Origin of the sequence: Azonexus fungiphilus (genome assembly GCF_003634965.1) — a bacterium.
GTDB lineage: Bacteria > Pseudomonadota > Gammaproteobacteria > Burkholderiales > Rhodocyclaceae > Azonexus > Azonexus fungiphilus.
The window spans coordinates 1-114,019 of record NZ_RBXP01000011.1 but is presented as its reverse complement, the minus strand read 5'-3'; the positions used below and the strand labels follow the sequence as shown (position 1 = coordinate 114,019).

Genomic DNA, 114,019 nt, shown 5'->3' with positions numbered 1-114,019 from the left:
CCGGAATTCGCCCGCGCGCTCAAGCCGGGCGGCCAATTGATCATGATCGACGCCGGCCCGGACCACCTGCGCGAACTGCGCGAGATCATCTACCCGACGCTGAAGCCGCCGCGCAGCGGCGAAGCGCCGCTACCCGAGGGGTTTGCCGCCGCTCCCGGCGATAGCCTGTGCCAGACACTGACGCTCAACGATGCGGCCAGCATCGCCGACCTCCTGGCGATGACCCCGCATCTCTACCGGGCGACGCCCGAGGGGCGCGCCCGCGCCGCCGCGCTGCAAACGCTGACGCTGACGGTCGACGTCCGCCTGAGCCGTTTTCTGCGGATCTAGGCGGTCGACCGTCAACGTCGCCGGTCGGCTGCGTCTCAGAACCGGTAGTTGCCGCTCAGGTAGAAGAAGCGGGTCGGCGGATCTTCCAGCGAATACATCGCGCCCCAGTTGTCGGGGGCGCGCTGATCGAACAGGTTGGTGACGCCGGCAGCCAGCGAAAAGCGCTTGTCGATGCGATAGCCGACCTTGAGGTCGGTGGTGCCGTAGTCGCTGGAGACGTTGAGGCCGCGGACGGTGTTGTGGCTGTTGTAGTAGTTGAAGTAATAGCGCCCCTGCAGGTCGGCGCTCCAGTCGCCGCGGGCGTAATGCACGCTGGCCCGGGCGATGCTGCCGGGGCGGCCGGTCAGGCGGGCACCGCTGAGGTCGTTGCGCGCCTCGAGATGCTCGTAGGCGCCGCGCAGCGTCCACGCCTCGCCGATCTGCCAGGCGCCGCTGAGTTCGACGCCCTCGATCGTCACCTGGCCGAGATTGGTATACACCGAGCGCGAGGTGACGCCGGCCGGATCGCCAGCCTGGCGCGGCGCCGAGATGGTGGTGATCAGGTTCTTGCTGCGCGTCCGGTACACCGCCAGATCGACCTTGAAGCGCTCGCCGCCATAACCGGCAGCAAGTTCGTAGCTGCGGCTCTCCTCGGGCACCAGGCTGGCATCGCCGACGATCAGGAAGCGCCCGCGGACGAAGGTCGCGTACTGCTCGAGCACGGTCGGCGCCCGGAAGGATTCGCCGTAGCTGGCGCGCAGGCGCCAGTTGCCCGGGGCGTACTGCAGCGACAGCCGCGGCGTCGTGGCGTCGCCGAATTCGTTGAAGCGGTCGTGGCGGATGCCGGCCAGCACGCTCCAGGCAGGATTGAGGCGGATGTCGGCCTGGGCGAGCAGGTAACGATTGCTGCGGTCGCCCGTCTGGCTGGTGTTGTTGGCGATGCTCAGCCGGTCATGCTGCTCGCCGGCGCCGACGGTCAGCGTATGTTCGCCAAACGGCAGGACATAGCGGGCGGCGTACTGAGTCTGGGTGTAGTCGGTGGCCTCGATCAGGGGATAGGCGCGGGTCGTCTTCGCCTCGCTGCGGCCGAGCGACGCGTCCAGGCTGAGAATGCCGGGGCCGACTTCGCCGCTGTAGCCGAGGCTGCCGTAGTCGCGATCCTCGCGCTCGTAGGCGTTGAAGCGGGTGAACGGCGCGCTGCTCAGCTGTCCCGGGCTTTCGTCGTCCTGGCGGGTGTGCTCGAGGGTCAGCCGCAGCTTCTGCCCGGGCGCCAGCTGCGCCGATCCCTGGTAGTTGACGTAGGTTTCATCGACGCCCTTGAGATCGGCCGCGTAGCTGTCGCGGTTCACCCGGTACTCGTCGCGATTGCGCTGCTCGACGCTGAGCCGGTGGGTCAGCACTTCGCCACCGTACTCGAGATGGCCCTTCCACAGATCGGTCTCGCGCTGGCGCCCCTGCGACTGGCCGTAGGTGACCGAGACGCCGCCGTGCAAGCCGCTGCCCAGCCGGGGCTGGCGGGTGATGACGTTGATCACGCCGCCGGAGGCGTCGGCGCCGTAGAGTGCGGACATCGGGCCGCGGACGATCTCGATCTGCTCGACATCCTCGGTGCCGTAGAGGTTGATGTCGCGCGAGCCGTATTTCTGGGTACGCCGCATGCCGTCGAAGAGGATCAGCGTGCCGCTGCCGGTCATGCCGCGCATGCTCACCGAGCTGTTCAGCGAGCTGCCGCGGGTGTCCACGCCGACCGCCTGGTCGAGCGAATCGAGCAGCGAAACCCCGGGCGTCGCCTCGATTTCGCGGCGGCCGACGACCTGGACGCTGGCCTGGACATCGCGGATGTCCTGGGCGTAGCTGGCGGCGGTGACGACGACGGTGGACAGGATGCCCGCCTCCTCGGCGGCCAAAGGCGCGGCAAGCGCGAGCAGGATGGCGGCGCTGAGCGGATGCAGGCGCGGCAGAACGGATGGATCTTGGTTTTTCATGGAATCAGCAGGTTGCAGTGAAAACAGTCAGTCCGCACCGGCGCGGAAGACAAGGGGAAAGACCGGCGCCCGGGGCGTCCGCCACCGCCGCCAATGCATGAGCAGCGCCGCGAGCAGGACGCAGAGCAGCACCAGCAGCGCGGCCAGCGGCGACAGAGTGGCGATCCGCCGGCAGCCGATGAGCAGCAGCACGACGGCGGCCCCCTGGCGGAGCAGCCCGGCCAGCCACGGCTGGTCGCCGCGCAGATGGCCGCCGAGGCTGGCGCAGGCGGGAATCAGGACGAGCATCGGGGTGAGCAGCGCCCCGAGACCGAAGACCAGGCCGAGCAGCGCGCCCTGCCCGGCCGACGGTCCGGCCGCCGCGGTCGCCAGCAGCGTGGCCAGCGGCGCGCAGGGAATCAGCGTCAGGGCGACGCCGAGCAGGAAAGGCGGAAAACTGGCCAGTTTTTGCGGTCGACCGCAAACGGCGTGGTGTTTCTGCGGCGGCGCCGCCAGCAGCAAGGCAGTCAGGCAGGCGACGCCGCCGATGACCAGGTTGCCGAGGCCGCCGGCCAGCCATTTGACGAAACCGGCGCCGACCAGCCCGGCCAGCCCGCCGAGCATCGCATAGGCGAGCAGGCGACCGCCGAGGAAAAGCCCGGTATCGACCAGCCCGGCGCGCCGGCCGCCGGCCTTGCCGAAGGCCAGCGTGCCGATGAACGGCAGGCAGGTCGCGGCGCAGGCGGTCAGCCCGAGCGAGACGCCGAGCAGGAAGACGGTCAGCAGCGAGGTCGGGGTTTCAGCCGGCATGGGTTTCCCGCGCTGGTTTGCGCACGATGCGTATCGGCTTGACCTCGCCTTCCGGCGTTTCGCCGCGGACCCGTTTCTTGTAGTAGTCGCGGGCCGAGGAGAAGAGCGCCAGCGGCCCGAACTTGATGCCGATGACGCCATCGTCGGGACAGAACTCGGCGCAGCGTCCGCACAGCGTGCAATCTTCGTTGAAGGCCCGTCGGCCGTGCGCGTGGTGGATTTCCGGGATGTCCATCGGACAGGCCCTGGTGCAGATGCCGCACTTGTCGCATTTGCCGTGTTCGACCTTGCTCAGGCGCAGCAGCGCGGCGTGCCGGGCGACGGCGTTGAGCGCCAGCATCGGGCAGATGCGGCAGAACGGCTGACGCACCGCCAGCGCGGCGGCGACGACGAAGCCGGCGAGCAGGTTGCCGACAATGCCGAGACCGAGACTGAAGCCGTCGGCACCGGTACGGATCGCCAGTTCCTCGGTATTGGCGGTGAGCAAGGTGGTGACGATGCGCGACGGGCAGATGTCGCAATACGGGTTGCCGGCCGAATGCGGCGCGTAGCCGAGGCCGGCAAGCAAGGGAACGACGAAGACCAGGGCGAGCAAGACCAGCCATTTCACCGGGCGCAGCCAGCGCAGCTTGCCGGCCGGCACCGGCGTCATGGCGAAACCGAGGCGGCGGCCAAGACGGAACAGCCATTCCTGCACCGTCCCCAGCGGGCAGACCCAGGCGCAGAAGGCCTTGCCGAGAACGAAGAAGAACAGCAGGAAGGTGCTGAAGGTGACGAACACCGGGATCAGCACCTGCACTGTGACCTGCTGCGCCCGCGCCATCACCGCGCCGACGCGGTGGTCCATCTGGTGCTGCAGCGGCACCAGCACGCAGTAGCCGCCATTGACGCTGTCGTAGGCGCAGGACAGCGCCGGCAGTGCGGTGGAAATCTTCTGCGCCGCGTAGCTGCCGACGAGCAGGCCGCCATAGACGCTGAGGGCAAAAGTCAGCAACTGCACCAGGAAGCGCAGCCGCGACAGCGTCGGCGCCGCCTGCTTGAGCAAGTCACGCATCTTTCTTCTCCTTGCGGCGCAGCAGCGGCACGGCCAGGAGCATGCCCAGCGCGAAGACGCCAGCGCCCAGGGCCAGGCTGCGTTCGCGCATCCGGTCGGGGTTGTAGACGTGGTTGTAGGTGGTCAGATGGCGCTTGCCGCCGGCTTCGTGCTCGACGGCGAGGACGAAGGCCTGGCGGGCGTTGATGCCCTCCTTCGCGGTCAATCGTTCGGGCCGGAAATCGTGCGGGAAGACCACCTCGGCGATGCCGTCCGCGTCGGCTTCGAACTGCCGCCGGCTGCCGCCTTCGGTTTCCAGCGTCAGCGGCTTGCCGGGCAAGGCCTGGTTGTCGTGACGCAGCAGGAAGCGCCAGCGGCTGCCTTCGCGCGTGCCGCCATGCTCCTGCAGGCGCAGGGGAACGATCTCGAGGCCGCCGCGCGGAGCGCGCAGCATCTCGGTCGGCACCCGGTGCCGGGCCGGGAAAAAGTAATGGGTGGCGGCGCGCACGACTTCGCTTGCGTTCTCGCGGGTCGCCATCAACCACAGGTGGCCGCCGCTCCCCATCTGCGCCTTGCTCACCGTCCAGCCACCGGCCGCCGCGTCGAGGACGACGGCAGCCGGCGCTTCCGGCGTCTGCAGGACGACGTGCTCGAAGGCGCCACCGACCGCGCTAACCCGCAGGCCCGGGGCCGCACCGCGCGTCATCGTGACCAGCAGCTGCGGATGACGGGTCCACGCCGCCGGTTCGAGGTGATCGCCATGCTCGCCATGAGCCTGCGCGGCAGCGCCGCCGGCACTCAACAGAAGCGCCAGCAGCGGGATGAAGGAGAAACGGAATCTGGGCATTGCATACGCCGAAAGTCAGAAGGCGCGCAATGGTTACACAGCGTTACATCGCTGGGAATGCGACAAGTTGTCGCACTAAGTGCATGATTATTTGATTTAATTGATCCAGGTCAACTTGCCCGGATCTGACGGTCGACGGTCAGATCCGGGCAAAAACCGGTTCAGCAGCGGGCCAGCAGCAGCGAGCCCTTCTCGCGCGGATCGAGGTCGATGCGTTCGATAGCGGCAAAACCCGCTTCGCCCAGCCAGTCGCGGTAGTCGGCTTCGCGGTGGATCTGCGTGCCGGTCTCGTAGAGCAGCGTCAGCTTGAAGGCGGCATGGTAGGCGCCGGGCGGCTGGTCGTCGAGGTATTCGTGGATCACCAGCAGGCCGCCGGGCTTGAGGCTGTCGCGGATGCGCCGGATGACGTGGCGGTTGTCGTCGGCGCCCTGGTTGTGCGCGACCGAGAGGTAGAAGACGAGGTCGAAGCCCTGGCCCCAGTCGAACTCGAGAACGTCGCCCGGGGTCAGCGCGATGCGTTCGGCTAGGCCGTGGGCGGCGATGGTCGCCGGCGTCTCGCTCAGCGCGCTGGGCAGGTCGACGATCTGCGCGCTGAGTTGCGGATAGCGCTCGCAGAAGCGGATCGAATGCAGGCCGTGCGAGCCGCCGAGATCGAGCAGGCGGCGCTGCTCGTCGCCTACCGGCACACGCGCCAGCAAGTCGGGGCCGAGGTCGCGGGCGAACGCGCCCATGTAGGCGGAAAACCGCTCGCCGAGCTGCGGCCGCGCCTGCATCGCCTGCCACAGCGTGGTCTGCGGCCCGCCGCGGCGCACCGCACCGGCCAGCTCACCCAGCATCGGCCAGGCTTCGGCGGTCCACAGCAGGCCCGGCGTGTAATCGACGGCGCCGCGTGAGGTGAACCAGCGCTGGGTCAACGCCGTGTTGGCGTAGGCCTCGCCCTGGCGTTCGAGATAGCCGATGGCGACCAGGAAATCGGCCAGCGTCGCGATGCCGCGCGCCGACGCCTGCAGCTGCCCGGCCAGTTCGCCGGCGGCCAGCGGCCCGGCGGCGAGCGCTTCGAACAGGCCGAGCTGGCCGGCCGAGACGATGGCCGCCGATTTCATCATCGGCATATAGACGTCGAGCATCGCCAGCTCGGCGTCACCGCTTGGCAGGCAGACGTCGGGCTTGGCCGACATCAGAGCAGCGTCTCGATCGCCGCCCGCAGCGCCGCGTCGTCGGGCGCGGTATCGGGCGAGAAGCGGCCGACGACGCGCCCCTCACGGTCGACCAGGAATTTTTCGAAATTCCACAGCACGTCGCTGGCGTTGGCCGGCAGCATGTTGTAGCCGGCGAGCTTGGCGCGGAAATCGCTGCCGGCCGGGAAGACGGTTGCCGGCGCCGCGGCGATCAGCGCCGCGTAGAGCGGATGGCGCGGCGCACTGTTGATCTGCAGCTTGGCGAACAGCGGAAAGCTGACGCCGTAATTGCTGCTGCAGAAGGCGCCGATCTCCTCGGGTGTGCCCGGTTCCTGGCCGGCGAAATCGTTGCATGGGAAGCCGAGCACCTGGAAACCGCGCACCGCCAGTTCCCGGTGCAGCTTTTCCAGGCCCTCGTACTGCGGCGTCAGGCCACAGCGCGAGGCGACGTTGACCACCAGCAGCACTTCGCCGGCGTGGTCGCGCAGGCTGGCCGGGCGGCCGTCGAGGCTGTTTAGCGGAATGTCGTAGAGGCTGTCGTTCATTGTTTTCTCCTGGGTTGGCGGACGCCGCTTGGAGTCCGCGAATGGCCGCTGCGTTCCCGGCACGTCGCCGCGCTACACTGGCGGGCATGAAGATTCCCGCGATTCCGCCCGACGAAATTGAATTCACTGCCATTCGCGCTCAGGGCGCCGGCGGGCAGAACGTCAACAAGGTGTCGAGCGCCGCCCACCTGCGCTTCGACATCACCGCCTCGTCGCTGCCGGAAGCCGTGCGTGCCCGCCTGCTGGCGCTCGACGACCGGCGCATCAGCAAGGACGGCGTGCTGGTGATCAAGGCGCAGGAATTCCGCAGCCTCGAAAAAAACCGCGCCGAGGCGCTGCGCCGGCTGGAAATGCTGGTCGCCGCCGCCTGCGTCGAGGCCAAGGCGCGCCGGCCGACCCAACCGAGCCGTGGCGCCGTCCGCCGCCGTCAGGAAGCCAAGCGCCGGCATTCGGCGCTGAAGGCAGCGCGTCGCGGCGGCGACGACTGACTCAGGCAAGCCGCGCCAGCGCCTGCAGCGCTTCGCGATAGAGATGCGGGTCGGCATAGCACCGGGTATCCGCCGGCAGCAGCCGGGCGACGCGCTCGCCGCGGCGCGCATCGATTTCCGGTTGCCAGCCGGCGAGTACCTGGGCGACGGCGTCCGGTGCGTTGCAGACGAGCAGCATGTCGCAGCCAGCGGCCCAGGCGGTCTGCACGCGCGCCAGCATGTCGCCGACGACGCCGGCACCGGCCATCGACAGATCGTCGGTGAAAACAACCCCGTCAAACTTCAAGTCGTTTCTCAAATAACCTATCCATTTATTTGAAAATACAGCAGTATTGCAGTCGAAACATTCGTAGATGACATGCGCCGCCATCACCGCGTCGAGTACCAGTTCGCGGTAGGGGCGCAGGTCGTCGGCCATCGCCGCGAGCGGCCGGTCGTCGATCGGCAGCTCGACATGCGAGTCGGGAATGACGTAGCCGTGGCCGGGGAAATGCTTGCCGCAGGTGCCCGTACCGCCGGCTTTCAGCCCCTCGCCGAGGGCACCGGCGAGTGCAACGACGACCGCCGGGTCGCGGTGGAAGGCGCGGTCGCCGATGACGCGCGACGGGCCGTAGTCGAGGTCGAGCACCGGCGTGAACGAGTAATCGACGCCGCAGGCGCGCAGTTCGGCGGCGAGCACGAAACCGGCGGCGCGGGCGGCTGTCAGCGCGGCAGCCGGATCGCTGTCGTGCAGCTGGCCGAGGGCGCGCATCGGCGGCAGCCGGGTGAAGCCCTCGCGGAAGCGCTGCACCCTGCCCCCTTCGTGATCGACGGCGATCAGCAGGCGCGGCTCGCGCAGCGCGTGGATTTCATCGCACAGCGCTGTGAGCTGAGCGCGGTCGCGGTAATTGCGGGTGAACAGGATGATGCCGCCGACCAGTGGGTGGCACAGGCGTTCACGGTCGAGGTCGGTGAGTTCGGTGCCGGCGATGTCGATCATCAGCGGACCGGGCAGCTTGGCGCTCATGCTTGCTCCAGCAAAACGTAGGCGACGGCGTATTCGGCTTCGTCGCTGATCGAAAGGTGAACGGTCAACCGCCGGTTTTCGACAATTTCCGCCAGTTGACCGTGAAAGTGAAACACCGGCTTGCCCAGTGCGTCGTGGCCGACGGCAATCGCCGGCAGCAGCACCGGCGGCCGCACGCCAGTGCCGAAAGCCTTGGCAAAGGCCTCCTTGGCGGCGAAGCGCTTGGCCAGGAAGCGGCCCTTGTCGGCGGCACGCGCGAAATCGTCCAGCTCATCCGGCGCCAGCAGCTTGTCCAGCGCCTTGTCGCCGTGCCGTTCCCACATGCCGCGCAGCCGGGCGACAGCGACGATGTCGGTGCCGATGCCGACGATCATTCCGCTTCCGGATTCGCCGCGGCAGCGACCATCAAAGCCTTCATCTCGCGCACCGCCTCGCGCAAGCCGACAAAGACGGCGCGGCTGACGATGGCGTGGCCGATGTGCAGTTCGCGGATGCCGGCCAGTCGGGCGACCGGCTGGACGTTGTAGTAGTTGAGCGCATGGCCGGCGTTGAAGCGCATGCCGAGCTGGCGGATAGCACGGCCGGCGACGCGGATTTTCTGCAGTTCGGCGAGCACCGCCGGCGCCTCGGCATCGCGGCCTTTCTCGTAGAAGGCATGGGCGTAGGGGCCGGTGTGGATCTCGCAGACGCTGGCACCGATCCGCGCCGCCGCCTCGATCTGCGGGATTTCGGCGTCGATGAAGACGCTGGTGGTGATGCCGGCGTCGCGCAGGCGGGCGATCACGTCCTTGAGGCGAGCCTCCTGGCCGACGATGTCGAGGCCGCCCTCGGTGGTCACCTCGTGCCGCCCTTCCGGCACCAGCATGGCCATTTCCGGCCGGGTCGCGCAGGCGATGCCGACCATCTCGTCAGTCGCCGCCATTTCCAGGTTGAGCTTGATCTGCGTCGTTTCCTTGAGCCGGCGGACGTCGGCATCCTGGATGTGCCGGCGATCCTCGCGCAGATGGACGGTGATGCCATCGGCACCACCCAGATGCGCCTCGACAGCGCCCCAGACGGGATCGGGTTCGTAGGTGCGCCGGGCCTGGCGGACGGTGGCGATGTGGTCGATGTTGACGCCGAGTTCGATCATAGTTCCTGCAACTCCTTGAAAATCTTGCGGGTTTCCAGTTCCTGGCCGCCCAGGTAATAGCTCAGCAGCGTGCGCATCAGCGTCTTGGCCTCGCCACGCGAACGCGGGTTGGAGAAATCGCCGGCGCCAAGATCGAGCAAGCTGCTGCCGCGCACCACCTGGGCATCGGCTTCGGCATGCGCCAGACGCACCGGCCCCTGCTCCATCCGGTAAGTGTAGAACGCCTCGGCGACAATCGGCTCGCCGGCTGCATCGTGGTCGAGCATCAGGCCATAACCGAGTTCCTGCAACAGCGCCTTCTCGAAGCTGCGCAGATCGCCCTCGCGGGTCGCCGCGTCGCTGTGCGCGGCCAGGCGCTGCAGGGTTTCGGCGTAGCGGGCGAACAGCGTCTGGTGCGCGTCCTCGCGCGGCAGCAAATGCATCAGCAACTCGTTCAGGTAGTAGCCGCAGAACAGCGCCTCGCCGCCGAGCAGCGGCTGGCCGCCGACCCATTCGGCCTTCATCAGCGTCAGCACCTCGCCCTTGCCGGCCCAGCCGATTTCCAGCGGCTGGAAACCCATCAGCAGGCCGCGGATCGCCGCCCGCGGCCGGCGGGCGCCGCGCGCCAGAAGCGCCATGCGGCCGAAATCGCGGCTGAAGACTTCGACGATCAGGCTGGTCTCGCGAAACGGCATGCTGTGCAGCACGTAGGCGGGCTGGCCGTCGACCTTGCTGCGCAGACTCATGGCGAGATGGCCCAGGTAAGGGGATTACTCGTAGCCGAGGCTCTTGAGCAGGCGTTCGTCGTCGTTCCAGCCCGACTTCACCTTGACCCAGACTTCGAGATAGACCTTGCCGTCGAACAGCCGCTCCATGTCCTGGCGCGCCTCGCTGGCGATGCGCTTGAGCGATTCGCCGCCCTTGCCGATGACGATCGCCTTGTGATTCTCACGGTCGACGACGATGGCAGCGTAAATTCGGCGCAGGTTGCCCTCGACCTCGAACTTCTCGATCTCGACGGCGGTGGCGTACGGCAGTTCGTCGCCGAGCAGGCGGAAGACCTTCTCGCGGATGTATTCGGCGGCGAGGAAGCGTTCCGACTTGTCGGTCAGGTCGTCCTCGGGGAACATCAGGCCCTCGTTCGGCAGGTGCTTGCGCGCCTCCTTGAGCAGGTCCTGCGTCTGCCGGCCCTTGGCAGCGCTGACCGGAACCACGGCGGTGTAGTCGAAATCGGCCGAGACTTCGGCGAGGAAAGGCAGCAAGGCTTCCCGGCTCTTCAGCAGGTCGGTCTTGTTGATGACCAGGATCACCGGCCGGTCCTTCGGCAACAAGCGGACGACCGCCTTGTCCTTGGCGTCGTAGCGGCCGGCCTCGATGACGAATAGGACGAGATCGACGTCGTTCAAGGTCTGCGTCACGCCACGGTTCATCGCCCGGTTCAGCGCGTTCGAGAACTTGGTCTGGAAGCCCGGCGTATCGACGAAGACGAACTGGGCGTCGGCTTCGGTCAGGATGCCGGTGATGCGGTGCCGGGTGGTCTGCGCCTTGCGCGAGACGATGCTGATCTTCTCGCCGATCAGGTGGTTGAGCAGCGTCGACTTGCCGACGTTGGGGCGGCCGACGATGGCGATGTAGCCGGAGCGGATTTCGGTCATGGATTGAGGGCTTTCAAGGCCGCTTCGGCGGCATTCTGTTCGGCGATGCGGCGACTGCTGCCAACACCTTGGGAGCGCAGCGCCGGCTGATCGATCTCGCAGGCAACGACGAAGGATTGTTCATGGGCGGCGCCGCTGGTTTCCAGCAGGACATAGCGCGGCAGCGGCTTCTTCCGGCCCTGCAGCCATTCCTGCAGGCGGGTCTTGGCGTCCTTCTGGAACTGGCCGGGCTTGAGGCCGGCGAGCAGCGGCGCGTAGAGCCGGGCGATGACTTCGCTGGCAGCACCAAAGCCGGCATCGAGATAGACGGCGCCGAAGACGGCTTCGAGGGCATCGGCGAGGATCGACGGACGGGCCGCCCCGCCGCTTTTCAGTTCGCCCTCGCCGAGGCGCAACAGCGTGCCGATGCGCAGCTGCTGGGCCAGGCCGTGCAGCGTTTCCTGGCGGACCAGGTTGGCGCGCAGCCGTGACAGGTCGCCCTCGGGCAACTCGGGAAAACGGCGGTACAGGAGGTCGGCGATCACGCAATCGAGGATGCCGTCGCCGAGGAACTCCAGGCGCTCGTTGTTGGGCGTGCCGAAGCTGCGATGGGTGAGCGCGGTGCGCAGCAGCACCGGATCGGAAAATACGTGGCCGATCTCCAGCGGAGGAATCTTCGCGGTCATGCCTATTCCGCGGTCGTCCCCTTGTAGTCGATCACCAGGCTGACGTTGGCGAACAACGGGATGCGCTTTTCGTAGGCGAATTCGATGACCACCTGGCCGCGATCCTTGAAGATCTCGAGGTTCTTCGAGGAGAAATCCAGGTGATCGACCTCGGCGAATTTCTCGAAGGAGCGGCGCAGCTCGGCCACGGTTGCGTCCGGCGTCGCCTTGGCGACTACCGCCTTGGTGTCCTTGAGAATCTTGTAGTACTCGATGACGCTCGGCGTCACCTTCAGGCCGAGCACTGCCACGAGGACCAAGACGAGGCTCCAGAAGAGCAGACCGGAAAGCGCTACGCCACGTTGCTGTTTCATGGTTTCCACCTTATCTGAATGCACCGATGCGGCTGAAGTCGCTGAAGTTCAGCCAGATGAAGAAGGCCTTGCCGACGATGTTGGCCTCCGGCACGAAGCCCCAGGCCCGGCTGTCGCGACTGTTGTCGCGATTGTCGCCCATCATGAAGTAATGACCGTCCGGCACCTTGCAAATCACGCCGCTGGCATTGTAAGTGCAATTTTCCCGGTAGGGAAAGGCGGATACGCCAGGCACGAAATCCGGTGCATCGGTGTCGTTGAGGATGCGATGCTCGACCTCGCCGAGCATCTCGGTGTACTGCTCGGAATAGTAGAGACGCTCCGAATGCAGGTAATCGCCGATACGCTTCATCTCGACCGGCTTGCCGTTGATCGACAGTTGCTTGTTCTGGTAGGCAACGGTATCGCCGGGCAGGCCGACGACGCGCTTGATGTAGTCGAGCGAAGGATCTTCGGGGTAGCGGAAGACCATCACGTCGCCGCGCTGCGGCTGGTTGATGTCGATGATCTTGGTGTTGATCACCGGCAGGCGGATGCCGTAGGTGTACTTGTTGACAAGAATGAAGTCGCCGACCAGCAAGGTCGGGATCATCGACCCCGAGGGGATCTTGAACGGCTCGAAAAGGAAGGAGCGGAGCACGAAGACGATCAGGATCACCGGGAAGAAATCGGCGCCCCACTCCACCCACGGGGGCTGCTTGTCGCTGGCGGCGCGCAATTTCCGGAACTTGAGAATGTCCACCGCATACAGGATGCCGGTGATGACGGTCAGGACGAGGAGGATCAGGGCGAAGTTCATGCGGTATCTCAGTTATCGACGCGCAGCACGGCGAGGAAGGCTTCCTGCGGGATTTCCACCGAACCGACCTGTTTCATGCGCTTCTTGCCGGCCTTCTGCTTTTCCAGCAGCTTCTTCTTGCGGGTGATGTCGCCGCCGTAGCACTTGGCCAGCACGTCCTTGCGCATCGCCTTGACGTTCTCGCGGGCGATGATGTGCGAGCCGATGGCCGCCTGGATGGCGACGTCGTACATCTGGCGCGGAATCAGCTCACGCATCTTCGACGCCAGTTCGCGGCCGCGGTACTGCGAATTGGAGCGGTGCACGATCAGCGACAGCGCATCGACCTTCTCTCCATTGATCAGGATGTCGAGCTTGACCACGTCGGCGGCGCGGTATTCCTTGAAATCGTAGTCGAGCGAGGCATAGCCCTTGGAGCAGGACTTCAGCTTGTCGAAGAAATCCATGACCACTTCGGCCATCGGCATTTCATAGACCAGCTTCACCTGGCGGCCGTGGTAGTGCATGTCGACCTGGTTGCCGCGCTTCTGGTTGCACAGCGTGATGACGTTGCCCAGGTAGTCCTGCGGCACGAAGATGGTGGCGGTGATGATCGGCTCGCGCACTTCCTCGACCTTGCTGACTTCCGGCAGCTTGGCCGGGTTCTCGACCTGGATCACCGAGCCGTCGCGCTGGACGACCTCATAAACCACGGTCGGCGCGGTGGTGATCAGGTCCTGGTCGAACTCGCGCTCCAGGCGTTCCTGGACGATTTCCATGTGGAGCAGGCCGAGGAAACCGCAGCGGAAGCCGAAGCCCAGCGCCTGCGAGACTTCCGGCTCGTACTGCAGCGAGGCGTCGTTGAGCTTGAGCTTTTCCAGCGCTTCGCGCAGCGAGTCGTACTGGTTCGACTCGACCGGGTAGAGCCCGGCGAACACCTGCGGCTTGATTTCCTTGAAGCCGGGCAGCGGCTCCGGCGCTTTACGGTCGGCCAGGGTGATCGTGTCGCCGACCTTGGCGGCTTTCAGCTCCTTGATCCCGGAGATCACGAAACCGACCTCGCCGGCCTTCAGCGAAGGGCGCTGCAGGGATTTCGGGGTGAACACGCCGACCTGTTCGCACAACTGGGTGGCGCCGGTGGACATGAAGTAGAGCTTGTCCTTCGGCTTCATCTCGCCTTCGACGACACGCACCAGCATGACGACGCCGACGTAGTTGTCGAACCACGAGTCGATGATCAGCGCCTTCAGCGGCGCGCTGACGTCGCCCTTGGGCGGTGGCACGCAGGCGATCACGGCTTCGAGGATGTCCTCGACGCCGAGGCCGGTCTTGGCCGAAGCGAGCACCGCGTCGGTGGCGTCGATGCCGATCACGTCCTCGATTTCCTGGCGGGCGTTGTCCGGGTCGGCCGACGGCAGGTCGATCTTGTTGAGCACCGGCACCACCTCGACATCGAGGTCGAGCGCCGTGTAGCAATTGGCCACCGTCTGTGCCTCGACACCTTGCGAGGCATCGACGACCAGCAGTGCGCCTTCGCAGGCCGACAGCGAGCGCGAAACCTCGTAGGAGAAGTCGACGTGTCCCGGCGTGTCGATCAGGTTCAGGTTGTACACCTTGCCGTCACGCGCCTTGTACTGCAGCGCCGCCGTCTGCGCCTTGATGGTGATGCCGCGCTCGCGCTCGATATCCATCGAATCGAGCACCTGCGCCTCCATTTCGCGATCGGACAGGCCGCCGCAGAGATGGATGATGCGATCGGCCAGGGTCGATTTGCCGTGGTCGATGTGGGCGATGATGCTGAAGTTTCTGATGTGGTCCATTGCAGGCAGTAAAAAAGGGCGCTAACGGCGCCCTTAGCGATTCGGAAGACCCTGAATTCTAGCGGATTCCAGCCAAATATTCACGGGTTTTGGCCTCGTCCAGGAAGTAGTGACAGAGCTCGGTTTCGCCATGCAGCAGCACCGGCACCAGTTCGTCGTATCTGGCTTCGAGCGCCGGATCGGCATCGACATCGACCACCGTCACCGTCGCCCCGAATTCCGCCGCCAGCGGCGCCAGCGCCGCCTCCATGTCGTGGCAGAGGTGACAGTAGCCGCGGCTCATCAAGGTCAGTTCAATGGTTGGCATTCGATCCCCGGATGGTGACAAAGGTTTGCAGGTCGCCGCGACGGATCAGCAGGGTGATGTTGGCGTTCCGGTCGAACTGGCCGAGCAGCCTGCTGAACTGTTCGACCGACTTGAGTTCGGTGGCACTGCCGCGACTGATCAGGGCAAGCAGCACATCACCCGGGCGCAGCTCGGCGCGGGCACCGGCCGAGCGCACTTCCTCGACCAGCAGGCCGCCATCGACACCAAGCTCGCGCCGTTTTTCCGGCGCCAACTCGGCCACCACCAGCCCCAGCCGGTTGGCCGCCTGCGGCTGCGCCCGCCCCTTGCGTTCCGGACGGGCAGGCTCGGCCCGTTCGTCGACCATCTGGCCGACCGTCACCGCGATCTCGCGCAACTTGCCCTGGCGCCAGACCTGGACCAGCGCCCGCGTCCCCGGCCGGGTCGCGGCGACCAGGCGGGGCAGCTCGGCCGAGCTGTTCACCGTCTTGCCGTCGAACCGGAGAATCACGTCGCCGGCGGCAATGCCGGCTTTCTGCGCCGGCCCGTCTGGCTCGATGGCATTGACCACGGCGCCCATCGGGCGAGCCAGACCGAGCGACTCGGCCAGCTCCTTGCTCACCTCCTGGATGACCACGCCGAGCCGGCCGCGACTGACTTTCCCGGTCGACCGCAGTTGTTGCTGGATTTCCATCGCGACATCGATCGGAATCGCGAACGAAACCCCCATGTAACCGCCGCTGCGGCTGTATATCTGGGAATTGATGCCGACCACCTCGCCATTCAGGTTGAACAGCGGCCCGCCGGAGTTGCCCGGATTGATCGCCACATCGGTCTGGATGAAAGGCACGTAATTTTCCTGCGGCAACGCCCTGCCCTTCGCCGAAACGATACCGGCCGTGACCGAGTTGTCGAAACCGAAAGGCGAGCCGATCGCCACCACCCATTCGCCAACCTTGAGCCGCGTCGGGTCGCCGAGCTTGACGACGGGCAGCCCGGCGGCATCGATCTTGAGCAGGGCGACGTCGGTACGCTTGTCGGCACCGACGAGCCTGGCCTTGAACTCGCGCTTGTCGGTCAGGCGAACGCTGACCTCGTCGGCGCCATCGACAACGTGGGCGTTGGTCAGGATGTAGCCGTCGGCACTGATGATGAAACCCGAGCCAAGCGACTTGCTCTCGAATTCTCGTGGCGTGCCGCCGGCCCCCGGCTGGCGCGGAAAAAAGCGCTTGAACAGCTCGAAAGCCGGGTCGTTCTCGTCAAAGGGCAGCGGCAGTGCCTGGCTCCGCGCCAACTGGCTGGTGCCGATATTGACGACGGCAGGCCCCTGGCGTTCGGCAAGCTCGCTGAAATCGGGCAGGCCGCGCACCTGCGCTGCGGCCAGGCCGCAGCACAGACAAAGGGCGACGACGGCGAGGAGCCGCTTCATCGTGGCACGGCCTCGCTGGCCGGGGCATGGCGAGCAACGATGCGCGGCTGGGTTTGACGGTCGACGGGCGAATTTCGCGTTTTTCTGGCGAGCAACCAGTACGCCAGCACCAGGCCGAGGCCGCCGCCGATGATCGCCCCAGCGTCACCGGCCAGCGCCTTGCCGGCCAGCGCACCGCCGATCAGGCCGAGCAGCGGCATGCCGTAGGCCAGGTTGGCGCCACGCCGCAGACTGCCGGCCGCGACCTCGACAGTGACCTGGTCGCCAACCTGGACACCGATGTCGTTGGCCACGTAGTAGCGGCGCGGACCGCTGCAGAAGGCCTGGGTCAGGTGCTGGCCACCGCAGCCACCTTTTTCGTGACAACGCCCGCAGCCGCCCTGGGCAACCTCGACATGGGCGCCGTCGGCGTCCACCGCACGGACCACGGCGCGGATCGTGCTCGCTTCGCCCTGCATCACCAGCGCCGGTCGGGAGCCGTGTCGAGCAAGGGCCGCAGCTTGCCGGCGACTGCCTCGCGGGCCCGGAAGATGCGCGAACGGACGGTACCGATCGGACAGTTCATGATGCCGGCGATTTCTTCGTAGGACAGCCCCTCGATCTCGCGCAGCACGATCGCCGTGCGCAACTCTTCGGGCAGGGCGTCCATCGCGCTGTTCACGGTCTGGCCGATCTGCTTCGACATGAGCAGGCTTTCCGGCGTGTTGATGTCGCGCAGCAACGCGGCATCCTCGAATCCTTCGGCTTCGTCGGCGTCGAACTCGGTCGAGGTCGGCGCCCGGCGGCCCTGGGAAACCAGATAATTCTTGGCGGTATTGATCCCGATCCGGTACAGCCAGGTGTAGAAGGCGCTGTCGCCGCGGAACGACGGCAAGGCGCGGTAGGCCTTGATGAAAGCCTCCTGCGAGACATCCTCGACTTCTGCCGCATCGCGGATGTAGCGCGACAACAAGCGCCCCAGCTTGCGCTGGTACTTGTTAACCAACTGGTCGAAGGCGGTCTGATCGCCGCCTTGCGCCCGTTCGACCAGCAACTGATCGACCTCGCGCTCGCTCATGACTCTGTTTTTCCCCGGGGAATGTTCTTGTGAGGCGCAGTATAACGCAGCCGATTTGGGGTCCGCCCCTGCGACTTATCCTTAATTGTGATTTTCTGTAACGGTCTGAATCGTTTCCTGCGTGCTATATTGCGGCCCGGATTCATCTTCTCCGGGAACCATCGTGCTCAACTTTGATGTGCTCATCATCGGCAGCGGACTTGCCGGCCAGTCGGCCGCGCTGCGCCTGGCGGACCATTGCCGGGTCGCCTTGATCAGCAAGCGCAAGCTCGAGGATTCGGCTTCCGGATGGGCCCAGGGCGGCATCGCCGCAGTACTCGACAACCGCGACTCGATCGAGGCCCACATCCAGGACACCTTCGTCGCCGGCGCCTGGCTGAACGACGAAAAGGCCACCCGCTTCGTCGTCGAGAACGGCCGCCGCGCCATCGAATGGCTGATCGAGCAAGGGGTCCCCTTCACCAAGGACGAGTCCGGCTACCACCTGACCCGCGAAGGCGGCCACAGTGCGCGCCGCGTCATTCACGTCGCCGATGCGACCGGCGCCGCGGTCCAGCAGACGCTGACCGAGAAAGTGCGCAAGCACGCCAACATCCGGGTTTTCGAAGACCATATCGCGGTCGACCTGATCACCGGCACGAAAATCGGCACCGGCGAGAATCGCTGCCACGGGGCCTACGTCCTCGACAGCCAGTCCGGCGAGGTACTGACCATCGGCGCCGCCAGCACGCTGATCGCCACCGGCGGCGCCGGCAAGGTCTATCTGTTCACGACCAACCCCGACACCTCGACCGGCGACGGCATCGCGATGGCCTGGCGGGCCGGCTGCCGCGTCGCCAACATGGAATTCATCCAGTTCCACCCGACCTGCCTGTACCACCCGAAGGCCAAGTCCTTCCTGATTTCCGAAGCGGTACGCGGTGAAGGCGGCCTGCTCAAGCTGCCCGACGGCACCCGCTTCATGCCCGAGCACGACGAACGCGAGGAACTGGCGCCGCGTGACATCGTCGCCCGCGCCATCGACTTCGAAATGAAGAAACGCGGCCTCGACTGCGTCTATCTGGATATCTCGCACAAGGGCGAAGCCTTCATCCGCGAGCATTTCCCGAACATCCACGCACGCTGCCTGGAACTCGGCATCGACATCGCCCGCGAGCCGATCCCGGTGGTCCCGGCAGCCCACTACACCTGCGGCGGCGTCGTCTGCGACCTCAGCGGCCGCACTGACGTCGCCGGCCTCTATGTCGCCGGTGAAGCGTCTTGCACCGGCCTGCACGGGGCCAACCGGCTGGCCTCGAATTCGCTGCTCGAATGCCTGGTCTTCTCGGAAGCCGCGGTCAGCGATATGCTGGCGCAGAAAACCACCCTGCCGCCGGCCCTGCCGCACTGGGACGACAGCCGCGTCACCGACGCCGACGAGGAAGTGGTCATCTCGCACAACTGGGACGAACTGCGCCGCTTCATGTGGGACTACGTCGGCATCGTGCGCACGACCAAGCGCCTGAAGCGCGCCGAACACCGCGTCCGCCTGCTCAAGCGCGAGATCAACGAGTTCTACGCCAACTTCCGCGTCAGCCATGACCTGATCGAACTGCGCAACCTGGTGCTGACCGCCGAGTTGATCATCCGTTGCGCCATGCTCCGCCGCGAAAGCCGCGGCCTGCACTATTCGCGCGATTACCCGGAAACGGCGAAAAAGCCGCGCAACACGGTCCTCAGGCAGCGCCGCCGCGCCAGCGCAGGAAAACTCGCAGGCGCCTGAAATCTTCTCGCGAAAGACTGTCGACCGTCAGCGTCAGCAGGGCCCGACGGCCGTCCGCGGCGCGCAGTCGCACCACCAGCAAGGCAGGATGCAGCAGCGCTCCGGGCTCGGTCTCGACAGCCACGAAAGCCGTTTCGGCGACCCGGCGGATTTCCAGCCCACCATCGGCAAGCAGGCGCAAGGCCTCGACCTGCGGCCGCAACCCGCGCCAGGCCAGAGCACCGCTTAAACCACCAAGCAGCAAGATCCCTGCGGACCACGGCGAATGCCCGGGAAGCAACAGCCCCGCCGCCAATACCAGCAGCAACACCAAGAGTAGAACATCGTCGATAAAACGCGAACGGTGCAGCCCGATCGTGATCGGAAGCTGCATCGTTCGTACGCCGGAACGAAATCCGGGGACCTAGACCCGCTTGAACACCAGCGAGCCGTTGGTACCGCCGAAGCCGAAGTTGTTCTTCAGCGCCACGTCGATCTTCATCGGCCGCGCCTGGTTCGCGCAGTAATCCAGATCGCACTCCGGATCCTGATTGAAGATGTTGATCGTCGGCGGCGAGATCTGGTGATGGATCGCCAGCACCGTGAACAAGGATTCGACGCCGCCGGCGCCACCAAGCAGGTGACCGGTCATCGACTTGGTCGAATTGACGACGATCTTGTAGGCGGCATCGCCGAAAGCGGCCTTGATCGCGTCCGATTCGTTCTTGTCGCCGAGCGGGGTCGATGTGCCGTGCGCATTGACGTACTGGACGTCGGCCGGCGTCACGCCGGCGTTCTTCAGCGCATTGACCATCGAGCGGCGCGGGCCGTCCATGTTCGGGGCGGTGATGTGGTAGGCATCGGCACTCATGCCGTAGCCAGCCACTTCGGCGTAGATCTTGGCGCCGCGGGCCTTGGCGTGCTCGTACTCCTCGAGAACCAGGACGCCGGCGCCCTCGCCCAGCACGAAACCATCGCGGTCCTTGTCCCACGGACGGCTGGCGGTGGCCGGGTCGTCGTTGCGGGTGGACAGCGCGCGGGCGGCACAGAAGCCGCCGAGACCGAGCGGCGAAACCGTCGATTCGGCACCGCCGGCGACCATCACGTCGGCATCGCCGTATTCGATGATGCGCGCAGCTTCGCCGATCGAGTGAGTGCCGGTCGTGCAGGCGGTGACGATCGACAGGTTCGGCCCCTTGAAGCCGAACTCGATCGACAGGTTGCCGGAGATCATGTTGATGATCGACCCCGGAACGAAGAACGGCGAGACCTTGCGCACGCCGGCCGCGTTGTACTCGTCCTTGGTGGCTTCGATCAGCGGCAGGCCGCCGATACCTGAACCGATGGCGACACCGACGCGCTCGGGATCGGCGACGCCCTCCTGGTCGAGACCGGCATCACGCACGGCCTGCATGCCCGCCGCCAGGCCGTAATGGATGAAGGTATCCATGCGGCGTGCGTCCTTGGCCGAGATGTACTGGGTGATGTCGAAATTCTTGACTTCGCCGGCAAACTGGACCGGGAAGGTGGAGGTGTCGAAACGGGTGATCGGCGCGATACCGGTACGGCCGGCAATGATGTTCTGCCAGCCTTCTTCGACGCTGTTGCCGACCGGGGAAATCAGACCCAGGCCGGTAATGACGACTCTGCGACGTGCCAAGATGTGCACTCCGAAAGCAAAAGTGACAAGGCCGGCCTAGCGGGCCGGCCTTGTCGGGTTCAAACCGGAATTGGCTTACTGCTTGTTGGCGAGGATGTAATCGACAGCCTGCTGGACGGTCGTGATCTTCTCGGCCTGGTCGTCCGGAATTTCGCACTCGAATTCCTCTTCCAGCGCCATGACCAGCTCGACGGTGTCCAGCGAATCCGCGCCCAGATCGTCGACGAAGGAGGACTCGTTCTTGATGTCCGCTTCGTTCACACCCAGTTGTTCGGCGACGATCTTCTTGACGCGCTCTACGATGTTATCCATTCGAAAAACTCCTTCCCCTCGGGGTACGAAAAAAAACGTGTTGATTCTACCAAAAGCCGGGACTTGGTGAAATCAATCCATGAACATGCCGCCATTCACATGCACGGTGGTACCCGTGACATACGAGGCAGCGGGAGAAACCAGGAAGCCGACCGCACCGGCGACGTCTTCAGGCGTGCCGGCACGGGCCAGCGGAATCGAGGCCAGCATCGCGGCCTTTTGTTCTTCGGTCAGCGCATGCGTCATGTCGGTGGCGATGAAGCCCGGCGCGACGCAATTGACCGTGATGTTGCGGCTGCCCAGCTCGCGCGCCAGCGAACGGGAGAGACCGGCGACGCCGGCCTTGGCGGCGCAGTAGTTGGCCTGGCCGGCGTTGCCGGAATAGCCGACCACTGACGAAATATTGACGATGCGGCCGAAGCGCGCCTTCATCATGCCGCGCATGACGCCGCGCGACAGGCGGAAAACCGCCTTCAGGTTGGTATCGACAACCGCATCCCACTCGTCGTCGCCCATGCGCATCGCCAGATTGTCGCGGGTGATGCCGGCGTTATTGACGAGCACGGTGATGGCACCGAATTCCTTGGCAACATCGGCGAGCACGGCATCGGTCTGGGCGTTGTCGGTGACGTTGAGGACGACGCCGCGGCCCTTGATGCCGGCTTCGGCGAGGTAGACCGAAATCTGCCCGGCACCGGCTTCGCTGGTCGCCGTACCGATCACGGTGGCACCCTGGCGACCGAGTTCGAGGGCGATGGCGCGACCGATGCCGCGAGTAGCGCCGGTCACCAGCGCAATCTTGTCGTTGAGCATCGCTTACTCCAGGCCGAGGTTGGCTTCGATGGCCGCCGCGTCGGCCAGGGCGACCCCGGCGACACCGTCGGCACAGCGCTTGGTCAGACCGGCCAGGACCTTGCCCGGACCGCACTCTGCCACGGTCGACACGCCGATGGCGGCCATTTTCTGGATCGTCTCGACCCAGCGCACCGGGTTGTAGGCCTGGCGCACCAGCGCGTCCTTGATCCGGGCCGGATCGTTTTCGATCGCCACGTCGACGTTGTTGATCACCGGGATCTTCGGCGCCTGCAGCGTCAGCTCGGCCAGACGCGCCGCCAGCTTGTCGGCGGCCGGGCGGATCAGCGAGGAGTGGAACGGGGCCGACACCGGCAGCGCCTTGGCCATCTTGGCACCGCGCGCCTTGCAGGCGTCCATGGCGCGTTCGACGGCGCCCTTGTGGCCGGCAATCACGGTCTGGCCGTTGGCGTTGAAATTGACCGGCTCGACGATCTCGCCCTGCGCGGCTTCAGCACAGGCGGCAACGATGCCGGCGTTGTCCAGGCCGAGCACGGCAGCCATCGCGCCGGTGCCGAGCGGCACCGCTTCCTGCATGGCGGCAGCGCGCAGGCGGACCAGCGGCACCGCGTCCTTGAACTCGATGACACCAGCGGCGACCAGCGCCGAATATTCGCCCAGGCTGTGACCGGCGACGACGGCCGGCATCTTGCCGCCCTTCTCGCACCACAGGCGCCAGGCGGCGATACCGGCAGTGAGCATGACCGGCTGGGTATTGACGGTCTGGGTCAGAACTTCGGCCGGACCGTCGGCAACCATCGCCCACAGATCATCGCCAAGCGCGGCGGAAGCTTCGTCAAAGGTGGCGCGAACCACGGCGGCATCGCCGTAGGCCGCCATCATGCCAACACTCTGCGAGCCCTGGCCGGGAAATACGAAGGCAAAAGACATCGATCAGTCTCCTGTTATCAGAATTCGAGCAGGGCCGCGCCCCAGGTGAAACCGCCGCCAACGCCCTCGACCAGAACCTTCTGGCCGCGCTGGATGCGTCCGTCGCGAACGGCTTCGTCCAGCGCCAGCGGCACCGATGCAGCCGAGGTGTTGCCGTGGCGATCGACGGAAACGATCACCTTTTCCCGGTTGACCCCGAGCTTCTTGCCGGTGGCTTCGATGATCCGGATATTCGCCTGGTGCGGGATCAGCCAGTCGAGATCGGCGGTGGCGATACCGGCCTTGGCACAGACTTCTTCGGCGATGTCGGCGAGGACACGGACGGCGAACTTGAAGACGGCCTGTCCATCCATGCGCAGGAAAGGATCACCAGTCACCTGCCCGCCGCAAACCTGCCCGGGCACGTTGAGGATGCCGAACTGGCTGCCGTCGGCGTGCATCGCCGTCGCCATGATGCCCGGCGTCTCGGAAGCTTCGAGGACGACCGCACCGGCGCCGTCGCCGAACAGCACGCAGGTACCACGATCGTTCCAGTCGAGGATGCGCGAGAAAACCTCGGCACCGATGACCAGCGCCTTCTTGTGCGAACCGGAGGCGATGAATTTTTCGGCAATACCCAGGGCGTAGGTGAAACCGGCACAAACGGCCTGCACATCGAAAGCGGCGGCCCCCTTGTTGCCCAGCTTGCCCTGGATGATGCAGGCGGTACTCGGGAAGATGAAGTCCGGGGTCGACGTCGCAACGACGATCAAATCCAGATCGGCGGCAGCAACCCCGGCCATTTCCAGCGCCCGCTGGGCAGCAACCAGGCCGAGCTCGCTCGAGGTCGTGCCGGCTTCGGCCAGGTGGCGGCAACGGATACCGGTACGGGTGACGATCCACTCGTCGTTGGTATCGATACCCCGCGCCGCGAGGTCGTCGTTGCTGACGGGATTTCCCGGCAGGTAGCTGCCGGTACCGATCACGCGTGCATACATGTCAGGGAGTCTCCACGACCGCGGACGAAGCCGCGCTGCTTTGCGCCAGGCGCTCGCTGATCCGCTCGAGGACGCGATTCTCCGCCGCATCGAAGGCACGGGAAATGGCGTGACCAAAGGACAGCTCGTCGGCCGAGCCGTGGCTCTTCACCGAGATGCCCTTGAGGCCGAGCAGGATCGCGCCGTTGTAACGGCGATGATCGAAGCGCTTCTTGAAATTGTTGAGGACCGAAATGGCGATCAACGCAGCGATCTTGGTCAGCCAGTTACGCTTGAACTCGCTGCGCAACGACGACGCCAGCATCTGCGCCAGGCCTTCGGAGGTCTTCAGCGCGACATTGCCGACAAAGCCATCGCAGACGATGACATCGGCGTCGCCCTTGTAGATGCCGTCGCCTTCGACATTGCCGACGAAATTGAGACCGGAGCCGCGAAGCAGATCGGCGGCAGCCTTGACCACCTCATTGCCCTTGATCTCTTCCTCGCCGATGTTGAGGATACCGACCGTCGGCCGCTCCTTGTGCTCCATCGCCGCAACCAGCATGGCCCCCATGATCCCGAACTGGAGCAGATGCTCCGGCCCGCAATCGACGTTGGCACCAAGGTCGAGCATGTGCGTATGCCCATTCACCGTCGGCAACGGCGCACAGATCGCCGGCCGGTCGATGCCGGGAAGCATTTTCAGCACGAATCGCGAAATCGCCATCAGCGCGCCGGTATTGCCGGCCGAAACGCAGGCGTCGGCCTCGCCGGACTTGACGAGGTTGATCGCCACGCGCATCGAAGAATCCTTCTTGTTGCGCAAGGCGAGCGCCGGCGACTCGTCCATGCCGACCACTTCGCTGGCGTGAACGATGCGCAGACGTGAATCATCGGCCGAAGTGCCGAGCAGCGGACGCAGCACCTCCTCCTGACCAACCAGGACGAGATGGGCCGCCGGATGTTCTGCAAGAAAACGGATAGCCGCGGGCACCGTCACCGACGGCCCGTGGTCACCCCCCATGCAATCTATGGCGATGCGGGTTGTCATGGCAAAAGAAAAGGCAGGCACTCCCGAAGGAGCCACCTGCCCTTTATTGAACGATTACTCGCCCTTGGCCTTCAGAACCTTCTTGCCACGGTAGAAACCGCTCGGGGAAACGTGGTGGCGCAGGTGCGTCTCACCGGTGGTCGACTCGACAGCCAGCGGGGGTGCGGTCAGGAAATCGTGGGCGCGGTGCATGCCACGCTTGGACGGGGACTTCTTGTTCTGTTGAACGGCCATTTTGTTACTCCAAAAAAAATCAGTTCGGCTTGCCTTTGAGCCCGGCCAGCGCGGCGAACGGATTAACCCGATCACCAGCGCCGGACGCGCCAGGCAAACCACATCCATCATGTCGCGGCGCAACCGGCAGGGACAAGAGAATCTCGTCCTCGACCAACTCCGCCACATCCAGTTCCTTTTCCACCGGAAGGTAATCCCGGCTGTCGTCTTCCAGTTCGTCCTGCGACAGGTCGGCACCGGCCGGAACAATCTCCAGCACGCTGTCGACCGCCAGCTTGAAGTCGATGGCCTCCAGGCAACGCTGACACGCCAGCGGAATGCTTCCACCGACGGTCAGCCGCAGCATGGGTTCACCACGAGCACCCTTGAAACCTTCAAGATGCCAGGAGACTTCCCCGGCCACCTCGGCCAGCAGGTCATGCAGGCGCTCCAAGGCTGAAACCGCCAGTGTTCCTTTCAGAACACGCGCATCCCGGGCAAAGGCGAAGGCGTCATTGATCCTTTTCAAACCGAACCTGTTGCGACTTAAACGGGGAATGATATTATTTTTGGCTCACCAAGTCAAAACAAAGTGCTGCTTCAAGTAGTCGACGCAAGACTTTGTTGCACAAAAACTTTCAAGATGCCGAACCTCGTACTCGCCTCGACCTCGCCGTACCGCCGCGAACTGCTCGCCCGGCTCGGCCTGCCTTTTACCGTCGCCAACCCGCAGACCGACGAAACCCCGCTCGCCGACGAAACCCCCGAAGCCCTCGCGCTGCGCCTCTCGGAAGCCAAGGCCAGAGCCGTCGCCAACGACCATCCGTCAGCACTGATCATCGGCAGCGACCAGGTTGCGACGGTCGACGGCCGGATTTACGGAAAACCCGGCGACCACCAGCGCGCCGTTGCGCAATTGCGCGAGCTGTCAGGCAAGACCGTCAATTTCTTCACCGGCCTCTGCCTGTACAACGCCGCCACCGGCGAAAGCCAGGTCCGCGGAGTATCGACACTGGTCACCTTCCGCCAGCTCGACGACCAGGAGATCGAAAACTACCTGCGCCGCGAACCTGCCTACAACTGCGCCGGCTCGGCCAAATCCGAAGGCCTCGGCATCGCACTGCTGGCCGGCATGCAGGGCGACGACCCGAACGCACTGGTCGGCCTGCCACTGATCGCCCTGTGCGACATGCTGCGCAACCAGGGCGTGGCGATCCTCTGATGACCGGCACCCTCTACCTGATCCCCGTCCCCCTCGGCCCGAGCGCCCCGCAGGACAGCCTGCACCCCGGCGTCCTGGCAACACTGCGACCGCTGCGCCACTTCGTCGTCGAGCAGGCAAAAACCGCCCGCGCCTTCCTGAAGGCAGCCGGCACCGACTTACCGCTGCAGGAACTCGAGCTCGAGGAACTCAACGAGCACACCCGGGCCGAGGCCCTCGCCCGCCTGCTTGAACCGCTGCGCGCCGGCCACGACGTCGGCCTGCTTTCGGAAGCCGGCTGCCCTGCGGTCGCCGATCCGGGTGCCGATCTGGTCGCCCTGGCCCAACGCGAAGGCATCCGCGTCGTACCGCTGATCGGACCCTCGTCGCTGCTGCTGGCTCTGATGGCTTCCGGCCTGAACGGCCAGCGCTTCGCCTTCCAGGGCTATCTGCCGGCGAAAGACACGGAGCGCAGCAAGGCGTTGCGCGACCTTGAAGCGGAATCGCGAAAACGGCAGCAGACCCAGCTGTTCATCGAAACCCCCTATCGCAACCGGGCCATGTTCGACGCCATCCTCCAGCACTGCCAGCCCGGCACCCGCCTGTGCGTCGCCACCGACCTGACCCTGCCAGGCGAAATGGTAAGGACGCAGACGATCAGCCAGTGGAAAAAACAAACGCCGCCCGAAATCGAGCGGCGTCCGACGGTCTTCCTGTTGCTCGCCTGATCAGTTCAGGTGCGGCCCCGACAGGCTGCTGGAAAAACCGCGCCAGAAACTGTCGACCGCACCGGCGCCGAGGCGCTTGGCGAAACGCTCGGCAAGATTCTCCTTGACCGAGTAGTCGAGCACTTCCTCGACCTTGACGACATCTCGAGCCACCGAATCGACCGTACCGTAGCCGTCGGCAAGGCCGAGCTGGATGCTCTGCGCACCGGTCCACATCAGCCCGGAGAAGATTTCCGGATTGTCCTTGAGGCGCTCGCCGCGCCCGGCCTTGACGACGTCGATGAACTGCTGGTGGATATCGGCAAGCAGGGTCCTGGCGTGCGCCTTCTGCGCCTCGGCTTGCGGCGAGAACGGATCGAGGAAGCCCTTGTTCTCGCCGGCGGTGAGCAGGCGCCGCTCGACGCCGAGCTTTTCCATCGTCCCGGTGAAACCGAAGCCGTCCATCAGCACGCCGATCGAACCGACGACGCTGGCCTTGTCGACATAGATCCGGTCGGCGGCTGCGGCAATGTAATAGCCGCCCGACGCGCAGACGTCCTCGACCACCGCGTAAAGCGCCTTTTCCGGGTACTTGGTGCGCAGACGGCGGATTTCGTCGTTGACCATGCCAGCCTGGACCGGGCTACCCCCGGGACTGTTGATGCGCAGCACGACCGCCTGCGAGTTCGGCGCATCGAAAGCTGCGTTCAGCGCCGAGATCAGACCTTCCGCACTGGCTTCCGACTGGGCGGCAATGACCCCTTGCAGATCGACCATGGCCACGTGCTTGTCGGCAACCTTGGCGCTATCCCATTCGACCAGCGTGACCAGGATGAAACCGACGTAGGCGAAGCCGAGCAGCTTGAAGAAGATGCCCCAGCGCCGCCGCGCCCGCTGCTCGTTGAGCGTTGCGTAGGCAAGTTTCTCAAGGGTCTTGCGCTCCCAGGCGGGATCGCTGTCGGGGCGTTGGGAACTATCCATCGTTGTTTTCCAGCATCAAGAAAAGATTGCCGTCGGTTTCCTGCACCGGCAGGGGTTTCAGCCCCCTGCCCTGGCAGCGGCCGCCGAGGCAGCGCCCGCTATCCGGTGCGTACAGCGCGCCATGAATGGCGCAGATCAAGTATAGCCCGGAAAGATCGAAGAACTCGCCCGGCTGCCAATCCAGTTCCGCCGGCACATGGCCGCATTCATTGATGTAGGCGTAGACCCGACCGCGGTAGCGGATGGCGAACGCAGGAATTGCCCGCCCTTCACGGTCGACCGTGAAACGCACGCCTTTTCCGCCGTCCGCCAGCTCGCCGGCAGCGCAGATCAGCCGTTGGCCAGCAGCCATCTCTCGAGCCCGGCAACATCATCGAAGCTGGCCAGCGGTGCATGCTCGAGCAGGTGATCGTGAGGATGCGCGCCATAGGTCACCGCCAGCCCGTCGACCCCGGCGTTGCGTGCCATCAGCAGGTCGTGCGAGGTGTCGCCGATCATCACGGTCGACGCCGGCGCAACGCCGAATTCCGCCATCAACTCCTCGAGCATCTGCGGGTGCGGTTTCGAATGGCATTCGTCGGCGCAGCGCGACGCCGGAAAGAACGGGCGCAGACCGGAATGATCGAAGGCACGCTCGAGCCCGACCCGGCTCTTGCCGGTAGCCACCGCCAGGATGTGGCCGGCCGCCTGCAGTCGTGCCAGCATCGCCGGCACGCCATCGAACAGCGTCAGCGCATGATCGCCGGAGAGGTAATGGAAACGATAGCGCTCGACCATCGCCGGCACCTGCTCCGGCGTCAGGTCAGGGACCGCGTGGCGCATCGCGTCGGCCAGACCGAGACCGATCACATGCCTGGCCCGCGCATCGTCCGGGACCGGCAGACCAAGGTCGCGACAGGAAGCCTGGATCGCCCGGACGATGGCACCGGCCGAATCGAGTAGCGTACCGTCCCAGTCGAAGACCACGAGTTCGTATTTCATTGTCGCTCCAGAATCTGTTGCAGGTTGTCGGCGGTGAATTCGCGCGAATTTTCCGCGTCGACCGTGGCAATGTAGCTGGCAATCCCCGCCGGCAACGGTGCCACGCACTCGAGCGGGGCCCCGCTCAGCGGATGCCGGAAAGCCATCCGCCAGGCATGCAGGGCCATCCGTTTCAGACCGCCCGGACGCAGGCGCTTGTTGAGGTCGAAATCACCGTACTTCTCGTCGCCCAGGATGGGAAAACCGAGATGCGCCAGATGCACGCGGATCTGGTGCGTGCGCCCGGTCTTCAACTGGGCCTCGAGCAGACTCATCTCCGGCCAGCGGGCGAGCAGCCGGAACACCGTGTGCGATGCCTTGCCCTCGGCATTCACCGATACCCGGCGTTCGCCGCTTTCGGTCAGGTACTTGAGCAGCGGCGCCTTGACGTGCTGCGTCGCATTCATCCAGCGCCCCTTGACCAGCACCAGGTAACGTTTGTCGGCGCCGGCACCGTGCTCGCGAAACATGTCGTGCAGCGCGGTCAGCGCCAGCCGCTTCTTGCCGACCAGCAGGATGCCCGATGTCTCGCGGTCGAGCCGGTGCGCCAGTTCGAGGAACTTGGCCTGCGGCCGTTGCCGGCGCAGCACCTCGATCACGCCAAAGCTGACCCCGCTACCGCCATGCACGGCGATGCCCTCCGGCTTGTCGATGACGAGCATCGCCTCGTCCTCGAAGATCACCGGCAGATCGACACGCGCCTTGGCAGCTTCATCGACTTCGTCGCGCGGCCTTTCGGCGATGCGGACCGGCGGAATGCGCAGTTTGTCGCCCGCCTGCAGGCGATAGGTGGCATCGACCCGGCGGCTGTTAACACGGACTTCGCCGCTGCGCAGAATGCGGTAGACGTGGCTCTTCGGCACGCCCTTGCAATGGCGGATCAGATAGTTGTCGAGGCGCTGCCCGACGGCATCTTCGCCGATCAGGACATGACAGACCGAATTGTTCCCAGCGCCATTCATTTTCTAATATACTGCATGCGTTTCACGTCTCTCGTTTGCAAGGGATGCCGAACCGTCAGACCGTCCGCCCTCGCGCTACAAGCGCGACTGCCATGCGGCAGGCCACGAAGTCCCTCCCGTGCCAATTGCCCGGGACAAACCTACGTGAAACGACTGGTTAAGTTCACTCACCAAAAGTAGTGATGTTAACGGATTAGCTCGCCACAAGCACGCACGGATCGCCCGTCGCAGGAATTCCAAGATCGCGCATTTCATAAAAAGACTCGCGGTCATTTAACGATCAGCACATTCATCATCGCCTTTGCCGCCAATCACATGACGCAACCCGATAACTGAACCTGTCGCTGCCTGCATGGGCGTTTCGTTGCCGTGAGCACCAGCGAGCTGGAGCCCCAAAACAATGAAACGCATGCTCTTCAATGCGACACAGGCGGAAGAACTCCGTGTCGCCATTGTCGATGGTCAGAAACTGATTGATCTCGACATTGAATCCGCCGCCAAGGAACAACGGAAAAGCAACATCTACAAGGGTGTCATCACCCGCATCGAACCGTCGCTCGAAGCCTGCTTCGTCGATTACGGTTCGGAGCGCCACGGCTTCCTGCCGTTCAAGGAAGTCTCCCGCGCCTATTTCCAGTCCGGCGTCGAGCCGGGCAAGGCCCGCATCCAGGACGCCCTCAAGGAAGGTCAGGAACTGATCGTCCAGGTCGACAAGGATGAGCGCGGCAACAAGGGCGCCGCCCTGACCACCTACGTTTCGCTGGCCGGCCGCTACCTCGTGCTGATGCCGAACAATCCGCGTGGCGGCGGCGTCTCCCGCCGCGTCGACGGTGACGAACGCACCGAGCTGCGCGAAATCATGGACCAGCTGGAAGTCCCCGGCGGCATGAGCCTGATCGCCCGTACCGCCGCCATCGGCCGCCAGGCCGAAGAGCTGCAGTGGGACCTCAACTACCTGCTGCAACTGTGGTCCGCCATCGAAGGCGCCGCCCAGCAGCAATCCGGCGCCTTCCTCATCTATCTCGAAGGCTCGCTGGTCATCCGCGCCATCCGCGACTACTTCCAGCCGGACATCGGCGAAATCCTGATCGATACCGATGAAGTCTATGAACAGGCCAAGGCCTTCATGGGCACGGTGATGCCGGGCAACATCAACCGCGTCAAGCGCTACAGCGACGACGTGCCGCTGTTCTCGCGCTTCCAGATCGAACACCAGATCGAGACCGCCTTCGCCCGCCAGGTCAACCTGCCGTCGGGCGGCGCCATCGTCATCGACCATACCGAAGCCCTGGTCGCCGTCGACGTCAACTCCGGCCGCGCCACCAAGGGTGCGGACATCGAGGAAACGGCGCTCAAGACCAACCTCGAAGCCGCCGACGAACTGGCCCGCCAGCTGCGCCTGCGCGACCTCGGTGGCCTGATCGTCATCGACTTCATCGACATGGAAAACAGCAAGGCCCAGCGCGAAGTCGAGAACCGCCTGCGCGACGCCCTGCGTTTCGACCGCGCCCGCGTCCAGATGGGCAAGATCAGCCGCTTCGGCCTGATGGAACTGTCGCGCCAGCGCCTGCGCCCGGCCCTCGCCGAAACCAGCTACATCCCCTGCCCGCGCTGCTCCGGCACCGGCCACATCCGCTCGACCGAATCGGCCGCGCTGCACATCCTGCGCATCCTCGAAGAGGAAGCCATGAAGGAAAACACCGGCGCCGTGCATGTCCAGGTTCCGGTCGATGTCGCCACCTTCCTGCTCAACGAGAAGCGCCCGGACATCCAGGCGATCGAGCTGCGCCACAAGGTCACCATCCTGCTGATCCCGAACGTTCACCTCGAGACGCCGGCGCACACGATCACCCGCCTGCGCCACGACGACCTGAACAACGACGACCTGCGCGAACCGTCCTACAAGATGGTCGACCAGCCGGTCGAGGAATCCGCCAAGCAGGCGGCCAGCCACGACAACGGCAAGCCGCGCCAGGAAGCCGCGATCAAGGGCATCTCGCCGGAACAGCCGGCACCGGTCATCGCCGAGAAATCCGAGGCCGCTGCCCCGGCAGCCCCGGCGGCATCCGGCGGCCTGTTTGGCTGGATCAAGTCGATCTTCGGCGGCAGCGCAGCCCCTGCGCCGGCACCGGAAGTCAAGGCAGAACCGGCGCGCAAGCCGCGCGAAGGCCGCAATGGCGACGGTCGCCGCGACCGTGGTGGCGAGAACCGCCGCGGCAACCGCAACAACAACCGTCGCGACGAAGGCGAACGCAACGGCGAACGCGGCAACCGCAATGGCGAACGCACCGAGAAGCCGGCCCGCGAGGAAGCCACCACCGGCGAGCGCCAGGAACGGCGCCCGCGCAAGGAACGCCGCGAGCGTCCGCAGAACGAAGCCAAGCCGGCGATCGAGCAACAGGTGATGGCGGCCGAGGCACTGCCGGAAGCCGTCGCCGCCAACGTTGAAGTGCCGGGCGGTGAAGAGCAAGGCAACAACCGTCGCCGCGGTCGCCGCGGTGGTCGTGGTCGCGGCGAACGTCGCAACGAGCAGGAAAACCAGACGGCCGAAACCGCCGTCGCGGAAAATGCCGAAGCCCGCGAAGCGCAAGCGGCCAACCCGGAACCGCTGATCGTCACGATCCCGGCGGTTACGGACAGCGTCGCTGCCATCGAAAGCGTTGCAACGACCGAAGCCGCCCCGCAAACCGCAGCCCCTGAAGCCGTCGTCGTTGAAGAAGCCCCGGCACCGCTGGTGGTCGAAGCCCCGGCTGTGGAAACCATCGCGGTCGCAGTCGAGGAAGCACCTGCCGCCGTCGAAGCGCCGGTTGCGGTAGTCGAGCCGATCGCCGAAACGTCCACGGTCGACACCCCGATCCGCGAAGAAATCAGCGCCCCGGTTGCCGCCAGCGCAGTCATCGACGTCGAATCGGCGCTCAAGGACAGCGGCCTGGTGATGGTGCAGACCACCGCGGCAATCGCCGTCGCCCCGGTCGAGCCGCCGGTCAAGCTAGGTCGTCCGCGCAAGCCGAAGGCGGTCGAGCCAGGTGCCGACGAAGCCATGGTGATGGTTGAAACGCAGAAGTAAGCGTTTCTGCCACCAACAAGAAAGGGCGTCTGCGGACGCCCTTTTTCATGCCTGCTGCGACGAAGCTGGTGCTCAGGCCGTGCCGACCTTCCCGGCGACCTCGTCAAGCAAGCCCTGGGCAGCATCCTCGACCATGTCGAGGACGAGATCGAAACCATGGCCGAGACCGTAATACGGATCGGGCACCTCGCGGTCGTCGAAATTCCTGGCGTATTCCATGAACAGGCGGATCTTCGGCAATTGTTCCGGCGACGCCATCCGCTTCAGGTTGTCGAGATTGCTCAGATCCATCGCCAGGACCAGATCGAAGTAATCGAGATCCTGCATCGCCACCTTGCGCGCCCGCAACTGGGACAGGTCATAGCCGCGCGCGGCAGCGGCCCGCTGGGTACGGGAATCCGGAGCCTCACCGACGTGATAGCCATGCGTTCCCGCAGAATCCACTTCAACTTTATCGCCCAGATTTCTGATTCTAATGAATTTTCTTAGAACAGCCTCTGCCGTTGGCGAACGGCAGATGTTGCCCATGCAGACGAGCAGCACGCGGTAGATCATTTCCGGTCATCTCCATCAGGGTCGTGCTGCGCCGCCCCGAATACCCGCTCCCTGAGCCGGAAAAGTTCGTCACGTGCAGCCGCCGCTTTTTCGAATTCCAGGTTTTTCGCGCAATCGAGCATCTGCTTCTCGAGTCGCTTGATTTCCCTGGCGACGGTTTTTTCATCCATGGAATCGTAGACCGCACGCTGTTGCGCTGCCTTTTGCTGGGTTTGCGCTGCCTCCGCGTCGTACACGCCGTCGATGATGTCCTTGATCTTCTTGGACACGCCGCGGGGCACGATGCCGTGCTGTTCGTTGAATGCGATCTGCTTTTCCCGCCGCCGCTCCGTCTCGGCGATGGCTTTTTGCATGGATTGCGTAATCCTATCAGCGTAAAGGATCGCTGTGCCATGAATATGACGGGCGGCGCGGCCAATGGTCTGGATCAGCGAGCGCTCGGAGCGCAGGAAGCCTTCCTTGTCGGCATCGAGGATCGCAACCAGCGAAACCTCCGGGATGTCCAGCCCCTCGCGCAACAGGTTGATGCCGACCAGCACGTCGAACTCGCCCAGACGCAAGTCGCGGATGATTTCGACGCGCTCGACGGTATCGATGTCCGAATGCAGGTAGCGCACCTTGATCCCGTTATCGGCGAGGAAGTCGGTCAGATCCTCGGCCATGCGCTTGGTCAGCGTCGTCACCAACACCCGCTCACCGACGGCAACCCGCTTGTTGATCTCGCCGAGCAGATCGTCGACCTGGGTCGTTGCCGGGCGCACGATGACCTCCGGATCGATCAGCCCGGTCGGCCGGGCGACCTGCTCGACGACCTGGCCGGCGTGCTGGTTCTCGTAATCGGCCGGCGTCGCCGAGACAAAAATCGTCTGTCGCATCTGCCGCTCGAACTCGTCGAATTTCAGCGGCCGGTTATCGAGTGCCGAGGGCAGGCGGAAGCCGTAATCAACCAGGTTTTCCTTGCGCGAGCGGTCGCCCTTGTACATGCCGCCGACCTGGCCGATGCTGACGTGGGATTCGTCGATGAACATCAGCGCATCGCGCGGCAGGTAGTCGATCAGCGTCGGCGGCGATTCGCCCGGCCGGCGCCCGGAAAAATGCCGGGAATAATTTTCGATGCCCTTGCAGAAGCCGATCTGGTCGAGCATTTCGAGATCGAAACGGGTGCGCTGTTCGATCCGCTGCGCCTCGACCAGCTTCTGGTTGCTGGTGAAGAACTCGATCCGCTGGCGCAGTTCATCCTTGATCGCTTCGATCGCGCGCAACACCGTCGCCCGCGGCGTCACATAGTGGGATGCCGGAAAGACCGTGAAACGCAGGGCCTTGTGCAGCAACTGGCCGGTCAGCGGATCGAAGAACTGCAAGGCTTCGATTTCGTCGTCGAACAGGGAAACCCGGATCGCATGCTCGGCATGCTCGGCCGGAAAGATATCGATGACATCGCCGCGCACACGGAAGATGCCGCGATGGAAGTCCATCTCGTTGCGCTCGTACTGCATGTCGGTCAGGCGCTTGACGATATCCCGCTGATCCATGCGATCGCCGACGCGCATGGTCAGGATCATGTTGTGGTATTCGTCGCGATCGCCGATGCCGTAGATGCACGAGACTGTCGCCACGATCACCACGTCGCGCCGCTCGATCAGGCTCTTCGTCGCGGACAGGCGCATCTGCTCGATGTGGTCGTTGATCGAACTGTCCTTTTCGATGAACAGGTCGCGCGACGGCACATAGGCTTCCGGCTGGTAGTAGTCGTAATACGAGACGAAGTACTCGACGGCGTTTTCCGGAAAGAATTCCTTGAACTCCGAGTACAGCTGCGCCGCCAGCGTCTTGTTCGGCGCCAGCACCAGGGCCGGACGCCCGGTGCGGGCGATGACGTTGGCCATCGTGTAGGTTTTGCCCGAGCCGGTGACGCCGAGCAGGGTCTGGAACGACAGTCCGTCCTCGACCCCTTCGGTGAGCAGGCGAATCGCCTCCGGCTGATCACCGGCCGGTGGAAACGGCTGGTGCAGGCGATAGGGACTGCCTTCGAAACAGACAACCGGCGTACTGCTGTTGGATTGGCTCATGATAAAATTCTGCGCTTGTCGTCGCGATGGCTGCATCGCGCGTTATTGTTGTTCCCTTTCTCTATTATTCCACGGAGTCGCTAATGTCCTCTTCGATCTTCGCTGCGGTGGAAATGGCCCCGCGCGACCCGATCCTCGGTCTGAACGAAGCTTTCAACGCCGATCCGCGTGACACCAAGGTCAACCTTGGCGTCGGCGTCTACTTCGACGACAACGGCAAGATCCCCTTGCTGGCCGCCGTCAAGGCCGCCGAAGAGACCCGCCTGAAAGCGGCTCCGCCGCGCGGCTACCAGCCGATCGAAGGCCCGGCCGCTTACACCACCGCCGTCCAGAACCTGCTCTTCGGCAAGGACTCCGACCTGCTCGCCGCCGGTCGCGTGATCACCGCCCAGGCCATCGGCGGCACCGGCGCCCTGAAGATCGGTGCCGACTACCTGAAGCGCCTGAACCCGGACGCCAAGGTTTACATCTCCAACCCGTCCTGGGAAAACCACCGCGCCCTGTTCGAAGCCGCCGGCTTCGTCGTCGAGGACTACGCCTACTACGACGCCGCCACCCGTGGCGTGAACTTCGCCGGCATGAAGGCCGACCTCAACAAGATGGCCCCGGGTTCCGTCGTGCTGCTGCACGCCTGCTGCCACAACCCGACCGGCGCCGACATGAGCGACGCCCAGTGGGCTGAAGTCGTCGGCATCTGCAAGGAACGCGGCCTGGTCCCCTTCCTCGACATGGCCTACCAGGGCTTCGCCGACGGCATCGATGCCGACGCCGTCGCGATCCGCGCCTTCTCGGCTTCCGGCCTGCAGTTCTTCGCCTCCAGCTCGTTCTCCAAGAACTTCTCGCTGTACGGCGAACGCGTCGGCGCCCTGTCGGTCGTCACCGCCTCCAAGGAAGAGTCGGGCCGCGTCATGTCGCAGGTCAAGCGCGTCATCCGCACCAACTACTCCAACCCGCCGATCCATGGCGCTGCCCTGGTCTCCGGCGTGCTCGCCTCGAGCGAACTGCGCGCCCAGTGGGAAGCCGAGCTGGCCGGCATGCGCGACCGCATCCGCGCGATGCGCACCGGCCTGGTTGATGCGATCAAGGCTACCGGCTGCGCCCAGGACTTCTCCTTCGTCGTCCAGCAACGCGGCATGTTCTCCTACACCGGCCTCACGGCCGCCCAGGTCGAGCGGATGAAGGAAGAATTCGGCATCTACGCCGTGTCCACCGGACGCATCTGCCTGGCTGCGCTGAACAGCAAGAACATCGATTACGTCGCCAAGGCAATCGCCACGGTGACCAAGTAATCCGCGTTCAAGAACAAGAAAAAGGGCGGGATTTTCCCGCCCTTTTTCTTGTTGACCGTCAGATTCGCATCAGCGCTCGACAGTCAGCCCGATATCCCCCGGACGCCCGCCGAGCAGCAACGGCACCCGCACCGTCGCGACCGACGAGCGCGCCAGCAGCAGCAGACGACCGTCGATATCGCCACCGGCGTTCGCAGCAACCTGGCCGCTCGCCGTCATCAAACCGGCATCGAGCCGGATATTGCGCATCGTCAGACCGCCGGCATCGAGCGTCAGCGCAGCATCAAGCTTGTCGAAGCGGGTCGCTCCGCCGCGCACCTGAGCGCCCGGACCACGCCTGGCCGCCTCGCCGAGATCGACGCCATGGATGACCCCGCGCGACACCTCGCCAGCCAGCTGCGCCGCCAGCGCAGGCCACAGACCATCCCAGTCGCCCGCCTGGCCCTGCCAGCGCAGATTGCCGGCAAGCTCACCTTCGATCTTCAGCGCCGGCGCCAGGGCCGCCGCCACCTGACGCAGGTCGAGCCGCGCCAGCAAGGCGGCACCGGACATCGCCAGGCCACTGCCGGACCAGGTCAGCAACCAGTCTCCCTTGAGCACGCCGCCAAGCACGGTGGTATCGATTTCCGAGACCTGCAGTCGATCCGCATACAGGACACCACGCGCCTGCAGCGCAGCAAAGCTGATCGGGAGCGCACCTGGCTTCCACGCCCGCCCTTCGATTTCCAGGGCGATTGCCGCCGACTGCGGACGTGCCTTGATGAGCAGGCCGCGATCCGGCGTTTCCAGCACGGCCTGCTCGAAACGCCCGCCAGACCATTGCAGACGCCCGTTCAGCGAGGCCAGTTCGGTACCGCCGGGCAGCAGCAATCCAAAATCCTCGACCGTCACCTGGCGCAAAGCTGCCAGCGGCAAGCTGCGGCTGTCGAAACCGGGCAACGCGAGCAGTTGCGCAGGCGTGAAACGGACGCCGCTCAATGTCGCTGCGGCAAGCGAATCGACGCCACCGAAAACCAGTTTCCAGGGAGCGCCAAGGCGGACCTGATCGATCTTTCCGCCGCCCTCGACCCGCATGCCGTCGATGACCAGCGCCGGTGCCGGCAAAAACCGCATCGAAACGCCGTCGACCGTGACCGGCACCTGGAGCATCCCGGTCGCCGCGCGCTCGACATCGGCCTTGTGCCCGCCATAGGGATAAAAGAAGAAAACCAGTGCGGCGCCGAGCAGGAGGATCAGCAGCCCCGCCAGCAACATGCCCAGCGGCGAACGGCGCGCGCCCGGCAATGGCTCGGGCACTTCCTCATGCGGCATCGGCGATGCCTCGAGACGTGGCTCGGCATCGACGCGCGTCGCTGGCAGGATCGGCTTGCCGAACGACGAGAACTTGCTGCTGCGGCCCTCAAGGCCCGCCAGCGAGGGCGTCCGCGAGGCGCCGAAGGTGGAAAACTGCGAAATCGCCGAAACCTGCTGATCGCCGCGGGGGGCGACTGGAATACCGACTTCCCAGGCAGCCGCGGCACCGGCCAGCGGAACGATGTAGCCGCCGCTTTCGAGTTCGCGGATGGCATTTTCGACGAGGCGGGCATTGCCGATCTTCTGGGCCAGTTCGCCGACAGTCAGCTTGCCGTCAACCTGAACCAGAACCAGCCGGAGGTTGCGCTGAACCACCCTCGTGCTCTGCCGTACCGCTTCGTCCCCTGTCGGGGTTTTTGCATAAATCTGACCGGAGTTCATCGACCTGCCTTCATTCAGAAACCGCCGAGACGACTTGACTCGACGCCATTCTACTCCTACAATGCGCGCTTTCGTTTCCCCGATAGCTCAGTCGGTAGAGCGCCGGACTGTTAATCCGTAGGTCCCTGGTTCGAGCCCAGGTCGGGGAGCCAAGTTTCGGAAAGCCCAGCCTTTTGGCTGGGCTTTTTCATTTCCGCCCCGGCCATTTTGCGCAAGCCCAGGACGCAAGGGCAGCGCGCCGCCAAAGCAGAAAATTATAACAGCATAAAACAGCGCGAAACGAAAATTCCATAAGCATTTCAACAAAAGCTGCACTCTACCAACTTCGATCTACCCCCTTGTTGGCGGCAATTTGTGCACTGATAATCCGCCCATGCACAACGAAACACTCCATGCCGAAACAACGCCGGAGAGCCTTGGCGACTTCCGGCCGCAGGCAAGCAGCAGCCACAGCCCGGGAACGCTGGTGGACAAGTACGGGCGTCACGTCACCTACGTCCGGCTGTCGATCACCGACCGCTGCGATTTCCGCTGCACCTACTGCATGGCCGAGGAAATGACCTTCCTGCCACGCAGCGAGGTGATGAGCCTGGAGGAATCCCTGCGCGTGGCCCGGGCTTTCGTCAGCCTCGGTGTCAGCAAGCTGCGACTGACCGGCGGCGAACCGCTGGTGCGCAAGAACGTGATGTGGCTGATCGAACGCCTCGGCGCCCTGCCCGGCCTCGACAACCTGGTCCTCACCACCAACGGCTCGCAGCTCGACCGTTTCGCCGCGCCGCTCAAGGCGGCCGGCGTCCGCCGCCTGAACATCAGCCTGGACACCCTCGACCGCGAGCGCTTCCGCCGCATCACCCGGATCGGCGATCTCGACAAGGTGCTGCGCGGCATCGACGCCGCCAGCGCAGCCGGCTTTACCCGTACCAAGCTCAACACCGTGATGATGCGCGGCACCAACGACGACGAATTCCTGGCACTGACGCGCTTTGCCGTCGAACGGCAGCTGGACATCTCGTTCATCGAGGAAATGCCGCTGGGCGACATCCACGACCGCAGCCGGACCTACATCTCGTCGGAAGAAACCCGGGAAATGCTCGGCCGCCACTTCGAGCTGATCCCGTCCACCGAGAACTCCGGCGGCCCGGCACGCTACTGGCGGATCCCCGGCAGCGAATCGCGGATCGGCTTCATTTCGCCGCACAGCCACAATTTCTGCGACAGCTGCAACCGTGTCCGCGTCACCGCCAAGGGCGAACTCTACCCCTGCCTGGGCCAGAACGATGCGCTCAACCTGCTGCCGATCCTGCGTGACGGTGGCAATGACGACGCCTTGCGCCAGGCCATCACCGACAGCATGGGAATCAAGCCTTTCGGCCACGACTTCACGCAGCAGATGGACGCCCCGCAAGTCGTGCGCTTCATGTCGATGACTGGCGGCTGAGTAGCGGGGAGCGCGAATGACCGTTGCCAGAGCTCCCTGGTCATCCTCGTTGCAGCACCCCGTCCTGGCCGTCGGACTGCTGGTCGCGACCAGCGCCGCCCTGCTCTTCAATGCCCTGGCACCCGGCCCCTGGTCAACGCTGCTGCTCACCACCGCCGGCCTGGCGACGCTGTGGCTGGGCTATGCCGAATACCAGCATTTCCGCTCGATCTCGCAAGCGTATCAGCTGGCGATGCAGGCCGCCCACGACGGCTTCTGGAACTGGAACCCGCTGACCAAGAAGCTCCAGGTCGGCTCGCGCCTGCTGCAGATCCTCGGTTACCGCGAAGACTTCCTACCCGACACCAACGCCTGGCTGCGCCTGGTGCATCCCGACGACCGGGCTTTCTACAATGCCGCGGTGGCACGTCACCTGAAAGGCGAGAATGGTCATTTCTACTGCGAATACCGCGTCCTCGCCAGCGACGGGCAATACCGCTGGATCGCCTCGCGCGGACTGGCGGTGCGCGACGCGCAGGGACGCGCCTACCTGATGGTCGGCTCGGTCACCGACATCACCGAACGCCATCGCCACCAGGAGGAACTCGAGTTCCTCGCCCAGCACGACATGCTGACCGGCCTGCCCAACCGCCTGCTGTTCGCCGAACACCTGCAGGACGCCATCGACCGGGCACGCCGCGATCGCCAGCGACTGGCGGTCCTGTTCATCGACCTCGACCGCTTCAAGAACATCAACGACAGCCTCGGCCACCGCGCCGGCGACCAGATGCTCCAGGCTGTCTCGGCAACCCTGCGCGCCAGCCTGCCGGCCGGTTGCCGCCTCTACCGCCAGGGCGGCGACGAATTCATCGTGCTCGCCAGCCCCCTGCACGGCGAGGATGATGTGCTGGCGATCGCGCTGGCGCTGAAGGAATGCATCACCGAGCCGATCAAGGGTGGCAGCACCGATTTCTTCACCAGCGCCAGCATCGGCGTCAGCCTCTTTCCGGATGACGCCGACGACGGCGAGACCCTGCTCCGCCACGCCGACACCGCGATGTACGCGGCCAAATCGGCCGGCGGCAACGCGATCCGCCTGCACACGCCACAGATGGATCAGCGCGTCAGCCAGCGCGTCTCGCTCGAGAACCGCCTCCGCCAGGCCCTGCAGGAGGACCGGCTGAGCCTGCACTTCCAGGCCAAGGTGGCAGCCGGCGATGGCCGCCTGGTCGGCGCCGAAGCCCTGCTGCGCTGGCAGGATGGCGAGACGATGATCCCGCCCGACCAGTTCATCCCGGTCGCCGAGGAATGCGGGCTGATCGTGCCCATCGGCGAATGGGTGATCGCCCGCGCCGTCTCGCAGATCGCCGAATGGCGCCACCGCTATCCGCAAGTCCCGCCGATCGCCATCAATCTCTCGCCCCGCCAGTTCTGGCGGCCATCGCTGGCCCAGGGGATGCTTGACGCGCTGGCCGCGGCCGACCTGCCGACTTCGGCGCTGGAAGTCGAAATCACCGAATCGGTGGTCCTCGACCCGGAGGGCGACGGCATCGAGCAGCTCAACCGCCTGCGCGCCGCCGGCATCGGCATCGCGCTCGACGACTTCGGCACCGGCTATTCATCGCTGTCCTACCTGCAGCGCCTGCCGATCAGCGTGCTCAAGATCGACCGCTCCTTCATCCGGCCGCTCGCTGCCGACCGCAGCGACGGCGACAGCGAACCGCTGGTCCGGGCCATCATCGCGATGGCCCATAGCCTGTCGCTGCAAGTCGTTGCCGAGGGCGTCGAAACGCCGCAGCAGTTACAGACACTGCAAGCGCTGAACTGCGACATCCTGCAGGGCTACCTGCTCAGCCGACCATTGCCGCCCGGCCAATTTGCCGAAAAATTCCTGGTCGACCGCTAAATTCCCCGAACCACCATCGGTTCAAGGATAAATCTTGCAAAACCCGACCCCGTTGACCGGGTCGCTGACCAGGCCGAGCAGGGTGAAGAAAATCGACAGACCAATGAAAAAGGCGACCCAACGGGCCGCCTTTCGGTGACGCTGTACCAGTTCCCGGCAGGGCTGGCAGAAGCGCATGGCAATTACAGGCCGCGTTGCGCCCGCTTGCGTTCGATTTCCGTCAGATGGCGCTTGCGCAGGCGGATCGACTTCGGCGTCAGTTCGACCAGTTCGTCCTCGTCGATGAATTCGACGGCGGCTTCCAGGCTGAGCTGGACCGGCGGCACCAGGCGGACGGCTTCGTCGGTACCGGAGGCGCGAACGTTGGTCAGCTGCTTGCCCTTGATCGGGTTGACGACGAGGTCGTTCTCGCGGCTGTGGATGCCGATGATCATGCCTTCGTACAGCTTCTCGCCCGGATTGACGAACATGCGGCCGCGATCCTGCAGCTTCCAGAGCGCGTAGGCAACGGCTTCGCCGTTGTCCTGCGAGATCAGCACGCCGTTGCGACGCTCGGCGACGGTGCCTTCCTTGACCGGGGCGTATTCGTCGAAAACGTGGCTCATCAGGCCGTTGCCGCGGGTCAGGTTCATGAACTCGCCCTGGAAACCGATCAGGCCACGGGCCGGAATGCGGTATTCGATACGGACGCGACCGCGACCGTCCGGCACCATGTCGAGCATCTCGCCCTTGCGCAGGCCGAGGGCCTCCATGACGCCGCCCTGGTGTTCTTCCTCGACGTCCACGGTCAACTGCTCGTAAGGCTCGCATTCGACGCCGTCGATGACCTTCTTGACCACGCGCGGACGGCCGACGGCCAGCTCGTAGCCTTCGCGGCGCATGTTCTCGAGCAGGATGCCGAGGTGCAGTTCGCCACGGCCAGCGACGTCGAAGACGTCGCCGTTCGGGGTGTCATGCACGCGCAGCGCCATGTTGGTCAGCAGTTCCTTGTGCAGGCGGTCGCGGATCTGGCGGCTGGTGACGAACTTGCCTTCGGTACCGGCCAGCGGGCTGGTGTTGACCATGAACTGCATGGACAGCGTCGGTTCGTCGATCTTCAGCAGCGGCAGCGCTTCCGGCTGATCCGGATCGGTCACCGTGCAACCCAGCACGAGATCCTCGATGCCGGTGATCTGGACGATGTCGCCGGCCAGACCTTCGTCCATCTCGACCTTGTTCAGGCCCTTGTAGCCGAACACCTGGCCGATCTTGGCCTTGATCGGCGAACGATCGTGCTCGGCGGCCTCTTCTTCGGTACCGAACATGACCATCACGTTCTGGCCGGTCTTGACGCGGCCGCGGATGATCTTGCCGACGCCGATGCGGCCGACGTAGGAAGAATAATCGAGCGCGGAAATCTGCAGCTGCAGCGGCGCTTCGACATCGGCATCGGGCGCCGGCACGTGGCGCAGGATGGTGTCGAACAGCGGCTTCATGTTTTCGCGCGGCTGGTCGAGTTCCATCGCGGCCCAGCCGTTCAGGCCGGAAGCGTAGACGATCGGGAAGTCGAGCTGCTCGTCGGTGGCGCCCAGCTTGTCGAACAGGTCGAAAGTCAGGTTCACGGCGTTGTCGGGATCGGCGCCGTCGCGGTCGACCTTGTTGACCAGCACGATCGGGCGCAGGCCCTGGGCCAGTGCCTTCTTGGTCACGAAACGGGTCTGCGGCATCGGGCCTTCAGCGGCATCGACCAGCAGCACCACGCCATCGACCATGCCGAGCACGCGCTCGACTTCACCGCCGAAGTCCGCGTGGCCCGGGGTGTCGACGATGTTGATGTGGATGCCTTCGTATTCGACGGCGGTGTTCTTCGAGAGGATGGTGATGCCGCGCTCTTTTTCGATGTCACCGGAGTCCATCACGCAATCGACCACCTGCTGGTGGGCTGCGAAAGTACCGGATTGACGGAGCAGCTGGTCGACCAGCGTGGTCTTGCCGTGGTCGACGTGGGCAATGATGGCGATGTTGCGGATGGGGCGTGCGGACATGGATATAGGAATAGTCAGAAAAATCAAGGGCGTGATTGTATCACTCGATGCTGCGTCGCAGCATGCCCCGCCGGGCGGCCCGACAAATAATTTTAAATTTCGTAACAAACCCGATTGGACAGGCCAGGCCGCCTTGCCTATGCTCCCGGCAACCCATGACGGAGCTCCCAGCATGCGCTACCACGCCCTGATCATCTGCCTCGCCGCCCTGCTCTGCGCGCCCGCCGGTGCCGCCTGGCGCGATGGCAACGACGAGGTGAAACTCGTCGAACTGCGCCACGGCGGCGAGAAGCGCCGCTACGCACTGTACATCCCGCACGGCCTCGATCCCGGCAAGCCGGCGGCGCTGGTGCTGGCCTTTCACGGCGGCGGCGGCCACGCCGAGTTCATGGCCGACGACGCGCGCTACGGATTGATCGGCAAGGCGCGCGCAGCCGGTTTCGTGGTCGCTTTCCCCAACGGTCACAGCCGCTTTCCGCGCGGCCGGCTGGCTACCTGGAACGCCGGCGGCTGCTGCGGCAACGCCCGCGACAGCAACAGCGACGACGTCGGTTTTACGCGCGCCGTGGTCGCCGACATCGGTCGCCAGGTGGCGATCGACCGCCAGCGTGTCTTCGCCACCGGCATGTCGAACGGGGGCATGATGGCCTACCGGCTGGCCTGCGAAGCCGCCGACCTGGTCCGCGCGGTGGCCGCCGTCGCCGGCACCGAGGCCGTCGCCGACTGCCGGCCGTCACGGCCGGTTCCTGTCCTGCACATCCACGCCCGCAACGACACGCACGTGCTCTTCGACGGCGGTGCCGGCCCGGATGCATTCCGCGACGCGAGCAAGGTCATGGACTTCGTTTCGGTGCCGGAAACCGTCCGCCGCTGGGTAGGCCGCAACGCCTGCCAGACGCAAGCCGAACGCATCCTGGAACGCCCTGGCGCCTGGTGCGAGCGCTACAACGCCTGTCGCGACGGGGCCACGGTCCAGCTCTGCGTCACCAGCAGCGGCGGCCATTCCTGGCCCGGGGCCGAGACTGTCCGGCGCGGCAAGGAAGGCGCGTCGCAGGCGCTGGACGCCAGCGACACGATCTGGGCCTTCTTCAGCGAGGTCGCCGACGGGCGGCGCTGAGGCTCAGCCTTCCTTGTTGCGCATGAAGTCGGCGGTGTTGAAGAAGTTGTTCAGCAAGACCTTGCGCACGTCTTCCTCGATGCCGACATCCTCCATCGCCAGGACCATGCAGGCGACCCACTGGTCACGCTCGAGCGTGCCGATGGCGAACGGCATGTGGCGGGCGCGCAGGCGCGGGTGGCCGTATTCCTGGACGAACAGGTCGGGACCGCCGAACCAGCCGGAGAGGAACTTGTACAGCTTGTCGCGCGAGCCCTGCAGGCTCTCGGGGTGCATCGCGCGCAGTTCGGCAAACTGCGGAACGCTGTCCATCAGTTCGTAGAAGCGGTCGGCCAGCTTGCCGACCGTCGCCTCGCCGCCGATTTTCTCGTAGGTGGTGCTTTGTTGTGCTTCCATGGATTCTCCCTGAGCCATCATCTTGTTGGTTTGTGCTTGCGCGGACCGCCGGCGGCGGGCCGGCCGGCCGCCGGTTTTCTGCGGTTATCGACGGTCGACCGTGAAAATCCGGCATTTTTCGCGCCCGTTGCGGCTTTCTGTACCGGCGTTGCCTTCAGCCCGGTGCCCGCGGGCTGCCAGGCCGGCACCAGCTGCTTCTTGCCGTTGCCGATCAGGTCGGCGCGACCCATTTCCTTCAGGGCCTCGCGCAGCAACGGCCAGTTCTCGGGATCGTGGTAGCGCAGGAAAGCCTTGTGCAGCTTGCGCTGGCGCGCACCGCGCACCGCCCCGACGTTTTCCCCGCCCTGCCGGTGCAGCTTCTTCAGCGGGTTCTTCTCGGTGTGGTACATCGTCGTCGCCAGCGCCATTGGCGTCGGCAGGAAGGTCTGCACCTGGTCGAGGCGGAAGTTGTTCTTCTTCAGCCACAGCGCCAGGCTGACCATGTCGGTGTCCTGGGTGCCCGGATGGGCGGCGATGAAGTACGGGATCAGGTACTGCTCCTTGCCGGCCTCGCGGGAGAAGCGGTCGAACAGTTGCTTGAAGCGGTCGTAGGTGCCGATGCCGGGCTTCATCATCTTCGACAGCGGGCCGTCCTCGGTGTGCTCGGGGGCGATCTTCAGGTAGCCGCCGACGTGGTGCTGGACCAGTTCCTTGATGTACTCGGGCGAACGCACCGCCAGGTCGTAGCGCAGGCCGGAGCCGATCAGCACCTTCTTGACGCCCTTCAGGCTGCGCGCCCGGCGGTACAGGGAAATCAGCGGCGCATGGTCGGTGCCGAGGTTGTCGCAGATGTCGGGATAGACGCAGGACAGCCGGCGGCAGGCCGATTCGATCTTCTCGTCCTTGCACTTGAGGTGGTACATGTTGGCGGTCGGCCCGCCGAGGTCGGAGACGATGCCGGTGAAGCCCGGCGTCTTGTCGCGCATTTCCTCGATTTCACGGATCACCGAATCCTCGGAACGGCTCTGGATGATGCGTCCTTCGTGCTCGGTGATCGAGCAGAAGGTGCAGCCGCCGAAGCAGCCGCGCATGATGTTGACCGAGAAGCGGATCATTTCCCAGGCCGGGATCTTGGCCTCGCCGTAGCTGGGATGCGGGCGGCGCGCGTACGGCGCCTCGTAAACCTGGTCGAGTTCCTCGGTGGTCAGCGGGATCGGCGGCGGATTCAGCCAGACATCGCGCTCGCCATGCGCCTGGCGCAGCGCGCGGGCGTTGCCCGGGTTCGATTCGAGGTGGAAGGTGCGCGAGGCGTGGGCGTAGAGCACCGGGTCGTCCTTGACCTGCTCGTAGGCCGGCAGGCGGACGACGGTGTGGGCGCGGCGCTCGCGGCGGGCGGCCAGGCGCTCGGCGCGCGAGACGATACGTACCGGTAGGGCCCCGTCTGCGGTCGACGGCGTCGCACAGGCATTTTTGTCGGCGCCCTCGTCCATCGCGTAGGGATCGGCGTGCTTGACCAGCGGTCCGGGCGTATCGACCTCGGTCGAGTCCATTTCCTCCCAGTCGGCCGACGGCAGCCAGTCGCGCCCGACCATGAAGGCGGTGCCGCGCAGGTCGCGGATTTCCGAGATTTTCTCGCCCTTGGCCAGGCGATGCGCCAGTTCGACGATGGCCCGTTCGGCGTTGCCGAAGACCAGCAGGTCGGCCTTCGAATCGGGCAGCACCGAGCGACGCACCTTGTCCGACCAGTAGTCGTAATGGGCGATGCGCCGCAGGCTGGCCTCGATCGAACCGATCACCACAGCCGAACCGGGAAAGGCCTCGCGGCAGCGCTGGGCGTACACGGTGACGGCACGGTCCGGGCGCTTGTTGGCCTCGCCGTTCGGCGTGTAGGCGTCATCCGAGCGCGGCTTGCGGTCCGAGGTGTAGCGGTTGACCATCGAATCCATGTTGCCGGCGGTGACGCCGAAGAACAGGTTGGGCTTGCCCAGCTTGCGGAAATCGGCCGCCGAATTCCAGTCCGGCTGGCTGATGATGCCGACACGGAAGCCCTGGGCCTCGAGCAGGCGCCCGATCAGCGCCATGCCGAAACTCGGGTGGTCGATGTAGGCATCGCCGGTGATCAGGATGATGTCGCAGGAATCCCAGCCCAGCTGGTCCATCTCGGTACGCGACATCGGCAGGAAGGGGGCCGGGCCGAAACGCTGGGCCCAGAACTTGCGCCAGGAGAACAGCGGGCGGACGGCTGGCTGTGTGTTGTTTGTAAGCATGCAATATTTTACCTAATCGTGCGGAACGCCATGGCATACTTGCCCATCAACCCCACAGCCTGAACCCTTTCAAGCGATGATGAATCTTCCCACCAGCGAACAGGCCGGCGTTCTGGTCGTTTCCGTCAACGGGCGCATAGACCACGCCGTCAGCGAAGAGTTCACCCGCGCGCTCGAGCCGCTGCTGGCTCGCTGCACGCAAGGCCAGCCGGCGCTGCTGCTGGACTTCTCCGGCGTCGTCTATATCAGCTCGGCCGGCCTGCGCGTGCTGATGATGGCTTCGCGCCAGGCCAAGGCGCAGCAGGGCAGCTTCGCCATCGCCGCGCTGACGCCGCTGGTCCAGGAAGTGTTCACGATCAGCCGCTTCAACCTGATCGTCCCCTGCTACACCAGCGTCGACGCTGCCTGCAAGGTCCTCGGCCGATGAAGCAGGTGGTCTTCTGGGGCACCCGCGGTGCCCTGCCGACCTCGCTGACCAGTCGCGACATCCACGAAAAGATCGTCGCCGCTCTGGTTGTCGCCAACGGCCGCAGCTTCCGCAACCGCAACGCCCTCGAGGAATTCGTCCGGGGCCTGCCGTTCGCGGTCAACGGCACTTTCGGCGGCAATTCCTCCTGCGTCGAGATCGTCACCAGCGGGCCCGAGCACATCATCCTCGACATGGGCAGCGGCGCCCGCCCGCTCGGCCAGGCCAAGATCGCCCGCTTCGGCGTGCCCAACCCGCAGACCTACCACATCTTCATCTCGCATCTGCACTGGGACCACCTGATGGGGTTCCCGTTCTTCGCGCCGATGTATATCCCGGGCAACCGCATCGTCATCCACGGCTGCCACCCGCGGCTCGAGGAAGCCGTGCGCCGGCAGATGCAGGCCCCCTGCTTCCCGGTCGATTACTCGCAGGCCGGCGCCCAGATCGAGTTCGACCTGATGACGCCCGACCATCCGCACTACATCTGCGGCCTCAACGTGATCCCGACGCTGCAGCTGCACGCCGGCGATTCCTACGGCTACCGCTTCGAAAGCGTGGACCGGACGCTGGTGTACAGCACCGACTGCGAGCACAAGCTCGAGGACATCGAGGCCTTCGAACGCTTCGCCCGCTTCTTCGCCGGCGCCGACCTGGTCATCTTCGACGCCATGTACTCGCTGGCCGAGGCGGCATCGGTCAAGTCGGACTGGGGCCACTCGAGCAACGTGATCGGCGTCGAGCTGTGCCAGGCCGCGGCCGCCAGGCGCCTGGCGCTGTTCCACCACGAGCCGGTCAACGACGACAAGCAGCTCGCCCGCCTGCTCGAGGAAACCCGCCGCCTCGAGCAGATCACGCGCGGCGAGCGGCCGCCGCTCGAGGTCGTCTCCGCCTACGACGGCCTGATCCTCGACCTGTGAACCGCGGCACCGCCCTGCTCGCGACGGTGCTGCGCGCCGGCCGCGGCCGGCTGCTGCCGACCCTGCTGCTGGCTGCGGCCGCGCTGCTCCTCCAGCACATCGAACAGACTCCGCTGCAGACGCTGCAGGCCAGCCAGTTCGACCGCTACCAGCGGCTGGCGCCGCGCCCGCGCGACGCCGAGCCGGTGATCGTCGTCGCCATCGACAGCCAGAGCCTGGCAACGCACGGCCAGTGGCCGTGGCCGCGCGACCTGATTGCACGGCTGCTCGAACGCATCCAGGGCGGACAACCGCTGGCGGTCGGCCTCGATTTCGTCTTTGCCGAACGCGACCAGCAGGCGCCGGCACTGATCGCCGAGCGCCTGCCACCGGCCGCCGGCGCACTGCTGCGCCAGCTGCCCGACCCCGACGCGACGCTGGCAGCGAGACTGGCAGTCGCCCCGACAACGCTGGCCGTGGTCGGCCTGGCGCGCCAGTTGCCGGGCGCCCGCCTGCCGGTGCATCCCTTGCCGGCGCTGCAGCTGCCGCTGACGGTCGACCGCGCCCTGCCGCAATTTTCCAGCGCCCTGGCCAGCCGCCCCGAGCTGCAGGCAGCGGCGGCCGGCGAGGGTTTCATCAACGCCACCCCGGGCGCCCCGGGCGAACATGGCGAGCGCAGCATCCTGCGCCGGGTGCCGACGCTGGCGATGATCCGCGACCAACCCTACCTGTCGCTGCCGCTCGAAATGGTCCGCCAGGCACTCGGCGCCGGCGCCGTCGTCGCCGAACCCGGCAGTGCCGGCATGCAGGCCATCCGGATCGGCGACTACCGGCTGCCGACGCAGGCCAACGGCGAGTTGCTGCTGCATTTCGGCAAGGCCTCGGCGAGCTACTACCTGTCGGCCGCCGACGTGCTGGCCGGCAAATACCCGCCGGCCACCTTCGCCGACCGCTTCGTCATCGTCGGCTTCAACAGCATCGGGCTCCAGGACCGGGTCGTCAGTCCGCTCGGCGACAGCCTGCCCGGCGTCGACGTGCATGCCCAGGTGATCGAAAGCCTGCTCGCCGGCACTGCCCTGCGCCGTCCGGCCTGGCTGCCGCTGCTCGAGACCGGGGCGCTGCTCGCCGGCGGCCTGCTGCTGATCGCCGCGGTGCCGGCGCTGCGCCCGCGCTACGCGGTGTTCTCGTTCAGCCTGCTCGGCCTGCTCATGGTCGGTGGCGGCTACGCCGCCTTCCTCGCCGGCCGCTGGCTGTTCGACGGCGCCTCGGTGACGCTGCTGCTCGGCCCGGTCTTCATGGCCCTGCTCGGCAACACGCTGATCGCCGCCGACGCCCGCCGGCGTGCCGCCGAGCGCCACCTCCAGCGGAGCCGCGAAGAGGCCGCCCGCGTTGCCGGCGAACTCGACGCCGCCCGGCGCATCCAGATGGGACTGCTGCCCGACCCCGGACAACGCTTCGCCGGCGAAAGCCGCTTCGCCGTCGGCGCCCTGCTCGAACCGGCGCTGGCCGTCGGCGGCGACTACTACGACTGCTTCATGCTCGACCGGCAGCGCTTGTGCATCGCCATCGGCGACGTTTCAGGCAAGGGCGTGCCGGCCAGCCTGTTCATGGCCATCTCGAAAACCCTGGGCAGCACGCTGCTGCGCCGCCATGGCGATCTCGCCGCGGCGGTCCGCGACATCGAGGGCGAACTCAGCCGGGAAAACCCGGCCTTTCTGTTCGTCACCGCTTTCATCGGCATTCTCGACGTCGACCGTGGCACGCTCGACTACGCCTGCGCCGGCCACGATGCGCCGCTGTTGCGCCGCGCCGGCCGGGTTGCGCGGATCGACACCGCAGCCGTGGCCGGGCCGCCACTGTGCGCGCTCGGCGACTATCCCTACGCCACCGCCCGCCTGCAACTGCAAGCCGGCGACCTGCTCTGCCTGTTCACCGACGGCGTCAGCGAAGCCGGCAGCGGCGACGCGTTGTTCGGCGGCGAGCGCCTGGCCACCTGCCTGGCAGCGCTGCCGGAAGCCGCGCCCGACGCCCTGTGCCGGGCAATCCGCGACAAGGTCCGCGAATTCGAGGCCGGCGCCGCGCCGGCCGACGACCTGACGCTGCTGCTGCTGCGCTGGGACGGCGCCTAGCGGATGCTGATCTCGACGCGCCGGTTGCGCGGCTCGTCGACTTCGTCGGCAGTCGGCACCAGCGGTTCGCGCTCGCCACGACCGGCCACTTCCATCTTCTCGACCGGCACGCCTTCGCCTGCCAGTTGCTCGCGTACCGCCTGGGCGCGCTTGGCCGACAGCGCATCGTTGGCCGCCGCCGCACCGACGCGGTCGGTATGGCCGATGACCATGATCTCGGCGGCGGCACGCGCCGCGATGTCGCGCTTGATGTTGGCGAACTCGGCGGCCGAGGCAGCGGTCAGCTTGTCGCCGCCCGGCTCGAAATACAGCGTGTAGCTGACCGGGCGCTGCGGCATCGCGCGCAGCGTCTGGCCGTAACGCGCTTCGACCTCGGCGGCGTCGGACTGGTAGCCGCGAAGGCTGCCGAGCCGGCGGACCGTCGCCGCATAGGGCTGGTCAAGCACCTGCTCGCCGCCGGCATCGCGCACGACGACGCCGGACGGCCGGCCATCGGCCGAGGGCAGCAGGACGACGCGCTCGCTGGCACAGCCGGCAAGCAGCAGGACGGCAAGCAGGGCAAGCGGCTTATTCATCGCGGCCTCCGCTGACTTCGACGACGAATTCGGTACCGCGCACACCAAGGACCGAGGTCGGCGTGTGGAAATCGACCGACTCCGGCGACTGCTTGGCGATCTTGCCGGTCGCCACCGACAGGGTGCCCTTGCGTACGCCGACCGACATCCGGCCGGCCAGCGTCGAGCTGTCGAAGGCGAACTTGTCGACGACGATCAGCGAATTCGGCCCGGCCGAAAGCAAGGTGTTGTCGCGCAAGGTGACGCCAACCGCACCGTCGCTGCCGGTACGCAGCTTGTCGTCGACGAAAACCTGGCTGCCGATGCTGGCCGGCAGCCGCTCGCTGCCACGCTCGATGACCGCCTGGCCGCTGCTCGTCTTGACCATGCCGGCAAGCTCGGCAGCCTGTGCGCCCAGGCAGAAAGCCATGCCGGCGAGCAGCAAAGCCGGCGCCCGTTGTGATTTAATCATCGCCTCGAACCCTCCCATTGTCATGACCGACCATTCTACGGAAATTTCGGTGGCCGCGTGCCACGCCGCGCTGCCCGAGCTGCTCGCCGGGCTCGCCGTTGCCTGCACGCAACTGGCGGTCGCCGCCGACGACGCGCTGCGCCTGCAGCTGTTCGCCGAGGAACTGTTCATCAACACGGTCGACCACGGATTTTCGGGAAAAACCGGCGCCCCGGTGCGGCTGTCGCTGTCGCGCGCCGCCGACGGCCTGCGCCTGCATTACAGCGACGCCGCCCCGCCCTTCGACCCGCTCGCCGCCCCCCTGCCGGAGGCCCCCGGCGACAACGTCGGTGGCCTCGGCCTGAGCCTGCTCCGCGGCATGAGCCGCGAGCTGCACTACCGTCGCGAAGCCGGGCGCAACCTGGTCGAACTTCTGCTTTAGGCGCCCTGGCGCAAGGCCGCCAGCGGCGGTACGGCGAGCAGACGACGCATGCCCAGCCAGCCGGCCAGGGTTGTCGCCAGCGCGCAGCCGAGGGCGGCGAGCAGCGGCGACGCCAGCGAAAACTCGGGCGCCAGCTCGAACACCTGGCGTGCCAGCAGTTGCCCGACCGCCGCCGCGCCGAGCGCGGCGATCAGGCCGGCGAGCCCGCCGACCGCCGCCAGTTCGACCAGCAAGGCGCCGCGCAATTGCTCGCGGCGGGCGCCGAGCGCGCGCATCACCGCCAGTTCGAAGCGCCGCTCGTCGATTGCCGACAGGAAAGCCGCATAGAGGACGACGGCGCCGGCGGCGAGGGTGAACAGGAAAACCAGCTGGACGGCGCCGACGACTTGGCCGACGACGCCCTGGATCTGCGCCAGCACGGCGTCGATGTCGATCACCGTCAGGTTGGGAAAGGCTTCGACCAGTTGCGCCGCCGCCTGACGCCGCTCGGCCGGCAGGTGGAAGCTGGTGATGTAGCTGGCCGGCGCGTCGTCGAGCACGCCGGGCGGCGTCAGGACGAAGAAATTGACGCGCATCGAATCCCAGTCAAGGCGGCGCAGGCTGGTCACCGCGACGCTCTTCTCGACACCGGCGACGCTGAACAGCAGGCGGTCGCCGAGCCCGATGCCGAGCGTCTTCGCCAGCCCGGCCTCGACCGAGGCTTCCTGGCCCGGACCGGCAAACCAGCGGCCACCGGCGATCTCGTTGCCGGCCGGCAGTTCGCGCCGCCACGACAGGTTGAACTCGCGCTCGACCAGGCGCTGGGCGCGCTCGTCGTCGGGAAAGTCGGCGGCACTGACCGGGCGTTCGTTGATCCTGAGCAGCCGTGCCCGCACCATCGGCGCCAGCTCGGCGGCGATGCCCTGCCCGGCCAGCCAGTCGGCCAGCGCCTGGCGCTGCTCGGGCTGGATGTTGATGACGAAACGGTTGGGCGCATCGGCCGGCAGCGATTTCTGCCAGGCATCGACCAGTTCGAGCCGGGTCACGCCGAGCAGCAGCAAGGCCATCAGGCCGATGCCCAGCGCCACGATCTTCAGCGTGTTGGCGGCGCCGTGCCGGGCCAGCGTCGCCAGTCCCTGGCGCCAGCCGAAGCCGGCGCCGCCGCGCAGCCGGCCGGCGATGCGGACAGCGCTCCAGGCGAGCCCCCAGAACAGCGCCAGCGCGCCGCTGAAGCCGGCGACGGCGAACAGACCGAGGCGCAGGTCGCCGGCGGCGCGGACGATCAGCATGGCAAGCAGCGCAAAGCCGAAGGCGTAGCCGAGCACGGCCAGCGGCGCCGGCGGCCCGAGCTCGCGGCGCAGCACGCGCAAGGTCGGCACCCGCGCCAGTTGCAGCAGCGGCGGCAGCGCGAAGCCGAAGAGCAGCACGCCGGCGACCAGCGCCCCTTCGCCGAGCGGGCCGGCGCCCGGCAGCGGCAGCTCGCCGGCGATCAGCCCGGCCATTGCCGAGACCAGCGCGAAATGCGCGGCAAAGCCGAGGCCAGCGCCGAGCGCCGCGGCCAGCGCTGCCAGCCCGACGAAAGAGAGCGCATGCAGGCGCAGCAGCCGCCCCTGGGTCATGCCCAGGCAGCGCAGCACGGCGCAGGCGTCGAGGTGGCGCTGCATGTAGCGACGGGCGGCGAGCGCCACGGCGATGGCCGAGAGGATCACGGTCAACAGCGTCGCCAGGCCCAGAAAGCGCTGCGCCTTGTCGAGCGCGTTGCGGATTTCCGGGCGAGCGTTTTCGATGCCTTCGAGGCGCTGCCCGCGCCCCAGCCGCGGCTCGGCCCAGGCCCGCCATTGCGCCAGCGCCGCCGCCTCGCCGGCGACCAGCAGGCGGTAGCGGACGCGCGCGCCGAACTGGATCAGGCCGCTGCCGGCGATGTCGTCGAGGTGCATCAGCAGGCGCGGCTGCATCGCGAAAACGTTGAAGCTGCGGTCGGGTTCGCGGGTGAGCACGGCGCTCACCGGCAACTGCAGCTGGCCGATACCGAGCGGCGCGCCGGGTTCAAGCGCAAGCAGGCCGAACAGGCGCTCGTCGGCCCAGGCGGTTTTTGGCTGCGGACCGCCGTCGACCGTCAGATCCGGCTGCCCCGGTGCGGCGGCGCTGTGCAGGCGGCCGCGCAGCGGGTAGCCGGCGCCGACCGCCTTGATCTCGACCAGTTGCGCCCGGCCGTTGGCGAACACCATGCTCGGAAAAACCAGCGTCTGCGTCGTGCGCAGGCCGCGGCGCCCGGCCTCGGCGGCGAGTTCGGCCGGCAGCGGCTGGTCGGCGGCGACCACCAGGTCGGCGCCGAGCATCTGCCGCGCCTCCCCCTCAAGCCCCCGGCCGACCCGGTCGGCGAGAAAACCGACGGCGCTGACCGCGGCGACGGCGATGGTCAGCGCCGCGAAAAGCAGGCGCAGCTCGCCGCCGCGCAGTTCGCGGCGCAGCATGCGCCAGGCCAGCGTCAGGTTCACTGCAGCTCCCGGATACGCTGCACCGCTTCCTCGACGCGGCGCACGGCGATCACTTCCATGCCCGGGATCGCCTGCCGCGGCCGGTTGGCCTCGGGGATCAGGGCGCGGGTGAAGCCGAGCTTGGCGGCCTCCTTCAAACGCTCCTGGCCGCGCGGCGCGGGGCGGATTTCACCCGCCAGACCAACTTCACCAAATACTATAAGTTTCTCTGGCAATGCCTTGTTTTTCAATGAAGACGTGATCGCCATGATCACCGCCAGATCACCCGCCGGCTCGCCGATCTTGACCCCGCCGACGGCGTTGACGAAGACGTCCTGGTCGAAGCAGACGATGCCGGCGTGGCGGTGCAGCACCGCCAGCAACATCGCCAGTCGCTGCGCATCGAGGCCGACGGTCAGCCGACGCGGGTTGCCGTGCGCGGTGTCGACCAGCGCCTGGATTTCCACCAGCAGCGGCCGCGTCCCCTCCTGCGTCACCATCACGCACGAGCCGGCGACTTCCTGGCCGTGCTGCGACAGGAACATCGCCGACGGATTGCTGACACCCTTGAGGCCGCTCTCGGTCATCGCGAAGACGCCGAGCTCGTTGACCGCGCCGAAACGGTTCTTGACCGCGCGCACCAGGCGGAAGCTCGAATGCGTGTCGCCCTCGAAATAGAGCACGGTATCGACGACGTGTTCGAGCACGCGCGGTCCGGCCAGCGCGCCTTCCTTGGTCACGTGGCCGACCAGGATGACGGTGATGCCGGCCTGCTTGGCCAGCCGCGTCAGCTGCGCCGCGCATTCGCGCACCTGGGCGACCGAGCCCGGGGCGCTGGAGAGCTGGTCCGACCACAGCGTCTGAATCGAATCGATCACCGCCACCTGCGGCTTTTCCGCCTGCAGCGTGGCGAGGATGCGTTCCAGGTTGATCTCGGCCATCAGCGGCAGGCTGCCGCTATCGACATTGAGGCGACGGGCACGCAGCGCGACCTGCTGGCCGGACTCCTCGCCGGTGACGTAGATCACCTTGTGCGCCTGCGACAGGTGGGCCAGCGCCTGCAGCAGCAGCGTGCTCTTGCCGATGCCGGGATCGCCGCCGATCAGCACGACGCCGCCGGCGACCAGGCCGCCGCCGAGCGCCCGGTCGAACTCGCCGATGCCGGTCGGGATGCGGTCGGCCTCACGCGCTTCGATGTCGGCCAGGTTCTGCAGTTTCGCCGCCGGCGCCAGCGCCTCGAAGCGGTGCTTGCCGGGTTGCTCGGCGATGCTCTCGACCAGCGTGTTCCAGGCGTTGCAGCCGGGGCACTGGCCCTGCCATTTCGGGCTGGTCGCGCCGCATTCGGTGCAACTGTACTGGGTCTTGGTTTTTGCCATTTATTGCCCGTCGACCGTGACCGGCACGCGCGGCGCGACGGCGCAGAACAGTTCGTAGGAAATCGTGCCGGCGGCGGCGGCCACCGCGTCGGCCGGGACATGACCGGCTTCGCCCGGGCCCCACAGCGTCACCGGACTGTCGATGCCGGCGTCGGGAATGTCGGTGAGGTCGCAGGCGAGCATGTCCATCGAGACCCGGCCGACGGTGCGCGTCAGCTTGCCGGCGACGGCGATCGGCGTACCGCTCGGCGCCGAGCGCGGGTAGCCGTCGGCGTAGCCGCAGGCGACGATACCGATGCGCATCGGCTGCTCGGCGGTGAAGGTGCCGCCGTAGCCGACGCGTTCGCCGGCAGCGATCGACTGCACGCCGATGATCCGGCTTTCCAGGCTCATCGCCGGCTGCAGCCCGAATTCGGCGGCGCTCTGGTCGGCGAACGGGCTGGCGCCGTAGAGCATGATCCCCGGCCGCACCCAGTCGCCATGCGCCAGTGGATGGCGCAGGATGGCGGCGGAGTTGCCGAGGCTGACCGGACCGTGCCAGTCGCCGGCCAGCGCCTTGAAGCGCTCGAGCTGCCAGAGCACGCCGCGCGCGCCGTCGGCTTCGGCGAAATGGGTCATCAGCGTCAGGTTGAGCGCCGGGATCTTCTTCAGGCTTTCCCAGGCCTGCGGCAGCGTCGCCGCGTCGAAGCCGAGGCGGTTCATGCCGCTGTTGATCTTCAGGTAGAGGCTGAGCGGCCGGTCGGCGCGGGCGTGTGCGGCGAGCATCTCGATCTGCTCGCGGCAATGGACGGCGCTGTGCAGGCCGTAGTCGACGACGCGGCGGGCATCGGCCTCGCCGAAGATGCCCTCGAGCAGCAGGATCGGCTGGCGCACGCCGTGCTCGCGCAGGAGCACCGCGTTTTCGCATTCGAGCAGCGCGAAGCCGTCGGCCTCGTGGCGCAGCGCCTCGACGGCGCGCAGCTGGCCGTGGCCGTAGGCATCGGCCTTGACCACCGCCCAGGCCCAGGCGTCGGGCGCGCAGGCCTTGGCGCTGCGGTAATTGGCAAGAATGGCCGCTGGCCGGATGCGGGCGCGGATCGGTCGGGAAGTCTTCATGCAGCCTGTTCCTTGAGTTTGCGACGGGCGAAATCGATGAAAGTCGTCAGCAGCTTCGACTGGAAACGGTCCTGCGGATGCACCAGGTAGAGGCTGCGCTTGAGCGGCGGGTCGAGGCGGATGCCGAGCAGTTCGCCGAGCCGGGTTTCCTTGGCGACGACGGCACGCGAGACGATGGCGAAGCCGAGGCCGGTGGACACCACGCCCTTGAGCGCTTCCGGGCTGCCCAGCTCCATCTGCGTCTTGAGCGACTCGGGCGGAATGCCGTGATCGCGGAAATAGGCGTCGGTGATCTCGCGCGTGCCGGAACCCGGTTCGCGCGAGATGAATTCGTAGTCGGCGAGATCGCCCGGCTTCAGCGTCTGGAATTCGGCCAGCGGGTAATCGGGCACGCAGACCACCTGCAGCTCGTCCTCGCAGCAGATCTGGCTGCTCAACCCGGACAGCTTGGCCGGCGCCTCGATCAGGCCGAGGTCGAGGCTGTGCTCGGCTACCCGGCTCTCGATGCTCTCCGAATTGGCGACGATCAGCCGCGCCCGCACCTGCGGGTAGAGCGCGTTGAACTCGCCGAGCACGCGCGGCAGCATGAATTCGGCGATCGTCGTGCTGGCGCCGACCAGCAGCGGCCCGCGCATCTCGCCGGTGAGCTCGCCGACGCGGGTGTCCATCTCGTCGGAAAGGGCGAGGATCTTCTGCGCGTATTCGAGCACCAGCTCGCCCGCCGGCGTCAGCGCGATGCTGCCGTGACGGCGCTCGAACAGCCGCGTGCTGTACTGCTCTTCCAGCTGCTTGATCTGGAAGGTCACCGCCGGCTGGGTCATGAACAGCGCGTCGGCCGCACGGGTGAAGCTGAGGTGCTTGGCAACCGCATGAAACACCTGCAAACGCCGGTCAGCCATGGGAAACGCTCCTGGATTCGGGAAGAGCGATATTCAACCACACTCGGCAGGCTTGCCGCGTAACGACGTGTATTTTCGGCCCGGGTGGCAGCGCCAAGGCGCAGCCCCCGGAAAATCCGCTCAGCGCGCAAGCAAGGCGTCGAGATGCGCGATCATCAGGTCGATTTCGGCAAGGCTGACGTTCAGTGCCGGCATGAAACGCAGCAGGTTCGGGCGCGGCGAGTTCAGCAGCAGCCCCTGCGGCGCCAGTTGCAGGGCCCGGCGCACGAGTTCCGGACCGCGTTCGTCATCGAGGATCAGCGCACGCAGCAGACCGCTGCCGCGCTCGCCGACCAGGTGATGACGAGCCGCCAGTTCGCGCAACCGCTCCGACAGGTAAGCCGCGAGGCGCTCGACCTCGTCGAGGAAACCCGGCGCCAGGATGCGCCGGAGCACCGCCACACCGACCGCAGTCATCAGCGGATTGCCGTTATAGGTTCCGCCCTGGTCGCCGGGAACGAAGCAGCAGACAGCCTCGCGCGCCAGCAGTGCGGCGAGCGGAACGCCACCGCCGATGCCCTTGCCCAGGGTCATGATGTCCGGCTCGATGCCGGCGTGCTGATAGGCGAAGAGCTTGCCGGTGCGGCCGACGCCGGTCTGCACCTCGTCGACGATGAGCAGGATGCCCCGGGCTTCGGTCAGGCGCCGCAAGGCCCGCAGGAACTCGACCTCGGCCGGGATGACACCGCCCTCGCCCTGGACCGGCTCGAGCATCACTGCCACGGTATTCGGCCCGATCAGCGCCTCGACCGAACCGATGTCGTTGTAGATGGCTTTGGGAAAGCCCTCGACCTGGGGCGCGAACAGCCTGTCCCAGCCAGCCTTGCCGGAGGCGGACATGGTCGCCAGCGTGCGCCCGTGGAAGGAATGGTCGAAGGTGACGATCTCGTAGGCGCCCTGGCGATGCAGTTGCCCCCATTTGCGGGCCAGCTTGATCGCCCCTTCGTTGGCTTCGGCACCGGTATTGGCGAAGAAAACGCGATCGAAGCAGGAATTGGCACAGAGCAGATCGGCCAGCTCGATCATCGGCGCGTTGTAGAAGGCCGGGCTGGGATTGATCAGCTTGCCGGCCTGGGCAGTCAGCGCGCCGACGATTTCCGGCGGACAGTGCCCGAGGCAATTGACCGCCCAGCCCTGGACGAAGTCGAGATAGGACTTGCCCTGATGATCGTGCAGCCAGGACCCCTCGCCGCGTTCGAAAACCAGTTCGGGACGCTGGGTGATGTGCATCAGGGCATCGGTGGAATGTTCGCCGTACAGCATGTCGGGCTCCGTGAAGTGAAGGGGTGGGTAGCGATGCGGGTGCGCCGGTAGCTCACGACACCCCGCTCAGGGCAGCCTCGGCGAAAGCGACATCCTGGGCCTCGCTGCCGCCCGATATGCCGATGCCGCCAACGCAGCGACCATCGTGGAGGATCGGCAAGCCGCCGCCGAAACCGACGAAACGGTCGCGCTGCATCAGGCCATGGCGCAACAGATCGCCGGCCTGGGCCAGCCGCGCATCCCAGGCAGCGGTCGGCCGGCCGAAGCTGACCGCCGTATAAGCCTTGTCGAGGGCGATGTCGATGCTGTGCAGCGGCGCCCCCTGCTGGCGCTTGAAGACCAGCGGCAAGCCAGCCCGGTCCACCACGGCCACGCAGACCGGAACGCCGGCGGCGTCGGCCGCGACCAGGGCGCGCTCGACGATCTCGCTGGCCGTCGCCAGCGCCACCGAAGCGATCGAATCCAGTTTCATTGTTCCTCCCGGACGGCAGACAGCTGCTCGCGCAGGCGCTGGCGCCGGGCGAACAGGACAAGGACGAAAAGCAGCAGCACAGCGCCTTCGGCGAGCAAGGTGGCGGCGGCGCCGAAGCTGCTGGCGACGAAGCCGGCAAGCAAGCCGCCAAGCGCATCGAAGCCGAAACGCGCCGAGGTGAAGAACGAGACGATCCGCCCGCGCAAGGCATCCGGCGCCGAACTCTGGAGGATCATGTTGATGCCGACATTGCAGACCGATATCCCGAAACCAAGCCCGACCATGGCGGCGAGCGCCAGCGGCAGCCAGGCACCGAGCGCGAACAGCAGCATCGAGACGGCGCTGATCAGGACGCCGGCAGCGACTGCCGAAACCAGTGCCGCCCCGGCCTTGCGCGTCGCCAGGAAAAGCGTGGACAGGAAAGCGCCGCAACCGGCCGCCCCCCACAACCAGCCGAGCGTCGTCGCATCGCCGGCAAAGACATCGCGGGCGAATACCGGCAAGAGGACGGCATAGGTCGAAGCCGTCAGGTTGAGGACGATCAGGGTCAGGATCAGCATGCGCACATGCCAGGTCTGCCAGGCGTAGCGCAGCCCTTCGCGAAAGACCTCGCCGACCGAGCCCCGGGCGCGCGGCGGCGGCACGCCGCGGATACGCAGCAAGCCGACGATCAGCGCGAGAAAGGAAATGCCGTTGAGTGCAAAGCAGGCGGCTTCCGAGGTCAGCCCGAGCAGCACGCCGGCCACCGGCGGCCCGACGAAACGCCCGGCATTGAACAGCATCGCGTTGAGCGCCAGCGCATTGGGCAGGTCGTCGCGGCTGCCGACGAAGCTGCCGATCAGCGATTGCCGCAGCGGCGTGTCGAAGGCGCTCAGCGTCCCGAGAAGCAACGCCATCGCGATGATGAACGCCGGGTTGATCCACGCGGCCCAGGTCAGCCAGGCGAGAACGAAAGCCTGCACCGCCATCAGCCCCTGCACCACGAGCAGCCAGCGCCGCTTGTCGTGCTTGTCGATCCAGGCTCCGGCCAGCGGACCGACCAGCAGTTGCGGAATCAGGCCGCAAAAGGCCGTGACGCCCAGCAACGCGGCCGACCCGGTCAGGCGATAGACCAGCCAGGACAAGGCCACCTGCTGGATCCAGGAGCCGAGGATGGAGATCGCCTGACCGGCGAAATACCGGCGGAAGTTGGGGTGGGCCAGCGCCCGGATGCCCGCAGGCATTGTGAAAGCACGAATCAAAGTCAAACCCGGAAGTTAACGTGAGCAGTCGGCAATGCCAAGGCGAAGATTACTAATATATTAATATAATTCCTGTCATGCGTCTCTGCAAACGACAAGCGTGAAAGCCTGTCGTTTGCCTGTTTCAGTAGCGGTACGACGGATCGAGCCGGTCGATGATCCGGGTCAGTGCTGCCAGCGCGTCCTCGCCGGCACCGTACTTCGGATCGAAGTTGAGCGAATCGGCAACGCATTTGTTGAGCACCGACTCGGGAATTTCCTTCACCGCCCCCATCGATTGCGAGGCCAGCTGGACTTCACAGGCGCGGTTGATCAGCCACATCAGCGAAAACGCCTGGGCCAGCGTCGAACCGATCACCACCGGACCATGGTTGCGCAGCATCAGCAGCGGCTTGTTGCCGGCACTGGCGAGGATGCGTTCGCCTTCGTCGAGATGGACGGTAATCCCCTCGAACTCGTGCCAGGCGATCTTGCCGTAGAGCTGGGCGGCGTAGAAGTTGCTGTACGACAGCCCGTCCTTCAGGCAGCACACCGCCTGTGTCGGCGTCGTATGCACGTGCATCACGCAGTGGCCTTCCGCCACCTTGTCGTGGATCGCCGAATGGAAGGTGAAACCGGCCGGATTGATCGGCCAGTCCGAGTGGCCGATGATGTTGCCCTTGATATCGACCTTGACCAGGTTGGAAGCGCAGACATCCTTGTAGTGCAGGCCGAACGGGTTGATCAGGAAATGCTTGTCCGGGCCCGGCACGCGCAGGGAGATGTGGTTGTAGATCAGCTCATCCCAGCCGAGATAGGCAAAAATGCGATAGACGCCGGCCAGCTTGACGCGCGCGTCCCATTCTTCCTTGGCGAAACGCTGCGGTTGGTCGTAGTACTTTCCTTGAGAATTCATTGGCTTATTCCTGTAAATCCGGATACCCGGAGATCAACGTGACTGCTTGCGGGCAGCTTCACGGGCAGCCGCAAGTAGCGCTTCACCATCGATGTTTTTGCTTTTGGCATCGGCCAGCCATTCCTTCTCGACCACTTCGAGCTGTTTCAGGATGGCATCGTAGTTGCTGCCGGAAACCACCGTCACCACATGCCCCGCCGCCTTGACCTTGTTGCGTGCGGCAACCGCGGCTTCATCCCAGACCTTGCCGTAGCGCTCGACCAGCGGCAGGCCGGAGGTCTTGTCGACAATGGCCTTGAGGTCGGCTGGCAGGGACTCGTATTTCTGCTTGTTCATCAACACCACCAGGATGGTTGCGCCCATCACCGGACGCTCCGCCGGGGTCTCGAAGTGATATTTCGTCACCTCGTCGAGCTTGGTCGGCAGCAGGACCTCCCAGACCGCCGAGGCACCGTCGACGACCCCCTTGGCAATCGCTTCGGTGACCTGGGCCGGCGGCATGGCGACGGGCGTTGCCCCAAGCGCCGTCAGGCTGCGGGCAATGGTGCGGTTCGGCGAACGCAGCTTGATACCCTTGAAATCAGCCGCTGAATTCAGCGGTTTTTTGGCGGTATGAATATTCATCCCACCGTCACCGTGCATGGCCAGCACCTTGTAGTCCTTGTATTCGGTCTGCAGGTGCTGTCCGTAAAATTCCCAGGCGGCACGGCCGCCGCTCAAGCCGCCCAACGGCAACACGCCAGGCAATTCAAGCGCTTCGGTCCTGGGGAAACGGCCGGCGCTGTAGCCAGGCGCTGTCCAGACGATGTCGGCGACACCATTCTTGACCTGATCGGCAAGCTGGGCGGGAGTACCGCCAAGTTGCATGGAGGGGTAGAACTGGCACTTGATCCGGCCATTCGACAGCTGCCCCATTTCATCGCACCAGGGTTGCAGCACGGCTTTCTGGGTGGCGGCAACGCCAGGCAGGAAGTGGGCAATCTTGAAAGTCACCTCCTGTGCCATGGCCGATTGCGTGGTCAGCAATGCCAGAGCGGCCAGAACCTGGCCGCGGATCTTCAGCGTTTTCATCGGGGTCTCCTGTTGTATTGTTTGCACGATGGGCCGAAAGCCCACGGGCAAATCTTAGGGAGCCCCCTCCCCCGCTACTATCCGTATCCGGCAACGACTATCCGTTTCCGGAAATTTGTTTCAGCGGCAACGCCGCCGGGTATCCGACGGCGATTCGCCAAAACAGCGCCGATACTCGGTGGCAAAGCGCCCCAGGTGATTGAAGCCCCAATCCAGCGCCAACTCGGAGACCCCCTTGCCCGGGAGCGCATTCGCGAGATCCGCCCGTACCCCGTCAAGACGCACCTGACGCAGGAAGTTCATCGGCGTCATGCCGCGCGCCTGACGAAATCCCTCGCTCAGCGAACGCACGCTGCAACCGACGGCGGCAGCAATCGACTCCAGGGTCAGGGCTTGCCGGGCGTGGCTGCGAATGTAGTCCTCCGCCCGCCTGACATGACGCGGCGCCAATGCGCGGCAGGGATTACGCAAGGCATCGCTGTAGGTATGTTCGTGCTCAAGCAGGAGATGGAGGAGAACCGATTCTTCCAGATTGTGGACGATCGGCTCGAGCAGGGCTTGCTGGGCGCCACCAACATAGCCCAGCAACATTTGCAGCATGCCGATCCAGCGTTGCCGGGCCGGGCCGCCATTGGCGCCGAACGGCGAAAAGCGCAATGGGCGGTCAAGCGGACGATCCAGCAAGGCGGCACATTTGGCGTCGAGCACCGCCTGATCGATACGCACGTTGCAGCGCTCGCTATCACCGCTGAAACGCTTGCTCACCGGCTGCCCGGCCGAATCGATGACAACAAAGCCGCGCCCACCTGCCGCCGAGCCGTCGGGCGTCGTGACCCGGGAAAAGCCGCTGATCTGGGTCGTCACCAGAACGAAGGGGCGGTCACCGGCCTGGTCGATATCGACCTCGGCACCAAACGACAGTGTCGCCAGTCCCAGCCGACCGAGCTGCGAGCGCCGCATGCGCATGCGAAAGTCCTTGGCATGACCGGCCAGACGCAGGCGGTTGGTGTTATAGACGCTGGACAGCCGCAGCGAGGCCTCATCGACATCCCGGCAGGCCAGGGCATTGTCGACACCGCGCAGTGCGTTTTCGGCACGCCATCCCAGGTGCCGCGTTTCCATGGCCATCAGGGCATCCGCTTCAGGGCTTGAAATCGCGTTCATACCAACTCCAAAAGGAAGACCCGCTCAGCCAGTTCGCCCCCGCATCTCGAACCAGCGAAACAGGAACCAACCAGCCAAAGACAGCGCGGATGTCGCCAGGACAACCAGCGCCATGGTCTGTCCCGTCTGATCGCCCAGGTGGCTGATGGTTGCACTGGAAAGCATCCCCAGCCCGAACTGGCCGGCCACGAACATGGCCGCTGCCGCACCGGCGTTGTTCGGATAGCGGGCCATCAGCAAGCCGACACAGTTGGCGCCAAGCAGTCCGGTCATGCTGACCACGATGAACAAGCCGACGACGACCCCGGGCACCGCCTCGGCGACACCGCTCGCCACCCAGAGCAGCGTCGCGCCGAGCAGGCCGACACCGCTACCGACACCAGCCATCACCGACGCTCCCTGGCGCTTGACCAGGCGACTGTTGACATAGTTGGCGGCGAAAATACCCAGCGCATTGACTGCAAAAAGCAGGCTGAAAGCCAGCGGCGTGAACTTGTGCAAGTCAATGAAGTAGAACGGACTGCCGGTGATGTAGGCAAACATCGCCGCGAAGGACATGCCGCCGGCCAGCAACAGGCCGATGGCCACCGGATCGAGGAGCAGACTGCCATAGATGGCGAAGGAGCGGCCCAGCGACAGTTCGCCGCGCCGCTCGGGTGGCAGGGTTTCCGGCAGCCGGAACCAGACAATCAGCAAACTCGACAAGCCCCAGAGCAGGATGGCCGCAAAGGTACCGCGCCAGCCGAAACAGGCCAGCAACTGGCTACCCAGCAAGGGGGCCAGCAAGGGCGCGATGGCCGTCACCATCGCCATCAAGGACAGCTTGCGGATCGCCTCGGCCGGGGCGTAAACGTCGCGCAGGACTGCCCGCGCCAGCACCGAAGCGGCCCCGCCGCCCAGCGCCTGGATAAAGCGCGCGGCAATCAGCTGTTCCGCCGAAGTCGCCAGCATGCAGGCCAGGCTGGCCAGGACGAACAGGGAAATGCCGGTGAGCATCACCTTCCGCCGCCCGTAACGATCGGAAATCGGACCGTAGAACAGCATGCCCAGGGCGAAACCGGCAAGGAAGACGGTGATCGACAACTGCACGGCTTCCGGCGTCGCTGACAACCCCGCTGCGATCGCCGGCAAGGCCGGCAGGTAAAGATCGATGGCCAGTGGCCCGAAGGCCACCAGCGCCCCGAGCAGGAGAACGAGACGGCCCTCCCGGGGCAGGGTTGCGAGGTTGCCGGTCAATTACAGCCCGCCGAGCGCCAGGTACTTGGTTTCCATGTACTCGTCGAGACCGTGGCTGGAACCCTCACGGCCGATGCCGGAGAGCTTGACGCCGCCGAAGGGCGCGACCTCGGTCGAGATCAGGCCGGTGTTGACGCCGACCATGCCGTATTCGAGCTGCCTGGAAACGCGCCAGACGCGGCCGTGATCCTTGGAGAAGAAATAGGCGGCGAGACCGAATTCGGTGTCGTTGGCCATGTGCACCGCTTCGGCCTCGGTCCTGAAGCGGAACAGCGGCGCCACCGGCCCGAAGATTTCCTCCTTGGCCACCGCCATGCCGGCGGTCACATCGGCCAGGATGGTCGGCTCGAACCAGGTGCGGCCGAGCGCGTGGCGCTTGCCGCCGGTGACGACGCGGGCGCCCTTGGCGATGGCGTCCTCGACCAGTTCCTCGACCTTGTTGATCGCCGCATCGTCGATCAGCGGGCCTTGCGTGACGCCCTCCTCCATGCCGTTGCCGACCTTGAGCGCGGCGACCGCAGCCGCCAGCTTTTCGGCGAACAGGTCGTAGATGCCGTCCTGGACCAGGAAGCGGTTGGAACAGACGCAGGTCTGGCCGGCGTTGCGGTACTTGGAGGCGAGCGCACCGGCGACCGCGGCATCGACATCGGCGTCGTCGAAAACGATGAAAGGTGCGTTGCCGCCCAGCTCCAGCGACATTTTCTTGACCGTGCCTGCGCACTGCTGCATGAGCAGCTGGCCAATCGGCGTCGAGCCGGTGAAGGTCAGCTTGCGCACGATCGGGCTGGCCGTCATCACGCCGCCGATGGCGGAAGCCTTGCCGGTGACGACGCTGAACACGCCGGCCGGCACGCCGGCGCGCTCGGCCAGTTCGGCCAGCGCCAGGGCGGAGAGCGGCGTCTGCTCGGCCGGCTTGAGGACGATGGTGCAGCCGGCGGCCAGCGCCGGGGCGACCTTGCGCGTGATCATCGCCGACGGGAAATTCCACGGCGTGATCGCGGCACAGACGCCGACCGGCTCCTTGGTGACGACGATCTGGCGATCCTTGAACGGCGACGGAATGACCTCGCCGTAGGCGCGCTTGGCTTCCTCGGCGAACCACTCGACGTAGGCGGCGGCGTAGGCGATCTCGCCCTTGGCCTCGGCCAGCGGCTTGCCCTGCTCCGCCGTCATCAGGCGGCCGAGGTCGTCCTGGTTGGCCATCAGCAGGTCGAACCAGCGGCGCAGGATGCGCGCGCGCTCGGCGGCGGTGGTTTCGCGCCAGGTCTTCAGCGCCTTGTCGGCAGCCGCGATGGCGCGCTCGGTCTCGGCGGCGCCGCAGCGCGGCACGCTGGCGAGGGTTTCGCCGGTCGCCGGGTTGGTGACGGTCACGGTTTCGCCGCTATCGGCGCCAACCCAGGCGCCATTGATGTAGCAGGCCTGGCGCAGCAGGGAGGGGTCGTTCAATGCCAGCATGAGCTGTTCTCCTATGGATTTTTAGTAGGCGGCGCCGGTCTTGCCGGATTCCGCCTGCTTGAATTTGTCGGCCAGGGCGACCGCGGAATTGCGCAGCAGCAAGGCATCGACGCCGACCAGCAGGAAGCTGGCGCCGATCTGGCGGTAGGCTTCGGCGGCCGCCGGGTCGGCCGAGAACACGCCGGCCGCCTTGCCGGCGGCGGAAATCCTGCCAATTGCGGCGTTAACCGCTGCCTTGACCTCGGCATGGCCCGGATTGCCGAGATGGCCCATCGAGGCGGCGAGATCGGACGGGCCGATGAACACCGCATCGACGCCCTCGACCTTGAGGATGTCGTCGAGGCCGGCCAGGCCGGTGGTCGATTCAATCTGCACGATCAGGCACATTTCCTCGTCGGCGTGCGCAAAGTAACCTTCGACGCCGTTCCAGCGCGCGGCGCGGGCCATCGCCGTACCGACACCGCGGATGCCGTGCGGCGGATAGCGCATGGCACGCACCAGCTGCTCGGCCTGGGCGGCGGTTTCGACCATCGGCACCATCAGCGTCTGGGCGCCGCCGTCGAGCAGCTGCTTGATGCGGGCGACGTCGTGGTCGACGGTGCGCACGACCGGCTTGACCGGGTACGGCGCCAGCGCCTGCAGCTGGTCGATGATCGAACGCAGGTCGTTCGGACCGTGCTCGCCGTCGATCAGCAGCCAGTCGAAGCCGGTGGTGGCGACGATCTCGGCGGTGTAGGCGTTGGCCAGGCCGAGGAACAGGCCGATCTGCGTGTCGCCGGCGGCGAGCGCGCGCTTGAAGGTGTTGCGGGGCATGTTCACGGTCGACGCCTCCAAATCAGACAAAACGGCAGCTGATGTTGCCCAGCTGGCCATAATCGGCATGGAAGGTGTCGCCCTTGGCGACCTTGACCGGACGGGTGAACGAGCCAGCCAGGATGATCTGCCCCGGTTCGAGCGCCACGCCGTGCGGCGCGAACTTCTTCGCCAGCCAGGAAATGCCGTTGGCCGGGTGGTTGAGCACGCCAGCGGCAACGCCGGTTTCCTCGATGATGCCGTTGCGGTAGAGCAAGGCCGACACCCAGCGCAGGTCGAAATCGAGCGGCTTGACCGGGCGCCCGCCGAGGATGATGCCGACGTTGGCGGCATTGTCCGAGATGGTGTCCATGACCTTGCGCGGCCGCTTCGTTTCCGGATCGATGCGGTGGCAGCGGGCATCGATGATCTCGATCGCCGGCGTCACGTAGTCGGTCGCCGACAGCACGTCGAAGATGCTGACCTGGTCGCCTTCCAGGCGATCCTTGAGGATGAAGGCAAGCTCGACCTCGACCATCGGGTCGATGAAGCGCTCGACCGGAATCTCGGCTGCATCCTTGTACACCATCTCGTCGAGCAAGGTGCCGAAATCGGGTTCGTCGATCTGCGACGACATCTGCATGGCGCGCGAAGTCAGGCCGATCTTGTGGCCGACGACCTTCTGGCCCTCGGCCAGCTTCATCCCGACCCAGGCCTTCTGGATCGCATAGGCATCGGGAATGGTGATCTCCGGGTGATCGAGCGAAATCTGGCGCACCGGGCGGCGGGTCTTTTCGGCCTCGTGCAGACGGCGGGCGGCGGCTTCGATGATGTCCTGGCTGAGCATTGTTGTTACCTCTTGCTGGGGTTAGGTTTTCTTGTAGCGGGCGTGGATGTTGTTCTGCTTCCACGTGCCGGACTCGCTGAACTCGACGATTTCCATCGACAGCGCCAGCGTGCGTCTGGCGTAAACGGCGGCGAAGTGGTCGCAGATCATCGCGAACAGCGCGTCGCCGGCCTTCTTCTTGGCGTCTTCCGAGCGACCGGCGCCGATCTTCAGCGTGACGTGGACGAAAGCGTCGTCGGCAACGCCATCGGCGACACAGTAGTCGCGCAGCCAGATGGCGCGGGAGCGGATACCGCCGGTCGGGAACACCCCGCCCTGGTCGATCAGCACCTGGTTGGCCTTCATCAACAGGCTCGGCACGTCGCTTTCCGGCGTATCCAGGTTGGCGGTGATTTCAAAGATCAGGTGGGGCATTCCTTGCTCCTCGTATGTTTCAGGCAACCGGCAGGCTGACCACGACCTGGCCGGTACCCGAGCTTTCGAAATACGGGCAGACGATTTCGGCCTTGCCTTCGTACTTGTCCCAGCCCAGCGCGCCGAACAGCATGGCGGTGTCGTGCATCTTGCCTTCGCCGGTGCAGTACTCGGCGTATTCGGGCAGCATGCGCAGGAAGGTGGCCCACTGGCCTTCTTCCCAGAGTTGCAGGGCGCGCAGGTCGACCTGCTTGTTGAACTCGCGGCTGATCGTGTTGAACCCCTCCTCGACCAGGCGGTTTTCCCAGATCTGGTGCGACATCGAGCCGGAAGCGACGATGGCGACCTTGCTGTTGCTGCGGGCAACGGCCTTGGCCAGCGCTTCGCCGAGGATGCGCGACTCTTCCAGCGAGCCGAAGGTGCTCCAGCCGGCGATCGAGACGACCTTGATCCTGCCTTCCGGGTTCATGTAGCGCATCGGCAGGATGGTGCCGTATTCGAGGTCGAGCGACGGCACCCGGTGCGCGCGCGTCTTGACGCCCATGGCCGTGGCTTCCTCGGCGATCAGGTCGCCCAGTTCCGGGTTGCCCGGGAACTCGTAAGGCAGGTCCTGGATGAAGTGCGGGAACTCGTGGCTGGTGTAGTTGCCCTTGTGCACCGCGTTGTTGTTGATGTGATAGCCGGCGTTCACCAGCCAGTGCGTGTCGAACACGACGAAGGTATCGACCCCCAGCTCGAGCGCGCGACGTCCCAGCTCGCGCTCGGCATCGATGGCGGCCTGGCGGCAGCCGTGGGCCGGCCCCGGCTGTTCGGAAATCAGCATCGACGGCACGTGCGTGCACTTGATGGCCATGACGATTTCACCCATGAGTTTGTCTCCCTTGATGTTGGAATTTCAGGCTCTGTCGGGGGGTGACCGTGGCTTTTCGCTCTTAGACGGGGAATACGACGTTGATCTGGCCGGTGCCGGACGAACCGAAATACGGCGTGACCACTTCGGCCTTGCCCTGGTAGTCCTCGGCGCCGAGCACGCCGAGCAGCATCGCGGTGTCGTGCATCATGCCTTCGCCGTGGCACTTGACCGCGTACTCCGGCAACATGCCGCAGAAGGTCTTCCAGTCGCCGTTCTTCCACAGTTCGACGACGTGGTGGTCGACGCTTTCCAGGAATGGATCCCAGACCTTGTGCAGGAACTGGTCGGCGGTGCCGTTCTGGGCGAAGCGGTGCGACAGCGAGCCGGAGGCAAGCACGGCGACGGTGCCGTCGAATTTTTCCTCGATTGCCTTGCGCACGGCGCGGCCCAGTTCGATGGAATCGGCCAGGTCATGCACCGTACACAGCGCCGAGATGGACACCACCTTGAACTTCTTGTCCTCGTTCATGTAGCGCATCGGCACCAGGGTGCCGTACTCGAGCGCCAGGCTGGTCGCGTCGTGGGCGCGGGTATGCACGCCGGCGGCGGTCGCCGTCGCGGCGATGGCATGGCCGAGCGCCGGGCTGCCTTCATAGGCAAAGGGCATGTTCTTGATGAAGTGCGGCAGCTCGTTGGAGGTGTAGATGCCCTCCCAGCTCGGCGCACAGTTGATGTGGTAGCCGGAATTGACCAGCCAGTGCGTGTCGAAGACGACGATGGTGTCGACGTTCAGTTCACGCATGCGACGGGCGATCTCCTTGTGCCCGTCGATGGCGGCCTGGCGGCAGCCCTTGTGCGGCCCGTCGAGTTCCGACAGGTACATTGACGGCACGTGCGTGATCTTGGCGGCGAGTGCGAGTTTGCCCATGATTAGACTCCCCAACGCGGAATGTGATGGCTGCCGTAGGAGACGGCGATGTTCTTGGCTTCGCAGAACACTTCGTAGCTGTAGTGGTTGCCTTCGCGGCCGGTGCCGGAGGCTTTGGAACCGCCGAAGGGCTGGCGCAGGTCGCGGACGTTCTGGCTGTTGACGAAGGTCATGCCGGACTCGATGGCTTTGGCCAGACGGATGGCGCGACCGGTGTTGTTGGTCCACAGGTAGGACGAGAGGCCGTAGATGGTGTCGTTGGCGATCTGGATCGCCTCTTCTTCGGTCTTGAAGCGGATGATGCAAGGCACCGGCCCGAAGATTTCTTCCTGGGCGATGCGCATCTTGTTGTCGACGCCGGCGAACACCGTCGGCTGGACCCAGAAGCCGTTCCTGAACTTGTCGTCGACCACCGGCGTACCGCCGCCGAAGACGACTTCGGCGCCTTCCTGCTTGCCCAGTTCGATGTAGTAATTGACCTTTTCCTGATGCCCCCTGGAGATCATCGGACCAATGATGGTGCTCATGTCGGTCGGGTCGCCGACCTTGATCCTGGCGGCGCGGGCGGCGAAATCAGCGACGAACTTGTCGTAGATGCCGGCCTGGACGATGATCCGCGAACCGGCAGTGCACCGTTCCCCATTATTCGAGAAGATCATGAAGATGGCGGCGTCGAGGGCGCGTTCGTAGTCGGCGTCGTCGAAGATGATGAAGGGCGACTTGCCGCCCAGCTCCATCGAGAACTTCTTCAGGCCGGCCGACTTGACGATGCGGTTGCCGGTCGCGGTCGAGCCGGTGAAGGAGATCGAACGCACGTCCGGGTGGGCGACCAGCGGCTCGCCGGCGGTGTTGCCGAAACCATGGACGACGTTGAAGACGCCCGGCGGGATGCCGGCTTCGAGCGCCAGTTCGCCGAGGCGGTTGGCGGTCAGCGGCGACAGCTCGGACATCTTGAGCACGGCGGTGTTGCCGAAGGCCAGGCAGGGCGCAGTCTTCCAGGTCGCGGTCATGAACGGCACGTTCCACGGCGAGATCAGCGCGCAGACGCCGACCGGCTGCCACAGCGTGTAGTTGAGGTGGCCGGTGTCGGAATCGTAGGTTTCGCCGTGCATGTGCTGGATCAGCTCGGCGAAGTAGTTGAAGTTGTCGGAGGCACGCGGCACCAGCACCTTCTTGGTCTGATAGGTGACCTGGCCGGTATCGGCGGTTTCCATGTCGGCAATCGGCTCGACATTGGCGGCGATCAGCTCGCCCAGCTTGCGCACCAGGCGGGCGCGTTCCTTGACCGGCGTCGCGGCCCAGCCCGGGAAGGCCGCCTTGGCTGCCGCAACGGCGGCATTGACCTCGGCTTCGCCGCCGCTGGCGACGGTGTCGATCACTTCGCCGGTTGCCGGATTGACCGTTTCGAAGGTCTCCTTGCTGTCGACCTTCTGGCCGTTGATGATGTGCTTGATCATGGGGTTCTCGCTTTCTTTAAACGGGGGCGAACCAGGTCTGGTCGTCGACGATGGTGTTGACCAGACAGCAGATGTTTTCGACTTCGGTTTCGATGACATCGCCCGGCTTGACGTCGGCCAGGCCTTCCGGCGTGCCGGTCAGGATCACGTCGCCCGGATTCAGGGTCATGAAGGACGACAGATATTCGATCAGGGTCGGGATGTCGAAGATCATGTCGGCGGTCGTGCCTTCCTGCGTCGTCTTGCCGTTGACGCGGGTGCTCAGCTTGAGCGCGCCCGGATTCGGCAGATCGGCGGCATCGACCAGCCACGGGCCGAGCGGCGTGCAGGCATCGCGGTTCTTGACGCGCAGGTTAGGCCGGTAATAGTTCTCGAGGTAGTCGCGGATGGCGTAGTCGTTGGCCACGGTGTAGCCGGCGACGATGTCCATGGCGTCGGCCTTGGCGACGTTCTTGCCGGTCTTGCCGATGACCACGGCCAGCTCGCACTCGTAGTGCATGTAGGTGGCGTCGGCCGGGCGGCGCGTCTTGGCGTTGTGGCCGGTGATGGTGTTCGGCCCCTTGAGAAAGACGAGCGGCACTTCCGGCGCCTTGAAGGCAAGTTCCCTGGCGTGGTCGGCGTAATTCAGGCCGAGCGCGAAGACGGTGCCGACTTCGACCGGCGGCAGCCACTGGAAATCGCCCTCCTGGAGCAGTCGACCGTCAGCAAGACGGACACGGCCGCTGTCTTCGGTGACCTGATGGACGGCGCCGTTGTAACTGATACGACCGTGCTTCATGCGGCGACTCCTTCGGCAATCGTGAAATGCAGGCTGCCCAGGCCTTCGGCGCTGATGCGGACGGTACTGCCGATCCCGGCCTGGGGCGCCTGGTAGCGCACGCCGACGAGCAGCACGTCGCCGGCGTTCAGGGTCATCCATTCCGAGACGTCGGCCAGCAACTGCGCCGGCGGCCGGATCAGGTCGTCGAGCGGACGCCGGTCAACGACGGCGCCGTCGATCTCGGTAACCAGGATCAGGCCGGCGATGTCGACCAGCGGCTTGACCTCGGACAGCGGCAGCGAGCCGTCGAAGCATTTCTCGCGGATCGCCGGCCGGTAGTAGCTGGCGTGCGGCAGGCTGAGGTCGGCGGCGAGCACCAGGCCGGCAACGTGGGCCAGTGCCTGGTCGGCCTGCAGCCGGGCGGCGGCACAACCGATCACCAGGCCGACGGTCGCGGCGACCTCGACCGTTTTTGCCGCTGGCGGCAGGTTGACCGTGGTCGTCGCAGCGCAGGCGCAGCGGGTATTCGCCGGCTTGAGATAAAGCACGGGAGCTTGCGGCGCGCCCTTGTAGGGCGCCTCCTCGAGCGAGCCGATTCGATGCACGGAGACGGCGTCGTTGAGGATGACGCCATAGACCGTGCCGCGGGGGAAAGCGTTGATCATTGTTGCGAACTCCGCTCAGCCGATCCAGTGGACCAGGCCGAGACACATGACAGGGAAAAACACGAGGGCGACGATACGGATGAAGTCGGAGGCCAGGAAAGGCAGCACGCCGGCGATGGTCTCGCGCATCGGCACTTCCCTCGCCTGCTTGTTCACCACGTAGAGGTTCATGCCCATCGGCGGCGTGACCAGGCCGATTTCGACGACCATCAGCGCGAGAATGCCGAACCAGATGGACTTGTCCTCAACCGGCATGCCGAAGAAATCGAGGCCCATCACCATCGGGTAGAAAATCGGGATGGTCAGCAGGATCATCGCCAGCGAATCCATCACGCAGCCGAGCACGACGTAGATGACGATGATCGCGGTCAGCACCAGCAGTGCCGGCAGGCCGCTCTGCTGCACCCAGGTCGCCAGTTCGGTCGGCATCTGCGACAGGGCCAGGCTGGAATTGAGCAGGTCGGCACCGATCAGGACCATGAAGATCATGCCGGTGGCGTGCGCCGTGCCATAGACGCTCTCCAGGAAGTCCTTGAAACGCATGCCGCCGGTCAGCGCCGCGATCAATCCGCAGGCGGCGGCGCCGATCGACGCCGCTTCGGTCGGATTCGCCCAGCCGCCGTAGATGCCGACGATGACCACCAGGAAGACGAGGAGGACGGGAATGATGTTGACCTGCGCCTTGAGCATCTCGGCGAACGGCGCGCGCTTCCCGGCCGGCCCGGCAGCCGGGTCGCGCCGGACGACAAGGGCGATGACCAGCATGTAGCCGAGGGCGGCAATGACGCCCGGGACAACGGCGGCGACAAACAGCTTGCCGATCGACTCCTGGGTCAGCACGGCGTAGATGACCAGCGGCACCGACGGCGGAATCATGATGCCGAGGGTTCCCGAGGCGGCCAGCGTTGCCGTCGACAGCTTGCCGGAATAGCCGTGTTCCTTGAGTTCGGGCAAGGCCACCCGCCCCATCGTCGCGGCGGTCGCCAGCGAGGAACCGCAGATCGCGCCGAAGGCCGCACAGGCTGCCGTCGAGGCCATCGCCAGGCCACCGCGCCAGTGCCCGATGAGGGTGCTGGCGGCACGGAAAAGCGCCTTCGACAAGCCGCCATGGGTGGCAAACTGGCCCATCAGGATGAACAGCGGAATCACCGCCAGGTCGTAATTCGAAACCCGGGCATAGACCAGGTTGTTCAGGGTGTACAACAGGGACGCGGTTTCGCCCTGGTTGATCACCAGATAGATGCCGGCCCCCGTGATGAACATCGCAATTGCAATATGCACACGCACCGCCAGCATCGCCAGCAAGGCGCCGAAGCCGATCAGGCCGATCGTGGTACCACTCATGCTTTCATCTCCGGAACGCGCTTGCCCGGATGAAACGAGGCATAGGCACGATAAAAGGCGCAGACAGCCATCAACGCGATGCCGGGAATCAGCAGCGCAGTCGGAATCCACAGCGGCAGCGAGACCAGGGTCGTCACCTCCCCCGACTCGTAGATCGAGATGGCGGACAGCGTCGTCCGCCAGACCAGCAGAACGGCGACGCCACCGAGCACCAGCTCGGCGACGCCGTCGATCAGGTGTTTCAGGGAGTCGCGCATGTTCTCGGTGAAGAAGTCGACCTTGATGTGCTCGCCGAGCAGCGTGCAGTACGGCAGGAAAGCCGTCGCTGCGACAGCCGTGCCGGCCTGCATCAGTTCGATATCGCCATTGACCGAGCCGAAACCGAGCTTGCGGCCGATGATCGAGACCAGCGACATGGCGATCAGGGCGACGAACAACATGCCGCCGGAAATCGCCATCGCCTTGCCCGCCATGATCAGGTAGTGCTCGACCTTGTCGTGCTCCACCAGTTCATGCGGTATGCCCATCGGATCTTGCATGACTAACCCCTGTTGCCTGAAATGCCGTTACTTGCCGGTTGCCGTGAGTTCGCGGGCGGCAGCGATCAGCTTGTGGCCGTCCAGCCCCTTTTCACCGACCTGCTTTGCCCACTCCTCATCGACCGAGTCGGTGGCACGCTTCATCGCCTCGACCTGGGTCGCGCTGAAGGTGGTGATCTTGTTGCCCTGGGCGGCGATGCGCTTCTTGGTATCGGCAGCGACCTCGTCGAACATCGCACCGAACTTGCCGACCATGACTTCACCCGTGGTCTTGTCGACGATCGCCTTGAGATCGGCCGGCAGCGACTCGTACTTCTGCTTGTTCATCAGCACGGTGAGCACGGTGGCGGTCGGGTAGGCGACGCCCTCGGCCGGCTGAGCATGGAACTTCGTGACCTCGGACAGCTTGGTCGGATAGACCAGCTCCCAGGCACCAAGCGAACCATCGACCACGCCCTTGGCGATCGCTTCGGTCACCTGGGCCGGCGGCATGGCCACCGGCTGCCCGCCGAGCGCGGCCAGGGTCTTGGCGCCAACGCGGGTCGAGGTGCGCAGCTTGAGACCCGAGAAACCGGTCAGGCCGGCCACTTCGCGCTTCGAGGTATGCACGGCCTGGCCGCCGTCGGTATGGAAGGCAAGCACCTTGTAGGCGGCGAATTCCTGCTGGGCGTGCTGCTGGTAGTACTTCCACAGCGCCTTCGAGCTCGAACTCGCATCCTTGACCATGAACGGCAGCTCGAATGCCTCGATCGCCGGGAAACGACCGGCGGAATAGCCCGGACCGGTCCACACCACGTCGGCCACGCCGTTCTTGACCTGGTCGGCCAGCTGGGCCGGCGTACCACCGAGCTGCATGGCCGGATAGAACTGGCACTTGATGCGATTGTTGGAAAGCTTGCCCATTTCATCGCACCAGGGTTGCAACACCTTCTGCTGGGTCGGCGCGGCCGAAGGCAGGAAGTGCGCGATCTTGAAGGTGACTTCCTGAGCCTGCGCAGACAGAGCGACTGCAGCAAACACGCCAGCGGCAGCAATGTGACGGTAGTTCATTCGACATCTCCTCTTCAGTGTGGTCGTGCCACGTTTATTAACATGTTAGTGATCAAATTAAATCACTACTATGTTAGTGAGTCAACAGGTGCAACGCATTTATCGTTGTGATTATTGCCGGGCACGTTCGCGCCCGGCACGGCCTCAGACGCGCTTGAACAGCGGGCTGCGGATCTGCTGGGCGTCGGCGGCCGAGAAGAACTTCTCGGTGTAGATGTCGCGCTCGAACAGGCGGCCCTGCATCAGGGTGGTGATGCAGGCTTCGATCATCACCGGCGGCCCGCACAGGTAGGCCTTGTGGCCGCGGAAGTCGTTGTCGAAATGCGCCTTGGCGGCGTCGTGGACGAAGCCGCGGAAGCCGCTCCAGCCGCTGTCGGCCGGCTCGTCGTTAAGGGCCGGGACATAGGTGAAATTGGGACGTTTCGCGGCCAGGTCGAGGAATTCCTGGTGGTAGTAGAGCTCGCCCTGGTTGCGCGCGCCGTAGACCAGCGTGATCGGCAGTTCGCTGCCCTCTTCCAGCAGATCGAGAATCATCGAACGTGGGCTGGACAGGCCGGAGCCGCCGGCCATGAACAGGGACGGCACCTTGGCCGACTTGTGCACGAAGAAGCGGCCGTAGGGGCCGGAGACGGTGATCCGGTCGCCGACCTTGAGTTCGTTGTGGATCCAGGTCGTGCCGACGCCGCCGGGGACGATGCGGATGTTCAGTTCGATCTCGTCACCGGTCGACGGCGAATTGGCGAGCGAAAAGGCGCGGTGGCCCAGATCGTTCGGCAGGTTGAAATTGACGTACTGGCCGGCCTGAAAATCGAGCGCCTCGTCGAGCTTGAGCCAGATGCCCTTGATGGTCGGCGTCAGGTTCTCGATGCGGCTGACCACGCCCGGGAAGTCCTTGACCGGAATGTCGCGCGCGTCTTCGTCGATTTCCATCTCGACTTCGATCGCGGTGTCGGCTTCGAGCGTGGCGCAGCAGGCCAGCGCCTTGCCCTCTTCGCGCTCGTAGTCCATCAGCGCGAAGCTGGAGGAGTTCTGGTGGTCGACTTCGCCGTCGGTGATGCAAACCTTGCAGGTGGCGCAGTAGCCCTGGCCGCAGGCATGCGGCAGGTAGATGCCGGCGCGCAGCGCGGCGTCGAGGATGGTCTGGCCGTCTTCGACCTCGATGGTCCGGCCGAGCGGCTCGATGCTCAGTTCATAGCTCATGTTCTTGTCTCCGCGGGGTCAATGCGGGCTACCGCGCCTGCCGGCGCGGTGCCCTGCTTGTTGTTAGTAGCCGGTACCGGCGATGCCATCGAGGCCCGGCGTGCGGAAGCGGATCAGGTCCTTGTGGCCGATGCCGTTTTCCTTGAGGCTCTTGTTGCGATCCGGCGTGAACGGCGTGTTGCCGTTCTGCCAGACGACCGTGTTCCAGTCGATCTGTTTCCAGTCCGGGTGGTAGCTGAAGCAGTCGGTCATGTACTGGTCGACGATCACCGAGAACGGGGTTTCCGGCGGCAGCGCCAGCACGAAGGGACGCGAGAACATGCGGTGACGTTCCCAGTTGATGTACAGCAACTGCTTGCCCTTGTAGTTCTCGACCGCGTCGCGCGACTTGACCTCGTACGGGGCCAGGGTTTTCAGGTGGCTCATGGCTGTCTCCTCAGTTCTTGGTGGCCTGTTCGCGCCAGGCGGCAAAGTTCTTCTGGTCCTCGGAACCGTTGAAGTCGCCAAGCGCGCGCTTGTCGAGCTTCCAGTAGTCGAGCATGTTCTGGCCCGGCTTGAAGTCGGCGGCATTGACGTCGGTGCCGTCCGGCTCGCAGTTGCCCTGCAGCACCTGGTGCGAGGAGATGAAGGTCTGGATGTACTTCTCCGGCTCGTTGTCGAAGATTTCCTGGCAATGATCGGAGCAGAAGTGGAATTTCTCTCCCTGATAGGTCGACTCGCGGAAACACATCTCCATCGGGTCGCCCGGTTCGTTGAACTTGATGGTGCTGACGCAGACCTGGCAGTTCATCGGCGCGGTCTTGTTGTCGAAGCGGTTGCCGGCCTTTTCCTGGGCATCGAGGTACTCGAGCACCGGACGGTAGTACTTGTCGAAGGTGTTGGGGTACTTCTCGGACAGCCAGTCCATTTCGTCCGGCGTCGGGATCCAGGTGTGGAAGGGCGTCGCCTGCGGCTTCATGTAGAAACCGATCCACGACTGGTGGGTGACGTGTTCCTTTTCCTCGATGGTCTGGCCGAAGCACTTCGGAATGGTGATGCCGTAGCGGGCGAGGTCCTTGAACAGCGCGCCGCCGTTTTCCTCGACGTACATTTCCCAGGCTTCCTTGAAGCTCATGATGCGCTTGGGCAGCATGTAATCCATCATCATGCCGACCGAAGCGAGCTTGCGCGTGCCGCGCCAAGTCCATTTGTCGATCCAGCGCTGGACGATGGGCAGGTTGTCCGGGTCCTGCTCGAGCATGAACTTGATGCATTCGAGGCCGAGCGTCATGTGACGCGCTTCGTCGGACTGCGCCGAGAAGCCGACGGTCATCGCCGCCATGTCGCCGTTGTAGGCGGCACCGGAGATGAACGGCACGAACAGGATGTTGGTCAGCACGTATTCGAAGGCGAAGCCGATGGCGACCATGAATTCGAACGGGCCGGCGGTGATCGCGTCGTCGAAGAAGGACTTGCCGTCCGACAGGTACCACATGCGGGATTGCTGGTGGGCGAACTCGTCCATCCCGTTGTAGTACTTGTTGTAGTTCGAGATCGAGTGGATCTGCGTCTGGAAGTGACGGTACTCGTCGACCGCCTGCATCTGGCAGGCGACGCGCGGACCAGCGCCCTGCATGTGGCGGCCCATCATCGAGAAGCCGCGCGCGGCCATCAGCTCCAGCGGCGGCGTCGAGCCGAGGAAGAGCTTGAGCACGTTCATGTAGCGCGCATCGGTGACCGACAGGTGGCCGTTGTTCTGGTTGAAGCCATCGAGGATGGCGTACAGCTTGCGCTCCTTCTCGGCCTGGTACTTCCAGTAGGCGTCCATGGTCAGGCGGAAGGGATCTTCCCACTTGTCCCAGTCGTGGATCTTGATGCCCTCGTAGGCGGTCTGCGGGAAAACCTTGTCCATCGGCTGGTAGGTCGTGTCCCACGCGAGATCGCGGGTCATCAGGGTGTAGCGCTCCTTGAGGCCGAGCTTCTTGGCGACTTTCATATCCATGGTGTTCTCTCCTTGGCGGCCGGAATCAGGAATTCCAGCTCAGGGTGAATTCGTCGTCGGTCTCGTCGAGGTGACCGGAGATGGTGATCAGGTGCAACTGCAGTTCCTGCAGGTCGAAGCTGCGACCCATCTTTTCCTCGACGGTCTCGCGCTTGATGACCAGGCGGTTGGGCACGTCGATCTTCACCATCGACGGCTGGTCGTCGACCATGGCGTTCGGGTTGTCCTCGAGGATGGCTTCGACGATGCAGCGGGATTCTTCGTTCTTCTGGAAGGCGATGAAGGCGTTGGACATGCGATTTCCTTTACAGGGCGATGCCGGCCTTGGCGGCGCGGGCATTCAGGTTGTCGGCCAGCTCGCCGAGGATGGCCTCGGCTTCGTCGCCGAAGGCGAGCACGGCCACCGGCTTGAGGGCGACCAGGGCGCGCTCGCGCCACTTGCCGATCCAGGCGGCGAGCTGCGCCTTGTTTTCCGGGTTGTCGGCAGCGGTGGCCTTGAGCACGGCATCCAGCCACTTGCTGGTCTCGCCGAACCATTCGCGCTGGAAGCGCGTCAGCATCGAGAACACCGGGCTGTAGTCGGCGTTGAGCTTTTCGTTGAAGCGCTCGTAGATCAGCGGATAGAGCAGGCCCTCGAGGGCGAAGTCCTGGGCGACGAGGACTTCGAACCAGTCCTTCTCGACCATCAGGTCCTCGACGTAGCGGCGCAGCTCCTGCCACTCGGCGCCTTCCAGCCAGGCCGTCTTGGCCGCGGCCAGCGCGTCGAGGTCGTTGCAGGCGAGGCCGAGGCGGCTGACGTACTGGGCGACGCCGAGCTGGTCCATCGAGGCGTAGCAGGTGGCCTGCGAAATGGCGATGCCGTAGCCGTAGGACGACACGAAAGCCTTGTTCAGGTTCGAGGCCCAGGCGACATGGCGCAGCGGCAGGAAGACCTTGAGCGCCTGCTCCTTGCCGGCGGCCGGATAGGCGGCGGCCAGGCCGAGTTCGTCGACCAGGTCGAAATCGCCCTCGGCGACTTCCTGCATCTTGCCGCGCGCCAGCGTCCAGGCGCCGTAGTAGTACTGGCGCGGATCCTTGAGCGCGTACCAGTCCTTCATCGTGATCGCGGTGCGGCGGGTGTCGAAGATCTCGTACTGCGGCTCCCAGGTCGGGCGATAGTGGTAGTTCTCGACCGGCTGCAGGTCCATCGTCGCTTCCATGTAGCGCGAGGCGGGCTTGTCCGCGCCCATGCGCCGGGCCAGGTGGCCGAAGGTCTGGCGCAGCGGGGTGATGCTGACCGTCCTCAAATCGATTGCCATGTCTTGTCTCCTGAAAAATCGTCGAAACGGACGGTCGACCGTCCGCAAAGGCCAAAAACCGTCAGCGGAAACGCTGGTGCGTCGCCTGGTGCAGGTTCCAGTGGAAGTCGGCGTCGGCGGCGTCGGCATCGAAGGGAGCCGTCCCGGCACTGACGCGCTCGACGTGATTGGCGGCGCAGAACTCGTCGAAAGCCGCCTGCGGCATGACCAGCTCGACGGCAACGTCGGGGTCGCCAACCGCGAACTCGAACTCGATCAGGCCGTTCGGCCGGGTGCGCATGACGCGCACGAACTTGCGCGTGATATCGAAGTTGGCTGTCGCCATGTCTCTCTCCTCGCTTGTCGACTGCGTTGCCGCAGCTCTCTGGTGAGGGAGATTAGAACTTTTACTAAGATATTAATTAATGGACATTTGGGGAAATGACTTGTACTTTTCGTAACGCAAGCCCGGGAATCACCCCTGCCCCTCGCGCCGGTACTGGCTCGGCGGCACGCCGGTGCGCTTGGCGAAGAAGCGCGAAAAATAGGCCGGATCGGCGAAACCGAGCTGATAGCAGATCTCGGTGACCGGGACCGCCGAATAGCGGAGCAGACGACGCGCTTCCTGCAACAGTCGCTCGTGCACCAGTTCCTTCGACGGTCGACCGGCCATCCGGCGGCAAATGTCGTTGAGGCGCGCCTCGGTCACCGACAAGCGCTGGGCGTATTCCCCCAGGGTCAGGTGGTCGCGGAAATGCGATTCGACCAGGTCGCAGAAATTGAGGAAGACGCGCAGATCCTCGGAGCGCTCGACGCGCTGCCCGCCGGCCGGCCCGCCCGCCAGCAGCAGGCGGCCGAGCTGGATGAAGATGCCCTCGCCCAGCGCCAGCAGCAAGGCCTGATGACCGCGGGCCTCGCCGGCATATTCCTTCTGCAGCAGATCGACCAGTGCCAGCAGCGCGGCAAGATCGTCGGCGGCGGCCCCCGCCAAACCGCCGAGTTCGAGGCAGACCGGTTCGCGCAGCAGGTTCTCCGGCCATTGCCCGGGCATCGCCTTGTACCAGCGGCGCACCACCTCCTGGCGCAGGGTCAGCACATGGCCGTCGGTATCGGCTTCCGAATAGAAGGAATGCGGCACCGTCGGCGGCGTGAAGATGACCAGGGGCGCCGCGCCGTAGTACATCCTGCCGTCGAGGTTGAGGCGGATGCTGCCGCTGGTCAGCAGGTGCACCTGGAAGAACGAATAATGCCGGTGCGGCGGCGTGTTGCGACCGAAGAAGTCGGCCAGGCGGCTGAAGGTTTCGTAGTGGATCTCGCACTCCGGGTCCCGCTGATCATAGACCCGGCCGATGTGGATATCGGGTATCGCCTGCACTGCCATTGTCAGGATGTTGCTCATGGAAAGAAGGAAGCTCGAAGAGTACTCCAACAGGAGCAGACGGCCATCACCACCAACCGGTTGCAAAATCTTCCGGAGTCAGTCGGCATTTTGTTAATATATTAACCATTAAATACCGACTTTGACATTACTCGACACTGACGCCGGATCACCGACCATGACTCGCAAACTTGCCTATCGCAACCTGCCCCAGCTTTTCCTGCGAGCCCGGGAAGAACTGCTCTGCCATTTCCGCCCGATCATCGGCCATTTCGGGCTGACCGAACAACAGTGGCGCATCCTGCGCGCCATCGGCGAACACGAGCAACTCGAGCCGCGCGAGATCTGCGAGATCTGCCAGATCCTCAGCCCCAGCCTGACCGGCGTCCTCTCGCGCATGGAAGACATGCACCTGGTGACGAGGACGCGCATGGAAGAGGACCAGCGCCGGGTGATCGTGCGCATGACCCCGAAGGCCGAAAGGCTGGTCGCCGAACTCGGCCCGCTGATCGTCGAACAGTACCGGATCATCGAGAATGCCTTCGGTGCCGAACTGATCCAGGAACTCTACGAACTGATGGACAAGGTCATCGCCGCCGAGCGCGGACCGATCGCCCAGGTCAGGCTGCCGCCCAAGAAGGACTGGAGCGGCAAGAATCCGCCCTGAAAAGGCCCGCCTGTCGCGACCTCGTCGGGCCTGCGCCTGTCATCCCCCGGTAAAGTCGGCACGCCACACTCGGGCGTTACGGGCCAATGGCAATCCGTGGTATAAACCACGCCCAAAGTAATAAACATACGACCGAGAGAGACAAGCTTCGTGCCGTTCGGCTTCTACATCATCATGGCCGCGCAGTTTTTTTCCGCGCTGGCCGACAACGCCCTGCTCATCGCCGCCATCGCGGCGCTGCGTGACATGCAGGCGCCGGCCGAATACGAACCGCTGCTCAAGACCTGCTTCACCCTCTCCTACGTCGTCCTCGCCGCCTTCGTCGGCGCCTTCGCCGATTCGATGGCCAAGGGCCGGGTCATGCTGATCAGCAACAGCATCAAGATCTTCGGCTGCGGCCTGATGTTCCTCCACGTCCATCCGCTCGCTGCCTACGCCGTCGTCGGCCTCGGCGCCGCCGCCTACTCGCCGGCCAAGTACGGCATCCTCACCGAATACCTGCCGCACCGTCTGCTGGTCGTCGCCAACGGCTGGATCGAGGGCCTCACCGTCGGCGCCATCATCCTCGGCGTGGTCATCGGCGGCACGCTGATCCAGCCGGCCGTCTCCGGCCACCTGCTTGCCTTCGACTTCCCGGTGATCGACACCGGCATCGACACGCCGGGCGAGATGGCCATCGGCATCGTCGCCCTGCTCTACCTGATCGCCGCCATCTTCAACCTCTACGTTCCCGATACCGGCGTCGATCACAAGCCGCTGAAGAAGAACCCCTTCTACCTGCTGCACGAATTCAAGCACTGCGTCGAACTGCTCTGGCGCGACCGCCTCGGCCAGATCTCGCTGGCCGTGACGACGCTGTTCTGGGGCGCCGGCGCGACGCTGCAATTCATCGTCATCAAGTGGTCCGAGGTCGCCCTCGGCCTCGACCTGTCGAAATCGTCGATGCTCCAGGGCGTCGTCGCCTTCGGCGTCGCCGGCGGCGCGATCGTCGCCGCCAAGTTCGTGACGCTGCGCAAGTCGGTGCGGGTGATTCCGCTCGGCATCGCCATGGGCATCATCGTGCTGATCATGAACTTCGTGCACGACATGTGGCTGGCGGTACCGCTGCTGATCCTGATCGGCGGCCTGTCCGGCTTCTTCGTCGTGCCGATGAACGCGCTGCTCCAGCATCGCGGCCACATCCTGATGGGCGCCGGCCATTCGATCGCCGTGCAGAACTTCAACGAGAACCTGTCGATCCTGGTGATGACCGGCCTCTACTACGCGATGATCCGCGCCGACCTGTCGATCTACTGGGTACTGACGCTGTTCGGCCTGTTCGTCAGCGGCATCATGTACCTGATCCGCGAACGTCATCTGGCCAACCAGCGCGACCGCGACGACGTCGCCCACCTCGACGACACGGCGCACTGATTGCGGCGCCAGTGTGCGGGTTTGTTAACCCGGCAACACAAAAACACACACGAAACGGCTTGGCAGAAGCGTCTCCAGCTTTTATAGTCGTTCGATTGCGGCCCCAGCCAACCCACGTTTTGCACCGCCTACTCGCGTTTTTCCTCTTCCTCTGCAGCGCCGCCCTGGTCCAGGCCGCCCCCAGCGTCGCCCTGTACTACGGCCAGGCGATTCCGCTGCAGGAGTTCCGCAACTTCGACATCGTCGTCGTCGAAGCCGGCCACGGACACGATCCGCGCGCCTTCCGCCAGGTCGGCGGCGAACTCTACGCCTACGTTTCGGTGGCCGAGGTGCAGGCCAGCCGCAGCTACTACAAGGACATCCCGGCGGCCTGGAAAATGGCCCGCAACCGCGACTGGGGCTCCGAGGTGATCGACCAGACGCCGGCCGCGTGGCCGGCCTTCTTCGCCGAAAAGGTCGTCGCGCCGCTGTGGGAAAAGGGTTATCGCGGCTTCTTCCTCGACACCCTCGATTCCTACCGCCTCGCCCGCCAGTTCGACGAAGCCGCCCAGCAGCAGGGCCTGATCCGGGTCATCGAGACGCTGCACCGACGCTTTCCCGGCATCCAGTTGATCCTCAACCGCGGCTTCGAGATCGTTCCGGCGGTGCGCGACAAGATCCGCATGGTTGCCGCCGAATCGCTCTTCCGCGGCTGGGACGCCGGCAGCGGGCGCTACCGCGAAATCCCCGCCGGTGACCGCGAATGGCTGCTCGGCCAGTTGCAGACGATCCGCCAGCGCGACGGCCTCGACATCCTCGCCATCGACTACGTGGCGCCGCACGACCGCGCGCTGACCCGCGACACGGCCGCACGCATCGCCGCACTCGGCTTCATTCCCTGGGTCAGCGACGGCGCCCTCGAACGAATCGGCATCGGCAGCATCGAAGTGATGCCGCGCCGGGTGCTGCTGGTCTACGACAGCAGCGAATCGCCGGCACTCAACTACACCAACGCCCACCGCTTCCTGCAGATGCCGCTCAACCACCTCGGCTACATCGCCGAGTACGCCGACGTCGCCCGGGAACTGCCGGCAGGCATCCTGCCCGACCGCTACGCCGGCATCGTCACCTGGTTCTCGGGCGGCATCGCGCCGGCCCGCCATCGGCCGCTGGCGCGCTGGCTGGCCGGCATCCTCGAGCGGCAGCTGCCGCTGGCGATCATCGGCGACCCGGGCTTCCAGCTCGATCGCGCCTTTGCCGCCCGCCTCGGCCTGCGCCTCGCCGGCGACAACATCCGCCTGCCGCTGAGCGTCGCCCGCCAGCATCCGATGCTCGGTTTCGAAGCGCCGCCGCTGCCCAACCGCAGCGACCTGCCGCTGTTCATGGCCACGGAAAATGCCGGAAATCCGCTGTTGACCGTGCGCGCCGCCGACCGCCAGGAATACCTCGCCGGCGCGCTGCTGCCCTGGGGCGGCTTCATCCTCGACCCCTTCGCCCTGGTCGAGATTCCCGGCTCCGACCAGGCGCGCTGGGTCATCGATCCCTTCGCCTTCCTCAAGGCCAGCCTGCGCCTGCCGGAGATCCCGGTGCCCGACGTCACCACCGAGAACGGCCGCCGCCTCTTCTTCTCGCATGTCGATGGCGACGGCTTTCCCTCGCTCGCCGAGCTGCCGGGCAGCCCGCTCGCCGCCGAAGTCCTGCTCACCGAGATCGTCGAACGCTACAAGACGCCGATGACGATCTCGGTGATCGAAGCCGAGACCGCGCCGCACGGACTGTTCCCGAAACTGAGCCCGGCGCTCGAGGACATCGCCCGCCGCATCTTCCGCCTGCCGCACGTCGAGATCGCCAGCCACACCTACGCCCACCCCTTCATCTGGGACCGCAACGTCAGCGGACTGAGCAAGAACCGCAATCGCGAGGAAGGCATCTACCAGCTCGACGTTCCCAACTACCGCTACGATCCGGTGCGCGAAATCATTGGCTCGATCGACTACATCCGCGAACGCCTGGCGCCCCCCGGAAAGCCGGTCAGCATCCTGCTCTGGTCGGGCGACACCGCGCCCGACGCCGAAGCCCTGCGCGTCGTCGAAAATGCCGGCTACCTCAACCTCAACGGCGGCGACACCTCGATCACCCGCAACAACCCGAGCCTGACCGCGGTCGGTGCGCACGGCATCGAGAAGGACGGCCACCTGCAGGTCTATGCCCCGATCACCAACGAGAACATCTACACCAACCTGTGGCGCGGCCCCTACTACGGCTACGAGCGGGTCATCGAATCCTTCGAGATGACCGGCTCGCCGCGTCGCCTGAAGCCGGTCGACATCTACTACCACACCTATTCGGCCAGCAAGCGCGCCGGCCTCACCGCCGTGCACAAGGCCTTTGCCTGGACCAGGACGCAGGCCCTGCATCCGGTCTTCGCCTCGGAATTCATCCGCAAGGTCCAGGATTTCCACGCCATCGCCATCGCCCGCGACCAGCACGGCTGGCTGTTCCGCGGCAACGGCGAACTGCGCACGCTGCGCTGGAACGGCGCGCCGCCCCGCCTGGCCGATGCGCAGGGCGTGATCGGCCACAACCCCGGACCGGAAGGCAGCTACATCCACCTCACCGGCGCCAGCGCCCGCTTTGCCGTCGCCGCCGACGCCGCCAGGACGCCCCGCCTGTACGACGCCAACGCCCGCATCGCCGGCCACCAGAACGGCCCGGGCGGGCTCGGCTTCGCCCTCAAGGGGCATGTACCGATCGAATTCAGCCTGGCCGACAGCCAGGCCTGCCAGGTGCGCGCCGACGGCCGCAGCCTCGCCCCGCACCGTAGCGTCCGCCACGGCGACACCGCCGTCCAGGAATTCCGCCTCGCCCATGCTGCCGCACAGATCCAGCTCCTCTGCCCGGCCCGCTGAACGCCCGCTGCTCGCACCGCTCTGGCTGATCGTCCTGCTCGCGGCGATCGTCGGCCTGGCGCTGTTCCTGCTCTATCCGCGCACCGACCTCGAGCGGCGGCTGACCGAAATGCCCGACACCGAGCTGTCGGCCGCCTACCTCGCCAACCTGCTGCGCAGCGACCCGGAAAACCCCAGGCTGCGGCTGCTGCTCGCCCGCCGCCAGGCGGAGATGGGCAAGCCCGCGGAAGCCCGGGCGACGCTGCAACCGGCGCTCGCCACCAGCGATGCGGCGGTGCGCCAGGAAGCGCACTGGGTCGAATGGGAACTGAATGAACGCGAATACCGCTTCCTGCCGGCCGGACCGGCGCGCGAGGCGATGCGCAACCGCCTGCTGGCGCAACTGCAGGCGCTCGCCGCGATGCCCCTGGCCGTCGAGCAGCAGATCGAACTGGCCAGCAAGGCCTACCAGCTCGGCCAGCCGACCGTCGGCGCCGGGCTGTTCAAGGCCATCGGCCAGCGCCTCGACAATCCGGCTGCGGCTGCCCGGCTGTACGAACGCGCCGCCGGCAAGTCGCTGGCCAACGGCGACTACCAGGGCAGCGCCGAACTCTACCTGCTGGCCCGCGCCAGCACTGCCGACCCCGCGCTGGCCCGCCGACATTTCCATTCGGCGCTGCGCACGCTGCAATCCGGCAACCTGCTGCAGCAGGCGATCGAAACCGGCGAACGCGAGATCGGCCCCCTTGCCGACGACCAGGAAACCCTGCTGCTGATGACCCGGCTGGCCCGTGCCGCCGGCCGTCCCGACATCGCCGACCGCTACGTCCGGCGGCTGCTCAAGCAGGCCCTGATGCAGCAATGGCGCGCCCTCGAAATCGCCCGCGCCTGGGGCGAAGGCAGCTTCCGCAATGCATCGTCGGCCGGCACCGCGCGCGGCCCCGGGATCGCCTTCGACGACCGCATCTACACCCTCGGCTACGAGGTCTTCCTCGAGAATCGCAAGCTCGAGGATGCCTGGCAGGTCGCCGACTCGGCGGTCCGCCAGGTCCCCGAGGACGCGGCCTGGCGCGAACGGCTGGCGCGCGTCTCGGAGTGGACGGCGCGGCCGCAGGTGGCGCTCGCCAACTGGGTCAAGCTGGCCCACGCCGGGCACGGCGACGAAGCCTGGCAGGCGGTGCTGCGCCTGGCGCCGTCGCTGTTCGACGATGCCGCGCTGATTCCCGCACTGCAATACCAGATCGGTCGCCAGCCGGCCGACCTGCGCCTGATCCGCGAACTGGTCGCGGCCTACGAGCGGCTGGGCACGCCGGCGCCGGCCATCGCCTACCTGCAGGGCCTCAGCCAGCGCCAGCCGAAGCCGGAAATCATCGAACTGCTCGCCGAACTGGCCGAGCGCGCCGGCGACACCGAGGTCGCGCTGGCCGCCTGGGAGCGGCTGTTCGCCGACCCGGCCCAGCTGACGCCGGCACGCGCCCTGCGCGTCGCGGTGATGCTGCTGATCCGCGGCCAGCGCAGCGAAAGCCTGGCCTGGCTGGAGCGCGCCCGGGAACGCGCCGGCACCGCCAGCGAGGAAGAAATCGAATACTGGCGCCTGCACGGCCAGCTCGCCGAACTGCACCAGCGCGACGCCCAGGCGATCGACGCCTTCCGCCGCCTGGTCGACGCCGACAAGGCCGAGGCCGGCGATTACGACGCCCTGATCCGCCTGCTCCAGCTCGCCGCGCCGCTCGAGGCGGCACGCGTGTCGGCGCATGCCTGGGACAAGTTCGACGAGCCGCGCTACCTGATCCAGGCGATGACGCTGTACAGCGCCCGCAACCGCTGGCCGGAAATCGGCCAGTTGCTGGCGCGGATCGACACCGCGCCCGACGCCAGCCGCCACGCGCTGAAGCCGCTGCAGACGCAGCCGATCTTCCTGCGCCTGGCCGGCACCTACCAGCAGAACATCGGCCAGTTCGCGCTCGCCCGTCGCAATTTCGAAGCCGGCCTGCGCCTGGCCCCCGATGCCGCCGACCTGCAACAGGCACTGCTCTGGCTGTTCATCGACGGCAACGACGCGGCCTCGCTGCGCAAGCTGCTGGCCACGCACGAACGCAGCTGGGCGCGCAACCCGGCGCTGCACGACGCACTGGCTTCCAGCTACCAGGCGCTGTCGCTGCCCCAGGTCGCGCTGCAGCGCTACCTGACACCGCGCGCCGCCGCCCACCGCGACGACCTGCTGTGGATGATGAACTACGCCGATGCCCTCGACCAGAACCAGCAGTCGGAGCTCGCCTGGCGCCTGCGCCGCCTGCTGCTCTCCGAGGAATGGCAGCGCAGCCGGGGCAACGACGGCCTGCGCCAGGCGCGCCAGCGCTGGCTGACCGAGGAAGGCCTCGACGAAGCCCGGCGCATCGCCCGCACCCGGCTGATGCTGACCCAGCGCCCGGGCGACCCGGCGCGCGAGGTCCTGGGCGAACTGCTGCGCCTCGACCGCAGCGACCGCGACAGCTTTTCCAACGCCGCCGCCGAAACCGCGATCGGCTGGCTGCAGGACCACGCCGAGTACAGCGCCGAGCGCGCCTTCCTTCATCACCAGTACGCCAGGACCCGCAGCAACCGCGCCAACCGACCGCTCTGGGCCGAGATCACCGTCGCCCTGGCCGAGCGCGACACACCGGCGATCGGCCAACTGCTGGCAACGTTCGACGAGCGCCTGCCCCGCTACGACCGCGTCAACGCGGCGCGCGCCGTCGACGACCTGCGCCTGGCGCAAAGCGCCGGCTTCGAGGCGCAGACCGACCAGACCGACGACAACCCGACCCACCTGCAGCTCACCGAAACCCTGCTTGCCTTCAGCAACCACGGCGGCGTCGCGCTGGCCAGCACCGACCTCGACTCGATCGAGGAACGCGAGGGCAGCGCCAGCTGGCACCTGGCAATCAATCCGCGGCTGGCGCTCGACATCGACTGGGGGCGCATCCAGCGCGAGGTCAAGAAGCCGGAAGTGATGCGTGCCGTTCCCGACGAAACCCTGCTCAGCACCCGCCTGAACTGGCGCCATGCCGACGGCGAGACGGTTTTCCGCATCGACCGGCGGGAGAGCTTCGCCGCCTACACGCCGCTCGCGATCGAACACGAGCAGCGCATCGACGACCGCCTGTCGCTGCGCATCGGCCTGGGCAGCGACCTGCCCAGCCAGGAAAGCCAGCCGCTACGGGTCGCCGGCATGAAGGACCGGGCCTTCGTCAGCCTGCGCTACCGCCCGACGCGGATGGACCAGTTGCTGCTCGAGCACAGCCAGGAACGCTACCAGCTGCAGAGCGGCGCCCGCGTCGGCAGCGGTCGCCAGACCGCGCTGACCTACGCCCACACCTATCGCCAGGAAGCCCGCGACCTCGAATTCAGCGCCTTCTGGTCGAAACACGACTTCAGCCGGGTCGACGACTTCAGCGGTTTCAGCGCCCGCGACGCCCGCATCGCCCGGCTGTTCCCGGCCGATTTCGTCTCGCCCGGCGACAACCAGCCGCCGGCCGCCGACTACTACCTGCCCGACGATTTCAGCTTCTACGGCATCCGCCTGTCCACCGACGTCCGCCACGAACGCGAATACACCCGCGCCACGCGCCCGTTCGCCAGCATCGCCCGCACCTGGCACAGCGAACTCGGCAGCGGCTACGACCTCCGCCTCGGCCTCGCCGGCAGCCTGCTCGGCGCCGACCACCTGGCCTTCAGCCTAGGCTACGGCAAGGCCGGCACCCAGACCAACGCACCGGTCCGCGACATGCGGCTCACCTACCGACTTCATTACTGACCTTCAACCCAACGGGGAACGACCATGACCCATCGCCACTCTCGCCTGCGCAGCCTGCGCACCCTGTTCATCGGCAGCCTCGCCGTGCTCCTCGCCGCCTGCTCGACCATCGACCGCGGCAGCGCGCCGACGCTCGAACCCCAGGCCGCCTGGGTGGTCCTGCCGTTTGCCAACCACACCGAGACGCCGCTCGCCGGCCAGCGCGCCGAATCGATCGCCGAAGCCCTGCTGCGCACCAAGGGCCTCAGCCGGGTCAAGCGCTACCCGCTGGCCAGCCAGCAGGACGCGCTGTTCGAGGGCAGCGAGCAGAAGCTGCAGGAAGACGCCCTCGCCTGGGCCCGCCAGCAGGGTGCCCGCTACGCGCTGACCGGTGCCGTCGACGAATGGCGCTACAAGGTCGGCGTCGACGGCGAGCCGGCCGCCGGCGTCACCCTGCAGATCATCGACGTCGCCAGCGGCGACACGCTGTGGAGCGGCACCGGCGGCAAGACCGGGTGGAGCCGCGAGGCACTCTCGGCGGTGGCCCAGCAGCTGATCCGCGACCTGCTGTCGACCGGCCTCGCCGGCGCCCGCTGAAGCCGGATCGCCAGGCATGACCTCCGGGCCATTCTCCGGCGGCTTCCGCCACGACCAGGGCGGCGCGCTCGACCCGGCGCAGCCGGCGCGCGACGAAGCCTCGCTGACCGGCACCGCGCTCGGCAAGCTGACCTCGACCAGCGTCAGCCCGGTCGCCGCCGGCGCCGAGATCCTGCTCCTGCCGCTGCTCACCGTCGGCCTCGGTTTCCTGCTCAATCCGGGCGATCCGCTCTGCGTCAATGCCAGCTTCCCGTGGAGCTGGTTCGCGCCGATCATCCTCGCCCTGCGCTACGGCCCGCTGGCCGGGCTTGGCGGCGCCGGCATCCTGCTCGGCGCCTGGCTGCTGCTCAACGTCGGCCACTACGACGCCTTCCCCAAGCTGTACTTCCTCGGTGGGCTGATCCTGGTCATGCTCGTCGGCGAGTTCTCCAGCCTGTGGCTGGCCCGCACCCGCCGGGCCGAGACGGTGCAGATCTACCTCGACCAGCGGCTCGAGCACCTGACCCGCCAGTACTACCTGCTCCGCCTCTCGCACGACCGCCTCGAGCAGGACCTGATCAGCCGCCCGATGTCGATGCGCGACGCGCTGCTGACCTTGCGCGGCCTCGGCAACAACCGCGACGACGCCCACGGCGCGCAGACCCTGCTGCGCCTGCTGGCCCAGTACTGCCAGCTGGAAAGCGCCAGCCTCTACCGCGTCGTCGACGAACAGGTCAGCGGCCAGCCGCTGGCCAGCATCGGCAGCACCGGCGCCCTGGTCGCCGACGACCCGATGATCGAACAGGCACTGCGCAGCCAGGCGCTCTGCCACATCACCCAGGTCCAGGCCGAGCAGCAGGCGCAGACCCGCTACCTGATCGCGGCCCCGCTGATCAACCTGAATAATGACGTTTACGGCCTGTTGACCGTCGAAGAGCTGCCATTCTTCTCGCTCCAGGACGAAACCCTGCAGACCATCAACCTGCTGCTCGGCTACTACACCGACGGCCTCGCCGTACATGCGCTGGCCGAACCGGTCTGCCGCGAGCTGCCGACCTGCCCGCCGGAATTCGCCTTCGAGGCGCAGCGCCTGTGGCACCTGCGGCGCAGCACCGGCATCGGCAGCATCGTCGTCGCCCTCGAACTGCTGCCGCGCGCCGTCGATGCCGACCTGCCGGTCCAGCTGATGCGGATGAAGCGCGCCCTCGACGAGCACTGGCTGTGTGCCGGCCCGGAAAAAATGGTCCTGGCGACGATGATGCCGCTCGGCGATGCCTCCACCGCCGAAGGCTACCTGGCCCGCCTGGAAGCTTGGGCGAAGCAGAAGTCCGCCGGCAGCCTCGCCGAACTCGGCGTCTTCCCGCACATCCTGCCGCTGCAGGCCGACGCCCCGCTGAGCGTGCTCAAGCGCATCCAGGAGCTGGCCGATGGCTAGCCTCAAGCTCGGCCTCTCCGCGCTGCTGCTCGAGATCGGCGCCTGGAGCGGCGTCCTCCTGATCGACGGCGGCGCCGACCAGCGCCTGGCCTGGTACCTGCTCGTGCACCTCGGCGCCAGCCTGCTGCTCGCCGCCGCCACCGCCGCGCTGCTGCCCGCCGGCCCGCCGCGCCAGCGCCTGCGGCTGTTGCTGCTGATGGCTGCCTGCTGCTACGGCGTGCCCATCGCCGGTTTCGTCGGCGTTGCCGTCGGCACCCTGCTGCTCCGCGTCTATCGCTCGCCGCAAGCCCGGCCGGCCTTCGAATCGCTGCAGCTGCCGGCCTTCGATCCGCACCAGCGGCCGCAAGCCGGCTTCCGCCAATCCGGGCTGCGCTCCTTCCTCGGCAACAGCGCCGTCCCGATCAACGCCCGCATCGGCGCGATGACCGCCCTCCAGTACGTCTCCGGCCGAGTCTCGACGCCGCTCCTGCGCGATGTCCTGAGCGACCCGAGCGAAGACATCCGGCTGCTCGCCTACGGCATGCTCGACAACCAGGAAAAACGCATCAACCGCGCCATCGACGAGGAACTGAAGGCGCTCGCCGAACTGCCGGCCGGCGACAGCCGCGCCCGCCTCGACGTCACCCAGCGCCTCTCCGACCTCTACTGGGAACTCGTCTACCAGGAGCTGGCGCAAGGCGACCTGCGCGACTACGCCATCGCCGAATCGCGCCGCTACTGCCAGATCGTGCTCGCCGCGGCGCCCGACAACGCCGCGCTGCAACTGCGCCTGGGCAGACTGCTGCACGAAACCGGCGACCTCGACGGCGCCGACCGCGCCTACCGCCGGGCCCTCGAACTCGGCCTGCCGGCGACCCGGGTGCTGCCCTACCAGGCCGAACTCGGCTTCGCGCGACGCGATTTCGCGACCACCGCCCGCCTCATGAACGAACTCGCGAACTGGGCCTCGCTGCCGCGCCTGCGCCCGGTGATCGACTACTGGACCAACGCCCGATGACCTTCCCGACCGCCGACCAGGCCGACATCGCGCTGCTGCTCGAGGGCACCTTCCCCTACGTCAGCGGCGGCGTCTCGAGCTGGGTCAACCAGATCATCCGCGCCTACCCCGAATACCGTTTCGCCATCGTCTTCCTCGGCAGCCGCCGCGAGGACTACGACCAGCCCAAGTACGAACTGCCGGCCAATGTCGTCCATTTCGAGGAGTATTTCCTCTACGACGCGATCGACACCGTCTTCGAGCCGGCGGCGCGCGCCGGCGACGCCCAGGCCTTCCGGCTGTCGGCGGCCATGCACGACAAGCTGCTGCACGGCTCGGCGCCGGCCGAGGCGCTCGCCGCCTTCCGCGAGATCGCCCGCGAGATGCTGCCGGGCGGCCGCCTGACGCTGGAAGACTTCCTGCACAGCGAAGCCGCCTGGGAAATCATCTGCGACCACTACCGGCGCTACTGCTCGGACCCGTCCTTCGTCGACTATTTCTGGACCGTGCGCATCATGCACCAGCCGCTGTGGACGCTGGCGCACATCGCCCGCAACCTGATCCCGGTGCGCATCCTGCATTCGGTCTCGACCGGCTACGCCGGCTTCCTCGGCGCCCTGCTGCACCAGTCGCGCGGCCTGCCGCTGGTCCTTTCCGAGCACGGCATCTACACCAAGGAACGCAAGATCGACCTGTTCAAGAGTGAGTGGATCCGCGACAACCGCAACGTCTTCCAGCGCGACCCGACCGAACTCTCCTACTTCCGCAAGATGTGGATGGGCTTCTTCGAATGGCTCGGCCGCTTCTGCTACGACGCCGCCGACCCGATCATCGCCCTCTACGAGAGCAACCGCCTGCGCCAGGTCGCCGACGGCGCCGCCGCCGAACGCACGCGCAACATCCCCAACGGCATCAGCCTCGCCCGCTTCGCGCCGCTGCGCGCGCTGCGCCCGGCCACGCCGCCGCCGGTGCTGTGCCTGATCGGCCGGGTCGTGCCGATCAAGGACATCAAGACCTTCATCCGGGCGATGCGCCGGGTAGTCAACCGGATGCCCGACGCCGAAGGCTGGATCGCCGGCCCGGAAGACGAAGACCAGGCCTACGCGCAGGAATGCCACGACCTGGTGCGCAGCCTCGGCCTGGAAAACCACGTCCGCTTCCTCGGCTTCCAGAAGGTCGAGGCGCTGCTGCCGAAGATCGGCCTGACCATCCTCTCGTCGATCAGCGAGGCGCTGCCGCTGGTCATCCTCGAAGGCTACGCGGCCGGCGTGCCGACCGTCTCCACCGACGTCGGCTCCTGCCGCCAGCTGATCGAGGGACTCGACGACGCTGACCGCGCCCTCGGCATCTCCGGTCGCGTCGTCAAGATCGCCGACCCGCAGGGCCTCGCCGATGCCGCCCTCGAACTGCTCGGCGACACGCAGGCCTGGCAGGCGGCGAGCGAAGCCGGCATCCGCCGGGTCGAGCGCTACTACACCGACGACCTGATGTTCGGCAGCTACCGCCAGGTCTACGAAGGCGCCTTCGCCCGCCCCGACGGAGCGCACTGATGGCCGGCATCGGATTCGAACTGCGCCGCCTGCTGCGCAAGAACACCCTGGTCGGCCTGATCGAGGCCTACGCCTACGCCGGCATCATCGGTTCCGGCCCGTGGGTCTTCTCGATCGTCGGCATCCTGCTGATCGGCCTGTTCAGTGCCAGCGTCGTCGTCCCCAGTTTCCTGGTCACCCAGTTCCAGACCTCGGTCACCTACCTGGTCGCCAGCAGCCTGATCCTCACCGGCCTGGTCCAGCTCGCCTTCACCCGCTTCGTTTCCGACCGCCTGTTCGAGAAGAAGAAGGACGTGATCCTGCCCAACCTGCACGGCCTGATGCTGATCGTCGTCGGCGGCGCCGGCCTCGTCGGCACGCTCTGCCTGTTCCTGCTGCTGCCCGGCCAGGGCCTGGTGTATCGCCTGCTGATGCTGGCCGGCTTCGTGCTGATGTGCGGCGTCTGGGTGCTCACCATCCTGCTCTCCGGGATGAAGCGCTACAAGGCAATCGTCGGCCTGTTCGCGCTGGCCTACGCGCTGATCGTGATCAGCGCCCTGTGGCTGCGCGCCTACGGCCTCGAAGGCCTGCTCGGCGGCTTCGTCTTCGGCAACTTCGTGCTGCTGGCCGGGATGTGGGTGCTGACGGTGCGCGAGTTCAGCCTCGAGCAGCAGCTGATCCGCTTCGATTTCGCCGACTTCAAGCTGTTCTACCCGAGCCTGATCGCCATCGGCTTCCTCTACAACCTGGCGATCTGGGTCGACAAGTTCATGTTCTGGTATTTCCCGCCGACCTCCGACCCGATCATCGGCCACCTGCGGGCCTCGCTGATCTACGACCTGCCGGTCTTCCTCTCCTACCTGTCGATCATCCCCGGAATGGCGGTTTTCCTGGTGCGCATCGAGACCGACTTCGTCGAGTACTACGACAAGTTCTACGACGCCGTCCGCGACGGCGGCTCGCTCGAGTACATCGAGAGCATGCGCGACGAGATGGTCTATTCGATCCAGCAGGGCCTCGGCGAGATCGCCAAGATCCAGACGCTGGCGGTACTCGTCACTTTCGTCGCCGGCCCGGCGCTGCTGCGCGCCCTCGGCATCTCCGAGCTGTACCTGCCGCTGCTCCACGTCCAGGTCATCGGCGCCGGCCTGCAGGTCGGCCTGATGGCCATCCTCAACGTCTTCTTCTACCTCGACCAGCGCCGCATCGTGCTCTTCCTGTGCCTCGAGTTCGTCGTCCTCAACGTGCTCCTGACCGCCCTCACGCTGGCCTTCGGCGCCGCGCTCTACGGCTACGGCTTCACGCTGTCGGTCCTGATCACGCTGTGCACCGGCCTGGTCCTGCTCACCCGCCAGCTCAACCGGCTCGAGTACGAAACCTTCATGCTACAGTGAAGCCGCCCCGCAACCCGCTACCGGAATCGCGATGATCAAGCTGCAGGCGCACGCCGCCGTCGTCCCCTACATCACCAAGGATGGCTCGGAAATCCGCGAGCTGATGCACCCGGCGGTGCACGGCAACCGCGCGCAAAGCCTGGCCGAAGCAACCATCCAGCCCGGTTGCCGGACCGAGCGCCACCGCCACCGGCTGACCGAGGAGCTCTACCACATCACCGCCGGCAGCGGCCGGATGACGCTCGGCGACGACCGGTTCACGGTCGGCCCCGGCGACACCGTCTGCATTCCCCCGGGCACGCCGCACTGCATCGAGGCCGTCGGCGAGGCGCCGCTCAAGCTGCTGTGCTGCTGTTCGCCGGCCTACGACCATGCCGACACCGAATTGCTTGGCGACAACGATTGACGGCTGGCGACCGGGTCAAAGATACTTCCCGGTTTCGAGCCCGGCGCGCCCGCCGCACCACCTCATACAAGGAGCCACCCAGTGAGCGAATCCAGCAATACGGACGTAATCATCGTCGGCGCCGGCCCGGCCGGCCTGGCCCTGGCCTGCGCGCTGGCCGACGCCGGCATCCGCAGCCACGTGCTCGAACAGAACCCGGCCGACGATCTCGTGCAGCCGCCGGAAGACGGCCGCGACATCGCGATGACGCATCGCGCCCGCCGCATCATGACCCAGCTCGGCCTGTGGGCGCGCCTGCCGGCCGACGAGATCGCACCGCTCTACCGGGCCCAGGTGACCAACGGCGAATCGCCGCGCCACCTGATGTTCGACGGCAACGAGGACGGCCACGAGCAGCTCGGCTGGCTGGTCCCCAACCACCGCATCCGCGAAGCCTGCTACGCCGGCGCCATGGCACGCGGCGAGATGATCACGCTGAGCGGCGACGCCCGCGTCACCGCGCTCGCCCGCAACGACCGCGAAGCCACCGTCAGCCTCGCCGACGGCCGCCGCTTCTCGGCGCCGCTGGTCGTCGCCGCCGACAGCCGCTTTTCCAGCGTCCGCCGGATGGCCGGCATCGGCGCCCGCTCGCTCGATTTCGGCCGTACCGCGATCGTCTGCCGGATGGCGCACGACATCGCCCATGACGGCACCGCCCACGAATGCTTCCTGCACGGCCACACGCTGGCCATGCTGCCGATGTCCGGCAAGCAGTCGTCGGCAGTATGGACGATCACCAGCGACAAGGCCGGCGACCTGATGGCGATGAGCGATGCCGATTTCACCGCCGCCGTCTCGGAAGCCTTCGGCCACCGCCTCGGCCGCATGCAGCAGGCGGGCAGCCGCCACGCCTACCCGCTGGTCGCCGTCTATGCCCAGCGCTTCTGGTCCACGCGCTTCGTCCTGGTCGGCGACTCGGCCGTCGGCATGCACCCGGTCACCGCCCACGGCTACAACTTCGGCCTCTACGGCGTCGAAGTCCTCGCCCGCGAACTCGCCGCCGCCCGCCAGGCCGGCCGCGACCTCGGCGACAGCCGGGCGCTCGCCGCCTACGCCCGCGAGCACGAGCGGACGACGCTGCCGATCTATCTCGGCACCAACATCGTCGTCAAGCTGTTCACCGACGACCGCCAGCCGGCCCGGCTGCTGCGCGAAGCCGTCGTCGGCCTGACCAACCTGCTGCCGCCGATCCGCGCCGCCGTCACCCGCCAGCTCACCGGCGACGGCCGGCCGAGCCTGCGCCAGCTGCTGCCGCGGCTGCCCTTCCTGCCCCGCCAGCCGTAAGCCAGGCCAACGGGGATGCCGCCCCCGGCATCCCCGCCACGCCAGAAAAGCAACACCGAATCCTGACGTTTCCTGACAAGACGGGCCGCAGCCCCCGCCGCTGAGTAAAATCGACAGCACGCCCTCCCTGTGTGCCTGTTCCGATGCCCGGCCAATCCATTCTTCGTCGCTGCCTGCTCCCCTTGCTGTTCGCGCTCTGCCTGCCGGCCGGCATCGCCTCGGCGCAGGAAAAGGTAACCCTGCAGCTGAAATGGACGCACGCCTTCCAGTTCGCCGGCTACTACGCGGCGCTTGAACAGGGCTACTACCGCGACGCCGGGCTCGAGGTCGAACTGCGCGAAGCCAGTCCCGGCGTCGATCCGATCGCCGCGGTGGTCAGCGGCGAGGCACAGTACGGCGTCGGCACCAGCAGCCTGCTGCTCGCCCGCAAGACCGGCCAGCCGGTGGTCGTGCTCGCCGTCGTCTTCCAGCATTCGCCGCTCGTCATCATTGCCCGCGAGGACAAGGCGAGCAAGGGCACGCAAGGTATCCACGACCTGTTCGGCAAGCGCTTCATGATCGAACCGCAATCCGACGAGCTGATCGCCTACCTCAAGCAGGAAGGCCTCGCCGCCGACGACCTGCGCCTGCTCCCGCACAGCCAGAACATCGACGACCTGGTCGCCGGCCGCGTCGACGCGATGTCGGCCTACGTCAGCAACGAGCCCTACTACCTCGACCGCGCCGGCTTCGCCTACCAGGTGCTCACGCCGCGCACCGGCGGCATCGACTTCTACGGCGACAACCTGTTCACCACCGAACGCGAGATCGCCGAGCACCCGCAACGCGCCCGCGCCTTCCGCGAAGCCAGCCTGCGCGGCTGGCAGTACGCGATGCAGCATCCCGAAGAAATCGCCGACCTGATCGTCGCCCGCTACTCGACGCGCCATCCGCGCGACTTCTACCTGCACGAAGCCCAGCGCATGGCGGCGCTGCTGCGCACCGACCTGATCGAGGTCGGCTACATGAACCCCGGGCGCTGGCGCCACATCGCCGACACCTACGCCGGGCTCGGCCTGCTGCCCGCCGACTACCCGCTCGACGGCTTCCTCTACGACGCCGACGCCGGCCGCGACCTGACCCGGCTGTACATCGCCCTCGCCCTGCTCGCCGGCGTCACCGCGGTCGCCCTCTACATCCACCGGATCAACCGGCGGCTGGCCCGCGCCCTGAGCGAAAGCCACGACAACCTGGCCCAGGTCGACGCGCTGCGCCAGGACGTGGTCGCCCAGCGCGACCATCTCGAAGACATGGTCCGCGCCCGCACCGAGGCGCTGTCGATCGCCAAGGACGCCGCCGAAGCCGCCAATCGCGCCAAGAGCGCCTTTCTCGCCAACATGAGCCATGAACTGCGCACGCCGATGCACGGCATCATGGGCCTGACCCAGCTGGCCCGGCGGCGGGCCACCGACCCCAAGCAGATCGACCAGCTCGACAAGGTCGGCCAGGCCGCCGACAAGCTCCTGCTGATCATCAACGACGTACTCGACATCTCGCGCATCGAAGCAGAGCAGCTGACGCTGGAAAGCGTCCCCTTCGCGCTCGATGCGGTGGTCGCCGACCTGCTCGCGCTGACCCGCCCGAAAGCCGACGCCAAGGGCCTGGCGCTGAGCGTCGCACTGCCCCCGGAACTCGCCGCGCTGCCGCTGCGGGGCGACCCGATGCGGCTCGGCCAGATCCTGCTCAACCTGACCGGCAACGCGATCAAGTTCACCGCTGCCGGCAGCGTCGCGCTGCGCTTCGCGCTCGCCGCCGACAGCCCCGACGCGATCCGCCTGCGCGCCGAAGTCAGCGACACCGGCATCGGCATCGCCGACGCCGACCGGCCGCGGCTGTTCACCGCCTTCGAACAGGGCGACTCGTCGGTCACCCGCAACTACGGCGGCACCGGCCTCGGCCTGGCGATCAGCCAGCGGCTGGCGCAGATGATGCAAGGCGAAATCGGCGTCAGCAGCCAGCCCGGCCAGGGCAGCACCTTCACCCTCGAAATCCGCCTGGCCAAAGCCTGAGGCGCCGCAAAATTGCCCGAATTTGACGGTCGACCGTCAAATTCGGGCAAAAACGGCGGTTGACCGTCAGCGCCCCTGGGCTGACTTGAAATGCCCGGTCTGCTTCCGTGCCATCTCCGCAAACCGGGTATCGTCGGCAACCGCCGCCGTCAGCGCCGCCCGCGAATTGACCACCGCCATGCGCGCCAGCTCGCGGTAGGCCGAATAAAGCGTGGCGCTCGAATTGCCGGTGGTCGATACCGTCGAGGTCTGCGGGAAGGGACTGTTGCGCCAGCCGCCGTCGGCATTGACCAGCAGGCGCCCGACCTCGCAGGGCACCGCCTCGCGGCAGGCGCTGCTGCCCGTCTGTGCGCAGTTTTCCGGCGCCTGCCCGGCGGCATGCAGGAAACCGCCGTGGGTGCAGCGCGAAAAGCCGGCCGGCCGGCCGGCGTCCTGCCATTCGCCGGCGAAGCCTTGGAGATCGAGCATCGGCTTGATCACCAGAATCCGCGCCAGCATCTGCCCCGCAACGCACGCTTCGTTCTCGGGTGTCGTCAGGCAGGCGAGCAAGGCCGGAACGCCCGCCGGCCCGGTGCCTTGCAATGCATAGCTCGGCTTGCCCTTGGCGCAGGCGTTGTCGAAATCCGCCAGGCCGGGCACCAGCAGCCGGACCTGGCCGGATTGACCATAGGGCAACAGCCCGGCCGCCTTCCCGGCGTCGAGCTGCTCCAGGCTCTGCTTGAGATAGCACAGGTCGCCGAACTCGCCGTCCTTATCCTGCGCCGCATCGACGATCATCAGGGTCTTGATGCCGCGCCGCAAGGCGGCAACGGCACCGGTATTCTCCGAACTGCCGCCGTCGATCAGGCGGATGAAGGCGGAGCGCTTGCGGTCCCGCTCCGCCGGTTCGCGCCCGGCGTTGTCGATCGCCGAATCGAGCCAGGCGATCGGCAGCGGCAGCCAGCGATGCCAGCGGCGGCGCACCTCGGACACGTTGTAGTTGGGAATGTCCAGCCCCCAGTTGAGGTTCAGCCCATGCTGCAGCAGCCCCAGCCCCATCGACTGCCAGCGCTGCTGATAAACCTGCTGGTTGGCATCGAAGAAAGCCGCCGAGGCAATCACCGCGTCGAGCACGCTGACGCCGGCATGCGGCGCCGCAACGAAGCCGTAACGGCGCGAGCCGTAGGACAGCGGCGTGAACTCGAAGGAATCGACAAAGGCATCGCGCTCGGGGCCGCGCAGCCAGCCGCCGATGCTGCGGTAACGGCTGGCGCTGGCCTGGATGACCCAGAACGGCAGCTCGTCGCTGCCGGCGCCGCCCCATTCCCGCCAGGCCTGGTTGAGTTCGGCGAAATCGAGCGGCAGCGCTTCCTGGATGCTGCGCTCGTTCTCGAAGCAGCCGTGCATCTGCGCCGCGACTTCGCTACCGGGCGCCGGGCACGGCAGGCGCGGCCAGCCGAGCAGCGGGCGTGTCGGCGCGCGGTAGCCGGCCAGCGGCGTGCTGCCATAGGTCAGGCCGACGCCCTGCTGGTAGATCCGCCGTGTCGGTGCGACGCTGATCCCGCTATCGAAAACACTGTTGAGCAGATGATGCAGCGGCAGGGTCAGCACGGTCGGCACCAGCATGCCCAGGTTGCTGCCCCAGGTTTTCAGGCGTTCCTGCGACGTCGCCGACACCGAGCATTTGCCCGGCACCAGCACATCCTGCGCGCAGCGCACGACCGACTGCTGGCGATTGGCCATGCTGCCGTCGACCGCCCACAGTTCGCTGCCCAGCGCATCGCGGCCGAAAGGCAGGGCTGCCGGCGCCTGGCGCAAACCATCGGCAAAAACCTCGCCCGGCGCGGTGTGGGTGACCCCGTCGAGGAACAGGAAATCGAGGTGGCTGCGCCGCCCCGGCAACTGGCCCGCCGGCCCCAGCCGGCGATTGGCGACGATCTGCGAGACCAGGAAATAGGCCGCATAACTGCCGCCGGAAACGCTGCTGACGAAGGCCACCTTGGGCAGCGCCGGATCGCCCCTGGCCGGCGCGAAGTAATCGAGATCGTCGAGGCCGGCGAGCACGCCCATGGCAAACGCCGCCGCCTTCGAGCCGCCGCCGGACAAGGCCACCGCGATCCGGTTGCGCGGCAGTGACGACCAATCCGGCTCGCCGCTACCCCGGCGGATCGCCGTCTCGCTGAGCGCAGGGTCTTCCAGCGGCGCATACACTCGCTGGCCGCCTTCGGTCAGCCACCGCGCATCGCCATCATCCCGCTGCGCCTGAGAAGCGCAGCCGCCAAGCAGCAACAGAACCGCCAGCACCCGCCAGGCCGCGGCCCCCGCCGCGCCCTTCATTCCGACCGAGCTTTTCATCGCACGTCCCCCATGACAGCGCGGCAAACCGCGTTCATGCAGAATAGATCAAGCGCGTCGGAAATTGCCTGAATTTGACGGTCGACCGTCAAATCCGGCCAAAAATCAGGCGGCGGCCCGAGTGCCGAAGCGCCACCACAAGCGCACCGCCAGCACGCCGAGCAGCGCGCCCGAAGTGTCGAGGGCGATATCCAGCCAACCGCCCTCGCGGCCCGGCACCAGCGTCTGGATCACCTCGCTGGCCACCGCCAACAGCGCCAGTTCGGCCATCAGCCAGCCGCCGCGCAAATCCGGCCGGGCCAGCGCCAGCGCCGCACCGAGACCGGCAAACATGGCGAAATGCACGTAATCGGCGAGCCCGCCCTGGCCGGTTGGCGGCGCCCACGCGCCCAGCCATTCGATCACCCAGCCCTGCAGCGCATCGCGCCAGGCGCCCGGCATCGCCACCGCCGCCAGCACCCCGACAAACACCAGCGCCAGCAACCAGCGCTGCCGCGCCGTGCGCAACCAATGCACCAGCAAGGCCGCAAAAGCCAGCAGCCAGACCGCCCACAGCACCGCCACCGCGGCCGGCACCCAGGCCCGCTCGGCGAGCAGCGACATGCGCAGATCGCTCACGGTCAGCGCACCGCCCACGCGCAGCAGGCGGGCCATGGCTTCCAGGCCGACGCTGCCGGGCGGCAGCAGGATCAGCTTGTCGACGGCGAACACGCCGCTACCGCCGCGCATCAGCGCCGCCCGCTCGTGCCCCTTGCCGGCGCCGTCGATCAACCGCACCGAAAGCATCGCCCGGTGCCAGGGCTGATCGCCCTCGCCCACCGCAGCCAGCGTCACCAGCGCCTCGACCCGGACCGCCTGGCTGCCTTCCGGCAAGGGCAGCGGCCAGATCAGCCCGCGCGATTTGCCGTCGCCCGGCGCGCTCAGCAAAAATCCCCCGGAAACGGCGTCGACCGTGACATTGCCCAGCTTGCGCAGCCCCGCATCGGCAAGCCCCGGCGCATGCACCGCCAGCACCTGGTAGCGCAGCGCCGGCACGCCCAGCCCCAGGGTGGCAAGGACGGCTGCCAGCATCAAGCACCACGAACGAAACGGCATCGAACCCCTGTCACGCAAAAAAAACGCCATTTTCACGGTCGACCGTGAACAGTGGCGTAACCGCCGGCAAAGGTCTGCCGTTCATCGAAATTCTCAGGTTTGTACAAAAACAAAAACCGCAGCATGTCCGATGACATGATGCGGTTATATGGGGTTACAGATCCCCGGCCTCTTGGCCAGGCAAACTCAAGCCTTGATCAGCAAGTGCTCCAGATGATGTTTCTTCAGACGATCGCGCAATTCCTTTTGAACGTAGGCGGCGATCGATTTCTTGCTCTGCTGCAGCGAGTCGATTTCGGATTTGGTCAATTGATTGGAAGCCAACAAGGTACTGCGCTTCGTTGGCGGTGAGTGCTTCGGGCTCGATGCCGAATGTTGCAGTGAATTCTTCATCAAACCGCTCCTTGATCAACCTGACAAACTTCCTTTCTGGCACCAGCGCCGGGCTGCGCCCCGCGTTCACCAGAACCACCACATCCCTGACCACACCGTCTTGGACCTGAATATAGTTCGATAATTCTGCCAGAGTTCCGCCCAGATTGGTCACATCATCGACCAGCACATATTCGGCGCCTGGCATTACCTTGCCGAAGAACTGTGCTCTCGCAGCCATCCGCTCCATAGGGTCAGCCCCTGTGTGATAGACACGATCGGATTGAACAATTTCCGTATCGACTCCCCCATCCAGGAAGCTCGCACAAACTGCCGCCAGCGTTTGCGGAATCGCGTTATCGCCAGTTGCTTCCTGGGCATGGGGAGAAACGTAGATCAAGCCGGGCTTCAATCTCTCACGCAGTCCACTAATCCAGGTAACCGCCAAATCCACCACCAATTCAAGCGCAGCATCCTTGTCGCCGGCCTTGGCCTTTTGATACGCATGGTGAGACTTCAGCAGCACATCATCCCGCCATAGGTGCGCAGTAGACAGAGAACGCGGAAAGCCCTTTGAACGGATCATCGACTCAGCGCCCGTACCGATCCTCAAAGCGCACGATATCGTCCTCGCCCAGGTAGGAGCCGCTCTGCACCTCGATCATCTCGAGCGGCAGCTTGCCCGGGTTTTCCAGGCGGTGCGTGGTGCCCAGGGGGATGTAGGTCGATTCGTTCTCCGACACCAGGAAGGTTTCCTCGCCCCGCGTCACCCGCGCCGTGCCGGAGACCACGATCCAGTGCTCGGCGCGGTGGTGGTGCATCTGCAGCGAGAGCACGCCGCCCGGATTGACCACGATGCGCTTGACCTGGAAGCGCGCGCCGCAATCGATGCTGTCGTACCAGCCCCACGGCCGATGCACCTTGCGGTGCGCGTTGGTTTCCGAACGCCCGGCCGCCTTCAGCTGGCCGACCACCTCCTTGACCTTCTGGATCTGCTTGCGGTCGGCGACCAGGATCGCATCCGGCGTCTCGACCACGACCACATCCTGCAGCCCGACCGTTGCCACCAGCCGGCCGCTGGTCAAAACCAGCGAATTTTCGGTGTCGACCGCCAGCACGTCGCCCTTGAAGACGTTACCGGCTGCATCCTTGTCGCCGATCTCCCAGAGCGCACTCCAGGCCCCGACATCCGACCAGCGGGCATCGAGCGGCACCACCGCGACCTCGCCGGAATTCCTGCCGGCGGCGGTCAACGGCTCCATCACCGCATAATCGATCGACTCCGACGGGCAGGCCGCGAACGCCGCCTTGTCCGGCCGCACGAAATCCATGTCCTGCTGCCGGCCGGCAAACGCCGCCTCGCACGCCGCCAGGATATCCGGCCGGCACTGCGCCATCTTGGCCAGCCAGACCGACGCCTTGATCACGAAAATGCCGCCGTTCCACAGGTAACGACCGCTATCCAGGTAGCCCTGTGCCGTCGCCTGATCCGGCTTCTCGACAAACTGCTCGACCAGGCTGGCGCCCTCGCCCAGCGCCTGGCCAACGCGGATGTAGCCGTAACCGGTTTCCGGCGCCGTCGGACAAATGCCGAAGGTGACCAGCTTGCCCGCATCGGCCAGCGGCACCGCCAGCGCCACCGCCGCCCGGAAAGCCGCCTCGTCCTGGATCACATGATCCGCCGGCATGATCACCAGCACAGGATCGTCACCGCCAGCACGCGCCAGCAAGGCACCCAGCGTCAGCGCCGGCGCCGTATTGCGCCCGCAAGGCTCAAGCAGCATGCCGCCATGCGCCACGCCAACCTGGCGCAACTGCTCAGCCATCAAAAAGCGGTATTCCTCGTTGCCGATCAAAATCGGCGAATTCAGCCGGTCGACCGTGGACAACGGCAATCCCTGCAAGCGCAAGGCAGTCGCCTGCAACATCGACAACTCACCGGCCAGGTTGAGCAACTGCTTGGGGTATTGCTCACGGGAAAGCGGCCACATCCGGGTACCGGAACCGCCGCAGAGAATCAAAGGTTGAACGTTCATCAAATGCGCCAATAGAAATCTAGAATTTTGAAAGCAAATCTTCATACTTCGAAAGTACGCTATCCCAAGTAAAATCTTCTTTAAATCTCAAACGTGATCCTGTAGACATTTTTTCTCTGAGGTCAGGTGACGACAAAAATTCAGACAAAACACAAGAAAAACTATCCGAATCTTTAAAATACAAAGCACTATTTCCAGCAACCCATCTATTAAATAAGTTGTCATGCGCAATAATAGCGTTTGCAGCGCCCAAAGCTTCAACCAACGAAGGATTAGTTCCTCCAACTTGATGGCCATGAATATAAGCCAAAGAATAATATCTCAAAGCATCAACAACGTTTCTATCGTAAATTGCGCCTAAAAAAACCACCTCTGCTCCAGCCGCGCCCCTAACGGCCCGATGATAAGGATTATTATCATCATACTTTCCGAGAACAATTAATAAACAATCTCTATTTTTATCAGAAAATCCACTCACAATTTCAAGGAGAGAATTTTCCGGCTCCGGCCTTGCTATAACAGTAAAAAATTTTTTCCCACACAATCCGAATTCACGAAGCACCTCTGAATTATTCAGAGATAACTCATCAGCACCATATGGAATTGTTGAAATCTTATTTGAGCGTACTCTAGTTGCCAAGTGATCCTTTATCTTTGGATGATCAGCAATGAGATGATTACCAATCCAGCACCCCAATCGCTCATTTATCCAAAACCAAGATTTAGCAGCCAGCCCCCATTTTGCTCTCTTCCATTCAATACCATCCATATTAATAATATTTTTTATACCAAAAACTCTAAGAGCAAGACAAAAAACAGCTGTGTTATATCCCAATGTGAGGCAAATATCTTTTTTTTGAAGAGCATGAATTACCGATTTAAAATCAAAAAAAATCGTACCAATCGCCCCGGATTGTTTTATCGGAATACGAACACGCCGCACCCCTCTCCAGCAATCCTCTGAGAGTTTACCGACTCCATCCTCTTGACAATAGACAATAACATTCCATCCCCGCGAGACAAGAAAGAGAGATAGTCTTTCGGCAAAAGTTTCAAACCCACCATGCGCAGCCGGGACACCTCGAATTCCTAAAATCCTCAGAGTCTTATTTTTATTTAAACATTTAAGAGACATATAACACCGCCGTATCCTTTGCAACCACTTCCCAAGAATAATTTAAACGCATCAAATTTAGAGCCGACCCTTTTACTTCATCAACAACAGCAGTATTACTCAAAGCATAATCAATCTTATCAGCAAGACTCAATGCGTTACCTGACTCAAAAACAAATCCGTTCTTACCATCATCAACCACTTCCAACATACCCGGCAAAGAAGAAACGATAACCGGAACCCCAAAACTCATAGCCATCAACAAAACACCACTCTGATATATTTTTTTATACGGCAAAACAATACAGTAAGCAGCCGAGTAAAAAACAGCCAACTCTTCGTCGGGTATATACCGAATATCTAATTTGAAGAAATCCGAAACATCTAGCTTATCTATCAAATCCTGATAAATAGAAAAATCGTCTTTCCAAACCTTGCCCGCAACAACAATGGAAAAATCATCACGACGTGATTTCAAATGCGAAACAGCATGAATCAGAACATCCAAACCTTTAACCTTCTTAATTTGCCCAAAAAACAAAACCATTTTTTTAGATGGATCCCCCCCCAACTCTGCAACAGCAAGCTCCCTGGGAATTGATGAAAAATCCGAGTCCAGATAATTACCATGAGGTATAACAGAAAGCCTATTTAAAACCTCGGGAACCCTCTCAAGTATTTCGTTTCGACAAACACGATTATGCACAACCACTTTATCTACAATTCGATAGAAAACCTTGTCGAGTAACAAACTCTGTTTATTCGCAAACGACTCAACATCATGAATAGTCACAACGATATTCGAGAAAAAAAATCTAGAAAAAATAACGGTAGCCAACTCCAAACCAGAAACACCAAAAAATTGAAAATGTGCATTTTTCAATTTATTATTACTAGCATCAACACACGCCCGAAACAATCCTCGAAAGAACCGTACAAGCCTTAGCAATTTATTAGATTTCCCGTAAACACCAATAAAACATTTTTCGACATCAACCCCTGCAGCACCATCAAACGACAGATCATTATCAGATGTATATAACTTGACATAACAACCATTTTTTACAAGGTTAATTATCAAGCCAAAATCGTAGTAATCCATACCCCCATGCCCACCAACAGGCTCTATTAAAGCGACCCTCTTCATTGAGACTTCCTCAGAAATGGCGAAAAATAACGAACAACAGCAAGAATTAACGCAACCCATATTAATGAAATAGACTGAGCTGATAATCCTGATGTGAGCATTTTTACAAAAACCTCAAGAAGTAAGCAGTATGCAAAAACAGAGTAGTAACTAAATCTATTCACAACCAAGAAAAAATATACAGAACGAACAAAAAAACCAAAAGCCAATGACAAAACAATTACTCCTGGCATACCAAAATTTATATAAAAGTCACCTGCCATGGTGGGAGGAATACCGAACCCCTCAAATGAAAGCCCAACATACTCCTTAAGCCATGACTGATAATCATCCTGCTTTCCCGGCAAAACAGTTAATATATCCATAAAGAAAGTCTTCCCATAGAAAAACTCCCCTCCATAATAGAATGCCGAAAAAACCTTCTCCAAATTAGACGAAAATATAACAAGCCGATACAATACAGCCGTATAAAAATCAGCAGTAGTATCGCTAAAAGGATTTCTAAATAGCTCAAATAAGACAACAAATACAAATGCTCCAATACCAACAGCAAAAAACTTACTTAGAGGTAACGGACGAACAATATAATGATATACGACAAGAACATAAACATATATCCAAATAATATATCGCCTTGAACCCGTTCCCGTCAGAAACAAACCGGCAATAGTAGCCAGCACAACAATAAAATAAACAGATTTATTTTTTTTATCTGAAAAACAATTTATTGCCCACAAAGAAACCGCCGGCATCACCAACGTCATCAGATAAAGAAAATATCCATTTCCTGAGACAGAGAGAGCCATAACTCTAGCAACTTCTTTATTATCGGAAATAATAGGAATATTTCCGGCACGCAGATAAAAAAACACACCTGAAAAAAGCCCAACAAGTAGGAAAATCTGCGCCAGCCGCAGGATACCTTGAGTATCCACAAGTTCCTTTGAAAAAACTCTTGGTTTATTAAAACAATAGCCAGATAAAATAAACCCAATATTCATACACAAAAGCGACATCGAAAGCAGTTCGAGAACTTCAGCGTATAGCCCATCCTGATAGATATCCGGAAAAAAAAGATAAATCACAATGGGCCCTGAAACAACCATTATAAAATAATACAAATTAATAAATATTTCTGGCTTGAAAGGATCTTTATCCCCTCTAGAAACAGAGTACCAAATAACACAAAATGCAAAAAACAGAATCATTATTTAATAACTCTTACAATAATATCCAGAAAGGAAGTCATCAAGCCAAATTTCAAGCCACAAAGGATTAAGCAACTTGGCTTTATTTTTCATTTTCTCAAACCGCTCAAAATCATTGGATTTTGAGTAAGCTCGAATAGACTGAAGTACAAAATCGCTCCCAGCAGGTCTTGAAATAACTAAGTCTGCATAGCTGTTACCTTCTTTAAACCATTCCTCTTCGGTAAAAGCCAAGGCCTGAGGTATAAATTTTTTACCATATTTTTTTACACCATAACCAACCAAGTGTTTTGATATAGATGAATCACGAAATCCAAAAAACTGCTCATGAACAGCAAAGGTTTTCGGGAAACTTGGAAATAAACTTTCGTACATATCGATCAAGTATTCCCAGTTATTTCTATACTTTGAGAAAGAGAAAGATGTCTTACCGATTGCTACCATGGGCATATAAAAATTAGCCTCTAAGCCATTCGTATTGCTTCCGCCGGTTATAGCAATCGAGTTAACAGAATTTTCGTAAGCATTTACTAATAAACTCACTTCGGATAAAAACTTAGAGAAATATTCTATATATTTTTTATCCCACGGTACTGGAGCTTTAGCCTTTCTAGAAACTCCATCCTCTACGTAACTATCAACATGATCCCATTCTACAAATTCGATTTGTTTTTCAAAAACCCATTGTGGCACCCATCTACCGGCTAATAAACCTATATTGACTTTCTTGTTATTGCGCACCGCCAAATTCAAGGCGTTTTTCAAAATTGAAAAGTCATATCGATTTTCCTCGGGTTGTAGCTTGCTCCAACCTACGTATAAAGTGACACCTGAAATGCAAGGATCACTAAAAACTCTTTCTAAACTATCTGAGCGACCACTAGTAATTACAACATAGGTATCCAACTCATGAGCAAACGATGGATTATTAGAAAATAAAAATGAAAAAAAACTAAATGCTAGACTTAATTTCAGAAACCACACGGTCGATCTCACCCGAAAGACTAATCAAGTCAAAATTAGAAGCGTAAAATTTATTACGAATATCTACAAAGACGCAAGGATCGTCAAGATCACTATATTCAATTAGTGCTCCATCTACTCCAGCCTGCTCCAAAAAACTAACATTTTTCGGAGAGTAGTTAAGCAAACAGAATTTTCGACTGTTTGCAAAAGCCATTAAAGCAACATGAAGTCTAGCCGTAATAATATATGAAGCCTTAGATATCTCCTCGACGACTCGAGAAATGCCATTGTCGATAGATATAATCTCAATCGAGCCCGACGGAAAAATATTTTTTTCTATAAAAAACAAATCCTCAGAATCGCACTCTGAATCAGTATTAACTAACACGATTTTTGAGAAATCACCATGCTCAAAAAGGCAATTAATTGCCCTACAGAAGTTTCGCAAATAATCTTTTGATTTAGCACGTCCAAAATAGTCTTCCACATTGCGATATGCGACTAGCAGACTATTACTCGAAAAGTCATTATTTATTTTATTTACAAGCAGAGGGTATCTGTAAACCAAGTCAGGAACGTAACTAATTTTTTTTCTATAAAACCCAGGGAATTTTTTAGCCGCATCAAATTCCCTAAGATATATTTTTGAACTTATCAGTAACGCCCCTGCCAGTATGATTTTTGTTCGAATTTTTTTTGTTTTACCAATTCCGATTCCGACATAATAAATTTTCTTACAAAAAAGGCGAGCCAGGAGAAAATACTTGATAGCACCATCTCCCCCTTCGTCCATAAAGCAAGTCCCTCCTCCCCACATAACAGCGGAAGCAGTGCTAGTATCTTTTAAAAACTGAAAAAATGTAGAAATTCTATTTTGCGTTATTATGTGAATAGCACCACCGGTTAATTCATATACGGCTTTGCAGATCTTATCAGAATACGTATAAACAACGATTTCATATTCAGAAAAAAGAGAAACCAATGTCTGTAACATTGCAACATCACCGACGTTACTCCCATAGTACCCAACAATAACAACTTTCTTCATAATTTAATCTTTAACCTTGAACAAAACATGCATTTTCATCAAATAAACGAAAAGCAGAATATATTCAGAAATAACAAGCAACACAATCAACTCTGACAAACCCCAAAAAATCGAGGAGAAAAATATCATTAAAATCTGTACTGACAGCAAATAAACCGAGGCCTTAACTTTGTACAATACTTTTCGTTCAGCAATTAAAAAAGCACCCAATACAGTTAGAGCATATCTTGCAGGAATAAGCGCCGCTGCGGTGGTAATTAAATTCGAAGCCAATGTGTATTTGGCCCCAAAAAAATATTCGAATATAGGCTTGGAGTAGTAAAAAACCATGAAGGCCCCTAGCGCCCCCAGAATGAGCATCAAAAAAATACTGGACAAGTATATTTTTTTGTATGCACTCCCTTTGCTAATTTGCATTCTTTGGAGCGTGGGAAGTAAATATTGACCATATATAGCATTAGGCACAATAAACACTACAAGCAAAATTGAAAAGCAAATTGAAAACTGCGCAGCTGCACCAAAACCGAATAAAACAGAAACAAAAACAGTCGGCAACTGAACCTGAAGCATATTAATTAAACCGTTCGTTGCAAACGGCAACGAGCCAGTACAAATTGAAACCACCCTTCGAGCTGAAAATATCTTCCGTGCTTTCAGATAATCAAAACCATCGATTCTCTTAACAAAGGAAAAATTCAACAAAAAAACCAGCACAGCACTTAACAAGTAACCGACCAGGGTAAATAAAAAACTACCTAAGCATACTAAACCAATTACTGATGAAAGCAGCCTGCCAAATTGCGACAAAAACTGAAAATAGGCTATTTCCCTAAATCTGGAGTTAATTTGGAACAACGGCAATGTAAAACCAACCCCCCCTTGCATTATCAAAACAGGAAATAATACGAGGAACAGCAAAACCATAAAAACATCACCCCAAACCACCCACACAATTATCAATCCGGTGAAGTAGAATGAAACGACACTAAAATTAAATATGCACGCCGCCACTGGCTTTAAATACCCCACCCCCCTCCCTCTTTTTGAATTGTGTTCCAACATATAAGAACCAATTCCCAAAGAAACCATTGGGGAAGCAGAATTTAGCAGAGCTAATATCGTTAATAACCGTCCGAACTCTTCTGGCTCAGTGTATTTAGCCAAAATTATTTGATTGGCAAAAACAAGAAAAGCACCAGAAAGCATACCTACGATCAAAGTCAGAATAGTTTTGACCATTAATCTCGACGCATAAAATTTATAACCATAAACAACCGAATTTATAGATCACCTTTCAGAAAATCTTTTCGTTTATCAATCCTAAAAGATATTTTCCATAAAGATTTTTCGACATCGGCTGCGCCAGCTTCTCCAGTTGCGCCGCATCTACCCACCCCTTGCGGAAAGCGATCTCTTCCGGACAGGCCACCTTCAACCCCTGGCGTTTCTCGATCGTGGCGATGAACTGGCTGGCGTCGAGCAGGCTTTCGTGGGTGCCGGT

The 114,019-nt window shown here is 64.2% G+C and carries 107 protein-coding genes, 1 tRNA gene and 1 pseudogene (1 of these 109 cut by a window edge); 27 read left to right on the top strand and 82 right to left on the bottom strand.

Features of this window, described 5'->3' with window-relative positions; all coding sequences use genetic code 11:
• Positions 1–330: the final stretch of a putative RNA methyltransferase gene (locus DFR40_RS03310; RefSeq protein ID WP_121457063.1), read on the top strand. 513 nt of this gene lie to the left of the window's left edge; only the last 330 of its 843 coding nucleotides appear in the window; its start codon lies beyond the left edge, outside the window; its stop codon occupies positions 328–330.
• A 35-nt stretch (positions 331–365) separates the two neighbouring features.
• Here DFR40_RS03310 and DFR40_RS03305 read toward each other — a convergent pair whose 3' ends face one another.
• The 6 genes from DFR40_RS03305 to DFR40_RS03280 form a co-directional block, all read right to left on the bottom strand.
• Entirely contained in the window at positions 366–2,294 is a 1,929-nt protein-coding gene (locus tag DFR40_RS03305) for a TonB-dependent receptor plug domain-containing protein (protein ID WP_121457062.1), read from the bottom strand.
• Between the two features lie 27 nt (positions 2,295–2,321).
• The gene (locus tag DFR40_RS03300) at positions 2,322–3,083 is read right to left on the bottom strand and encodes an urease accessory protein UreH domain-containing protein (RefSeq protein ID WP_121457061.1); all 762 of its coding nucleotides are present in this window, start codon (positions 3,081–3,083) and stop codon (positions 2,322–2,324) included.
• Positions 3,073–4,137 (bottom strand): 4Fe-4S binding protein, encoded by a 1,065-nt coding sequence (locus tag DFR40_RS03295; protein WP_245985588.1) that lies wholly within the window; start codon positions 4,135–4,137, stop codon positions 3,073–3,075. The genes DFR40_RS03300 and DFR40_RS03295 overlap by 11 nt, the downstream gene beginning before the upstream one ends.
• A complete protein-coding gene (locus tag DFR40_RS03290; protein WP_121457059.1) occupies positions 4,130–4,963 on the bottom strand; it encodes a hypothetical protein in 834 nt (277 codons plus the stop codon). The genes DFR40_RS03295 and DFR40_RS03290 overlap by 8 nt, the downstream gene beginning before the upstream one ends.
• Before the next feature lie 161 nt (positions 4,964–5,124).
• Positions 5,125–6,141: a methyltransferase gene (locus tag DFR40_RS03285; RefSeq protein ID WP_121457058.1), complete on the bottom strand. Its 1,017-nt coding sequence runs from the start codon at positions 6,139–6,141 to the stop codon at positions 5,125–5,127.
• Positions 6,141–6,686: a glutathione peroxidase gene (locus DFR40_RS03280; protein ID WP_121457057.1), complete on the bottom strand. Its 546-nt coding sequence runs from the start codon at positions 6,684–6,686 to the stop codon at positions 6,141–6,143. The genes DFR40_RS03285 and DFR40_RS03280 overlap by 1 nt, the downstream gene beginning before the upstream one ends.
• A 41-nt stretch (positions 6,687–6,727) precedes the next feature.
• On the opposite strand from DFR40_RS03280, the gene arfB reads away from it, so the two are divergent.
• Positions 6,728–7,174: an alternative ribosome rescue aminoacyl-tRNA hydrolase ArfB gene (gene arfB / locus DFR40_RS03275; protein ID WP_425453927.1), complete on the top strand. Its 447-nt coding sequence runs from the start codon at positions 6,728–6,730 to the stop codon at positions 7,172–7,174.
• A 1-nt stretch (position 7,175) separates the two neighbouring features.
• Here arfB and nagZ read toward each other — a convergent pair whose 3' ends face one another.
• From nagZ to rpoE, 13 genes are read right to left on the bottom strand one after another with little or no spacing between them, the layout of a single operon-like run.
• Positions 7,176–8,180, bottom strand: a complete 1,005-nt coding sequence (gene nagZ / locus DFR40_RS03270) for a beta-N-acetylhexosaminidase (RefSeq protein WP_211329715.1) — start codon at positions 8,178–8,180, stop codon at positions 7,176–7,178.
• A complete protein-coding gene (gene acpS / locus DFR40_RS03265) occupies positions 8,177–8,554 on the bottom strand; it encodes a holo-ACP synthase (RefSeq protein ID WP_121457056.1) in 378 nt (125 codons plus the stop codon). Before acpS ends, nagZ begins: the two co-directional genes overlap by 4 nt.
• Positions 8,551–9,312 carry a pyridoxine 5'-phosphate synthase gene (locus DFR40_RS03260; protein WP_121457055.1) on the bottom strand — a complete coding sequence of 254 codons (762 nt, stop codon included), beginning with the start codon at positions 9,310–9,312 and terminating at the stop codon, positions 8,551–8,553. The genes acpS and DFR40_RS03260 overlap by 4 nt, the downstream gene beginning before the upstream one ends.
• A complete protein-coding gene (gene recO, locus DFR40_RS03255) occupies positions 9,309–10,037 on the bottom strand; it encodes a DNA repair protein RecO (RefSeq protein ID WP_121457054.1) in 729 nt (242 codons plus the stop codon). Before recO ends, DFR40_RS03260 begins: the two co-directional genes overlap by 4 nt.
• Positions 10,038–10,061: 24 nt before the next feature.
• On the bottom strand, positions 10,062–10,946 hold the full coding sequence (era, locus tag DFR40_RS03250; RefSeq protein ID WP_121457053.1) for a GTPase Era: 885 nt from the start codon (positions 10,944–10,946) through the stop codon (positions 10,062–10,064).
• Positions 10,943–11,611 (bottom strand): ribonuclease III, encoded by a 669-nt coding sequence (rnc, locus tag DFR40_RS03245; protein WP_121457052.1) that lies wholly within the window; start codon positions 11,609–11,611, stop codon positions 10,943–10,945. The genes era and rnc overlap by 4 nt, the downstream gene beginning before the upstream one ends.
• 2 nt (positions 11,612–11,613) lie before the next feature.
• Positions 11,614–11,964 carry a DUF4845 domain-containing protein gene (locus DFR40_RS03240; protein ID WP_121457453.1) on the bottom strand — a complete coding sequence of 117 codons (351 nt, stop codon included), beginning with the start codon at positions 11,962–11,964 and terminating at the stop codon, positions 11,614–11,616.
• Between the two features lie 10 nt (positions 11,965–11,974).
• Entirely contained in the window at positions 11,975–12,763 is a 789-nt protein-coding gene (lepB, locus tag DFR40_RS03235; protein WP_121457051.1) for a signal peptidase I, read from the bottom strand.
• An 8-nt stretch (positions 12,764–12,771) separates the two neighbouring features.
• On the bottom strand, positions 12,772–14,562 hold the full coding sequence (lepA, locus tag DFR40_RS03230) for a translation elongation factor 4 (protein ID WP_121457050.1): 1,791 nt from the start codon (positions 14,560–14,562) through the stop codon (positions 12,772–12,774).
• A gap of 58 nt (positions 14,563–14,620) precedes the next feature.
• Positions 14,621–14,869, bottom strand: a complete 249-nt coding sequence (locus tag DFR40_RS03225; RefSeq protein ID WP_121457049.1) for a glutaredoxin family protein — start codon at positions 14,867–14,869, stop codon at positions 14,621–14,623.
• Positions 14,856–16,277, bottom strand: a complete 1,422-nt coding sequence (locus tag DFR40_RS03220) for a DegQ family serine endoprotease (RefSeq protein WP_121457048.1) — start codon at positions 16,275–16,277, stop codon at positions 14,856–14,858. The genes DFR40_RS03225 and DFR40_RS03220 overlap by 14 nt, the downstream gene beginning before the upstream one ends.
• Complete coding sequence (locus DFR40_RS03215) at positions 16,274–16,735, bottom strand: SoxR reducing system RseC family protein (RefSeq protein ID WP_121457047.1); 462 nt, start codon at positions 16,733–16,735, stop codon at positions 16,274–16,276. Before DFR40_RS03215 ends, DFR40_RS03220 begins: the two co-directional genes overlap by 4 nt.
• Positions 16,735–17,334, bottom strand: a complete 600-nt coding sequence (gene rpoE, locus DFR40_RS03210; protein ID WP_121457046.1) for an RNA polymerase sigma factor RpoE — start codon at positions 17,332–17,334, stop codon at positions 16,735–16,737. The genes DFR40_RS03215 and rpoE overlap by 1 nt, the downstream gene beginning before the upstream one ends.
• A 163-nt stretch (positions 17,335–17,497) precedes the next feature.
• Between rpoE and nadB the strand changes: the two genes are divergently transcribed.
• Complete coding sequence (gene nadB, locus DFR40_RS03205; protein WP_425453926.1) at positions 17,498–19,096, top strand: L-aspartate oxidase; 1,599 nt, start codon at positions 17,498–17,500, stop codon at positions 19,094–19,096.
• Here the strand turns inward: nadB and DFR40_RS03200 are convergent.
• The 9 genes from DFR40_RS03200 to DFR40_RS03160 all read right to left on the bottom strand — a co-directional run bounded on the left by DFR40_RS03200 (position 19,050) and on the right by DFR40_RS03160 (position 25,539).
• Positions 19,050–19,469, bottom strand: a complete 420-nt coding sequence (locus tag DFR40_RS03200; RefSeq protein ID WP_121457045.1) for a protein YgfX — start codon at positions 19,467–19,469, stop codon at positions 19,050–19,052. The two genes, nadB and DFR40_RS03200, sit on opposite strands and share 47 nt — an antisense overlap.
• Positions 19,470–19,499: 30 nt before the next feature.
• The gene (gene fabF / locus DFR40_RS03195) at positions 19,500–20,735 is read right to left on the bottom strand and encodes a beta-ketoacyl-ACP synthase II (RefSeq protein WP_121457451.1); all 1,236 of its coding nucleotides are present in this window, start codon (positions 20,733–20,735) and stop codon (positions 19,500–19,502) included.
• Positions 20,736–20,810: 75 nt separating this feature from the next.
• Positions 20,811–21,047 (bottom strand): acyl carrier protein, encoded by a 237-nt coding sequence (gene acpP, locus DFR40_RS03190; protein ID WP_028995618.1) that lies wholly within the window; start codon positions 21,045–21,047, stop codon positions 20,811–20,813.
• Between the two features lie 72 nt (positions 21,048–21,119).
• Positions 21,120–21,860, bottom strand: a complete 741-nt coding sequence (gene fabG / locus DFR40_RS03185; RefSeq protein WP_121457044.1) for a 3-oxoacyl-ACP reductase FabG — start codon at positions 21,858–21,860, stop codon at positions 21,120–21,122.
• 3 nt (positions 21,861–21,863) lie between these two features.
• A complete protein-coding gene (fabD, locus tag DFR40_RS03180) occupies positions 21,864–22,790 on the bottom strand; it encodes an ACP S-malonyltransferase (protein ID WP_121457043.1) in 927 nt (308 codons plus the stop codon).
• 17 nt (positions 22,791–22,807) lie between these two features.
• Entirely contained in the window at positions 22,808–23,767 is a 960-nt protein-coding gene (locus DFR40_RS03175) for a beta-ketoacyl-ACP synthase III (protein WP_121457042.1), read from the bottom strand.
• A 1-nt stretch (position 23,768) separates the two neighbouring features.
• A complete protein-coding gene (gene plsX / locus DFR40_RS03170; RefSeq protein ID WP_121457041.1) occupies positions 23,769–24,797 on the bottom strand; it encodes a phosphate acyltransferase PlsX in 1,029 nt (342 codons plus the stop codon).
• Between the two features lie 54 nt (positions 24,798–24,851).
• Positions 24,852–25,031 (bottom strand): 50S ribosomal protein L32, encoded by a 180-nt coding sequence (gene rpmF / locus DFR40_RS03165; RefSeq protein ID WP_121457040.1) that lies wholly within the window; start codon positions 25,029–25,031, stop codon positions 24,852–24,854.
• Between the two features lie 19 nt (positions 25,032–25,050).
• Positions 25,051–25,539, bottom strand: coding sequence for a YceD family protein (locus tag DFR40_RS03160; RefSeq protein ID WP_121457039.1), 489 nt, complete (start codon positions 25,537–25,539; stop codon positions 25,051–25,053).
• A gap of 114 nt (positions 25,540–25,653) precedes the next feature.
• Here DFR40_RS03160 and DFR40_RS03155 point away from each other — a divergent pair, with 114 nt between their 5' ends.
• Both DFR40_RS03155 and DFR40_RS03150 read left to right on the top strand, forming a co-directional pair.
• Positions 25,654–26,232, top strand: a complete 579-nt coding sequence (locus tag DFR40_RS03155; RefSeq protein ID WP_121457038.1) for a Maf family protein — start codon at positions 25,654–25,656, stop codon at positions 26,230–26,232.
• On the top strand, positions 26,232–26,939 hold the full coding sequence (locus DFR40_RS03150) for an SAM-dependent methyltransferase (protein WP_121457037.1): 708 nt from the start codon (positions 26,232–26,234) through the stop codon (positions 26,937–26,939). Before DFR40_RS03155 ends, DFR40_RS03150 begins: the two co-directional genes overlap by 1 nt.
• Here DFR40_RS03150 and DFR40_RS03145 read toward each other — a convergent pair whose 3' ends face one another.
• The 4 genes from DFR40_RS03145 to DFR40_RS03130 are packed head-to-tail and all read right to left on the bottom strand — an operon-like array spanning position 26,940 to position 29,881.
• A complete protein-coding gene (locus tag DFR40_RS03145) occupies positions 26,940–27,899 on the bottom strand; it encodes a S49 family peptidase (protein WP_121457036.1) in 960 nt (319 codons plus the stop codon).
• A complete protein-coding gene (locus DFR40_RS03140) occupies positions 27,892–28,251 on the bottom strand; it encodes a Rieske (2Fe-2S) protein (protein ID WP_121457035.1) in 360 nt (119 codons plus the stop codon). Before DFR40_RS03140 ends, DFR40_RS03145 begins: the two co-directional genes overlap by 8 nt.
• Positions 28,230–28,880, bottom strand: coding sequence for an HAD family hydrolase (locus DFR40_RS03135; protein WP_121457034.1), 651 nt, complete (start codon positions 28,878–28,880; stop codon positions 28,230–28,232). Before DFR40_RS03135 ends, DFR40_RS03140 begins: the two co-directional genes overlap by 22 nt.
• A complete protein-coding gene (locus DFR40_RS03130) occupies positions 28,877–29,881 on the bottom strand; it encodes an RluA family pseudouridine synthase (protein WP_121457033.1) in 1,005 nt (334 codons plus the stop codon). Before DFR40_RS03130 ends, DFR40_RS03135 begins: the two co-directional genes overlap by 4 nt.
• Before the next feature lie 400 nt (positions 29,882–30,281).
• Here DFR40_RS03130 and DFR40_RS03125 point away from each other — a divergent pair, with 400 nt between their 5' ends.
• The gene (locus tag DFR40_RS03125; protein WP_121457032.1) at positions 30,282–32,948 is read left to right on the top strand and encodes an Rne/Rng family ribonuclease; all 2,667 of its coding nucleotides are present in this window, start codon (positions 30,282–30,284) and stop codon (positions 32,946–32,948) included.
• A 72-nt stretch (positions 32,949–33,020) separates the two neighbouring features.
• On the opposite strand, the gene DFR40_RS03120 is transcribed toward DFR40_RS03125, so the two are convergent.
• Together DFR40_RS03120 and uvrB are read right to left on the bottom strand one after the other, a co-directional pair.
• On the bottom strand, positions 33,021–33,503 hold the full coding sequence (locus DFR40_RS03120; RefSeq protein ID WP_121457031.1) for a low molecular weight protein-tyrosine-phosphatase: 483 nt from the start codon (positions 33,501–33,503) through the stop codon (positions 33,021–33,023).
• Positions 33,500–35,572, bottom strand: a complete 2,073-nt coding sequence (gene uvrB / locus DFR40_RS03115) for an excinuclease ABC subunit UvrB (protein WP_121457030.1) — start codon at positions 35,570–35,572, stop codon at positions 33,500–33,502. Before uvrB ends, DFR40_RS03120 begins: the two co-directional genes overlap by 4 nt.
• 83 nt (positions 35,573–35,655) lie before the next feature.
• On the opposite strand from uvrB, the gene DFR40_RS03110 reads away from it, so the two are divergent.
• Entirely contained in the window at positions 35,656–36,861 is a 1,206-nt protein-coding gene (locus tag DFR40_RS03110) for an amino acid aminotransferase (RefSeq protein WP_121457029.1), read from the top strand.
• Between the two features lie 69 nt (positions 36,862–36,930).
• Here the strand turns inward: DFR40_RS03110 and DFR40_RS03105 are convergent, their stop codons facing one another.
• Positions 36,931–38,529 (bottom strand): AsmA-like C-terminal region-containing protein, encoded by a 1,599-nt coding sequence (locus tag DFR40_RS03105; RefSeq protein ID WP_170160146.1) that lies wholly within the window; start codon positions 38,527–38,529, stop codon positions 36,931–36,933.
• Between the two features lie 142 nt (positions 38,530–38,671).
• Here DFR40_RS03105 and DFR40_RS03100 point away from each other — a divergent pair.
• From DFR40_RS03100 to DFR40_RS03090, 3 genes are all read left to right on the top strand, one after another.
• Positions 38,672–38,747: transfer RNA gene (locus DFR40_RS03100), tRNA-Asn, on the top strand.
• Between the two features lie 221 nt (positions 38,748–38,968).
• Entirely contained in the window at positions 38,969–40,033 is a 1,065-nt protein-coding gene (gene moaA, locus DFR40_RS03095) for a GTP 3',8-cyclase MoaA (RefSeq protein WP_121457027.1), read from the top strand.
• A 49-nt stretch (positions 40,034–40,082) separates the two neighbouring features.
• Positions 40,083–41,918, top strand: coding sequence for a putative bifunctional diguanylate cyclase/phosphodiesterase (locus DFR40_RS03090; protein WP_245985587.1), 1,836 nt, complete (start codon positions 40,083–40,085; stop codon positions 41,916–41,918).
• Between the two features lie 21 nt (positions 41,919–41,939).
• On the opposite strand, the gene DFR40_RS17115 is transcribed toward DFR40_RS03090, so the two are convergent.
• Together DFR40_RS17115 and typA are read right to left on the bottom strand one after the other, a co-directional pair.
• Positions 41,940–42,095 (bottom strand): hypothetical protein, encoded by a 156-nt coding sequence (locus DFR40_RS17115; RefSeq protein WP_170160145.1) that lies wholly within the window; start codon positions 42,093–42,095, stop codon positions 41,940–41,942.
• A 5-nt stretch (positions 42,096–42,100) separates the two neighbouring features.
• Entirely contained in the window at positions 42,101–43,942 is a 1,842-nt protein-coding gene (typA, locus tag DFR40_RS03085; RefSeq protein WP_121457026.1) for a translational GTPase TypA, read from the bottom strand.
• A gap of 172 nt (positions 43,943–44,114) precedes the next feature.
• Here typA and DFR40_RS03080 point away from each other — a divergent pair, with 172 nt between their 5' ends.
• Positions 44,115–45,059: an extracellular catalytic domain type 1 short-chain-length polyhydroxyalkanoate depolymerase gene (locus tag DFR40_RS03080; RefSeq protein WP_170160144.1), complete on the top strand. Its 945-nt coding sequence runs from the start codon at positions 44,115–44,117 to the stop codon at positions 45,057–45,059.
• 3 nt (positions 45,060–45,062) lie between these two features.
• On the opposite strand, the gene DFR40_RS03075 is transcribed toward DFR40_RS03080, so the two are convergent.
• Positions 45,063–45,455, bottom strand: a complete 393-nt coding sequence (locus DFR40_RS03075) for a group II truncated hemoglobin (protein WP_121457024.1) — start codon at positions 45,453–45,455, stop codon at positions 45,063–45,065.
• 17 nt (positions 45,456–45,472) lie between these two features.
• Positions 45,473–47,608: a YgiQ family radical SAM protein gene (locus DFR40_RS03070; protein ID WP_211329727.1), complete on the bottom strand. Its 2,136-nt coding sequence runs from the start codon at positions 47,606–47,608 to the stop codon at positions 45,473–45,475.
• Between the two features lie 172 nt (positions 47,609–47,780).
• Here DFR40_RS03070 and DFR40_RS03065 point away from each other — a divergent pair, with 172 nt between their 5' ends.
• The 3 genes from DFR40_RS03065 to DFR40_RS03055 are packed head-to-tail and all read left to right on the top strand — an operon-like array spanning position 47,781 to position 51,195.
• Entirely contained in the window at positions 47,781–48,128 is a 348-nt protein-coding gene (locus DFR40_RS03065) for an STAS domain-containing protein (protein WP_121457449.1), read from the top strand.
• On the top strand, positions 48,125–49,087 hold the full coding sequence (locus DFR40_RS03060) for an MBL fold metallo-hydrolase (RefSeq protein WP_121457022.1): 963 nt from the start codon (positions 48,125–48,127) through the stop codon (positions 49,085–49,087). Before DFR40_RS03065 ends, DFR40_RS03060 begins: the two co-directional genes overlap by 4 nt.
• A complete protein-coding gene (locus DFR40_RS03055; protein ID WP_121457021.1) occupies positions 49,084–51,195 on the top strand; it encodes a CHASE2 domain-containing protein in 2,112 nt (703 codons plus the stop codon). The genes DFR40_RS03060 and DFR40_RS03055 overlap by 4 nt, the downstream gene beginning before the upstream one ends.
• Here the strand turns inward: DFR40_RS03055 and DFR40_RS03050 are convergent.
• Both DFR40_RS03050 and DFR40_RS03045 read right to left on the bottom strand, forming a co-directional pair.
• Complete coding sequence (locus DFR40_RS03050) at positions 51,192–51,770, bottom strand: OmpA family protein (protein ID WP_121457020.1); 579 nt, start codon at positions 51,768–51,770, stop codon at positions 51,192–51,194. The two genes, DFR40_RS03055 and DFR40_RS03050, sit on opposite strands and share 4 nt — an antisense overlap.
• Positions 51,763–52,221 carry a FecR family protein gene (locus tag DFR40_RS03045; RefSeq protein ID WP_245985586.1) on the bottom strand — a complete coding sequence of 153 codons (459 nt, stop codon included), beginning with the start codon at positions 52,219–52,221 and terminating at the stop codon, positions 51,763–51,765. The genes DFR40_RS03050 and DFR40_RS03045 overlap by 8 nt, the downstream gene beginning before the upstream one ends.
• A gap of 49 nt (positions 52,222–52,270) precedes the next feature.
• On the opposite strand from DFR40_RS03045, the gene DFR40_RS03040 reads away from it, so the two are divergent.
• Positions 52,271–52,642, top strand: coding sequence for an ATP-binding protein (locus DFR40_RS03040; RefSeq protein ID WP_170160143.1), 372 nt, complete (start codon positions 52,271–52,273; stop codon positions 52,640–52,642).
• Here DFR40_RS03040 and DFR40_RS03035 read toward each other — a convergent pair.
• From DFR40_RS03035 to hpaA, 30 genes are all read right to left on the bottom strand, one after another.
• Complete coding sequence (locus DFR40_RS03035) at positions 52,639–55,119, bottom strand: ABC transporter permease (RefSeq protein ID WP_245985585.1); 2,481 nt, start codon at positions 55,117–55,119, stop codon at positions 52,639–52,641. The two genes, DFR40_RS03040 and DFR40_RS03035, sit on opposite strands and share 4 nt — an antisense overlap.
• The gene (gene radA, locus DFR40_RS03030; RefSeq protein ID WP_121457017.1) at positions 55,116–56,474 is read right to left on the bottom strand and encodes a DNA repair protein RadA; all 1,359 of its coding nucleotides are present in this window, start codon (positions 56,472–56,474) and stop codon (positions 55,116–55,118) included. The genes DFR40_RS03035 and radA overlap by 4 nt, the downstream gene beginning before the upstream one ends.
• The gene (alr, locus tag DFR40_RS03025; RefSeq protein ID WP_121457016.1) at positions 56,475–57,569 is read right to left on the bottom strand and encodes an alanine racemase; all 1,095 of its coding nucleotides are present in this window, start codon (positions 57,567–57,569) and stop codon (positions 56,475–56,477) included.
• Complete coding sequence (locus tag DFR40_RS03020) at positions 57,566–58,468, bottom strand: LysR family transcriptional regulator (protein WP_121457015.1); 903 nt, start codon at positions 58,466–58,468, stop codon at positions 57,566–57,568. Before DFR40_RS03020 ends, alr begins: the two co-directional genes overlap by 4 nt.
• A gap of 120 nt (positions 58,469–58,588) precedes the next feature.
• Entirely contained in the window at positions 58,589–59,770 is a 1,182-nt protein-coding gene (locus tag DFR40_RS03015) for an acetylornithine transaminase (RefSeq protein ID WP_121457014.1), read from the bottom strand.
• Positions 59,771–59,822: 52 nt separating this feature from the next.
• Positions 59,823–60,242 (bottom strand): GlcG/HbpS family heme-binding protein, encoded by a 420-nt coding sequence (locus DFR40_RS03010; protein WP_121457013.1) that lies wholly within the window; start codon positions 60,240–60,242, stop codon positions 59,823–59,825.
• Positions 60,239–61,465: an MFS transporter gene (locus DFR40_RS03005; RefSeq protein WP_121457012.1), complete on the bottom strand. Its 1,227-nt coding sequence runs from the start codon at positions 61,463–61,465 to the stop codon at positions 60,239–60,241. Before DFR40_RS03005 ends, DFR40_RS03010 begins: the two co-directional genes overlap by 4 nt.
• 142 nt (positions 61,466–61,607) lie before the next feature.
• Positions 61,608–62,378, bottom strand: coding sequence for a class II aldolase/adducin family protein (locus DFR40_RS03000; RefSeq protein WP_121457011.1), 771 nt, complete (start codon positions 62,376–62,378; stop codon positions 61,608–61,610).
• Between the two features lie 33 nt (positions 62,379–62,411).
• A complete protein-coding gene (locus tag DFR40_RS02995) occupies positions 62,412–63,449 on the bottom strand; it encodes a TRAP transporter substrate-binding protein (RefSeq protein ID WP_121457010.1) in 1,038 nt (345 codons plus the stop codon).
• A gap of 120 nt (positions 63,450–63,569) precedes the next feature.
• A complete protein-coding gene (locus DFR40_RS02990) occupies positions 63,570–64,613 on the bottom strand; it encodes an AraC family transcriptional regulator (RefSeq protein ID WP_121457009.1) in 1,044 nt (347 codons plus the stop codon).
• Between the two features lie 24 nt (positions 64,614–64,637).
• On the bottom strand, positions 64,638–65,849 hold the full coding sequence (locus DFR40_RS02985) for a multidrug effflux MFS transporter (protein ID WP_121457008.1): 1,212 nt from the start codon (positions 65,847–65,849) through the stop codon (positions 64,638–64,640).
• Positions 65,850–67,304 carry an NAD-dependent succinate-semialdehyde dehydrogenase gene (locus tag DFR40_RS02980; protein WP_121457007.1) on the bottom strand — a complete coding sequence of 485 codons (1,455 nt, stop codon included), beginning with the start codon at positions 67,302–67,304 and terminating at the stop codon, positions 65,850–65,852.
• 21 nt (positions 67,305–67,325) lie between these two features.
• The gene (locus DFR40_RS02975; RefSeq protein ID WP_245985607.1) at positions 67,326–68,117 is read right to left on the bottom strand and encodes an aldolase/citrate lyase family protein; all 792 of its coding nucleotides are present in this window, start codon (positions 68,115–68,117) and stop codon (positions 67,326–67,328) included.
• A 22-nt stretch (positions 68,118–68,139) separates the two neighbouring features.
• Positions 68,140–68,943: a 2-oxo-hept-4-ene-1,7-dioate hydratase gene (gene hpaH / locus DFR40_RS02970; RefSeq protein WP_121457006.1), complete on the bottom strand. Its 804-nt coding sequence runs from the start codon at positions 68,941–68,943 to the stop codon at positions 68,140–68,142.
• Positions 68,944–68,964: 21 nt separating this feature from the next.
• Complete coding sequence (locus DFR40_RS02965) at positions 68,965–69,357, bottom strand: 5-carboxymethyl-2-hydroxymuconate Delta-isomerase (protein WP_121457005.1); 393 nt, start codon at positions 69,355–69,357, stop codon at positions 68,965–68,967.
• A gap of 19 nt (positions 69,358–69,376) precedes the next feature.
• Positions 69,377–70,225 carry a 3,4-dihydroxyphenylacetate 2,3-dioxygenase gene (gene hpaD / locus DFR40_RS02960; protein ID WP_121457004.1) on the bottom strand — a complete coding sequence of 283 codons (849 nt, stop codon included), beginning with the start codon at positions 70,223–70,225 and terminating at the stop codon, positions 69,377–69,379.
• Between the two features lie 64 nt (positions 70,226–70,289).
• On the bottom strand, positions 70,290–71,138 hold the full coding sequence (gene hpaD, locus DFR40_RS02955; protein WP_121457003.1) for a 3,4-dihydroxyphenylacetate 2,3-dioxygenase: 849 nt from the start codon (positions 71,136–71,138) through the stop codon (positions 70,290–70,292).
• A 2-nt stretch (positions 71,139–71,140) separates the two neighbouring features.
• Positions 71,141–72,595, bottom strand: coding sequence for a 5-carboxymethyl-2-hydroxymuconate semialdehyde dehydrogenase (hpaE, locus tag DFR40_RS02950; RefSeq protein ID WP_121457002.1), 1,455 nt, complete (start codon positions 72,593–72,595; stop codon positions 71,141–71,143).
• Positions 72,596–72,611: 16 nt separating this feature from the next.
• Entirely contained in the window at positions 72,612–73,373 is a 762-nt protein-coding gene (locus tag DFR40_RS02945) for a fumarylacetoacetate hydrolase family protein (RefSeq protein WP_121457001.1), read from the bottom strand.
• On the bottom strand, positions 73,370–74,020 hold the full coding sequence (locus DFR40_RS02940) for a fumarylacetoacetate hydrolase family protein (protein WP_121457000.1): 651 nt from the start codon (positions 74,018–74,020) through the stop codon (positions 73,370–73,372). The genes DFR40_RS02945 and DFR40_RS02940 overlap by 4 nt, the downstream gene beginning before the upstream one ends.
• A 15-nt stretch (positions 74,021–74,035) precedes the next feature.
• Positions 74,036–75,364 (bottom strand): TRAP transporter large permease, encoded by a 1,329-nt coding sequence (locus tag DFR40_RS02935; protein WP_121456999.1) that lies wholly within the window; start codon positions 75,362–75,364, stop codon positions 74,036–74,038.
• Positions 75,361–75,903, bottom strand: coding sequence for a TRAP transporter small permease (locus DFR40_RS02930; protein ID WP_121456998.1), 543 nt, complete (start codon positions 75,901–75,903; stop codon positions 75,361–75,363). Before DFR40_RS02930 ends, DFR40_RS02935 begins: the two co-directional genes overlap by 4 nt.
• Positions 75,904–75,930: 27 nt before the next feature.
• On the bottom strand, positions 75,931–76,953 hold the full coding sequence (locus DFR40_RS02925) for a TRAP transporter substrate-binding protein (RefSeq protein WP_121456997.1): 1,023 nt from the start codon (positions 76,951–76,953) through the stop codon (positions 75,931–75,933).
• A gap of 144 nt (positions 76,954–77,097) precedes the next feature.
• Complete coding sequence (locus tag DFR40_RS02920) at positions 77,098–78,153, bottom strand: NADH:ubiquinone reductase (Na(+)-transporting) subunit F (protein WP_121456996.1); 1,056 nt, start codon at positions 78,151–78,153, stop codon at positions 77,098–77,100.
• A 63-nt stretch (positions 78,154–78,216) separates the two neighbouring features.
• Entirely contained in the window at positions 78,217–78,579 is a 363-nt protein-coding gene (locus DFR40_RS02915) for a phenol hydroxylase subunit P4 (protein WP_121456995.1), read from the bottom strand.
• Between the two features lie 10 nt (positions 78,580–78,589).
• A complete protein-coding gene (locus DFR40_RS02910) occupies positions 78,590–80,134 on the bottom strand; it encodes a YHS domain-containing protein (protein ID WP_121456994.1) in 1,545 nt (514 codons plus the stop codon).
• Positions 80,135–80,159: 25 nt separating this feature from the next.
• A complete protein-coding gene (locus tag DFR40_RS02905) occupies positions 80,160–80,429 on the bottom strand; it encodes an MmoB/DmpM family protein (protein ID WP_121456993.1) in 270 nt (89 codons plus the stop codon).
• A 10-nt stretch (positions 80,430–80,439) separates the two neighbouring features.
• Positions 80,440–81,432, bottom strand: coding sequence for a ferritin family protein (locus DFR40_RS02900; protein ID WP_121456992.1), 993 nt, complete (start codon positions 81,430–81,432; stop codon positions 80,440–80,442).
• 61 nt (positions 81,433–81,493) lie between these two features.
• A complete protein-coding gene (locus DFR40_RS02895) occupies positions 81,494–81,757 on the bottom strand; it encodes a phenol hydroxylase subunit (protein WP_121456991.1) in 264 nt (87 codons plus the stop codon).
• A gap of 129 nt (positions 81,758–81,886) precedes the next feature.
• The gene (hpaA, locus tag DFR40_RS02890) at positions 81,887–82,810 is read right to left on the bottom strand and encodes a 4-hydroxyphenylacetate catabolism regulatory protein HpaA (protein ID WP_211329714.1); all 924 of its coding nucleotides are present in this window, start codon (positions 82,808–82,810) and stop codon (positions 81,887–81,889) included.
• Between the two features lie 157 nt (positions 82,811–82,967).
• Here hpaA and hpaR point away from each other — a divergent pair, with 157 nt between their 5' ends.
• From hpaR to DFR40_RS02830, 12 genes are all read left to right on the top strand, one after another.
• On the top strand, positions 82,968–83,456 hold the full coding sequence (gene hpaR, locus DFR40_RS02885) for a homoprotocatechuate degradation operon regulator HpaR (protein WP_121456990.1): 489 nt from the start codon (positions 82,968–82,970) through the stop codon (positions 83,454–83,456).
• A gap of 150 nt (positions 83,457–83,606) precedes the next feature.
• A complete protein-coding gene (gene lplT / locus DFR40_RS02880; RefSeq protein WP_121456989.1) occupies positions 83,607–84,869 on the top strand; it encodes a lysophospholipid transporter LplT in 1,263 nt (420 codons plus the stop codon).
• 119 nt (positions 84,870–84,988) lie between these two features.
• The gene (locus DFR40_RS02875; RefSeq protein WP_121456988.1) at positions 84,989–87,757 is read left to right on the top strand and encodes a bifunctional glycoside hydrolase/polysaccharide deacetylase family protein; all 2,769 of its coding nucleotides are present in this window, start codon (positions 84,989–84,991) and stop codon (positions 87,755–87,757) included.
• Positions 87,717–91,532 (top strand): tetratricopeptide repeat protein, encoded by a 3,816-nt coding sequence (locus DFR40_RS02870; RefSeq protein ID WP_211329713.1) that lies wholly within the window; start codon positions 87,717–87,719, stop codon positions 91,530–91,532. The genes DFR40_RS02875 and DFR40_RS02870 overlap by 41 nt, the downstream gene beginning before the upstream one ends.
• Positions 91,533–91,556: 24 nt before the next feature.
• Positions 91,557–92,108 carry a penicillin-binding protein activator LpoB gene (locus DFR40_RS02865; protein ID WP_121456987.1) on the top strand — a complete coding sequence of 184 codons (552 nt, stop codon included), beginning with the start codon at positions 91,557–91,559 and terminating at the stop codon, positions 92,106–92,108.
• A gap of 16 nt (positions 92,109–92,124) precedes the next feature.
• Complete coding sequence (locus tag DFR40_RS02860) at positions 92,125–93,522, top strand: PelD GGDEF domain-containing protein (RefSeq protein ID WP_121456986.1); 1,398 nt, start codon at positions 92,125–92,127, stop codon at positions 93,520–93,522.
• A complete protein-coding gene (locus DFR40_RS02855; protein ID WP_121456985.1) occupies positions 93,515–94,519 on the top strand; it encodes a tetratricopeptide repeat protein in 1,005 nt (334 codons plus the stop codon). The genes DFR40_RS02860 and DFR40_RS02855 overlap by 8 nt, the downstream gene beginning before the upstream one ends.
• Positions 94,516–96,048, top strand: a complete 1,533-nt coding sequence (gene pelF / locus DFR40_RS02850) for a GT4 family glycosyltransferase PelF (RefSeq protein ID WP_121456984.1) — start codon at positions 94,516–94,518, stop codon at positions 96,046–96,048. The genes DFR40_RS02855 and pelF overlap by 4 nt, the downstream gene beginning before the upstream one ends.
• Positions 96,048–97,421: an exopolysaccharide Pel transporter PelG gene (pelG, locus tag DFR40_RS02845; RefSeq protein ID WP_121456983.1), complete on the top strand. Its 1,374-nt coding sequence runs from the start codon at positions 96,048–96,050 to the stop codon at positions 97,419–97,421. Before pelF ends, pelG begins: the two co-directional genes overlap by 1 nt.
• A 31-nt stretch (positions 97,422–97,452) precedes the next feature.
• Positions 97,453–97,827 carry a cupin domain-containing protein gene (locus tag DFR40_RS02840; RefSeq protein ID WP_121456982.1) on the top strand — a complete coding sequence of 125 codons (375 nt, stop codon included), beginning with the start codon at positions 97,453–97,455 and terminating at the stop codon, positions 97,825–97,827.
• An 81-nt stretch (positions 97,828–97,908) separates the two neighbouring features.
• Positions 97,909–99,150, top strand: coding sequence for a 5-demethoxyubiquinol-8 5-hydroxylase UbiM (ubiM, locus tag DFR40_RS02835; protein ID WP_121456981.1), 1,242 nt, complete (start codon positions 97,909–97,911; stop codon positions 99,148–99,150).
• 143 nt (positions 99,151–99,293) lie between these two features.
• Positions 99,294–101,198, top strand: a complete 1,905-nt coding sequence (locus DFR40_RS02830) for an ABC transporter substrate-binding protein (protein ID WP_121456980.1) — start codon at positions 99,294–99,296, stop codon at positions 101,196–101,198.
• A 66-nt stretch (positions 101,199–101,264) separates the two neighbouring features.
• Here the strand turns inward: DFR40_RS02830 and DFR40_RS02825 are convergent, their stop codons facing one another.
• The 11 genes and pseudogenes from DFR40_RS02825 to DFR40_RS02775 all read right to left on the bottom strand — a co-directional run.
• The gene (locus DFR40_RS02825) at positions 101,265–103,532 is read right to left on the bottom strand and encodes a hypothetical protein (RefSeq protein WP_121456979.1); all 2,268 of its coding nucleotides are present in this window, start codon (positions 103,530–103,532) and stop codon (positions 101,265–101,267) included.
• A 105-nt stretch (positions 103,533–103,637) separates the two neighbouring features.
• A complete protein-coding gene (locus DFR40_RS02820; RefSeq protein WP_121456978.1) occupies positions 103,638–104,603 on the bottom strand; it encodes a VanZ family protein in 966 nt (321 codons plus the stop codon).
• Between the two features lie 178 nt (positions 104,604–104,781).
• Positions 104,782–105,585 (bottom strand): hypothetical protein, encoded by an 804-nt coding sequence (locus tag DFR40_RS02815; RefSeq protein ID WP_211329712.1) that lies wholly within the window; start codon positions 105,583–105,585, stop codon positions 104,782–104,784.
• Between the two features lie 4 nt (positions 105,586–105,589).
• Positions 105,590–107,035 (bottom strand): mannose-1-phosphate guanylyltransferase/mannose-6-phosphate isomerase, encoded by a 1,446-nt coding sequence (locus DFR40_RS02810; protein WP_121456977.1) that lies wholly within the window; start codon positions 107,033–107,035, stop codon positions 105,590–105,592.
• Positions 107,036–107,054: 19 nt separating this feature from the next.
• Complete coding sequence (locus DFR40_RS02805) at positions 107,055–108,170, bottom strand: DUF1972 domain-containing protein (RefSeq protein ID WP_121456976.1); 1,116 nt, start codon at positions 108,168–108,170, stop codon at positions 107,055–107,057.
• The gene (locus DFR40_RS02800) at positions 108,160–109,296 is read right to left on the bottom strand and encodes a glycosyltransferase family 4 protein (protein WP_170160142.1); all 1,137 of its coding nucleotides are present in this window, start codon (positions 109,294–109,296) and stop codon (positions 108,160–108,162) included. Before DFR40_RS02800 ends, DFR40_RS02805 begins: the two co-directional genes overlap by 11 nt.
• Positions 109,293–110,504 carry an O-antigen polymerase gene (locus DFR40_RS02795; protein ID WP_121456974.1) on the bottom strand — a complete coding sequence of 404 codons (1,212 nt, stop codon included), beginning with the start codon at positions 110,502–110,504 and terminating at the stop codon, positions 109,293–109,295. The genes DFR40_RS02800 and DFR40_RS02795 overlap by 4 nt, the downstream gene beginning before the upstream one ends.
• 3 nt (positions 110,505–110,507) lie before the next feature.
• Positions 110,508–111,488: a beta-galactosidase gene (locus tag DFR40_RS02790; protein WP_170160141.1), complete on the bottom strand. Its 981-nt coding sequence runs from the start codon at positions 111,486–111,488 to the stop codon at positions 110,508–110,510.
• A complete protein-coding gene (locus tag DFR40_RS02785; protein WP_121456972.1) occupies positions 111,457–112,518 on the bottom strand; it encodes a polysaccharide pyruvyl transferase family protein in 1,062 nt (353 codons plus the stop codon). The genes DFR40_RS02790 and DFR40_RS02785 overlap by 32 nt, the downstream gene beginning before the upstream one ends.
• Positions 112,519–112,521: 3 nt before the next feature.
• Positions 112,522–113,757: an MATE family efflux transporter gene (locus DFR40_RS16900; RefSeq protein ID WP_147431278.1), complete on the bottom strand. Its 1,236-nt coding sequence runs from the start codon at positions 113,755–113,757 to the stop codon at positions 112,522–112,524.
• Between the two features lie 55 nt (positions 113,758–113,812).
• A pseudogene (locus DFR40_RS02775) lies at positions 113,813–114,019 on the bottom strand (glucose-1-phosphate thymidylyltransferase RfbA); the annotation flags it as partial.

Coding starts and splice junctions, on each gene's coding strand:
- DFR40_RS02865 (WP_121456987.1), top strand. CDS start 91,557: ATGACCCATCGCCACTCTCGCCTGCGCAGCCTGCGCACCCTGTTCATC.
- DFR40_RS03280 (WP_121457057.1), bottom strand. CDS start 6,686: ATGAACGACAGCCTCTACGACATTCCGCTAAACAGCCTCGACGGCCGC.
- DFR40_RS03045 (WP_245985586.1), bottom strand. CDS start 52,221: ATGATTAAATCACAACGGGCGCCGGCTTTGCTGCTCGCCGGCATGGCT.
- DFR40_RS03120 (WP_121457031.1), bottom strand. CDS start 33,503: ATGATCTACCGCGTGCTGCTCGTCTGCATGGGCAACATCTGCCGTTCG.
- DFR40_RS02965 (WP_121457005.1), bottom strand. CDS start 69,357: ATGCCCCACCTGATCTTTGAAATCACCGCCAACCTGGATACGCCGGAA.
- plsX (WP_121457041.1), bottom strand. CDS start 24,797: ATGACAACCCGCATCGCCATAGATTGCATGGGGGGTGACCACGGGCCG.
- DFR40_RS03260 (WP_121457055.1), bottom strand. CDS start 9,312: ATGATCGAACTCGGCGTCAACATCGACCACATCGCCACCGTCCGCCAG.
- DFR40_RS03225 (WP_121457049.1), bottom strand. CDS start 14,869: ATGCCAACCATTGAACTGACCTTGATGAGCCGCGGCTACTGTCACCTC.
- DFR40_RS02805 (WP_121456976.1), bottom strand. CDS start 108,170: ATGTCTCTTAAATGTTTAAATAAAAATAAGACTCTGAGGATTTTAGGA.
- DFR40_RS02945 (WP_121457001.1), bottom strand. CDS start 73,373: ATGAAGCACGGTCGTATCAGTTACAACGGCGCCGTCCATCAGGTCACC.
- lepB (WP_121457051.1), bottom strand. CDS start 12,763: ATGAACTTCGCCCTGATCCTCCTCGTCCTGACCGTCATCACCGGCATC.
- rpmF (WP_121457040.1), bottom strand. CDS start 25,031: ATGGCCGTTCAACAGAACAAGAAGTCCCCGTCCAAGCGTGGCATGCAC.
- DFR40_RS03300 (WP_121457061.1), bottom strand. CDS start 3,083: ATGCCGGCTGAAACCCCGACCTCGCTGCTGACCGTCTTCCTGCTCGGC.
- DFR40_RS03010 (WP_121457013.1), bottom strand. CDS start 60,242: ATGAAACTGGATTCGATCGCTTCGGTGGCGCTGGCGACGGCCAGCGAG.
- hpaD (WP_121457004.1), bottom strand. CDS start 70,225: ATGGGTGAAATCGTCATGGCCATCAAGTGCACGCACGTGCCGTCGATG.
- DFR40_RS02905 (WP_121456993.1), bottom strand. CDS start 80,429: ATGTCCAACGCCTTCATCGCCTTCCAGAAGAACGAAGAATCCCGCTGC.
- DFR40_RS16900 (WP_147431278.1), bottom strand. CDS start 113,757: ATGGTCAAAACTATTCTGACTTTGATCGTAGGTATGCTTTCTGGTGCT.
- DFR40_RS02930 (WP_121456998.1), bottom strand. CDS start 75,903: ATGCAAGATCCGATGGGCATACCGCATGAACTGGTGGAGCACGACAAG.
- DFR40_RS03020 (WP_121457015.1), bottom strand. CDS start 58,468: ATGGCTGACCGGCGTTTGCAGGTGTTTCATGCGGTTGCCAAGCACCTC.
- DFR40_RS02910 (WP_121456994.1), bottom strand. CDS start 80,134: ATGGATATGAAAGTCGCCAAGAAGCTCGGCCTCAAGGAGCGCTACACC.
- alr (WP_121457016.1), bottom strand. CDS start 57,569: ATGAAGACTTCCCGACCGATCCGCGCCCGCATCCGGCCAGCGGCCATT.
- DFR40_RS03140 (WP_121457035.1), bottom strand. CDS start 28,251: ATGGCTGCTGGCCAACGGCTGATCTGCGCTGCCGGCGAGCTGGCGGAC.
- DFR40_RS02995 (WP_121457010.1), bottom strand. CDS start 63,449: ATGAAAACGCTGAAGATCCGCGGCCAGGTTCTGGCCGCTCTGGCATTG.
- DFR40_RS03080 (WP_170160144.1), top strand. CDS start 44,115: ATGCGCTACCACGCCCTGATCATCTGCCTCGCCGCCCTGCTCTGCGCG.
- rpoE (WP_121457046.1), bottom strand. CDS start 17,334: ATGAGCGAGCGCGAGGTCGATCAGTTGCTGGTCGAACGGGCGCAAGGC.
- nagZ (WP_211329715.1), bottom strand. CDS start 8,180: ATGAGCGCCAAGCTGCCCGGTCCGCTGATGATCGACATCGCCGGCACC.
- DFR40_RS02860 (WP_121456986.1), top strand. CDS start 92,125: ATGACCTCCGGGCCATTCTCCGGCGGCTTCCGCCACGACCAGGGCGGC.
- DFR40_RS03215 (WP_121457047.1), bottom strand. CDS start 16,735: ATGCAGGGCGAAGCGAGCACGATCCGCGCCGTGGTCCGTGCGGTGGAC.
- DFR40_RS02820 (WP_121456978.1), bottom strand. CDS start 104,603: ATGCTGGCAGCCGTCCTTGCCACCCTGGGGCTGGGCGTGCCGGCGCTG.
- DFR40_RS03240 (WP_121457453.1), bottom strand. CDS start 11,964: ATGAAACAGCAACGTGGCGTAGCGCTTTCCGGTCTGCTCTTCTGGAGC.
- pelG (WP_121456983.1), top strand. CDS start 96,048: ATGGCCGGCATCGGATTCGAACTGCGCCGCCTGCTGCGCAAGAACACC.
- DFR40_RS02830 (WP_121456980.1), top strand. CDS start 99,294: ATGCCCGGCCAATCCATTCTTCGTCGCTGCCTGCTCCCCTTGCTGTTC.
- hpaA (WP_211329714.1), bottom strand. CDS start 82,810: ATGAGCAACATCCTGACAATGGCAGTGCAGGCGATACCCGATATCCAC.
- acpP (WP_028995618.1), bottom strand. CDS start 21,047: ATGGATAACATCGTAGAGCGCGTCAAGAAGATCGTCGCCGAACAACTG.
- DFR40_RS02900 (WP_121456992.1), bottom strand. CDS start 81,432: ATGGCAATCGATTTGAGGACGGTCAGCATCACCCCGCTGCGCCAGACC.
- pelF (WP_121456984.1), top strand. CDS start 94,516: ATGACCTTCCCGACCGCCGACCAGGCCGACATCGCGCTGCTGCTCGAG.
- DFR40_RS02990 (WP_121457009.1), bottom strand. CDS start 64,613: ATGAACGCGATTTCAAGCCCTGAAGCGGATGCCCTGATGGCCATGGAA.
- fabD (WP_121457043.1), bottom strand. CDS start 22,790: ATGTCTTTTGCCTTCGTATTTCCCGGCCAGGGCTCGCAGAGTGTTGGC.
- DFR40_RS03175 (WP_121457042.1), bottom strand. CDS start 23,767: ATGTATGCACGCGTGATCGGTACCGGCAGCTACCTGCCGGGAAATCCC.
- DFR40_RS02825 (WP_121456979.1), bottom strand. CDS start 103,532: ATGAAAAGCTCGGTCGGAATGAAGGGCGCGGCGGGGGCCGCGGCCTGG.
- DFR40_RS02800 (WP_170160142.1), bottom strand. CDS start 109,296: ATGAAGAGGGTCGCTTTAATAGAGCCTGTTGGTGGGCATGGGGGTATG.
- rnc (WP_121457052.1), bottom strand. CDS start 11,611: ATGACCGCGAAGATTCCTCCGCTGGAGATCGGCCACGTATTTTCCGAT.
- DFR40_RS03150 (WP_121457037.1), top strand. CDS start 26,232: ATGACCGGCACCCTCTACCTGATCCCCGTCCCCCTCGGCCCGAGCGCC.
- uvrB (WP_121457030.1), bottom strand. CDS start 35,572: ATGAGCCAATCCAACAGCAGTACGCCGGTTGTCTGTTTCGAAGGCAGT.
- hpaH (WP_121457006.1), bottom strand. CDS start 68,943: ATGCTCAGCCAGGACATCATCGAAGCCGCCGCCCGCCGTCTGCACGAG.
- DFR40_RS02980 (WP_121457007.1), bottom strand. CDS start 67,304: ATGCTGGCATTGAACGACCCCTCCCTGCTGCGCCAGGCCTGCTACATC.
- DFR40_RS03065 (WP_121457449.1), top strand. CDS start 47,781: ATGAATCTTCCCACCAGCGAACAGGCCGGCGTTCTGGTCGTTTCCGTC.
- hpaD (WP_121457003.1), bottom strand. CDS start 71,138: ATGGGCAAACTCGCACTCGCCGCCAAGATCACGCACGTGCCGTCAATG.
- DFR40_RS03285 (WP_121457058.1), bottom strand. CDS start 6,141: ATGTCGGCCAAGCCCGACGTCTGCCTGCCAAGCGGTGACGCCGAGCTG.
- DFR40_RS03295 (WP_245985588.1), bottom strand. CDS start 4,137: ATGCGTGACTTGCTCAAGCAGGCGGCGCCGACGCTGTCGCGGCTGCGC.
- DFR40_RS02925 (WP_121456997.1), bottom strand. CDS start 76,953: ATGAACTACCGTCACATTGCTGCCGCTGGCGTGTTTGCTGCAGTCGCT.
- DFR40_RS02795 (WP_121456974.1), bottom strand. CDS start 110,504: ATGATTCTGTTTTTTGCATTTTGTGTTATTTGGTACTCTGTTTCTAGA.
- DFR40_RS03050 (WP_121457020.1), bottom strand. CDS start 51,770: ATGAATAAGCCGCTTGCCCTGCTTGCCGTCCTGCTGCTTGCCGGCTGT.
- DFR40_RS03135 (WP_121457034.1), bottom strand. CDS start 28,880: ATGAAATACGAACTCGTGGTCTTCGACTGGGACGGTACGCTACTCGAT.
- DFR40_RS02855 (WP_121456985.1), top strand. CDS start 93,515: ATGGCTAGCCTCAAGCTCGGCCTCTCCGCGCTGCTGCTCGAGATCGGC.
- DFR40_RS02920 (WP_121456996.1), bottom strand. CDS start 78,153: ATGAGCTATGAACTGAGCATCGAGCCGCTCGGCCGGACCATCGAGGTC.
- DFR40_RS03290 (WP_121457059.1), bottom strand. CDS start 4,963: ATGCCCAGATTCCGTTTCTCCTTCATCCCGCTGCTGGCGCTTCTGTTG.
- DFR40_RS03145 (WP_121457036.1), bottom strand. CDS start 27,899: ATGGATAGTTCCCAACGCCCCGACAGCGATCCCGCCTGGGAGCGCAAG.
- acpS (WP_121457056.1), bottom strand. CDS start 8,554: ATGATCGTCGGCATCGGCACCGACATCGTCGCTGTCGCCCGGCTGCGC.
- DFR40_RS02840 (WP_121456982.1), top strand. CDS start 97,453: ATGATCAAGCTGCAGGCGCACGCCGCCGTCGTCCCCTACATCACCAAG.
- DFR40_RS03200 (WP_121457045.1), bottom strand. CDS start 19,469: ATGCAGCTTCCGATCACGATCGGGCTGCACCGTTCGCGTTTTATCGAC.
- hpaE (WP_121457002.1), bottom strand. CDS start 72,595: ATGATCAAGCACATCATCAACGGCCAGAAGGTCGACAGCAAGGAGACC.
- era (WP_121457053.1), bottom strand. CDS start 10,946: ATGACCGAAATCCGCTCCGGCTACATCGCCATCGTCGGCCGCCCCAAC.
- DFR40_RS03015 (WP_121457014.1), bottom strand. CDS start 59,770: ATGCTGTACGGCGAACATTCCACCGATGCCCTGATGCACATCACCCAG.
- DFR40_RS03125 (WP_121457032.1), top strand. CDS start 30,282: ATGAAACGCATGCTCTTCAATGCGACACAGGCGGAAGAACTCCGTGTC.
- DFR40_RS03220 (WP_121457048.1), bottom strand. CDS start 16,277: ATGAAGCGGCTCCTCGCCGTCGTCGCCCTTTGTCTGTGCTGCGGCCTG.
- DFR40_RS03060 (WP_121457022.1), top strand. CDS start 48,125: ATGAAGCAGGTGGTCTTCTGGGGCACCCGCGGTGCCCTGCCGACCTCG.
- DFR40_RS03070 (WP_211329727.1), bottom strand. CDS start 47,608: ATGTCGCGTACCGAGATGGACCAGCTGGGCTGGGATTCCTGCGACATC.
- typA (WP_121457026.1), bottom strand. CDS start 43,942: ATGTCCGCACGCCCCATCCGCAACATCGCCATCATTGCCCACGTCGAC.
- hpaR (WP_121456990.1), top strand. CDS start 82,968: ATGACTCGCAAACTTGCCTATCGCAACCTGCCCCAGCTTTTCCTGCGA.
- DFR40_RS03075 (WP_121457024.1), bottom strand. CDS start 45,455: ATGGAAGCACAACAAAGCACCACCTACGAGAAAATCGGCGGCGAGGCG.
- DFR40_RS03155 (WP_121457038.1), top strand. CDS start 25,654: ATGCCGAACCTCGTACTCGCCTCGACCTCGCCGTACCGCCGCGAACTG.
- DFR40_RS03305 (WP_121457062.1), bottom strand. CDS start 2,294: ATGAAAAACCAAGATCCATCCGTTCTGCCGCGCCTGCATCCGCTCAGC.
- DFR40_RS02870 (WP_211329713.1), top strand. CDS start 87,717: ATGCTGCCGCACAGATCCAGCTCCTCTGCCCGGCCCGCTGAACGCCCG.
- DFR40_RS03130 (WP_121457033.1), bottom strand. CDS start 29,881: ATGAATGGCGCTGGGAACAATTCGGTCTGTCATGTCCTGATCGGCGAA.
- DFR40_RS02895 (WP_121456991.1), bottom strand. CDS start 81,757: ATGGCGACAGCCAACTTCGATATCACGCGCAAGTTCGTGCGCGTCATG.
- DFR40_RS03005 (WP_121457012.1), bottom strand. CDS start 61,465: ATGCCTGCGGGCATCCGGGCGCTGGCCCACCCCAACTTCCGCCGGTAT.
- arfB (WP_425453927.1), top strand. CDS start 6,728: ATGGCCGCTGCGTTCCCGGCACGTCGCCGCGCTACACTGGCGGGCATG.
- moaA (WP_121457027.1), top strand. CDS start 38,969: ATGCACAACGAAACACTCCATGCCGAAACAACGCCGGAGAGCCTTGGC.
- lepA (WP_121457050.1), bottom strand. CDS start 14,562: ATGGACCACATCAGAAACTTCAGCATCATCGCCCACATCGACCACGGC.
- DFR40_RS03000 (WP_121457011.1), bottom strand. CDS start 62,378: ATGAATTCTCAAGGAAAGTACTACGACCAACCGCAGCGTTTCGCCAAG.
- DFR40_RS02975 (WP_245985607.1), bottom strand. CDS start 68,117: ATGCCCCGCAACACCTTCAAGCGCGCGCTCGCCGCCGGCGACACGCAG.
- DFR40_RS02815 (WP_211329712.1), bottom strand. CDS start 105,585: ATGATCCGTTCAAAGGGCTTTCCGCGTTCTCTGTCTACTGCGCACCTA.
- DFR40_RS02935 (WP_121456999.1), bottom strand. CDS start 75,364: ATGAGTGGTACCACGATCGGCCTGATCGGCTTCGGCGCCTTGCTGGCG.
- DFR40_RS02940 (WP_121457000.1), bottom strand. CDS start 74,020: ATGATCAACGCTTTCCCCCGCGGCACGGTCTATGGCGTCATCCTCAAC.
- recO (WP_121457054.1), bottom strand. CDS start 10,037: ATGAGTCTGCGCAGCAAGGTCGACGGCCAGCCCGCCTACGTGCTGCAC.
- fabG (WP_121457044.1), bottom strand. CDS start 21,860: ATGCTCAACGACAAGATTGCGCTGGTGACCGGCGCTACTCGCGGCATC.
- DFR40_RS02810 (WP_121456977.1), bottom strand. CDS start 107,035: ATGAACGTTCAACCTTTGATTCTCTGCGGCGGTTCCGGTACCCGGATG.
- radA (WP_121457017.1), bottom strand. CDS start 56,474: ATGGCAAAAACCAAGACCCAGTACAGTTGCACCGAATGCGGCGCGACC.
- DFR40_RS03110 (WP_121457029.1), top strand. CDS start 35,656: ATGTCCTCTTCGATCTTCGCTGCGGTGGAAATGGCCCCGCGCGACCCG.
- DFR40_RS02785 (WP_121456972.1), bottom strand. CDS start 112,518: ATGAAGAAAGTTGTTATTGTTGGGTACTATGGGAGTAACGTCGGTGAT.
- DFR40_RS17115 (WP_170160145.1), bottom strand. CDS start 42,095: ATGCGCTTCTGCCAGCCCTGCCGGGAACTGGTACAGCGTCACCGAAAG.
- DFR40_RS02915 (WP_121456995.1), bottom strand. CDS start 78,579: ATGAGCCACCTGAAAACCCTGGCCCCGTACGAGGTCAAGTCGCGCGAC.